Origin of the sequence: Vibrio sp. THAF190c (assembly GCF_009363355.1) — a bacterium.
Taxonomy (GTDB): Bacteria; Pseudomonadota; Gammaproteobacteria; order Enterobacterales; family Vibrionaceae; genus Vibrio; species Vibrio fortis_A.
The window spans coordinates 1,498,962-1,614,304 of sequence record NZ_CP045339.1; the positions used below are offsets into that span (position 1 = coordinate 1,498,962).

The window sequence follows — 115,343 nt, forward strand, 5'->3', positions numbered from 1 at the left end:
TAAATCAAAGGATCTTCATTGCTTCATAACCATCAGTTATGTCATGACGGATGAGTCACTAGGCTCAAATGAGTTTATTTGTCTTTAACGAGGCGCAGTCCCATGTCAGACATGGTGATTGACTGACTTGCGAAATCGCGTCTGTAGCTTTCCGATTCATCACTGTCGTAGGCAAAACTGCCGCCTCGGACTGACTTGTGTGATAAACCAATGTCGCTGTGTTTAGCATTGTTCGGATTGTCGGAAGGTGCGTATCGGTAATAAGTGTCATCGAACGCATCAATAACAAACTCGCCAACGTTGCCCGTCATGTCATACAAGCCTAGTTCATTCGGCTGCTTTAAGCCTACTGGATGGGCACTATTTTCTGAGTTTTTAGAGTACCAAGCTACGTCGTCTAAGTTATTGGAACCACTATAGATATATCCCTCACTTTTATTACCGCCTTTGGCTGCAAACTCCCATTCTGCTTCCGTTGGTAGGCGGTAATTCTCACCCGTTAATTCGTTGAGTTGGTCAACAAAATAAACGGCTTGTTGCCAGCTTAGATTGTTCACTGGTACTTGTGGGTTAGGGAAGTAGCTCATCGATGAACCCATTACAGATTCAAAGATCTCTTGGGTCACCTCAAACTTAGAAATATAGAAGCTGTTTACAGTCACTTCACGTGCGGGTGTCTCTGCTTTTTTTGCTGAGTTTGCGTCGGAACCCATGCTAAAGCTGCCGCCTTCGACGAGTACCATGTCTTGATTGATACGTTGGGCAATAGGGTGCTCAGGTGTTGTCGCACAACCTGAAACCATCAAAGTAAGTAATATGCTGCCAGCAGTCGTTAAGTGTTTGTAATTCAAGCTCTTCATTAGGAAGCCTCTATCGAATGGGAGTGGCGCAATTTTACCCATTTCGGCTATTCCAATTGGTTATAAAGGGTATAACAAGCTACTGATAGCAAGGCGTTTTATGATGAGTGCAGACACTAAAAATAGGTACATGAATCATGCATATTACTCAAGGTCCTCAATATAACGGTAAGGCTTCAAAACGATTACACGTTATGGCGAAACCAATCGGTGCGGCATGCAACATCGATTGCACGTACTGTTATTACCTAAGTAAGCAGGATTTATTGGAGTACAAGAAAGGTTGTTCTCCAAAGATGAACGATGAAACACTAGAAACCTATATTCGCCAATATATTGAAGGCCAAAACACACCTGAGATTATTTTCTCGTGGCAAGGCGGTGAGCCAACCATGCTCGGTCTTGAGTACTTTCAAAAGATTGTAGAGCTACAAAAAAAGTACCAACCGAAAGGCGTAATGATATCTAACGACCTCCAAACCAATGGCACTTTGTTGAATGATGAGTGGTGCCAGTTCTTAGCTGAGAACAACTTCCTAATTGGTTTGAGCATTGACGGTCCAGAATTGCTACACAATACCTATCGAACCAATAAAGCGGGGCGCGGCACCTTTAAGCAGGTGATGGCGGCAGTCGACCTGCTACATAAACACCAAGTGAAATTCGCGACACTAACCTGCGTGAATAATCTTACTAGCCAGAACCCGCTAGAAGTGTACCGATTCTTGCGCGATGTCGTTAAATCGCCACAGATGCAGTTTATTCCTATCGTAGAGCAGAAGACGTTCCGTACTGTCGCACCTCAAACGTCTGAGTTCGATGCCCAGCTTGTGCAAGGCGATAAGCGACTTATTCCTGGGCACAAAGACTCGGTGATGGAGTCGTGGTGTGTCTCTGATTTAGCGTGGGGTAACTTCCTCATCACCGTGTTCGATGAATGGGCAAGAAACGATATTGGTAAAGTCTTCGTGCAGTATTTTGAGGCGAGCGTCGAAACTTGGATGGGGCGTCCAAATCCGTTATGTACTCTAAATGAGCTATGTGGCAAAGGTCTGGCTATGGAGCCAAATGGTGATGTGTTTGCTTGTGACCATTATGTGTACCCAGAATACAAAGTGGGTAACATCCACCATCAGAAACTGGATCAAATGGCGTACAGCCCATCTCAACAAACATTTGGTTTTGCTAAATCGAAAACTCTGACAAGCCAATGTCAACAGTGTGATTATAAGTTTGCTTGTCATGGTGAGTGTCCAAAAAACCGTTTCATAAAAACTCGTGATGGAGAATCAGGCTTAAATTATCTTTGTGCCGGGTGGCATAAGTTCTTTTCTCATGTTGATAAGTCGATGGCTTATATTCTGCGAGCGATGGGACATCCCGTAGCACACGGAAAATATAGCGATGCAGTATTGATTGCAAAACGTCGTCAGCAACCGACATTCGAAACTAAGTTTTAATTGGAACGAGGCACTTATGATGATTAAAAGAAGTTTAGCGACCATGATTGCTTTAATGCTTTCAACGTCAGGTTTTGCAGCGAGCAATGACTTAAGTCCCGCTCAAAGTGGCTCGGTTTTACAAACACCAGCAGAGCAACATGTCGAAGGGGAGCTTTCTAGTGATCCACAGCAACGAATTCAACAGCTTTCGTACATGGCGCAAGACCAATCACAATCAATACAGAATCGCACGGGCGCACTGCGAGCGTTAGGCGCCTATCCAAGCCAAAATGCGCTTGTCGCGGTCGCGCGAGGATTGAAAGATTCAAACTCTGAAGTGCGAGAAGCGGCAGTGATTGGTGCTGCGCCATATCCTTTCGAACATCGTTGGACACTCGTATCACCGTTACTCAATGATGAATCAGAAATGGTTAAACACAGCGCCGCATCAAACCTCGTCCGTGATTACGGTGCGATGAATGCAGACCAGAAAGCGCAATTGGATGAGCCGGTAACATCCTTGATTAAATTTTTGGAACAACAGCAGACTCAAGAGTATCAGTTGTTACTCGCTGATGTGCTTCGTTGGTACGCGCATCCAGATAAGGCAAAGACCATCTACCTTGAACTTGTGAAAACACGATCTGAAGATCCACAAGTATGGTTAAGCTTTGCAGATAACTACCGAGCTCAAGGGAAAGACAAAGAAGCAGTGAGCATACTGGATCGTGGCCTTGAAAAAATGCCTGACAACGCAGCTCTGCACTATTCAAAATCGCTCACTCTAGTGCGTTTAGAAGATAAAAGCGCAGCGGCTGCTGAAATAGAGAAAGCAGCACACCTAGCAAAAGATAACAGTTATTACTGGTACCTTAATGGTGTTCTACAAGAGCCTCTAAGCATAGATAAATCGACAGAATCATTCGAGAAGGCATACATGATTTCTGGTGCGCCAGAGCAGTTGTATGCGGTGTGTGACATTTATGTGCGATACGGACATCAGAAGAGTGATGAGTGTTTGTCTGAGTTAGGGAAGGTCGCTCCAGATTATGTGATTAAACAACTGGAAGAGAAGCGAGTTAATCCTAGTTAGTAAGCAAAAGAGCTCAACCAAGTTGAGCTCTTTTGGTATCTGTCGATGAGATAGTCTAGAAAACGAAATTAAGCATGATGGTGTAGAGCATCGCATTATCGTCAGTCGGGCTATCGATAAAGGATCCGGTACCTCGGCGTGCCTCAAAGTATTGTACTTCACCGTTTAGCGATATGTTTGGTAGCACATCGTAGTCCACGCCTATGGTATAGCTATTTCCAGACAAGTGTTCATGGTCATTAAACTGTGCACCATAGACCGCATAAGGGGTAAACAAGCCTAAGTGGTAGCCAAAACTGGTATAGAATGACGACGAAAAGTCATTGGTTTGTGCTTCTGCTGCAACGACGGCACTACCAAATTCATATTCTGTACCTAGCGACCACATCTGAATGTGTTGATTATCCATTGTAGGTATAGGTGGTGCGCCAGGAATCGTCAGTTTCTGATCGAAGTTAGAATCAAGGAATGCGGCGTTCCAACGGTAATTATCACCACTAATCACCATGTTGACGCCAAACATCCGATTAGTCGTAAATTTAATGTCGGTTACACTGTCAAACTCAACCTCGTTTTCATCATTGATCCCGTAAAACGGGGTTAACTGTAGGTTAGCTTCATCGGTCAACTCATAGTTCCAAGAGACCTTCGCACCGTTAAAGGCAGTGATACCGAGAATACTGTTGTAAACCTCTGTAGGTGGCCTTGCTGTCATATAAGCTTGGCCGACATAATAGTATTCCGATGCAAGAAAAAGGGGCAAGCGAAGGCGGCCAACACTGAAGTCAAAGTCGTTGTATTCGTAGCCGATGTAAGCCCATTCCAATGCTGGGTCATTCCAATCGTCCTGAGGTCTTTTCACTACTTGAACCGATGCTCTCAACGCACTGAGGTAGTAGTCGAGTTGTAGACCAAATGTGGTGTCACAGTCGTAGCAGTTCTCGTCTTTAAAGCCGCGATTGATCATTAAAAGCGTATCGTTATCCGACCTTGCCCATGATGTAGAACCAAAGCCGCTTAAAGATAAGCTGTCTGTGAGCTCAATGACTGCAAAAGCTGGAGAGGCGAGAGCACAACCTAATACTGACGTTACAATTCTTTTCATCGTTATTTCTCCGCGCTAATTACATAGAGCACATTGGCATCTTGAGGGATAGAATCTAATGGTGCGTAGCCGATACGGTTAGGTTTATCATTTAGCCAATTAATCAGATTCTCTGGGTTTGGGGCTTTAATCTCTTTTGGATGTCTTGCTTTCCCGGAGAACGAGAGACTTGCCCAATGTGCATTCATCTGTGCGGTATTTTTTCCTAGTAGAAGTTGATAGAAATCCTGTCTTTCATCGGTATTGGCAGGCCAATCAGACAGCTCAACTCTTTTACCGTTTAAGCGTTTAGTTTTTCCTCTGTACAGCTTTCTTGCCTTGTTAATTGTTATCTCTTGAAACTCGGAGTCGAGAGAAAAGATAGCGTATTCGCCAACCGCATGAGCGGGGTTAATCAGTAGGAGGCAACCAAATAACCCAAGAGCCACAGGTTTTACGGCTTGGCGTTGTAATTGAATTAGTGTATTTCTCCAGTTCATTGGGTTCTCCTAGCTCGTAGCACTTTCAATCTGGTGGAACAATTTATCCTTTCGAACTGGTTTGGCTACGTAGCCATCCATACCTGAGTCGTAACACTTTTGGATATCGTCATCGATGACACTTGCCGTCAATGCGATGATTGGCGTTTTATTGAGACCGAAACTTTGTTCATGTTCTCGAATTTCTCGAGTTGCGGTGAAACCATCTTTTACTGGCATCATACAATCCATCAAAATTACGTCGTAGCTATTGTCTTTACGGTACATGTCGACCGCTATTTGCCCATTGTCTGCGATCTCGTAAGCATAACCGGCCTTTTTGAGCATCACCGATGCTACTTTCTGATTTACGCGATTATCTTCAACTAACAGAATTCTTTCTGATTTGGCGACAATGTTCTCTACCTCTTCTTTTGGTGTAAACGTTGGCTGTGGTGTTGAAGCGTTTGGTGTTGAAGTGATTGGCGCTGAAGTTTGAGCCGCTGGTTGCACATGCTCTTTTGTCTCCGATTCTTTGGCACTATTGATTGGTGTTACCGTCGCACTATTTGTTTCAGATTGGAGTTGCTGCGTTAGTGGGATAGGAGCACTTGCCTCAACGGCAGAGATGACCTTCTCTTTTAACATCTCGAATTTAAACGGCTTAGGGATGTAATCATCCATACCGACGTCGAAACATCTTTGGATGTCATCATCAATAACACTGGCGGTGAGTGCGATGATAGGTATACGGCGGGGAGAGTTAATCTCTTGTTCGATTCTGCGTATATTTGCGGTTGCTTCAAAGCCATCCATAACCGGCATCATACAGTCCATTAAAATAGCGGCGTAATGAGGGTTCGCTGTGTACATATCCACTGCTTCTTGCCCGTTACTGGCAAACTTGAAGGTGTAGCCACTTTTACCAACGTGTAAACCTGCGATCTTTTGATTTATCTTGTTGTCTTCAACGATCAAGATCACCTGTGACGCACACTGTTTCAAAGTTTGGTTCTCAGAACGCTCAGCTTGTCCTTGGCTATCACAATGCTCAAGTGCTTTTATGAATCTCAAACCAAGTAGCGGTTGTGATACTTGGGCTGTGATACTTGGGCCTAGATCGACGGGGTCACTCAAGAAGGAACGAATTAGACAAACCTTCACACCTTGTCCACTGGCATCATCTAAGATCGCTTTATGATCACTTGCTTGCAGTTGTTCGTCTTCAGCGAAGATGACGGTTGTTGGCTTAGCTTTATCGACAGTCTCCAGTAGAGCAGGGAGTTCGCTTGCTGCGTTTGAAGCTTTGGATAGCGTGAGTGAATAAAACTCTAAATCTTGCTCGATGCGCTGTGTTAGGTGCTGGTTGTTGCTGATTAAAATAATATTTGAAGTGACAGTACTCGCTTTGGCTTCATTCACATCGACCGGCAACTCAAGGTCAAAGTAGAAGCAACTTCCTTTTCCTTTCACTGAATCTAACTGGATTTTCCCGCCCATTAATTCCACTAACTGAGTACTTATTGCTAGACCGAGCCCCGTACCGCCGAACTGGCGAGTGGTAGAATCATCTTCTTGAGCAAATGGTTCAAATATCTGTTTCTGCTGCTTCTCATCGATACCGATGCCTGTATCTTGTACAGAGAAACGAACCTTAACACTATGAGTATGGCTTTCTTCTGCGTTAGGAGTGTTCTGATTTACAGAGTTAACGTCGCTTAAAGTATTAATCGATAGAGTCACAGCACCTTCAGTGGTAAATTTCACTGCGTTAGACATGAAGTTCATGAGTACTTGTCTTAAACGGTGATCATCAATCATGACACGACTTGGCGTATTTGGGCTGATGTTGACGTTAAGCGCTATTTTTTGCTCTTTAGCCTTTGGCGCGACAATTGAGGCAATATCATAAATCGATTCACGGATTGAGGCAGAATGAGGGCTTATTAGTAGCATACCAGACTCAATTTTCGAGAAGTCGAGGATGTCATTAATGAGACTTAGCAGTAGGTGCGACGATGTATCAATGGTATCAACATAATCTCGCTGCGTTGGTGTGAGTTGGGTATCGGATAAAATCTCAGAAATACCAATAACCCCATTGAGTGGCGTTCGGATTTCGTGAGACATATTCGCCAAAAAGCTACTTTTGGCTTTACTCGCCTGAATCGCATTGTCTTTCGCTTTCTCTGCATCTTCTTTGGCTAATGTTAGGCGCTCTTTGGCGTGCTCCCTTTCGATGGTTAACCTTTCTACTTGTTGCGCGAAGAGACTCAATTCATCTTTACCTTGAACCAATTTTGACAGCGATGGACGTTGACGTCCGTCTTCACTTTTCAGGAATTTTAAGATTAATCCCAGATTATTCGTCACTTGACGCGCTAGGCTGATCGTGAGCCCCATGACTACAGCGGCGAGCAGAGTAACCAGACCAATAAACAGTGTTCTTTGCATCTCTGCATTACTGATCGCGAGTTCCACTTCGCTTTGGAACTCTTGTTTAATGACGTTTGATAACTCTTGAAGAAGATTCAACCTAGCACTCATCGCAGCTAAACCAGTGTTGATCTCGTCAGATGAAAGTTGGTTTATAGACTCTGCACTGAATAGGGCACTTCTGATCTCTTGGCTTTGAATGAATACCTCATTACGAAACACTTCGACCATCTGAGCAACCTGGTTTTCATTAGCGTTGAGAGTAATAAAGCGCTCCAAAAACAACAGTTGTCTTTCACCGAGTGTTTTTATCTGCTCTGCTAATTCTGGGTCGTACTCTTGTTGGTTTTGGAAAATGTCCAGCAGTGAAGCACTCAACTTAAATTCTTCGTTGGACCAAAACGAGAGCCACTCCAACTGTTGAAGAGCGTTTAAGTGTTGCTGGATTTCGCGTTTAGTGACTTCAAAGGGTACACGTTCGATGGATAGCAGTAGTTGCTTATAGAGGTCACTTTGCCACTCGATGGCGTCTAACTTATCGAAGCTATCGGTTGCTTCCATAGTCGATAATGTTGCTTCGCTAAAGTCAGAAAGCAGCTGGTTTACCTCATTTGATTGTTCACGAAATATGACCGGAGAGAGGGCTTTCAGCTCCTCCTTTGCTTGAGCACTTTGAGAAACAAAACTGGTTGGGTCTGGAGCGAGGGTGCTCCTGTAAAGTATTGATATGTCTTGTAAATAGACCGCTAGCTTATTTGTCCTTTCAAAGTCATGTAACTGCTCAGTCAAGAACAGTGCTTGTCTACCTGCAAGGAACAACAGCAAGGAGATAGGAAGTAGTACTAAGCCGAAGAGTTTATGTTTGACTGACAAATTATTCCATATTGTTTTTGTAGACATATAGGTTCCATCCAACTACGCGCATATACAAACAGTAGGATAAACTGCCCAAATTGGAAATTTTATTTGATGAATTTTGAATGAAGTGTGGAACAGGTAACTATTTGATGGAGGTATTAATTTAGGATTGGAGTACGACCTTTTGACTTGTACCAAAGCCCTACCAAAATGAGGGAGTTAGTGTTGATGTTTAAAGAGGAATTTATCCCGCCATTTGAGTACTTACCTGCTGGTATACTGCGAAACTTTAGACTGCTACCCAGCACCTCTTGGTACAACAAATCGCTAAACTCATCGTCAAACAAGACACTGAAACCGAATCCAACTTTGTTGCTAAGAACTTGTGGGTTTTCAATGGTTTTTCCTGAAGGACTAACGCTTGTCCAAGGCTTTCCGTAATAGTAGATATTGTTGTAAGCAAACCATGGGTTTTTGCTCATTGCGTCTTCTGCGTATGCAGTGATGATTCCGGTTTGTTCCCATTTTTGCTTGTGTAGCTCATAAAAGGGCACCAATTGACTCCAACTCGGGTCACTTTGATACTCTATACTCGCGAGGACATAAGGATCACTGGTTAGGAAAGGGACGTTGCGTGAGTCAATCTGAATATCGATACCTTGAATCTCGATCGTTTCTAGGTAGTCTTCTAGGTCTGGAAAGGGCAACTCATAGCCATACATTTTGAAACCTTCAGCCGCGTACTGAAGATAGCCATTTCTTCCCTCTTGACGGTAGTACTCTCGATTTTTATAGAGTTTGGCCCCAAAGAGTGTGCCGTTGTGTACTGCTCGACTAAGATCCCATCGCGTGACGATTTCCTTTACGCTTGGAGAGAGTTCTGGGTGTTGCTGTTCTAGAATCTTCAACCAAATGAGAAGCCGACCTATATCTAATGCTGACCAGCCGTTGCCGTTACTTTTGCTATCACTCAAGCGGCCCGAGGGAAGCCCAGTTTTTGTACTGTACTCTCGGTTTGGCAAGCTGCCCTTGTAGAGTGGGAAAGAGCTTAAAGTAGCCAGAGTTTTCTCAAGCTCGTAATGCACTTGCTCAGTCTCTTTCATGCCTAATGCTTCTAAGGCGAGGGTTGCAGCAATGCCACTCGCTACATCCCACATCGTCGTATGGCTATAGCCTTGGACCGAATTCCACAATCCTGTCTCTTTATGGAAGTTACGTTGGATGTAATGCTCCGCCTTTTTAGCGAGCAAACGTTCATTTCGACTTAATACTATTGGATCGTCGTTTTTTACAATGATTGATTGAAGGTGACCGACATGCACTTCTTCTGGGATGGTGTCCGTTACATTGTTCTCTTTTGCATTTTCAACAATCGGCGGTGCAATCACTCTTCGATAGTACTGTGTTTTAGGCGCAGTAGCAGATTCAACACTTTCACCTTCTTCAGCGGTACTTACACCTCGCTGCCCATAAAAACTAACCTCTTCATCGCCATAGCTAGCGAAAGAGGTAAAAAAGGCCGTAAGACTCAAAAACAGCGTCTTATATTGAGTATGTCTATGAAGAAATTGTGCCAATGCAATCTGACTCATAATGTTTGTCTAACATAATGATAATACAACTTATTGTTTAACAGAGTTTAAATTCCAAAAAATGTGAGAATAGAAGTTGGTGGTAATTTGTACAATTAGCTTGTTGTTGATCGGGATTAGCTGTTAAACTTGAGGCATAACAACGGACAGAACTGGCTAGATGGATTTTGATTTAGTTAGGAATAAGATTGTTATGTTCAAATTTTACGATTTCCTCCGCGAAATAGGCGTTGTTGTCCCAGAACAGCAAGCTTCTCACAATAATTTTTCTGCTGATTATCATTACTCAAGTTCTCGTTATCAAATTGAAGAACCCGCAAAAAAGAGAATTGCAGATTACTTGTCTTCCAATGTACTCAAGCGATTGAATTGTGGTGATGTATCGAATTCTAACGGTGTTATTGCTTTTTCATTTGGTGATAGCGACGACGTCAACCAACTCCTTGCGAAAGAGGTGGAAAGATTCCACCAAGAAAATCCACTTGCTCCGTGTTACGTACAGCAAGAGGTTGCGGCTCATTTAAAAGCAACGCCTCATATGAGTATTGAAAACAGTGCTTATCAAACAACAACGGATGTTGCGAGAGCGGCATTGAACGATATTGGTCTCGCGAAGATCACGGTGATCGCGCAGTCTTGGCATGCACAGCGTTGTATCGAAACTTGTGAATCGCTTGGTTTTGAAGTGGTTGCATTGAGAGTGAGTGATGGATTTCCGGCCAAAGACCCACAGCCTTGGGTGAGGAACCCGATTAACTGGATCATTAAAGAGAGCCATCGAGAAGTCGCGACTGGTTACGAAATCAGTGAGCAGTTTAATCTGGTTTAGTAACGTGATATTGAATTTTAAACATGGGGTTAGCACTAACCTCATGAAATGTTGCAAGTTGTGCTCTAGTGCAAGTTATCGAGGAATTACAAAGAGATAATCACAAATTAATTTATCCTTCTCCTGAAATAAGTCAATTCTTGTCTATACTCACTTTATAATAATATGCAACTAAGTGAGTTGGCTTAATATGGATGATTTGAAACTGAGCCCTTTTCATAGTGTGAAAAGAGAGGCTTGGGCTGCCGTTGGCTTTAGTATGGGCATTAATCTTCTGGTGTTGGCAGTACCAGTCTACAGTTTGCAACTGTTCGATAGAGTGATGAGCAGTGCAAGTATCGAAACCTTGTTTGCTTTGCTCGGCATAACTCTGTTTTTGGTCACTTCTCAATCCGCACTTGAATATATCCGAACTTTGTTAATGCAACGGTCTGCGCTCAAGCTAGACACTCAATTGAGTGGCCAACTGTTGGATCTGAGTATCTCCACTTCTTCTCAAACAAACAGTATAGATAAACAGCCATTGCATGATTTGAGCACGCTGCGTAACTTTTTAGCGTCGCCATCGACTTCTTCAATTCTTGATCTCCCTTTTACTCCGCTGTTCTTGCTACTGCTGTTTTTCCTTCATCCGTACATTGGCATTGTCGCTCTTACAGGTGCGGTGGTTTTTTCTCTACTCACTGTTGTGATGATGTTAGGTGGGCGCAAAGTGAGTGGGGTGGCGCAAGAAGAGACGGGGAAAGTCGCAATGGAACTCAACGACTTTTTACGTAATGCACCAACTCTCAAAGCCATGGGCATGAGTCAAAACATCGGTAAAGTATGGGAAGAGAAGAATCATAAAGTACTAAGCTTGCAATGGCTGGTTAACGCGCGAGTTGGCTTATTGTTGGCTGTGAGTCGTTATTTCAGAACCCTACTACAAGTTGTGGTTTTAACGCTCGGCGTTTATTTGGCGTTACAACAACAAATAGGGTTGGGTGCTGTTATTGCTAGCTCAATCTTAATAGGCCGCGTGTTGAGCCCGTTTGAAAGTGCAGTCAGCGGCTGGAAGTCTTGGTACAGCGCTTATCAATCATGGAGTCGCCTGAAAAAATGCGCCTCTCTTACCAACCCATCGGTTAAAACTCTGCTACCTCAACCTCGAGGAGAGATTCAATTTAACAATGTCTCGCTAAAGTTCCCAGGTGCAAAATCACCGACGTTGCAGGGGATCAACTTTAAGCTGGGAGCGGGACATGCACTTGCGGTTATGGGCAACTCTGGCTCAGGTAAATCATCACTGGCGAGCCTGTTAATGGGTATTCACAAAGCAAGCGTTGGTGAAATCAAGATTGATGGTGCGACCGTTGAGAAGTGGGACCAAAATCAGTTTGGTCAGTATATAGGGTATCTTCCTCAGCACGTCGGATTGCTTGCCGGAACGGTGAAGCAGAATATTTCACGATTCTCTGACTGTAATGACGAAGAAGTCGTTTCTGCAGCAAAACTCGCATGTATACATGAGTTAATCATGGCACTGCCTGATGGGTATGACACCTATATTGGCGAGGGAGGGATTCTACTATCAGGTGGTCAGAAGCAACGTATCGGTCTTGCCCGTGCTATCTATTCGAATCCAAAAGTTCTGGTTCTAGATGAGCCTAATTCGAACCTTGATCCTGAGGGCGAAACGGCGCTCGCTATTGTTCTTCAACACTGCAAAGAGAACAGCATAACTGTGGTGATGATTTCTCATCGTCCGGGTTTCCTACGTCAAATGGATTGGGTAATCAGTCTCAAAGAAGGACGTGTTGAGAAAGCAGGAACGTGTGAGCAGTTCTTGGGGTTGAGAGATGGCGACACTATCAACACCAACAACATCGACCAAGTAAAAGAGCAGCGTAGAGGATAGGGGGCATTTATGGAACGTGAATTCAGTACACGCAAATTGATTATTCTTGGCTCTGCAATCCTACTGGTTACCGTCGGAGGCTTTCTGTTTTGGTCCATGACCATGTCTTTAAGCTCTGCGTCTGTAGCGCATGGTAACTTGGTTGTTGAGAGTAAAAGAAAGCAAATTCAGCATTTACAAGGTGGTTGGGTGAAAGAGGTGTTGGTGAAAGATGGCCAGCAAGTTGAGGTCGGTCAAGTGTTGCTTGAGCTCTCTGATACTAAATCCGAATCCGATTATAAGCGTTACCTTTACCGTAATTTCTCGTTGGTGGCGCAAAAGGCACGTCTTGAAGCGCTTCTGAATGAGTCGGAAGAGCCGAAATGGCCAGAGGTTTTGGTGAATGAACAACAAGATTCGTTGATTGTTATGCCTATCGTAAATAGTGAGCGAGTACAGTTCGAACAAGGGTTATTGCGAAAGCAATTGATTGACTCTTTATACAACCAAAAATCGACCCTTTACAAAGAAAAGATTCAGGGTAACCAGTTTCAGAAAAAAGCAGTGGCTTCACAGCGTGATTTGATCAAACAAGAGATCGATATGACGAAAGGCTTAGTTGCTAAAGGGTACGTGTCTAAAACTCGTATGTTAGAGCTTCGTCGTCATCTAGCTCGAATTGAAGGCGAGCTAGCGGAGATTAACGTCACTATCGACGTGACCAAGCGAGAACTTGAAACCTTGGAGCAAAGCTACAAAAGTCAGCTATTAGATTTAAAACGCGATTATGCTCAGCAGCTAAAATCCGTTAACGATGAGGTACGGGACGTTAAACAAGTGATGAATACCTTGGAAGACGTGCGTTCACGTATCCAGATTCGTAGCGAGTTTAAAGGACGTGTTGTTGGGTTAAATATTTCCAGTGTTGGTGGTGTGGTACGTCCGGGGCAAGTGTTGATGGAGATTGTGCCAGACAGCGATGAATTGATTGTTGAGGCAATTGTGCCTCCTAGAGACATTGATATTGTCCGTTCAGGACAGGACGCAAGGATTCGGTTAACGGCATACAGCGCAAGGCAAGTACCGCCAGTACTGGGAGAGGTGATTCATGTATCTGCTGACAGAGTGGTTAAAGGTGGTGACGCGGATGAAAAAGACCAAGGTTATTTGGTGAAAATCCGGTTTGATCGTGATGACCTTCAATCATTGCAAGCTGAAAACCACATTGAGCTGTACCCGGGGATGCTTACGGAGGTGCTGATTTTGGTCGAAGAACGTACGCTTTGGGATTACCTGATAGGCCCATTAACCAGTGGGATGGCTAAAGCCATGAGGGAGGCGTAATGGATGAGTCGATGGTGTTTTGGTTAGGGTTCTATTTGTGCTTCTTTGCAATGAGCACGTACGTTGGTTTCAAAAAGAACAACCTAGTTGCCGGTGTGCTCTTAGGCTATGTCTTGGGTCCAATTGGTCTGATTTTGTTATTGATGAGCAGTGACCGAAAACAGGGAACCTGCCCACACTGTTCGCAACGGATTGACCGTCAATCTTATATCTGCCCGAAGTGCGAACAAAAGTGTTACAAACAAGTGATTTAAGGAGGCTACTGTGAGTAAAGGAACTATTGTGTTGATGACAGCTGTAGCTATAACGTCGACCGCAACAGCAGGTTATTTTGGATATAAGAACGCCAGCATTGAATCGCGAATCGATACCTTGATAGCCGAAAAAGTCTCGGAAAAAGAAGCGGATATAGAAGCATTGAATGAGGTTATTACAGAGCTGACGGATCAAATGGCTTCAATGACATACGTTAAGCAAATGGATGATGAGACGTATGAAAAACAGGTCGCGGCAGCAGATCTCAAGCTGGTGGAAATGTCACAAGAAATTGACGAGCTAACTGAGAAACTAGCAGCCTCAAATATCGCATTAGCTAAGGCGAATAAGTCGGCTCGTATATACCGCTCTCGATACCTCTCAGAAAAAGACTCCGTTAAGAGCGCCAAGCTTGCGATGAATGAGCAATTAGCCAAAGAAAAGATCGCACTTGAGCAACAGAATCAAAAAGCCCTAGCGGCTCAACGAACGGAGTTAGAAGGCGAGTACTCAACACAAGCCCAAAGAGCAGAGACTGAGAAACGTGTCGATGAAATTATGACTAACTTCTCTAATCTGCGTGTGGACTTAGACTTGGTTAATAAGTGTGATCCTGAGTACTTAGAACGTTATGGGGAAGCGAAAAGCATGCTTAACCATATGAGAACTTACATTCAACAAAACGATCTAAATTCGGAATACTACTTCTTTGTGATTTCTAATGACGCTCAAATAACCCGTAAAACCCGAGAGTTGTGTATAGAGGGGTAATCGAAATCAGTTCCGATAGATATCTGGGAACAATATAGCTTTTTAAGTGGACTCATATGAGTCCATTTTTTGTTTTCTAAGACGCTGAAAAAGCTTTGCGGCTGATGCACCTTTGTGCTGGCGACTGAGGCGAGCTTATAGCTAGGTATAACGACGAGGATTGGTTACTTGATAGTATCAGTTAATTGACAGGGAATTGGTTAAGCAACGGAAGAGTAGCCAACAGGTTAGGGAAGTAAACACATTGTTTTGGCTTAGTAGACTTAGAATAGAAAGCGGCTCATAATGAGCCGCTTGTTGGTGAGTTAGGTTAATGAAGAGTGTTATACGTCGTCTGAATCTGGGAAGTTGATGTCACCGCTATTCAAGTCACTCCAGATAACCACTTCTTGTCCTGCTTCACTTTCAAAGCGATAGCCGTATAGCGAGCCAGTGTCGATGTTGCTTTCACGATAGATGTCTTGAAGACTGTCGCTCATCTCTAGGTGACTCTCAGTAAGCTGCCAGCCCCAACCGGAAACATCGATACTGCTTGCACCGGTACATACGAACTGACCAGCGGTATCACCTGCAGTGTTATTGGCTGCAATCTTATCGAGAGCAAGTGCGAGTTCTGTGTCACTTGAGCTGATCTTCACACCCTCAATCTCTTGGAATGTATTGTGCGTCATATCGATCATTTGGCTTTGATTGTCACCACCCACAACCAGGACATCGAAGTCTGAACCTCCGCTAAAGTGAACAACACCAGCTTCACCAGACTCGACTTCGCTAGAGTCAAATATCAGTTGGTCATTACCCGCACCGCCATAAAGTTGGTCGATACCTTCACCACCATCTAAGATGTCGTTACCGACTTGGCCGAATAGGGTGTCATTGCCTGAATCACCCGACAGTTTATCGTCGCCTTCGCCGCCATCTAGGGTATCTGCGTTATTATTACCACTTAAGGTATCGTTGCCTTCACCGCCTGACACATAATCGTCACCAGAGCCGCCAGACAATTTATCGTCACCGCTTGCACCATATAACATATCGTTGCCTCCATTACCTGATAGTGTGTCGTCGCCGTCTTCACCAAACAGTGTATCGGCAGAGCCGCCGCCACCTAGGTTATCGTCTCCAGAACCGCCCCAAAGTGTATCTTCGCCTGAATCACCTCTAAGGGTATCGTTGCCTTCACTACCCACGAGTGTGTCATCACCAGAGCCACCAGATAGGTAGTCGTTACCTGCTCCGCCATCCAGAGTATCTTGGTCATTCTGACCATACATGATGTCGTTGCCTTCGCCACCTTCGAGGGTATCGTCTCCATCTCCGGCATATAGTTTATCGCTATCAGCACCACCGAATAAGCTATCGTTGCCTGCACCAGAAGATAGGGTATCGGCGCCTGTACCGCCGTAAAGGGTGTCTGAGCCACTACCAGTCGTGATCGAATCGTTCCCATCATCACCAGAAACGGTGCTGTTGCCAGAGTTCACTCTGATAGTATCGTTACCTTCACCACCTGCGATGGTGTTGGTTTCACCACTCGCAGTGATATTATCGTTTCCTTCACCGCCTGTGATGTTGTTGGTGCCGCCACTGGCTGTGATCGTGTCATTTCCTTCGCCACCAGCAATCGTGTTAACGCTGCCAGTCACAGTGATCGTATCGTTGCCTTCATCACCGGAAATGTCATTTACTCCACCGCCGGTAGAGCTGATAACGTCAGCACCTGCACCGCCAGTAACCGTGTTACTCGCACCAGTTAGTTGGATATTGTCATCACCATCACCACCATCGACGATGTTGTTGTCTGACGCATCTTCAATATAGTCGTCACCTTGACCACCCAACAGGGTATCCGCGCCCGAACCACCGAGTAAGGTATCATCGCCTTCGCCACCTGATAGAGTATTACTGCCGCCTTCTGCAATGAGTTTATCGTCGCCCAAACCACCAGATAGGGTATCGTTGCCCGCGCCTGAGTAGAGTTGGTCATCCCCAGCATCGCCTGACAAGTTATCATTGCCAGCACCACCGAAAATAAGGTCGTTGTCATCACCACCAGATACGGTATCGTGACCTTCGCCCGCATCAATTAAGTCTTCACCCTCGTTACCAGACAGGTTGTCATTGCCCGCTGCACCAGAGAGAATATCGTCACCCAAGCCGCCAGTTGCTGTATCAGCTCCTGAGCCACCATAAAGTGTGTCAGCACCTTCACCGAGTGTGATTTTGTTTGCACCATCCTCGCCATACACGGTGTCATCACCGGTGCCTGCATCCACAGTGTCGTCACCGCTACCGGCATAAAGAACATCGTCTCCGTCTGCACCAGTAATCGTATCGTTATCGGCGCCACCGTATAGCGTGTCCGCTTGTTCGCTTCCGATAAGCGTATCGTTACCTTCGCCACCGAAAATGTTGTGGCTACCTGTTTCTGCAGCAATCAGTGTATCGTTACCTTGCTCACCAAGTAGAGTGTCTTGGCCGTCATCGCGAATGACGTCGTCACCTTCGCCGCCGGCAAGAAGGTCATAACCATCACCACCAATAAGTTCATCGTTACCCGCGCCACCAAATAGTGCGTCGTCGCCGTCACCACCTTTCAGTACGTCGTCACCACTTCCAGCGTCAATGTGGTCATTTCCTGCACCAGCGTCGATAGTATCCGCACCATCACCTGCGTATATCTGGTCAGCACCTTCGCCAGTATCGATATTGTCTGAGTTGATACCACCATAGACAGTATCGTCTCCTAGGCCTGTTGCGATGGTATTTGATCCGGACTCACCATAAACGGTGTCGTTACCTTCTCCAGTTGTAATGTTATCGGTACCTGAACCTGCATAAACGGTGTCATGGCCAGCGCCAGAGATGATACTATCGTCACCTGAACCACCAGATAGAAGGTCATCTTGGTCTGAACTGACAAGTACATCGTCACCGTCCTCACCATAGATTTCGCTGCGACCGGCACCACCGTCGAGTTGGTCATCACCCGTACCGCCAACTAGAATGTCGTCGCCTTCTTCACCTTTGATGATATCGTCGCCGTCATCACCAATTAGAGTATCGCTACCTGTACCACCGTGGATAACATCATCGTTGCCGCCACCTAACACTGTGTCATTACCAGCGCCTGCGTAGATCTCGTCGCTACCTTGGTTACCTTCAATGAAATCGTCACCTTCGCCGGCCTGAATTGAGTCATCACCGCTACCACCGTAGAGGCTATCGTTCTCTGCAGAGCCAGTTAGGGTATCTTGACCATCTCCACCATACAGCTCACTTGCATTTAGACCTGCGTTGATAACATCATCACCATCTTCACCAAAGAGTTGGTTGTTACCTTCGACGCCTTCAATAATATCGTCACCACCACCAGCGAAAACTTTGTCATCACCGGTTCCGGCATCAATTACGTCAGCGCCTTGGCCAGTGAAGGCTGTATCGTTACCAGCACCTAGTGTCACTTTGTCATCACCGCTGTCGGCATAAACAGTGTCGTCACCCGCGCCAGAGCTTATAGTATCGTTACCAGCACCACCAGACAGTAGGTCATCTTGATCGGCACTGGTAATAACATCATCACCATCTTCGCCGTAAATCTCACTGCGGCCTGTACCGCCATCAAGTTGGTCATTGCCTAAACCACCAACTAGAACATCGTCTCCTTCGCCACCAGTGATGATATCGTCGCCAGCCTCACCGATGAGAGTATCGTTACCTTCGCCACCGGAAATAACGTCATCTCCTTCGCCACCAAAACCAACATCATGACCCGCGCCTAGATTGAGCGTATCATCGCCATCGTTGCCCTCGACCACATCATCGCCAGCGTCTGCTGTAATAGTGTCGTTGTCCTGTCCACCGTAGATCTTGTCGGATTCAGTTGAACCAGTCAGTGTATCTTCACCGCTACCACCGTAGAGTTCACTCGCATTCAAACCTGCAGTAATGGTGTCATTACCTTCTTCGCCGAACAGTTGGTTGTTGCCAGATACACCTTGAATAACGTCGTCGTCAGCACCTGCATAAACTTGGTCATTACCTGCGCCTGCAACGATGGTGTCTTGTCCTGCACCAGTAAACGCCTTGTCATGGCCTTCACCAAGGTTGATATTATCGGTGCCACTGCCTGAGTAAACAGCATCGTGGTCAGCGCCTGAATCGACCGTATTGTCTCCGTCGCCTGCATAAACGGTGTCGTGGCCCGCGCCAGTTTGAATCGAGTCTTGTCCAGCGCCTGCATACATTAGATCGTCGCCAGAGCCGGAATCTATGGTGTTATCGCCGTCGCCCGCAAAAATGGTGTCATGGCCTTCGCTAGTATCAATAGTATCGTCACCGAAATCGGTGTAGACAGTATCGTCGCCAGCACCAGACGTAATTTGGTTGTGGCCCGTTTCACCAAATACCGTGTCTGCGCCTTCTCCAGTATCTATGATGTCATCACCAGATCCTGCATAAACTTGGTCGTCACCAAGACCCGTTGTGATGGTATCGACACCCTCATTACCATGAATAATGTCGTCACCTTCGCCACCATCAATCACGTCATCGCCTTCGCCACCAAATAGTTGGTCGTTACCCGCGCCCCCGGTTAGTGTGTCATCGCCAATATCACCATATAGCGTGTCGTGTCCCTCACCACCACTCATGGTGTCATCACCGTATTCACCCACTAAGGTATCGTGACCTTCACCACCTGTGATGGTGTCGTCTCCGTCGCCGCCGAGTAGTAGGTCGTTACCCGCATCGCCCGATATTTGGTCAGCACCTGCGCCACCGAGTACGAAGTCGTCGCCTTCGCCACCAGAAATGACATCGTCACCTTCTTCACCATGAATTTCGTCGTTGCCTTGGTTGCCTTCAAGAACATCGTCACCTTTACCACCGAAGAGTTTATCGTTACCTTCGCCGCCATAAAGGGCATCTTGACCGTCATCACCGATTAGAGTGTCGTGTCCTTCGCCGCCATGAAGAGTATCGTCACCTAACTCACCCATGAGTAAGTCATCGCCTTCGCCGCCATGAATAGTGTCGTCGCCGTCAGAACCGAGTAGGGTGTCGTTGCCTGTGCCACCATCTAGGTAGTCGTCCCCGTTACCGCCGACCAAGACATCGTCACCTTCTTCGCCATATAAAGTGTCATCGTTAATGTCGCCATCTAGGAAATCATTACCTTCACCGCCGTAGATGGTGTCGCTACCTTGCTGGCCTTTAAGAATGTCATCGCCACTACCACCATCAATGGTGTCGTCGTAAATGTTGCGAACGGCTACGTTCATGTCGTCGATGGTAGAGATTGGCTCGCCGTTTTCGTTTAGGAAAGCAAAGGTAACTTCACCATTGTCACCAATAGAAGATTCAGGAATTTCTGTATCGACGGTGATATTGCCGTTAGCATCTACCGTCGCGATTTGAGAAGCGATGATGGTGCCGTTTTCATCGGTAAGTTGAACTGTCACAGTACTGTTTGCGGCTAAACCACCTACTGTGGTTGAGGTGTTGACGGCTTGATTGACAGCAAAATTGTCTAATCTAACCGTATGAGAGGATTGTTGCTCGTTGGTTTCAGCATCAAACTCGTAAGCGGTGTAGGATTCACCCCATGAGTCGTCTCCACTCACTGGCGTATCATTGCTCTCTTCAAGACCGTATTCTACGTCGCCTAGTACGGTATCATTGCCACTACCTGTTGAGATTTTGTCGCTACCTTCTCCTGCAGTGACAAAATCATCACCTGCAAGCGTGCTTATCTCATCGTTACCAGCACGGCTGTTTACCGCGTCATCTTGATCTGTACCAACAATAAGATCGTCGTGTTTTGTTCCTTCCATGAGCCTTCTCCTAGCCGTATAAGGTGATGTTTTCTGACGTTACGGTTCAAATAATCTGGCCTCGCAATTAGCACGTTTATTTGAATCTCATATTGCTAATTGCATTTATGGTGCCAGTTGCATATTTTGAGTTGTAACTTAAGATTAGACGGCTTGAAGATGTTTGCCACAAAGATTCTCAAAATGAATGAAATCAACAACTAATGGTCGAAAAAATTTAGAAAGCAAAACTGTATGCTAGGGTGATTGAACCATCTTTGAAACGACCCGTACCTTCACCTCTGTCAGAAGAGTTCCAGCGATTCCCAGAATAATTGTTATATTGCAAAGTGATGGTACCCGGTCGCCAGTCAAAATAACCGAAACCGTAGGTATAATCTGGGTTCCAGGGCTGTTGTTGCTGTTTGTCAAAATAGTAAAACGCGGTGCCATTGACATACCAGTTGCCCCAAATTGAGTATTTACAACCTAGACTCAAGGTTTGGTGGTTGTTTTTGTATTCGGTTGTCGCAAGATTGAAATACTCAGGTGTGAAGTTATAGTCAATTTGACAACCTATGGCTCCGTCGTCAGTAAATCTGAATAGATCGACGAAAGGCGATTTGATGGGGAACTTCCAACCAAGCGACCAAGTTCCTTGCTTAAACTCTGTTCGATTTTGTCCAGGATCGGGATTAAATCTGTTCCCGCCATAGTTCGCATAGACCAAACTTAGTGTATAAGGACGCCAATCACTGTAACCAAACACGTAGGTGAAGTCCGGATTCCATGCTTGTTGTTGATCGCTATCTAGATAGTGATAAACCGTACCAGACACAAACCAAGCGCCAGCAATTGTGTATTTTAGCGAAAGGGTTAGGGTTTTATTGAGGTTGGTTGGCCCTTGAGTACTGCCTGCTGGAATGTTGGCTGATTCGGTTTCAGCCAAAGGTTGGTGATAACCGACATTGCCGCTCAAACCATCAAAGAGTTCTCTGTCTTCCCAATCCTGAAAAGGAAAGGCAAATGAGCTTGATACTCCCTTCCAAATTTCATCTATTTCGTCATCGGTTGGTACTTTAGGTGCAGAGGGTTGATTACCAACACTTGATAACGTCGCACTCTCTTGAGGAGGGGGAGCATGAGGAGCGGTGTTTGCCAGAAAACTGTCTGCCCATGCACTATTCGACAATAGAACAATACCAATAAGTAATCTGCGCTTAATCATTACTGTCATTTCTAACAATCCACTCCCTGTGATTGTGTTAAATACCGCACAACGTTAACTTAAGTATAACAAAATTATAAGAAACAATTTGCAAAGCAATGAGTTGAGTCTAACCTAAAGTAGTAAAGCACGTGAACCAAAGCCAAAATCATATTTGGCAGAAGTGTGATAAGAACGTCAGAAAAGGCTTAGGGTAAAGAATGAAGGATATTCTGCTTGTTGATGATAACCGAACCATATTGGTTTATATGAGTTCGGTTTTAAAAAAGCGTGGTTATCAAGTACATACTGCAACTGGTGGTGAAGCCGCTTTGCAGATGTTAGCGGATAACAACGATATTCAGCTTGTACTGAGCGATTGGATGATGCCAGGTATGAGTGGAGTAGAGCTGTGCAGCGAGCTTAAGTCCAAAAACTATAACCGTTACATTTTCTTTGTGCTTCTCTCTTCAAAGGGTGATGAAGCATCCATCATCAATGGTATTGACGCAGGCGCGGATGATTTCATTGATAAGAAAACCTCAATAGATGAACTCGATGCGCGAATCCGCGCTGGCTTTCGAACTCTGGCGCTTCACAATGAAGTTGTCGACAAAAATACTAAATTGGATCAAGCCTACGAAACGATCAAGCGTGACCTCGATTCTGCTAGCGAATTGATTCGACAAATCCTACCTAAGACTAAACACTTCAGCTGTGTCGAGCTTAGCTATATCTCAATTCCGAGCGCTCAAGTGGGTGGCGATATGTTGGGTTACATGCAGCTCGACAAAGATCATGTAGCCTTTTATCTGTTCGACGTCGCGGGTCATGGTGTTTCTTCGGCTCTTATGTCGTTTTCAGTGCAAACAAGCTTATCGGTTCAAAACGGCAGCTCCTCTGTGGTTTTAAAGAACGATGGCGATACATCAACGGTATGCGCGCCTGCTGATGTGGTATCTAAACTCAATGAAATGTATATGAGTAGTGATGCCAACATCCTTTATTTCACGATGATCTATGCCGTCCTAAACGTAAAAACGGGTCTTATGTCTTACTGCTGTGCTGGTCATCCACCTTTAGTGTGGTACCACGGCAACCAAGGAAATGCAGAACTGATTGGTCACGACAACTTCGTTGTCGGGGCTTTTGATGATGTGGAATATCAAGCTGCACAAATTCAACTCGAACCAGGCGATAAAATCTGGTTTTACTCTGATGGCATCACAGAAGCGGATAACGGAGACGAGCAGTACTCTGAAGAAGGCTTGCGTAATGCGATCGAACAACTGAATCAATACCCGATTCAACAACAAACCGAATTATTAGTAAATAACGTTAGAGACTGGACAAAGTCAGACTGTTTTGACGACGACGTCAGTGTTCTAGTGGCGGGATGGAAAGGTCCTCAAGAAGGAGACGCTCAATGCGATATGAAATTAGTCAACAAGGCAACAGCACAGTTCTTCAAGTAAATGAAGAGCGATTTGACGCCAAATTAGCACCCCAGTTTAGAGAAGTTTTGGAGACACTTACTCCGGACCTGTCACCAAACGTTGTGCTTGATATCAGCAACGTTAAGTTTATGGATAGCAGTGGCTTAGGTGCAGTAATGGGAGTGTACAAAATGCTTCGTGACAAGAAAATTGCGGTTGCTAACGCGCAGAAGCCAGTGCAAGACCTGTTTAAACTTACGCGCATGGATAGGCTGATCAAGACGTATACCAGTGTCGACGAAGCACTCGCAACAGCTGTGTAAGGGAGACTGATATGAAAGGAATGATCTTAGCGGCAGGGAAAGGTACACGAGTGAAGCCAATCACTCAATCGCTGCCTAAGCCAATGATTCCAATTCTGGGCAAGCCGGTAATGGAATCTATGATTGAGCTCTTTTCACAGCACAATATCAATAAGATTGTGATTAACACTAGTCACCTTGCGGAAGTTATTGAAGGCTATTTTGGCGATGGACACCACTTTGACGTTCAGCTTTCTTACTCTTACGAGGGGGAGTGTGTTGACGGCAAATATCAGAGCAAAGCGCTTGGTTCTGCTGGTGGAATGCAGAAGATTCAGCAGTTTTCTGGCTTCTTTGATGAAACTTTTGTGGTTGTTTGTGGTGATGCTTGGATCGATTTGGATCTTACAGAAGCCGTTCGCAAACATAAGAAGAATGGCGGTATCGCAACCATCATCACCAAAAGTGTGATTCTAGATGAAGTTGAAAAATACGGCGTTGTCGTGGCGGACGAAAAAGGACTAGTCACCAGCTTCCAAGAAAAGCCAACTAAAGAAGAGGCTCTTTCTACTCAGATTAACACGGGTATCTATATCTTTGAGCCTGCGATCTTTGACTACATTCCGAAAGAGGGCGAATACGACATTGGTAGTGAGTTATTCCCAATGTTGGTGGAGAAACACGTCCCGTTTTATGCGGTTGAAATGAATTTCCAATGGCTCGATGTAGGCAACATTACGGATATCTGGAGTGTGACCAAAGATATCTTGGAAGGAAAAGTTCCTGGTTATCGTATTCCTGGCACCCAAGTGAAAGCTGGGGTGTGGGTCGGGATCAATACGGTTGTCGACGTGAATAACTGTAATCTTCAGCCTCCCGTTGTAATCGGTAGCGGATGCAAAGTCGATCCGAATGCCAAAGTTATCGGTCCTGCACTTATCGGAGCCAATTGTCAATTGGATGAAAAAGCAGTGGTCGAAGAGTCAATTATCTTCGACAACATCCATATCAAGGAAAATTGCCATATAAAACATCAAACCATTTTTGGTCAGTACTGTATTGGGCATGATGGCGAACAGAACCACGACTTGGACTGGTGCAATCTGAGAACCTACGCCGCGCACAATCGTGTATCTGACATGTTGAATGGTATGTAACAGAGGAGTGTGCCGATGTTAGACGTATTCGAACAAGCTTACAAAAGCTCTTTGGAGACTTCGCGACAAGTCGCAGTAGAGCTAAACGATTATTGGTCTGGTATAGGCATTTCTCCCGTGTTAGCCACTCAGTTAGAGCTGTGTGTGGTCGAGATGGTGAATAACACTTACATACATGCGTATAGCGAGCAAGAAGGCAAGCCAGTCAAAGTAAAGTGCAATCTGAATGAAGACTCAGAAACAAAGACCATCTGTATCGATATCATCGATAGAGGCGAACCTATGACACAGACTCAATTGGAAAAGGCTTTGTCCAACAAGTTTGTTGATATGGACCCTGATGATGACACTACTTGGGCGACGTCTGGAAGAGGGTTCATGATTGTCTCTGCGCTGATGGATGACATTAAGCTACGTGTAGAAGATGGAGAAAACTGCTTCATGATGACCAAAGAACTTGAGGAAAGTGACCTCATAGAAAACGTGTGTCCCCCCTGATTAGAACATTCTAATAAGAGCTGGCTAGGTCAATAAAATAGGGAAAGGAACAAATGGACAATTATTTTGAAAAGTTTGAGCACAGGGTTCCACCGGAGCCTGTACCTCATAGTATTCCCAGAGAACTTCTATATCAGTATTTAGCAACATGTAACTTAACACTCGGCATTTGGTACCTAGGTTGGCGCTGGATGTATGCGCTAAATTATGATGCGTTGTGGTTTTCGTTACCTTTGGCATTTGCAGAGTCTTGTGCCTTTATTGGTTCGATGTTGTTCACTTATAACTTGTGGAAAGTTGAGGACGAACCTAAAAAAGCGCCACCATATAAGATCTCGGAGTGTAGTCTCGACACCGAAGAAGACAGGCCAATCAGTGTTGATGTGTTCTTTCCCAGTTACGATGAAGAACCTGAACTGGTTAAGCTGAGTATTTTAGACGCACAGAAAATCACTTACCCGCACGATATCACGATCAAAATCTTTATTCTTGATGATGGCAAGCGACCAGAAATGGAAGCGATGGCTAAGGAAATGGGGGTCGGCTACATTACTCGTGACGGTAATGTTGGCTTCAAGGCGGGCAACCTGAGAAATGCAATGGAGCGCACCAGTGGTGACTTCGTTGTTATCTGTGACGCTGATACGCGCCCGTTCTCTACTATTCTTGAAAATACCCTTGGCTACTTTAGAGACCCTACAGTTGCTTGGGTTCAAACACCTCAATGGTTTTTTGACTTACCTGAGGGAGAACGCTTACCTGAATTCCTTGAAAGAAAAATGGGTACTTGGGCAAAACCTATCGGTTCAGGCATAGAAAAATTCTATGGTCCGGTAACACTTGGCGAAGACCCCTTTGTGAACGACCCACAAATGTTTTACGACGTCATTCAACGCCGTCGTAACTGGGTGAACTCTTCATTCTGTTGTGGCGCAGGTTCAATACACCGTCGTGAAGCGGTAATGGAAGCGGCGTTAAGAGCTTACGCAGAGCAGATCACAAAAGAACAAGACGAAATTGAAGCGCAGATACGTCGTTTAACTAAAGAGAAGAAGGTTGAACAGTCGGTATCAGATAACCTGCGTGATGAAATCTTGTTTGATACGGAATTTACACCTTACAAGTTCCACGTATCTGAAGACCTCTATACGTCGATCGTACTTCACTCTGACCGCGAGCGTAACTGGCGTTCGGTAATGCACCCAAATGTGGAAAGTAAAATGCTTTCTCCACAAGATTTACAAACGTGGACAGTACAACGATTTAAGTACTCTGGCGGATCGATTGATATCTTTATGAACGATAATCCGATCTTTCGCAAAGGTCTGAATTTTAAACAGAAACTGATGTATGGTGCGAGTTTCTGGTCTAACTTGTCGGCAATCTGGAATATTGTTTTCTTAGCGTGTCCAATCATCTACTTCCTTACTTCAATTGCACCAGTAAGCGCCTATGACGTGACATTCTATTTGCACTTTTTACCTTATGTGATCACAGCTGAGTTGGCGATGATGACAGGTACTTGGGGCGTTGCGGGATATAAGGGCAAGACGAACTTCCTTTCATTCTTCCCGGTTAACTTACGGGCGTTATGGACAGTGTTACGCGGGCGGAAGATCAGCTTCCCAACAACACCGAAAGAGCGACAAACGGGTAATTTCTTCAAGTTAGTAATACCACAAGCGATGGTGTTCGGATTAAGTCTGTTTAGTCTGTTGTTTGCATGGTTTGGTCACTCAACCGGTTCATGGGGAGATTACTCTGTGGGCGGTCTCGTTCTAAATACATTTTGGATTCTAAATAACATGTTAGCGATGTGGGGAATGATCGCTGCAGCATTCTGGACACCACCAGCTGAAAGCGAAGGTGAAGAAACTGCCAATTCAGAGGAGTTGAAGTATGGGGTTTAAAAAATCGATGGTTAATGCTCGCCATCATATTGTGTTCATCTTGGGCTTAGCGACAGCGCTTATTATTGCTTTCAGCATCGAGACTCGTGAATCGGGAAGAGTACTTGGAAATATTACCTTTGAAATTCCAGAAGACATCCCATTCAAGTCCTCACGGGTTTTGTCAGAACAGGAGTTCGAGTGGGCTAACGTAGCTTGGCAGTATTTCGAGAACAACTACCAAGAAAATACCGGTTTGGTGAATTCAGTAGATGGTTATCCATCAACGACCATGTGGGATACCGCTTCTTATCTAATGGGGCTCATTTCAGCAGAGAAGATCAACATCATATCAACTGAAGAGTTTGAGCTGCGTATGGAAAAGGCATTGACGACTCTAGCGCGTTTGCCTCTTGTTGATGGGTTATTGCCAAATAAAGCTTACAACACGCAAACGCTTGAGATGGTGGATTACGCCAACAAACCTGTTGAAAATGGTATTGGTTGGTCGGCGATCGATATCGGTCGAATTTTGGTTCCTATGAACATTATGATTTGGCAGTATCCGCAATTTAATAAACAGATAAATGACGTCCTTAACCATTGGAAAGTGAGCGCAATGTTAGTCGATGGTTATATGTACGGTGCCCGTCCTACGTCAGATGCGAGTGTTATGGAGCTGGTACAAGAAGGTCGTATCGGCTACGAAGAGTACGCATCTAAATCATTAGCCTTGATGGGGCGTGATGTATTTAACTCTATGAAATATATCGATTACCTAGACATGGTTGATATTTACGGTATCGAAATTCCGACTGATAAACGTGACCCTTCAAAATTCCACGCTCATAACTATGTAGTAAGTGAATCTTACATTCTTGATGGTATCGAGTTTGGTGCGGACAGTGTGTCTAAGGTATTTGCACACCGCATTTTCCAAGCCCAAGAGCGTCGTTATGAAGAGACAGGTATTGTTACCGCGGTGAGTGAGGATAACGTCGATGAGGCTCCATACTTTGTCTACAACACCGTATTCTCGGATGGTGAAAAATGGAATGCCATCTCTGACGACGGTAAAGACCAATCACATCTAAAAACACTTTCGACCAAAGCCGCATTCGGTTGGTACGCGCTTTATGATTCAGATTACACCGATGTTCTGATCAATGAGGCTTCTACTCTGTATTCGGATGAGAAAGGCTGGTACTCAGGTCGCTACGAAATTGATGGCCGTACTAACAAAGCAGTGACAGCAAACACCAACGGAATCGTATTAGAATCATTGGCTTATATCGAGAATGGACCTCTATTGACGATTGGTGAGTTGAATTAAATCAGCGAATTAAAATAATAAGAAGGAATTTATATGCGAACGATTAGTCTTGGCTTGATCACTCTTGCAATCGTTGGTTGCGGTAGTAAATACAATCAATTCTCTGATGATATTATTGACCGAAATACACACTGGACTGTCCCTAAACCTCGTCATGGTGAATTGACTGAGAAAGAGATGGATATGGCCCGTATCGCTTGGAAGTACTTTGAAAACAACTACCAAGAGTCCACGGGATTGGTAAACGCGGTAAACAACTACCCATCGGTGACATGGTGGGATGCGGCATCCTATCTTGCGGGTATGACTAGTGCGTATGAATTGGGGATTATCGAAAAAGAAGAGTTTGATAGACGACTCGTTCGCTTCCTAACCACTTTAAATACACTCGACCTATTTATGGGAGAGTTACCTAACAAGGCTTATAACACCCAGACCGCGGCGAAAGTGGACTACGGTAACCAACCAGGCGAAATTGGGTATTCAGCTCTCGACTTGGGTCGTTTGATGATATGGCTCTATATCCTTAAGAATCGCTATCCAGAATTCGCGACCAGTATTGATTCAGTGATGCTAAGGTGGAACTACTGTAATGTGGTGGACGAAAACGGCACCATGTTTGGCGCGCTACTTGAACCTGGAAAAGAGGTGCAATACCTCCAAGAAGGGCGACTTGGTTATGAAGAGTATGCAGCGAAAGGTTTCGAATTGTGGGGCTTTGATACTACACAAGCTGCGATGGCAGAACCTTACGCAACGATTAACCTATTCGGTTATGACGTTCCGTACGATACTCGTGACCCGCGTAAACTGAAAGCACATAGTTACGTAGTAACTGAAAGTTATGTGTTGGATGGTATTGAAATGGGTTGGGATTTGGTTGAAGACAGAAGTCCACATGATTCCAGTTATTCACATGAATGGATCGCAGAGTTTGCTCTACAAATATATCGTGTACAGGAAGAACGTTACAAACAAACGGGTATCATTACAGCACGTACCGAGCACCAATTAGCCGGTGCCCCATACTTCGTTTACGATACTATCTATACAGATGGTTTCGCATGGAACACCATCTCTGAGGTCGGCGAATACCTGCCACAATTCTCTGCGGTAGCTATCAAAGGCGCAATGGGGATGTGGGTTCTTTGGGATACCGACTATACCGATCTTTTGTTTGATCATGTTTCTACCGCATATGACCGAGAAAAAGGTTTCTATGAGGGCATCTTCGAGAATGGTACTGGCCTCATCAACACTTTCACTTCTAACAATAACGGCATCACATTAGAGATATTATTGTATAAGAAACAGGGTAAGCTACTTCAATATAAAGACCAATTGGCACCGAGTTTGTGGGAGAAAGCACTGGAATCACCATTCGGTTATGAGGGTCAGTGCTTGCCTCGTAAAAAGATCAAACCTGTAGAATAAGGTTATTGAATGCTGAAGAAGTGGAGTTTACTTCTGTTATCGGTATCTATATCCGGCTGCGGTGTGGTTTACCAAGGTGTGACTAATGGTGTTGATTCATTCAGTCAATCACAAGTGTTTCGACAAGGTCGTCACGCCCCTTTGACTGAAGAAGAGCTGATGTGGGCACAAACGGCGTGGAAATATATTGATAACAATACCCAAGTCACGACGGGTCTAGTCAATAGTATTGATAATTTTCCTACCACAAATATGGCCGGACTAGCTGACTATCTGATCTCTCTTATTGCCGCGAGAGAGTTTGAGTTCATCTCAAATAAGCAATACGACGAGCGTTTGACTTTGGTGTTGAGCTTCTTAAATGAAATGGATTTGAGTTACGGTTACGCGCCTAACAAGGTATACAGCACGCAAAGTGGTGACATGGTTAACTATGGTAACCAACCAGAGGATATTGGTTGGTCATCACTCGATGTCGGTCGTTTATTGATTGCTCTTGCTATCGTTAAGAGACACTCTCCTGAATTCTCTGAGTATGTCGACAAGGCAGTACTGCGTTGGAACTTTTGTGAGTTGATTAGCCTGGATGGTGAACTCTATGGAGGCATGATTCAGGATGGCCAATTAATTCGCTATAAAGAGGGGCGATTGGGGTTAGAAGAGTACACTTCTTATGGTTATCTTGATTGGCAGATTGTGCCCGAAAAAGCGATGAATATAGAGCCTTATGACGTAGCAACTATCTACGATATAGACTTAATTTTTGATGGTCGCGACCCTCGAGTGTTCAACGTGCTACGTCCTATCTACTCGACACCTTATTTATGGATGGGGCTTGAATTCAATTGGGACAAAGTCGGGGACACCACGTCAGGCGATTCGAAACACACCAACAACACGTTAGCAGCAATGGCGGACGCGATTTATCAAGTGCAAGAGGCTCGTTGGGACAATGAACGAATCTACACAGCGCGAGGTGAGCATGTTGTTACTGGTGAACCTTATTTTGTTTACGATGCGATATATGGCTTAGGAACGCCATGGATAACACTCGCGGAAGACGGCTCTTCACACGATGAAAAAGCACTGGTGTCAACGCGTGTTGCTTTTCAAATGTGGGCTCTGTGGAAAACCGATTATACCGACCGATTAATGACGTTAGTGAAAGAGCTCTACGACCCACAAAGAGGGTGGTATGAAGGTCGCTATGAGCTTACCAGCGCTTATGAGAAAAGCATCAGCTTGAAGACCAATGCCGGTGTGTTAGAAGCTTTGCTATATAAACAGAGCGGTAAACTTTATAAAGCAAATAAATCGAAAGAGTATCGCGACGTTAAGTTTAATTCTCGTTTTGATCATCCTGGCAAATGTATGGTGGAGACATTCCGATGAGGCGCTTAATTACACTTATTTTGTTTGCAGTGTCTTTTCCTACTTGGGCGCTTAATCAAACTTCCATTGACTTGCTAAGCACACCAACGCTTCTTTTGTCCCAAGGCCGTTATTCGCAAGCGGCGACCTTAATGCATCAACAAGCCAACCGGGCACTTAGTCTCGAGAGCCAGATTGGAACCAAAGAAATGTGGCAGACGGCCGCATTGGCCGATGCACTGGCAGCAATGGCGGCAGAGAAAGTAGAAGACCCTGTCGCGTATGAGTACTGGTCGAACAGCGTTAGATACTTTTTGATGGGGGGAAGTAATTGGAATCAATATCGCCAGCAATTACAGGTGGACTATAAAGCATTTGACGCTCAGTTTTCTATCGCAATGAATTCAGATGCTCCGTCAGCATACGTGGATGATGCGTGGATCCAATTTTCTTCGTTAATTGATATTTGGGACCAAAAACTAAACTTTTTTAGATACGAATCTCCATCAGCGGGGCTGATACGCAAACAGCCAGTCAATACAACACCAACCGCAAGCGCACCGAGATCGTCTGGTGAGCAGCTCAAACAATACACGCCCAACAGTAAACTAATGCTCAATAAGGACTTTTCCAATAAACAGACATTTATTGTCGAACCCACCGATAATCCTGTTACCGAGAAAAATGTTATTCAAGAACAACAAGACTTAACAGGGCAAATAGTCACACCGAAAGGATCTGTTCAGGGAACAGAAGGAACCACGCAACAGCAATTCAGTGGTGGTAAGGTAAGCTCGACCAAAGGCAGTTTCCACTCGCCAATTACACCTGTCGTGCCGCAAGCTGCAGCGCAGAAAAAAGCTCAGCAAGCAGTGCCTTCTGTATCACTAAAGCCTGACGAGGCGGCTGTGATTAGTGTAGAGAGTGATGATGTTAAAGTTTCAAACGAGACAGGTGTAACTGTGATTACGCCGCTTGGTACACCAGAAGCCATTGTTGAAACTAACATATCGAACACCCAAGAGTTAAATTCACCTTCTTCACATCAGTTCGCTACGACAAGTGTTGAGCCAGTAATGGCGGAAACTTCTGTGGAAGCTGAACTACCTGCGAATGCCATTCCTAAGGGAAATTTAGGCCAAGCTCCAGTACCAAAGGTACAAGCCATTCAAAGACGCAGTTTTGCACCTGTAGAAGATAATCAGTAATCAGAGGTGAAAAATTCATCGTATGTATTACGCTTATTTTATGAATGCAAATGAATAAGCGAGTATGTGATGGTGTTACCCAAAACTTATTGTGCGTTAGCTGTGTCTTTGGCTTTGACGAGCTCATTTGTTAGTGCAGAAAGCTTCGAAGATCCATTGCGAACCTTTGATGAAAGTCGCTGGTGGTTATCTGATGGCTGGGAGAATGGTTTCCCATTCCTTAGTCGTTGGGAATCTAAATCAGCCACGTTTAACAAAAAGGGTTTAACCCTGACTCTAGCTCCCGATGAAGAGCTAGACGAAGAGGGTAAGCTACGTTTCTATGGTGGGGAGTTCCGCAGCCATGAGTTCTTCCCTTATGGTTGTTATGAGATAGATATGAAGCCAGCTCGAGCGCCTGGCGTGGTGAGTTCATTTTTCTTGTTTTCGGGGCCCTATGACAAACCCGAAGGTGGGAGCGGGCGACATAATGAAATAGATATCGAGTTTTTGGGTTCTAATACCAACATGGTTCAATTGAATTTTTGGACTGATGATGACAGTTATACCAATTCACATGAAACTCTGATTTTCCTAGGCTTTGACGCCTCAAAAGCTTTTCATCGTTACGGAATTTATTGGGGTGAAGACCGCATTGAATGGTTTGTAGACGGGCAATTGGTGCTTCGCGTTAATAACAACCCCTACGATCCAACGCCAAGTACAGAAAGTTCTTATCTAAGGGTAATGGCAAATATTTGGGCAACAGACCCAGAGATTAGCAACTGGGCAGGTAAATTCCGCGAAAACAAAGCTAAGCAGTATCGTGCCAAATACCGCAATTTCAGCTTCAAAGGAAATGAGAGGTGCACAACAAAATAAAGCGTATATCGCTTTGATATGAAAAGGTATGCATACTAAGCTTTAAGTGATCATAATAACGTCACGCTAGGGAATATGTATGGATACTTCTTTGTCTACCGCTATTGAGCTCTTAAATAAATCGAATGAAAAGTTTGATTTGACGGAGCCACAACATCAACAAAGCTTACTTAGGCTAGCAGACCGTTTACTGCAGCTGGATAAACTCTCCACTCAAGACCTAAAAGATCTTTCAATTCAATTTAATGCACCGCTTGAGTTTCAACTCGCGGTGAAGCTCGTTGAGTCCCGTAGAGAAACACAATCAATTTGTCAGCCGATCAAAATTGGTGTGGTATTCGCTATGTGGGGTGAGCACAATCGCCTTAACCCTAAGTCTGCAGATAATCAACACGGAGAAGACTCACTGAGAACGAAAGTCGAACAACTGCAATGGGTAACAGAAGGAACCAATGTTGATTGGACCCTGTATGCGGTTGATGACGGATGCCCACACGGTAGTGCAGACATCGCTAGATCTATTAAACAAACTTATGATGCGGGTACACAAGCGAAGGTAAAAGTACTTAAACTGGAGGATGCGTTGCCTGCTGCATCTGGTGCGCTTCGTAATCTGGCGAGTGCTGATGATTCAAGAAAAGGTGGTGCCATCATTCTTGGTTGTGAACAGTCTTTGGAAGATGGCGTTGATGCTGTTCTTTATACGGATGCCGATAACTCTGTTCACTTGGGGCAAATAGGGTTGGCACTGGCGCCTTACAGCCGTGATGGTAAGCAAGTGGTACTAGGTAACCGAAAACATGCAGACTCGATTTTAGTTAAACAAGAAGAGCGCTGGGGCGTTGGTATTAAGACTTTACGTCATATGCAGCGAATGATTGGAGCCCAGATCTTTGACAGCGGCATTAAAGATACGCAAGCCGCGTTCAAACTTTATGGTCGAGGTATCTTAGAGAAAATTCTAGAGAACCCGACGGTATTTGATTTCTCATTTGATACGGATTGGATTTTCGCAGCAATGGAGTTCAACCAACCAATCATTACCGTTCCATTCGCATTCATTGATTCAGCCGCAGAGTCCGCATCAGTCGCACAAGGCCCAATGACAACATGGTATGTGTTGCTTGATGGCTTAGTCAAAGCAGCCAAAGCACGAGGTAGCTCTTACAGTGAAGAGATGGCAGATGTGTTTACACGAGAGATCAATTCACACAAAGATCTCGAGCTGATCATTGATGTACTTCCTCCAGAATTAGCTTCGGCGGGAGATAGCGATTTAGGTAACCCGAAAGTAATGTCACCACAGTCGGTACAACACTGGATCTCTAGTGCTAAATCCTTGAATGCACGAGCAAGTGCGCCAGCATAAATATAGGTTCAAGTTACCATATCGGGGAGTGAGCTTAAGCTTGCTCCTTTTTATTTGATTACGATTAAAAGTGTCGATAATTGAAGTTAGTAAAGGTGTGCCACGTTTAAGAGTGCATAAACTAAATCGGCTCTCGATGTAACGAGAGCCGAATTTACCAAGAAGCTTTTGTACCTTGAGTATGTCTGACTAGTAGGTGGCGAGCACTTCCTCGATTTGTCGGTTAATCACCTTTACTTCGCTGTAAATAACCGCGAGATCATCATCTGATGGAGCAAGATCTTTGAGTGCGTTTTGTTCTACGTTTTCTAGTGCCGAGGTTGCTGTCTCTTCTCCAAAACTGACCAATATTCCCTTCAACGTATGCACGGTAAAGTGTAATTTCCCCCAATCTTGTTGCGCGACAAGCTCCTGAATCTCTTCTAGAGAATTTGCATGGTCTTCTTGATAAGTAGATAGAACCGCGAAGATTACGTCTTTATCATTATCCAAATAGGCGTTTAAAGCATCAAAATCTAGCATAGAGACTCCTGTCAGTTACATAGTGAAAGTGGGCTAGGTGGCTTGGTAGAAAAACCGGACCTGACAGATTCACTAATCCATTGATTCCATTTGTAAGGCAATTCCAATTGTTGTAATTGCGCCATGAATTCGTTAGTAAGTTGTTCTTCTGTTTGAGTTTTGTTGACGGCAAATAGATAGTCAAGTTTCGCAGCAACTGAATAGGGATAAGTGTGAATGTAGTCTTTAAGCTGTTGTACAGACCCTAGGCTATCCATATTGATGCAATTTATTGGGTTTGTATCACTGCCAAGCGCTAGTTGATTAATCACTTCCCCACGCGCTTTAATGAGATCTCCTAGGTCTTGGTACAAAGAGTATTCACCATAAATATTGAGCAAAGGAAGTAACTGGCTTAGTAGAACCGTGGGGGTTTCATTTAGAACATGACAAAGCAATGCTGCTGCTCGGATTAGCTTTTGATGAGCGAGCTGATGATTACCCTCCAAATGCAAAACTTGACATTGGAACACAGCCAAGGCGGCTAACACTTGTTGCTGTTGATGCTGTGTGAGCTTCAAATTCACTTGATTAGTGAATTGGTTCGCCTGTTCCAGCAGAGTACGTTTGTTGGCGATACTATCCTCTTTTTCGTAAGCCACCTGAAGTGAATGAAAGTAGTTAGAAATAGAGTTGATAACGTCGATATCTGCGGGTGAGATGTTGGTCGCATACATGTGGCCCATCTTAATCAAGATTTGAGTGTTATCGGCATTCTCAGCAAGATCGATGGCTCTAATTGCACGGTGGCTAATACTCGGTGTGAGTTCAAACGCACGAATAGCCAACTTTAATGCTGGGAGCAGCATGTTGTGTTTTTCATAAATACAGCTCAAGCAGTCGATCACGTTGAGAGATAGCGGGCGTGCAATAAGATAGTTATGAAGTTTGTCGATGGCTTCTTGTGCCTTGCCTAAGCTATCGAGTACCAAGGCTTGTGCCACCAGTTTTGTTGGGTGCATGTTAGTCGTCGATTCTCGAAGCACGTACGCTAATAGTTCCCACTGTTCACAGCCGATCAAGTGTTCGATTAGGCTCGCTTCGTACTGCACACTTTTTTGAGTGTTGGGTACTGACAATGCTTGCTGTAATGCGGAGGGAGAATCGATCGGATAGTATTGTTTCAGCTGTGTTATTTGCTGGGACTCCTTAACCGCGAGAGTGATTTTATCTCCAAGCATCGGAGTCTTAATTGGCTTAGATATAAAATGATGCGCTTCACCGGATAAGGCAGTTAACACGGTTTCTTGACGCATGTCGCCTGAGAGCAAAATCGTGGCGACGGTATGATCAATCAATCTTTTGCGATAAAGGATGCCAAGCAGTTCGAAACCTGTAAATGTTTGCTCTAGATGATAATCAATCAAGAGTACATCTAAGGTGTGTCTTTCCACGGTTCTTATAGCTTGGCGGTAGTCCGTGGCGATATAGATTTTGTCGTGCGAGATTCCAAGACTAACTAATTGCTGCTTTATAAGTATGGTGGCACTCTTTGAATCATCGACAATCAAAATGCTGAGATCGGGTGGCAACTTCATTGTCATTGTTCTAGCTATCCTAGCGTTTTGTCCTAATTTAGAATCTAGGTGTCTAGATGCATAATGTCAAGTGAGGGGAAAAGTTGATTTATGGTTTTAAGACATTGGTAATCATCAATATTATACGAAATGATTCGCATTTTATCGGCGGTCGTTCATCCATGAACGAGCAAAGGTCACTAGTCCTTCATATTTAGTATTAGAAATGATGCAAAGGCGAGAAACGCAGTCATCATTAAGAATACGTCATTGTATGCCATGATAGCAGCGTCACGCTGCATTGTACCGAGTAGGCTGGCTTGTGCCTGTTGCATGGCTGTCGCTGCATCACTACCTGATTGGATGAAGAATGCTTGTTGCTGTTGTAATGTTTGCCAGCCCAGTTGGCTAACCGAAGGCAGAGACTCTTTTATGTGTGCTAAATGTTCACGAGTCTTATTGTCTAACAGCGTCGCGATGATTGCGATGCTAAACGCACCACCCAAATTTCGCATCACATTGGTAAGTGTAGAGGCGTCAGGCGTATCCATTTTACTGATGTTCTTCATGGCTACGAGTGATCAAGGCACCATAATGAACGGGCTACCAATGGCGCGTAGAACCATCGAAAGAATCAACTGTTGACCACCAAAATCGACGGTCATATGGGTATTCACGTAGCAACTTAAGCCAAACATCGCAAAACCAAATGTGACGAGGTACTTAGGTTTTATGATCTGGGTAAGCTTTGGCACCAACGGAAAAATCAGCAGTTGTGGAAAACCCATCCACATAAGCACTTCGCCAATTTCCATTGCGTTATATTGCTGTATCTGAGTGAGATACATCGGCAGCACATAGATAGAGCCAAGCAGTGCCATGCCTAAAATTAGATAGGCAATACAAGACATGGCGAACTGCGGATCTTTTAGTAAGCGCAAGTTGACTAGCGGCTTCTTATGTTGCAATTCGTTGATGACGAAATAGACCAAACTGACTGCAGATATGATGGCAAGCGTTACGATAAAGCTTGAGCTGAACCACTCTTCACGATTGCCTTCTTCTAGCACGACCTCTAAACAGCCAAGCCCGAGTGCCATTGTGGCAATACCAAACCAATCTGCTTTTTTCAGCGAACCTAAGTCGAGTTTCTCATCATCGAGCCCATAGCGAATCATGGTGATCACCAAAAGCGCTGGTGGAATGTTGATGTAGAAAATGTAGTGCCACGACAGGTTCTCAGTTAACCATCCACCAAAAGTAGGGCCAATCGATGGCGCGAACGTCGCAGTGACACCGAAGAGTGCCATACCGACAGCCCGTTTGTTGAGAGGCAGAAGTTGGATGACCAGTGAGAACGCAAGTGGGATCAACGCACCACCACTGAAACCCTGCATTGCGCGAAACACGATCATTGAGGTCATGTTCCAAGAGAACGAACAGAGTAATGATGAAAGTGTAAAAATCGCAGTCGTCCACGTAAGGTAACGACGTTTACCGAGTGCTTTAGATAGCCAACCACTAAGTGGGATCGCAATCATCTCTGCAACCAAGTAGGAGGTAGAGATCCATGAACTCTCATCTAGAGTTGCCGAGAGTGCACCTTGGATGTCTTTGAGCGATGAGTTGGTGATCTGAATGTCTAAGATCGCCATAAACGCACCGATTAGGCCGCCAAACAGAGCGATCCAATGACGTGTTGGCACTTCAGCATTTTCCTGCTCACGTGGTGTAGAGGAGGGGATAACTTCACTCATCGATTTAGCCTCGAGTATCGATTGTCGCTACAACAGACAATCCAGGTAGCAGGCGACCTTTAAGTTCCTTCTGATCGGGTATGGTGATCTTCACAGGAACGCGTTGAACAATCTTGGTGAAGTTACCTGTCGCATTCTCTGGTGGAAGCAGAGCAAACTTCGCGCCGGTCGCTGGTGAAAAGCTATCGACTTTGCCTTCTAGTGGTTGCCCTGGGAATGCATCAAGTTCAATTTCGACGCTCTGACCTTGGTGAATACCATTGAGTTGTGTCTCTTTGAAGTTGGCTTCAATCCATATATCTCCATTTGGCACTAAGCTCATCAAAGGAGTACCGGCTTGTACCAAAAGACCTTCGCGGACGCTTCGTTTACCAATTACACCTGACGCGGGAGCATATACTTTGGTGTAGTCGAGGTTAAGTTGAGCTTGATCGCGTTGGGCGATCGCTTCTGTTACCGAAGCTTTTGCTTGGTCAATTTCGCTGTCGATAACCGTCAACTGGTCATGGCTTGCTACAAGATTCGCCTTCGCTTCTTCAAGCGCTGCTAGGGCAACTTTTTGTTGGGCTAACATACTGTCTACCTCATCTTGAGAGGCATAGCTTCGTGTGAGCAAACTGCGAGAGCGCTGTGTCTGTTGTATTGCACGGTCATATTCTGCTTTGGCCGAGTCAACGCGACTTTCAGCTTGTAGAATTTGACTGTTTTGAAGTTCTTTTTGAGCCAATAGATTGGACACACTTGTTTCGACAACTGCGAGGTGAGCATTGGCTTGGGATAGTGCGGTTTGATAATCACGGTCGTCAATTTCAACCAATAGGTCGCCCTTGTTGACGACTTGGTTGTCATGTACATGCGAAGTGACGATGTAGCCCGATACTTTTGGGCTAATGTTAGTGATGTCGCCTTGTAGGTAGGCGTTATCTGTTGATTCAAAATATTGGCCATAGCCGTACCAGTAACTACCGCCACCAAGGCCCAGCGCTAACATGATCGCGGTTGCAATCAGTGGTGCCTTGTTACGTTTCTTGTTTTTTGTTTGAGCTGTTGGCGTTGAATCAGTCATTTTTCTTCGATCTCGTTTTTATAGATGTAACGAATTGTAAATGAAATCGATTGGTTGATAAGATAGGAAAAATAAGAAGCACTGTTGCATAAATCTTACCAATTAAAAGCAGAGGTTAATGATGGATCTCAACGCCGTGTCCGTTTTCGTACAAGTGGTTGAGTGTGGAAGTTTCACTCACGCAGCCGAAGTTTTGGATATGACAAAATCCACAGTAAGTCGTAAGTTGGCTGAGTTAGAGCAGCACTTAGGTGTGAGATTGATCACGCGATCTACTCGAAGTTTGGTTTTAACGCCAGAAGGTGAACGTTTCTACGCATCGAGTTTGCAGATGCTTGAAATCATGAATCAAGCAGAACTGGAAGTGACAGCTAATCAAGATTTGATACGGGGACCGCTTCGTGTTGTGTTCCCTGTGGAGTTGGGTCAGCAAGTATTGGCACCCTATATTCATCAATTCCTTCATGAGTATCCAAATGTGACGATGAATTTAGAGTTAACCAACCGTGAAGTCGATATCGTGGGTGAGGGGATCGATGTCTATGCGCAGATTGGCGAGCTTGTCGATTCAAGTTTGGTGTCGCGATACTTAGCAACATCGACGCGAGTCATTGTCGCCAGCCCCAAGTATCTAGATAAATTTGGGGATATTGAATCACATGAAGATCTGGTTCCTCCACACAAGATGGTTCAAGTGTCAAATAAAGCAGCAAGGGTACCAAAGCTGACTATCACTCCTCCCAACGGTGAGCAGGTTCCGATTGAGTTACCATTTCAGCTAAGAGTAAATACCGTGACCGCATGCCTGAGTGCCTGTATTGACGGTTTGGGGATCGCAGTCTTACCAGAGTTCATCTGTCGCGAGCACTTTGAATCAGGGAAATTGGTTCAATTACTTCCTGATTATAAGATGCCGGGAGTCAGTGTCAGCCTAGTTTATGCCGAGAGGCAATTGATGCCCAAGCGAAAGAAAGAGTTCATCGATTACTTATTGAAAGCTCTAGCGCAAAGAGATCAGAGGCAATCTATCTCTTAATAAAGAGCAACTCACAGTAAAGCGCAGCTCTAAAATGGGCAATATTATATTCGCTTGGTCCTTGCTTCTGTGTACGTAGCGAAGGCATTGAGTGCTTGAACGGGGTGATGTACAGAGCATGCCATTAGCGCTTGGTAGACGCGCTGAGGTCTCAATACTGTTTGGTCATTAATTAACAGCGGGCAAGAGACTATTGCATCCAGTATTAAACGATCAGATAGGTAGCCTAGGTGAGTTAACCTTCGGATTGCTTGCTCTTGGATCCCAATATAAGGGTGAGCGAAACAATCGTTCAATCTTTGTTCGTCATGTATAAACGAGACACAAGCTTGTTGCACTGCCAGGCGTTCGTGATTAATCAATGCAGTCCAGTTTCTATCTAACCATTCCTTACCTAACCAGTTTAGTAAAGGGTTGATTCGATGGAATGACTCGTCAGCGAGGCTCGCAGTTATAACGTTTTCCAACTGCGAGTTAGAGACCTCAGATAAAGGAATATTATTATCAACCAATGCCATCACAAGGGCCGATGCTGCCTGCGGCCTCATGGTCGATAGGTACTCTTCAGAACATAGCTGGATTAGGTGATTCGCATTGTTGCAGTTAGCGATAGCGTAGGTTTGATTGTCTACTGCTTCTAGCTTCGCTCTCTTTTTATTTTTTCTCTGCTTGTTCGAATCCGTTGAAGCGATTGATAACGCGGCGAGCGTTGATGTTGGGTTAGACACAGTTTTTGATTGCATTGGCTTGTGCGCGTCGTAAGTAGAAGTATCCGTTGGGGTGTCTAACGTGTAACCTTGTTGAAGCAATAGCTGTTCGAAATAACATTGGTATTGGGCAAGTTCTTGCTGTGATAAGTGCGTAACGAGCGCTTGTCTAACCGCGTTGTCAGTTTGTGTGCTCTCTAGTTGTTGACGAATGAATGCGAGACTTAATGGCTTATCAATAGACGTGAATATTACCTCAAGAGTTTCTATTTGTGACGATAGACCGAGTGAGTTAAACCTTGTATAGACTCTGTCTAATAGCGAATCAACAGGATCATTTAAGCTGACCGACAGTTTGATGATGGACGGCGTCAGACTGATATCGATAACGTCTTGCGACCACTGTTCGATGAACCACATCTTTGCTTCGGGTTTGAGCAGAGTGCTGAGTAAATCAAGCTCTGTGGTTGAAGTTATATGTGTCGTTGAAATATGTTTAAGTTCTATTGAGTATTGCCATTGAGCCAAGGTTTCAATAGAAATTCGACGGATTTGAACATCACTGTTTGAAAGCCCTGAGAGAAACTCTTGGAGATACTCACGTGCATTGGATTGCGACAATCTACGGTAGGCGATTTGGCGGCTTCTCATATCTTGGCTTTTCATTGCCTTATATAGTGCTGCACGATTGTGAGTGCCGTTTAGGTAGTTGCGATATTCCGTAACGGTAAGCTTTTCTGCAATCAACTCCAATTGTGTCGGGTTTCCAATAGATAAAACCGTAAGTAGTGTGCGTTTCAGCTCAGGATCAAGGTCGTCAAACAACACCTCACTGAGTAAGCTGCACTGCTCACGGCTTAGAGCGTGTGCACATTTCACTAATGATTGGGCTGCCTTTAAGCGGATATCGTCACCGTCGTTCCATTCTCCATCCCAGTAGTCCATTTCCTCAATAACAAGCTCACAAAGAAAAGGGATGGCATCACACAGCGCTCTATTGTTGGTAATCGCATCCAATACACTCAACTTAATGTCGATATCGTCTGAATGATGGTAGCTGCCGATCAAAGTGCTCAAGTCTGTGTCTGGGTAATGTTTTAAGCTTTCCAAGCAAGTAAGTGTGAGTTCTAAATTATTTTGCAGAAGTTGGCTGGAAAGCACTTCGATAGTGGATTGAATGATAGAAGAGCGGTTTGTTTCTTGAGAAGTGTAAACGCAGTTGGTACTTGTGATCTCACTTGTATCATCGTCGATAGCGCTACCAACATAAGCCAATGCTCGTGCTGCGGTTAGTTTTTGTTCATCAGTTCCGTGGTCTAGAGCATTTAGAGCGAATTGGATAAATGAGTTCAAGGCCATGGTCTGAGACACCGTTCAATTAACAAGTTTGAATAATAACTTCTATCATTTCCGAATGCATGATCCTAATCATATCTTTAATGTTTCAAGGGTTAATAATAGAAACTAAGTATAGTGGCACATAAAAAGGAGCGTAGATGACTGGTTTACCTCAATCTATTGCAGGACTTAGTCTTCTTTTTTCCATGGGTTTACAAGCAGGATTGCCGCCCATTCAATATGACCAAGCAAAAGCCGAGTTGGGCAAAAGACTGTTCTTCGATACTCGGCTGTCGGGCGACGACTCTATCTCTTGTTCTAGTTGTCATATTCCTGAAAATGGGTTTTCTTACCCAGAGCCACTGAGTCCAGCTTACACCGGCAGCGAAGGGTTTCGTAATAGCCCAACACTCATCAATACTGTGTACAAAACCGTGTGGTTTCACGATGGGCGCATTGGGACGAATTTAAACGACGTAGTTCGTGAGAATATCACTGAAGATTGGTTAATGAATATGGATATGCGCTTGATGCAAGAGCGTTTAAAGCAAGATCCTATCTATGTTGAGATGTTCGAAAAAGCGGGGTTAGGTGAGCCTTCAAATGGGGGGGTACGCAAAGCGATCCCTGAATATCTAAAGAGTTTAACTTCGCAAAATGCGCCTTACGATCTCGACACACTTTCTGAACAGGCGAAATTAGGGAAAGCGCTTTTTGACGGAAAGGCGGGCTGCAATCGTTGCCACACTGGGGAGTTGTTCAGTGATGGCTTGCCGCACAATACTGGTGTACCCGAAAACTTTGATATCTTTTTAGATCCAATGCGTCACCAATCGTTTTTGGCCTTCAATATGTTTATGGGCGTCCAAGATTACTTGACGTTGAAACGTGATGTGGGCGCTCATGTTCAAACCCACAAAGCAGATGGCAGTGATAGGGGAAAATTTATTACGCCAACACTTCGTGAGCTGAATCATACGGCACCTTATATGCACAACGGCATGCTAGCAACATTAGAAGAAGTGATTGATTTCTATGATCAAGGTGGCGGTCAAGATTCAAACAAAGACAAAAAACTTAAACCATTGAATTTAACTGATGCCGACAAAAGCAATTTGCTTGAATTTTTAAAGTCACTATCGGGCGACCCACTCACCGGAGAGAAGTACGAATGGCTTGAGTATGACTTTGGGTATGAATACACAGAGGGGTGGGCTGATGCTAAAAACTAACACTCTGATATACTCAACGATTCTGGCTCTTTTGCCCATTAGTGTCGCGAGCGCAGCCAAATTAGAAGCTTTGGGTGAGGTGCCGATTCCTCCGGATAATAAGCAAACGCCAGAAAAAATCGAACTCGGAAAGATACTCTTCTTTGACGGGCGCCTTAGTGGTGACACAACAAGTCCTTGCTCTGGTTGTCACTTAGAGTCACAAGGCTGGGCATTCCCTGATGACTTATCTATGGGGTATCCGGGCACAGTTCATTGGCGAAACAGTCAAACTATTATCAATGCAGCGTACTACGATAAGTTGTTTTGGGCAGGCAGTGCTATGTCTCTCGAGGCGCAAGCCAAAGATGCAGCAAAAGGTGCGGTGGCAGGGAATGGCGAAGACGACATTATGGAAGCTCGCCTTGCATTGGTGCCTGAATACGTTGAGCGCTTTAAGGAGGTATTTGGCGACGACACCCCCAAAATCAATAACGCCTGGCGTGCGATTGCAGCATTTGAACGCACAATGATCCAGCGTGATACACCGATAGATCGCTATCTGCTTGGCGACAAGAGTGCACTTACCGAATCTCAATTGCGAGGTAAATCACTGTTTGAAGGAAAAGCAGGGTGTATAGCTTGCCATAACGGTCAGTTAGCGGCGGACCAACGGTTCTATAACATAGGTGTTCCACCGAGCCCTTGGTGGGAAGATGATGGGCTAGCACAAATTACTTTCCGTTTTGAGCTCTACTCAAAAGGTGTCACGGAAGAGATGTACCGCCATACCAAAGCAGACCCTGGCGCTTATTTTCGCGCCAAGCGCAAACAGATGTTAGGGAAATTCAGAACACCGAGTTTGCGTTATACCAAATATACAGCCCCTTACATGCACAATGGCACACTACCAACGTTGGAGTCTGTGATTGAATTTTACAATCGCGGGGGTGTCACCGAAGACGGCAGAACCACCTGGTTTCCTGAGACAAAATCTCCGTTAATACGTCCACTCGGTTTAACTGAAGATGAAAAACTTGACCTGCTTCGATTCGTCGAAGCGTTTTCTGGAGAAGAAATAGAGATAGATGAACCCATGATTCCTGAATACCAGCCACTGTTTACTAAAGAACAATTGATGGGGGCGAAGAAATGAGTACCACAAAACGTTCTGCGTCATCGAAAGGGCATAGCCGCTGTATGATGTCCCGCCGCGATTTTCTTTTGTATTCAGGCGCAGCGACTGCCGTCTCTATTATTCCGCTTACTCTGTTTGCAGGCACCAGTTCCGAAATAGAAGTTGATGCCCGAGTTGTCGGTTATCAAAGGAAGAAGATTGCTCAGCTAAGCAATCTTAAGAACCATGAACCTGTCTATTTTCAATATCCAGACGACGGACCTAACTCGGTAGCCATGTTAGTAAAAGCAGATATTGAGTGTGGAGGTGGTATAGGTACGACCAAAGATGTCATTGCATTTTCAATGACTTGTACTCATCAAGGTGGTCCTTTGACCGGCGCTTATAAAGCGCAAGGAGAGCACAGGATTGTTGGGCAGTGCCCATTTCACTTATCAACATTTGATCTGCGCCGACATGGGATAATGGTATCTGGTCAAGCATTTGAGAGCTTACCACAAGTGTTACTTGAGCTAGATGGCGATGATATCTATGCCGTTGGTGTCATGGGACTGATCTTTGGTCGAGTTGAGAACTTAATTGATGTGGAGGTGAGTTAAATGACAGTACAACAGATGAATACTTACCAAAGTCCAACAGAAACCATAATCCCTCCTGTTAGCGCAGAAGTGATTACAACAGCCTGTGACTACTGCATTGTTGCTTGTGGGTACAAGGTATATCGTTGGCCGGTTGACGTTGCTCCCGGCGGTGTTCGTGCAGGTGAGAATGCATTTGGTGTCGATTTCCCTGTGCATGCATTACAGGCTTGGGTGGCTCCACAGCAACACAATATTATTACTCATAAAGGCAAACCTCATCACGTTGTCGTTATCGCTGATAAAGACATGAATGTTGTAAACAAAGGCGGTGACTCTTCGGTAAGAGGGGGCCTGTTGGCTCAAAAACTCTATAACCCTAACACGCCAACCAGAGATCGACTGCAAAAGCCTCTTGTCCGCATAAATGGAACACTACAGCCTGTAGAGTGGGATTTTGCCCTTGATATTGCTGCTCAGGTTGGGCGTCATGTTATTGATACCCATGGATCAAACAGTTATTGCGTAAAAACCTATTCCTATCAATATATTGAAAACACTTATGCCATTACTAAATATGCATTAAGGCATATCAATACGGCTAACTTCTCGTTTCATGATACACCGTCGGATGTGACAGCGACGCCGGGTTTCCGTGATGCTGGTTTCGACAATTTCGCCCCCAGTTATGATGACTGGGGAAGTGCAGATACCTTAATGATCTGTGGTACTGATCCTTACGAAACTAAGACGATCATTTTTACTCAGTTCATTATGCCGGCTGTTCAACGTGGTATGAAAACCGTCATTCTTAACCCAAGAGAAACTGCTGGTATCGCTTGGTTGAAAGCCAATGGTGGGCTTCATTTAGATATCAATCCCGGCTCAGATAACTTGGTGGTAGGCGCTATCGCACGAGTGGTTCTTGAAAATGGTTGGCAAGACGACGAGTGGATAAAACAGTGGGTCAATAACAAATGGGAGTCTAACTCTGGGTTTGGGCAAGGTACACGAAATACGCCGTGGCAATGGCGTACAACTTGGGGCAAGTTTCAAACTGACGGTTTTGATGATTACAAACAGTGGAACCTAGAACAACCCGAATATGCTCCTGAGTATGCAGCAAGGGTTGCTGGAATTGATGTCAAAAAAATACATCAAGCAGCGGAAATGTTAGCCAAACCTGTATCAGGAGAACGTGTTAAAACATCGATAGGGATTGAGAAGGGTTTCTATTGGTCGAACAATACCGGAAATACTAACGCTATCGCGTCGCTCGCTACCATTATTGGTACAGGTGGACGCCAAGGTAGAGTGATTGGTCGTTTTGGTGGTCACCAACGAGGTGGTGTGTCTGGAGGCAAGTTGCCTAGGAATAAGTCTCCGGAAAAAGTCGAGGGGCGTCGTCGTCGCTCTATTGATACGGACCGCTACTTGTATTCAGGACACACTCGAATGGCTCACGTGATTGGTACTACGTGGATACAGTCAATGTGTGGCAGTTATGGGCTGAAAGAAAAATTCACTGAATTGACAGCGCGCAACCCACATCAAGTTACCCAGAGAAATAAACAACATATTATCGAGACGCTCAAGAGGCGTGCTGACTCAGGTGGCATGGTGGTGATCAATCAAGACATCTACCTAAGAGAGCCGATTGGTAAAGACTTTGCTGATATTATTTTTCCTGCAGCAACGTGGGGAGAAGAGGATTTCATGCGTGCGAATGGTGAGCGACGTTTACGTCTTTATCAAAAAATTACTGATGCGCCGGGTGATTCAAAACCCGACTGGTGGATTGTTGGTCAGATGGCATCACGAATGGGTTACGATGGATTCGACTGGCAAACGTCGAATGAAGTTGCTGAAGAGTCGTCTCGATTTAGCCGTGGGAGTCGTAAAGATTTCAATATGATAAAAGTTGCCGCACATGCTGAAGGCAAAACGTTACACCAGAAGTTGGCTGAGTTCGGAACTGAAGGGATCCAAGGTCCGGTCTTTTACAACTATGACACCAAACAGCTTATTGGTACTAAGCGACTGCACGACACCGAGATGAGTTGGTCTGAGTTCGAAAAGAAAGGTTTAAAAGATGGGCCACAAGGCGCCAACTTGATGCGTAAAACACTTACCCGATTCAACACGCAAACGGGGAAGGTGAACCTTCAAAAACACCCTTGGGATCTTTTTAGTGACTTTTATGAATGGATTACGCCAAAGAGTGACGAGTTGTGGTTCTCCAATGGGCGTATCAATGAAATCTGGCAATCAGGTTTTGATGATGTTGAGCGGAGGCCTTATATCTCTATACGTTGGCCAGTAAATTGGATCGAGATTCATCCTAATGATGCACATAAGCGTGGCATCGAAGCCGGTGATGAAGTGTTAGTTTACTCAGAACGTGTAGCGAACTTTAAGGACACTATCTTGAGTGTACAGGAGGGCGACTTTCAGTTTAGTAAGCTGATGGACAAGGGACATATTCAATTGGATTACGCAGAGATCAAAGCGGTGGCGATCGTGACGTCAGCAACTAAAGAAGGGGTCCTATATTGCAATATGTTGGATATGAAGAACCCTGCAAACTCTTTAACGACAAGAGTCGTGGATCAGATAAGTGGTAACTATAACTACAAGATGGGTGTTGCTAAGATTAAAAAAATTGGTGAGTCTCAATACAAACATCAGTTCGAAGGCTTTTCATTTGCCCCACGCAACATAGTGTAAGCTTGGATTACTATGCTAGCGTTATAGCCAATTGAAATATAAAAAAACAGCGCCATTAGGCGCTGTTTTTTTATTGGGCCTTATCAAGCAAGAGCTGCATCTTCTTTTGAGCTCTGCGACTGACGCGTTTCTTCGCGGCCGCTCGAGCTTCTTCTAGATTGACACTTGGATCGCCTACCACGACTAAGGCAACCATCCCGTGACGGTGGTGAACTTTACATTTAATACCGTAGACACCTGGCTTATCGAAAGTAATCTCTTGGGCATCTGAGCCTGAGATCATGACAGGTTTTGCCCCTTTGGGAAGCATGCCTTGGATACTGTGGGCTGTATGGGAACCTACGGTACCTTTGAACAACACTTTGTCACCAGGCTCTATCTCTACGTAGTCGGGAATGAATTGGTACATTTTATCGATGTTCTCTGAGTCCATGTCCATAACCTGTTTGATGATCTTGGTTTCAGCAAAGCTAGGAGCGGCAATTATTGAGAGGATAAGTAGCAGTATTCGCATGAGGAGACCCGACTATTTTATAAACGTTGATTGCATGCTAAAGCATTCAGTTTTTTGTTTAAAGTTATTGAATCGATTAGTTTTGTGAATTTCACGTTCTCTTGAGCTTGGTCAAATGTGTGCATAAATCAGGCTGGTCGATAGCTATCACTAAGATTTAGCCACTTTAAATCCCTACTTTTGAAAATAATATTCGTAATTCTTATGGATATTATTATTGAAAAACAGAGTTATTGTTGGTTTTTAAATCTCATAATTAGTGATGGTTTTGAGTTTATGTATAAAAATTAATTATATTAGTTATCCTTTAATTATTGGTTTGAAATATAATTTTGGGTGATTGTCACATATTGGAATAGGTCAAGCATTACAGATAAATACTCATCAGACGTGTAAAATAAGATGGTTTTTCAGTCTTTCTTTTAAGGTTAAGTTCTTATTTATCAACTATTTGCTTGTTTTTAACCAGTTTTGTAAAATTTACATCAATATGTAAATTTGTGATGTTTATTCATATAGAAATAATTTTCACTGTGATTGATCTCTTGAATGAATAATATTTTATAAGGTTTTCATAGAAAACTAATTGCGTGCTTTAAGTAGTGGTGTTTATTTCGCACGTAAATCTAAAATAATAAATGTAGAGAGTTTAAAAGTGACTGCAAATAAAAATATGTTAAAGCTAGCAGTAAGCATGGCCCTGTTTTCAGGTATGTCTACAACTGCTCACGCGCACGGTTGGTCAGAGTTTCCAAGCGCTCGTCAAAACATCTGTTACGAACAAGGTGGTATCTGGTCAGGTAGCCCACCTAATGCAGCTTGTGCGAACGCTAAAGATATCTCTGGTACTTACCCTTTTGTTCAGCGCAATGAATACGCAAAAAATATCACTGACTTCAACAACATGAATGCTGTTCGTGCTGCCATTCCTGACGGCACATTGTGTTACGCAAATGACCCACAGAAACAAGGTATGGGAGCGCCTCACACTGGTTGGACTCGTACTGAAGTAAATGCTGGCACATTTGAGTTTGTATTTAACGCGACGGCACCACACAACCCATCTTTTTGGGAGTTTTACCTAACTAAGCCTAACGCTGATTTAAGTAAAGCATTAGCTTGGAGTGATTTAGACCTAATTCAAACCGAAGGCAATGTCCCGGTAAATGGCGGCAAGTATCGTATGGATGTCACTATTCCATCTGACCGTTCCGGTGATGCTATTTTATTCGTACGTTGGCAGCGTGATGATGCGGCAGGCGAAGGTTTCTACAACTGTTCGGATATCACGATTGTTAATGGTGAAACGCCTCCGCCAGAGCCGGGTCCACAACCTGATCTCGTTCGCGGTGATCTTTACATTCCAACAGACTTCGCAACACCTGCTATTGGCGATACTGTCCAGTACGACATTATCAATAAAAATGGTGACGTAGCGCGTAGCTTCGATATTAAGATCGATGCATCAAACGTTAATGATTGGGAACGACTACTAGCATCTGAAATTAATGGTTGGCATGAAGAGTTTAAAGATGGTGCAGTCTTCATCGGTGATTGGCATGCGGAAATGGAACACTACATGTATTTCCAAAACGATCCGTCACGAAACTTTTTTAACTCAAGAGATAGCCGCGCTTCAGGTGAACTTACGCTAATTAAAGATGGTGATGGTAACGTTGAGCCATTAGCGGGCGACATCTATGAACTTGTTAAGAGTGATAAAGTGGTTAACGCAGGTGATAAAGTTGTAATTGCAACGGAAGAACCAGCAAACTTTACTCAAACCTCAGGCACATCGGTATCGATTGAGAATAACGGAACGGCTTCTGTGCTGATTGATACTACATCTGTTTCACAAAACGAAACACTGACTTTCTCTGCAAACGCAATTAACAGTGAGCGTGTAGAGACCTTTAGCTTTGAAGTGATTGCTGATGATGAAGTAACACCGCCACCAACGCCGACTCCAGAACCAGATGATGGCGATGCTTGGAGCGCGACCAAAACTTATCTTGGCGGTGAGATTGTGACTTATGCAGACCAAAACTGGAAAGCACAATGGTGGATTCAAGGTGGTGATAACCCGCAAGCGACTTACGCAAAAGATAAATGGGGTGTATGGCGCCCAGCTAACTAATCGCGTTAACTATTAACGAATATTAGCCAATGAACGAAGCAGAGCCACAAATAGTGGCTCTGCTTTTTTGATCTAACCAGTAGCTTTGTGTAGCACGCCTTGTTCACCACATTTCTTTTGCATATCATCAACTTCCAGATAAAAGCAAAAATAAAGGTGGATGTAGGTATGAAGTTTCTTTGGTTAAAAATCTTGATTACTGTTTTAGTGTTCGCGGGTTTGTTTGGCCTAGTGTATTACAAAGTAATGAGTGGAATCTCATAGAATCCAATAAGCATTGGACTCACGTCCTCAATGCAATGTGCTGTCACTATTGGGATATAAAGATAAGGAAAAACGATGCAGAAAGTAGTAATTGTCACTGGTGGTGGGCGTGGTATTGGCGCAGCAACAGCCCTTTTGCTAGCAAGTAGAGGCTACCGTGTTTGTGTTAACTATCGTAAAGACCACAGTGCGGCAAATTCGGTGGTTGCAGACATTGCCGCGAAAGGTGGCAGTGCGATGGCTTTTCAAGCGGATGCCTCTATCGAATCCGAAGTGGAAGCGATGTTTTCTGCAGTAAACCAAGAGTTAGGGCAGGTAACGCATTTGGTGAACAATGCAGGTGTTCTTTTCACTCAATCTCGCTTAGCGGACATTGATTATGAGCGTTTTAACAAAGTCATGGCTGCGAATATTGGAAGCTGTTTTCTGTGTTGTAAGGCATTCATCAATCAAATTGATGGTCCGGGAGCAATCGTCAATGTCTCATCTGCTGCCTCTCGAATTGGGGCACCTTTTGAGTATATAGATTATGCCGCTTCCAAAGGTGCAATGGACTCGTTAACTAAAGGTCTATCGTTGGAGTTAGCTGAGCAAGGTATTCGAGTTAATGGAGTTAGACCAGGTTTCATTCACACAGAAATGCACGCTGATGGTGGAGAGCCTAACCGTGTTGAGCGCTTAGCGCCTAACATCCCACTAAAGCGAGGTGGAACACCGTTAGAGGTTGCGGAATCTATAGCATGGTTGCTATCTGACGAAGCCTCATATGTTACGGGTACTTTTATTGATATTGCTGGTGGACGTTAATGACTGTGCTAAGTTGGAAATGATGAGTCGCAGTTGAAAGGCTCATCTAACATCTAGACTGAAATCTCGGTGCGTTTAGCTCTAAAAAACAGTGACCGTTATAGCGAGCCTCTAAGAACGGCTTGGAGTATGTGATTACCCAAGCCTTGAAGTTTAGAGTTAGCGTTTCTCTAACACTAGTGAAAAATTCACAGGTACGCTGGGTGACAGTGCGATGTCACCCACGGTATTTGACACACTGCTCAAGCTTTCTTCAGGTATACCGAAATCGAAGCCTGAAATAACGGTTGGCTTGGCGGTAGACACCATTAAATGGCTTCCCGATTTGACGATGTTTACAGTAAAAATGAGCTCTTTTGACTGGCCGTAGAGTTCAACTGTCGCTGGAAGCATCTTCTGCATCGCGAGGTCTTCATTACCCATCAGTTGTTCAGGCACCGATGCCGTCACCTTGACCGATGGGAACTTCTCTTCATCAAAGAACATCGCTCTTAATCTTTCGTTTCGTATAGATACGCCAGTATCTAGCATGTTAAGTGGGATTGTGAGCTCCAAGACTCCTTTATCGTCGATTTTACCTCTTATGCCTGATATGACAGCGGGTTCAACGACATACTGCTTCTTTATCGAAGCAAAGTTAACTGTAGAGAGCTGTTCGTTTACCTGGAAATGTCCTGATGCCAGTAACGGAAAACTGATGGTCATTAATCCTAGCGAGAGCAAGGTGATCATTTTATTCATGTTTGCTTCCTATTAATGAGATTATGCATGTACATAAATAGTATTGTTCAAAAAACAATCTTTGCATTTGATAGGGAAATTAAAATGGTGTGATTGATTTGTTGTCGATATGGTTATTCGGTTGTTAATGCTTGAAATTTACTCAATAATAGTAATTATTTTTTATTTATGATCAAAATATAGATTATTAATTCACTAAATATGAAAATTTAGGTTGAAGTAACTTATGCTTTTATTGATAATTCATGCATCTTTTTTGAATAATAATTTTTTATGTCTCAAGCATCTTCTATCTCTTCTCTAGAGAAAACTAAATCATGGCAACTGCCAGATACACTGATCCTGATTTTCCTGATCGGTATTTTTGCCGCAGCAGCGACTTATTTCATTCCTGCTGGTACTTTTGAAAGCCAAGACGTCTCTTTCATTGTTGATGGTGCAGAAAAAACGCGCACCGTTATCGACCCTGCTTCTTTTAGCTACGCAACAGATGAAAACGGTGAGCTTATCTACAACACGGTTGGCTTCTTCGCGTCTGGTGGTGGTATTGGTCTAATGAACTTCCCATTTGAAGGTCTGGTATCAGGCTCGAAGTGGGGTAGCGCAATTGGCGTAATCATGTTCATGTTGATCATTGGTGGCTCGTTTGGCGTTGTTATTCGCACAGGCACCATTGATAACGGTATTCTTCACCTTATCAATAGAACTAAAGGCAGCGAAGCACTGTTTATCCCAGTGCTGTTTCTACTGTTTTCTTTAGGTGGTGCAGTCTTCGGTATGGGTGAAGAAGCGGTAGCATTTGCGATTATCATTGCCCCGCTAATGGTACGACTTGGTTACGACAGTATTACTACCGTGATGGTAACTTACGTTGCGACTCAAATCGGATTTGCAACGTCTTGGATGAATCCATTCTCAGTAGCTATCGCGCAAGGTATCGCTGGCATTCCTGTACTATCTGGCATGACCTTCCGTATGGTGATGTGGGCGTGCTTTACGGTTGTCGGTATTGGTTTCACCATGTTGTATGCATCACGAATTAAAGCGAACCCAGAATCATCATTTACCTTTGCAACTGACAAGCATTTCCGCAAGCAAGAGCAAGATGATCAACCTGTTGCGAAATGGTCTTTTGCTGATACGCTGGTCATGCTGACTGTTGCGGGCACTACTGGTTGGGTTATTTACGGTGTAGTAGTTCATGCTTGGTACATCCCCGAGATTGCTTCTCAGTTCTTCACTATGGGCTTTATCGTGGCAATCATCGGTGCTATTTTCCGTTTGAACGGCATGTCTCTTAATGACGCAGCAGATGCGTTTAAAGAGGGGGCAGGAATGATGCTAGCGCCTGCGCTACTGGTAGGTTGTGCGAAAGGTGTTCTTCTAATTTTAGGCGGTGGTTCTGGTAGCGAAGCGAGCGTACTAAACTCGATTCTAAATAGCGCAGGTTCTTTTATTAGTGGTCTTCCAGACGTGATGGCAGCTTGGCTGATGTTTGTCTTCCAATCTGGATTTAACTTCTTCGTGACGTCAGGTTCTGGTCAAGCAGCACTAACCATGCCTCTGCTTTCTCCGTTGGCGGATATCGCAGGTGTAACTCGTCAAGTTGCAGTTCTGGCGTTCCAACTGGGTGATGGCTTTACTAACATCATCGTACCGACGTCTGCCTCTCTAATGGCAACTCTGGGTGTATGTCGCATCGATTGGGGGGTATGGGTTAAGTTCTGTGGTCGCTTTATTGGTCTGCTGTTCGTACTAGCAAGCGTAGTCGTTATTGCAGCACACCTGATGGGCTTTGCTTAATCTCTAAAAAGTAATTCACGATCCCGAATTAATTGACCGACTTATATTACACTACGACCAAAGGCGAGCTGAGACTCGCCTTTGTTGTTTATTAAATCTATTGGAAATTGATATGTCAGAAATGGCGACACATAATCAAACGCAAGTTTTTGAATACCTTCACTCACTGAATGTGGATGATCTCCCGTCGGGTGATCATATGTTAAGCTTTGCTGTAGCGACCAATGCTATCGGGCAATGGCAACAGTTGCCTGTTCGAGTTTTTAAGGGCCGCAGCGAGGGCAAAAAAGTCGTGATTACTGCTGGTGTTCATGGTGATGAGCAGAACGGCATCATGACAGCAATGAAAGTTGCACAAAGACTCGTTGAGCAGGATATCGCGGGTTGCGTCACTATTGTTCCAACGATTAACGTGAGCGGTATTTTAAATCACAGTCGCAATTTCTTCCCTGTTGATCCTGATGCATCGCCGTCAAACCTCAATCGTTTCTTCCCTGGTAATGTTGAAGGGAATGAAGTTGAACGCTATCTAGGAACGTTATGGAACAACCTATTATTGCCAAACGCTGATATTGCGATCGACCTGCACACACAAACCTCAGGGACGTGCTATCCACTCTATATTTTCGCAGATTACAGAATTGAAAAAGCAAAACATATGGCGGCTCTTATGAACGCTGATGTGGTCTTGAACGATCCGGGTGAGAAAGGGGTGTTGGAAACGGCTTGGAACACACACGGTGTGCCTAGTATTACGGTGGAAGTAGGCTCTGGTCGTTATTTTGAACGTGAACTGGTGGAACGTGCAACTCAAGGGGTTATGAACATCCTAACAGCGGAAGGCGTCATTGAAGGTGAAGTTTCTAAACTGAACAACCCACTAGAAGGCGATAAGATCATAAGTATTAAAGCAAAGCAGGGCGGTTTTGTAGAGCCACAGGTTTCGTTGATGCAGAAAGTGGAAAAGGACGACTTGCTTGCAATCCAATACGATTCTCTTGGCAAGGAGCTACTGAGATACACAGCGCCTGAATCTGGCACTGTCATTAGCCACAACCTTGAAACCCTTCGTGCTCCAGGTTCTTTGATTGTACGTTTAATCAAATAACTCAAAATGAATTAACTGGGCAAAGAACCTCTTTGCCCACTCTCGCTTCTATGCCTCTCACCGGTTAGAAACTGCATATATCTAATCTTCCTTAGTGATTGACTTATACATTTCCCAGATCTCCAGATTATATATAATCTTTGAAATAACGATCTAATATTCAATGGTTTAGTGTGTATTTTTTATTAATGAAGTAACGCTATTTTTTTAGATTTGTATAAGTAGTGAGCGCAAGAGTTCCTTAAAATAGTGATATCCATGAGTTGGCTAGCAAAACGTATCACTGCTTAGTCAATAGAATTCTAAGATGTTGAGGAGCCCCATGAAGATCATCAAGCCACTATTCGCCATCTCTCTAGCCGCGTTAGTTTTAATGGGGTGCTCCAGCGTCAATGAAACCCATCAGCCTCTTCATACATCTAGCGAGTATTACGATTATATTCAGCCCTCGTTTGAACAATATGTGGATACGACGAGCGAGTGGTTGTCAGAAAATCGCGCTTTCATTGCTGAAGACCATAGCAAAGAGCTGTCAATGAATGTCCCATACAGCAAAGGTGACCCGACTTCCGAAAAGGCGATTCTTTTGGTTCACGGCCTTGGCGATTCACCATTCAGTTTTAGTGATATATCGACATCTTTGGTAGAACAGGGCTTTTATGTACAAGTTGTATTATTACCGGGTCACGGAAGCAACCCTGAGCACATGAAGTTGGTTCATTACCAAGACTGGCAAACTCTAGTTGACCATTATGCGAACCTGCTTAAACAAGAACATGATCAGGTTTGGCTTGGCGGCTTCTCGACAGGAGGAAACCTTGTCTCTATTCATGCGCTGGATAATGACGGAGTAGATGGGCTGATGCTGTTCTCTCCTGGGTTCCAAACGGTCACGCCATTTCTAGAAAAATTAACTCCCTTTGTCGCTCTGTTTACTGATGGCTGGAACGCAGTGGAGAATAATTTTGCGAGATACAGCTCTGCGCCGATTAATAGTGCTTTAGCTTATTCTGAGAGTGCACAAGTGTTCCGTGACAAAATTGAAGGCAGAGAGTTAGATATCCCAACTTTGTTAGTAACTGCAGAAGCGGATAGTGTGATTGATTCGCAAGCACTGTACGATTACTTCGAGAACCACTTTACCCATCCCAATAGCAAGTTGGTGTGGTATGGGGAACAAAAGCAATCTGACGAGTTAGGTAAGACTCAAGTCTACTCAATGCATCGTGATGATCTTAGAATCAGCACAGCATCGCACATGAGCCCACTGTTCGCCCCAGAAAACAGTTACTACGGTGAGAAGGGCGAAAAGATTATTTGTGAGAATAGTTTTAGCAAATCAGATACCGAAGCATGTGAGAATGGTGAGCCGACATGGTTCTCTGCTTGGGGTTATACTGAAAAAGGGCGCATCCATGCTCGCTTAACATGGAACCCATATTACGCAGAATTAGAGTCTACAATGAGAGCCGTTGTTCAGTAACGCTTGCAACGATTAAGTAAAGCGGCTGGAGAGTGATTATGACCAAGAAAGTACAGATAAATACCATCTCTGAGTTACACCAGTTTTTAGGACTACCGAAACCGACACACCCTTTGGTGACATTGATTGATCAATCTAAGATCACGCGAGAGTTCAACGAACATCTGACTCTGGGGTTCGGTCTGTACTTTATTTCACTCAAGGATGGCGCCAACTGCAGCATTGGTTACGGGCAGACAACCTACGATTTTGATACTGGCACTATGACATTCTTCGCTCCTGAACAAGAAGTGAGTATTGCTCCTAGCGAACATGTTGAGGACTCAATCGGTTGGACGTTGGCTTTTCACCCACAGTTGATTGCTAAGTCGGATCTTTATGGAAAAATGCTCGACTACACCTTCTTTGAGTACGAGAGTAACGAAGCGCTGCACTTGTCAGAGCGCGAAAGAACCATGGTGACAGATATCGCGCTCAATATTGGCAACGAAACAGAAGCTAATATCGACAAGCATACTCAGTCATTAATTTGCTCCAACATCGAGCTACTTCTTAAATACTGTAACCGTTTTTATGATCGCCAGTTTATTGTGCGTGCAGACTTGAACCATGACCATATTCACCGTTTGAGCAAATTACTCGCCGATTACTATCAAGGCGACAGACCTTTCGAGCTTGGTATTCCTACGGTTCAATATTGTGGTAAAGAACTTGGGCTTTCTCCGTATTATTTAAGCGATCTGTTAAAGAAAGAGACCGGAAAAAACGCGCTAGAGCATATCCATTTGTTTGTCATTGAGCGTGCTAAGACACTGATGGCTGAGACAGAGCACAGTATCACTCAAATCGGCTATGAGTTGGGTTTTGAGTATCCTCAACATTTCTCCAAGCTTTTTAAAGCAAAAACCGGTGTAAGCCCTCGAGAATTTCGCAGCTCTATTTAATTAAAACTCGACAAAACTCAGCGAGGTTACGTAATACGCGACAGCTTCCTAGGTTTCTTCATTTCAAGACTGCGGTCAAATTGCGATTGACGACTTATGTCTTCCTCAGCAATGACAGTGTATAGTTTTAGAATATTCATTCAGGTTTTTTATTGAATTTGCTGTTATTGGTAAGTGTGTTATGAAGAAAAATGGATTTACTCTCATAGAGTTGATTGTCGTTGTGATTATACTCGGCATCCTCGCTGTGACAGCTGCACCAAGGTTTTTGGGAATCCAAGAATCAGCGCGAGAAGCAGTTTTAGAAGGCGTTGCAAGTGCAATGGACAGTGTGAACGCTCAAGTTGTATCGAAAGCCATTATTCAAGGGCTTGATCCCAGCGCAGAGAATCCAAGTGATCAAAGCAACTACGTGATTGATTTTGGCATCGGTAGTGTTGAAGTCGATTGGGGCACCTTATGTCCAGAAAGCCGAGGCGAGTCGGGCGATAAGCTTAACATGCTCGATTTCCTAACATTATCTGACGATGAAAGTTTGACGTCGGAATTTGGTAACCGGCACACAGTGATTGGTTACACCCATTCATTCACGCAAGCACAGCTTGATAGTACCAATATTCCTGATGCAGACCTCCCTTCAGGTTGCTATGTTATTTACGACTCTTTTGGACGTTCGGATGGTAGCAAATGCCCGGTAGGTGGTTGTGAGTGTACAGTTCGTGTTGTTAATGACGAATGCTAAATAGAACTTCTTTTTAAATGACGTCGCGCGTTACTGCCTTTGGTTGTAACGCGTTTTTTGTTTTCATGGGGTTGATCTTCCAACTAGCTAACTTTAAACCTCAATCCGTACAGTAACTTGGTCAAGTTTTCCCGTACAAATGGTTATCCTATACACAGAATTTATAAATTAGACTTATTCCATCGTTTGATTTTCGTTAGGTTGATGTGACTCAACAAGCGAGAAAAGAATTATGGATAGACCAACATTATTACTAGAGCGCCTAAACCAGATAGGTGCATCGTTAGAAAGGACAGGTAAAGCACACGCTCTGCTTGGGCTCGGCTCCGTAGGCTTAGAGCTAGAGCGATTAGATGAGTATTCTGACATTGACTTCTTTGCGATTGTCCAAAAAGGCCATAAACGAGAATTTCTAGACAGCCTTGCGTGGTTATCCGATATAAAGCCGATTGATTACGCGGTAAGAAATACAGTCGATGGCTACAAAGTGTTGTACAGCGATGGTGTTTTCTGTGAGTTCGCTGTGTTTGAGCCGGAAGAGTTAGCGGGTATTCCTTTTTCAGAAGGTCGTATCGTTTGGCAACAAGCTGATTTTAATACTGATTGCTGTGTGCCACCAAAGCAAGAGCAGAATCAAGATAACGACTTAGAGTGGATCATTGGAGAGGCGATGACAAACCTTTATGTTGGAATGTGTCGTTATAATCGAGGTGAGAAGCTATCTGGCATGCGTTTTGTCCAGTCTTTTGCTCTTGATCGTCTAATAGAGTTGGCAGAGCGAATCGAACAACCTAATCCAGCGCTAGTAGATGTGTTTATGGCGGATAGAAGATTAGAAGCTCGTTATCCAGAGTTTTCCAAGATGCTCCCATCATTTACTCAAGGCTATGAGTTTACGCCGGAGTCTGCAGTCGCACAGTTGGAGTTCTTGAATACGTACTTTAGTGTTAATCAAGCGATGCGAACTAGAATCCTTGAGCTGTGTAATCAATGATTAATTACCTGTGTCAATGAGTGGTTAGATGTTTAATCTTTACTCAATAGTAAACTCCGTGTTAGCTTCAAAGTTCTTCTAGCACATGTATAAAAGGAGGAGCGGAAGATGTCATTTGAAAGTGCAGTTACATTTTTTATAGCCATGTTTGTATTCGGCATTACACCAGGACCGGGCGTGTTTGCCATATTGGCGCGCGGTATGGTTCACGGTTGGAAAAAGTGCATCACTCTTTCGTTAGGAATGACATGCAGTGACATGATTTATCTCGTGCTTGCCTGTTTTGGTTTAGCAACGGTTGCAGAAAATTGGTCATTCGCCTTCGAAGTGATTCGTTACGTTGGTGCTGCTTACTTGATTTACCTTGGGTACAAGATGTTCAGAAGCCTGCCTGAAGTGCAGGGATCGGCAGAGCAAGCTGCTAAGCAAAGCCAAAAGTCAGCACTGGCAAGTTTTGCGCAAGGCTTTTTAATTTCTGCGTCAAACCCGAAAGTGATTCTTTTTTACATTTCGTTCTTGCCAACGTTCATCGATCTTACTGTACTACGTTCACAAGATATCGTACTAGTTGCTATGTTAGCGTTTGTCGCTCTAATGACGGGCTTGTTGCTGATTGCGATGGGGGCGGGTCGAATGGTGACATTGTTGAAAACGCCTCGTGCTCACAAAAGGTTAAACCAGAGCGCTGGTGGTATCATGATTGCCGCAGGTTCCTATTTAGCAATTAACCGATAGTTATCATTAAAACTCATTAAAAAAGGCGATCCAATGGATCGCCTTTTTTCTAATCTTTTTGTGACCTATGCGGCGCTTAATGTTTCCATATCACGGTTTTTAATTACGTAACGCAATCTAAACAGCATCAAGCCTGCAGCGACGGTTAACCCTGTTAAGATGCCTACCCAAAAACCTGTCTCGCCCATAGCCGGAACTACATAGTCGGTGAGTCCGAGTACCATACCCATCGGCAATGCCAAGCCCCAGTAAGATGCAATCGCTAGAAACATTGGGATTTTAGTGTCTTTGTATCCACGTAGAGCACCATTCGCCGATGTTTGCAGCGCGTCACTAAATTGGTACATGGCGGTAAAAACAAGCAGTGTGGCTGCTGTAGCACTTATGGTTGGATCCGTCGTGTACAGTCGAATGATCCAATCAGGAAACAGTAAGAAAGTCGCAACTGATAGGAGTGAAATCATTGCCGCTACTAAAATGCCGATTTTACTGCGCTCAATCGCACTGAGTTCGTTCTTCTCACCTAGGGCATGACCAACGCGAATGGTAATGCCAAATGAGATGCTCATTGGAATTACGTAGGTCATGCTCGAAATATTCAGTGCAATTTGTGCAGCAGCAACGTTTTCGGCACCAATACGACCAATCATAAGCGCAATAACCGCAAAAATACTGCCACACACCGCAATGTTCATTCCGATAGGTAAGCCAAGCTTTAGCAAGTGAAACATCTCTTTAGCTTTAGGTGCTGCGTCAGAGAAGTTGATAATCGTCTTGTAATGATGATGTGCGCGGATGTATGAATAGAGCATGCCCGACATCATCCAGTACACCAAACTTGTCGCCCAACCACAGCCAACAGCGCCCATTTCTGGGAAACCAAACTTACCGTAAATCAGAACGTAGTTAACCGGTATATTCACCAATAAGCCAATGACGGAGATGATCATCGGTACCTTAGTGTTGTTCATGCCTTCACAGAAGCCATTCAAGGTGTAGAACAGAGCAATGCCCGGTACACCAAAGGCCAGTGCGAATGCATAGTCACTACCAATTGGTATGATCTCTGAAGCAACACCAATCCACTCCAAAATAGGTTTGGCGCTAACAAGGTAAGCAATCAGTATGACGCTAGCGATCAGCGCTAGCCAAACCATCTGGAAGAACCCGACAGAGACACTTCGAAAGTCTCTTGCGCCTCTGTGGTACGCCACTACCGGTGTTAACGCCATGATAATACCGCGTAATAATAGCAGTACAGGGATCCAAAGGCTGGTTCCTAAGGCAATGGCAGCAAGATCTGCAGGACTCACCTGGCCAGCCATGGTGGTATCCACAAAGCCCATCGCTTGTGTTGCAATTTGAGTCAGAATGATTGGAATCGAAAGCTGCATAAGAGCACCCGATTCGCGAGTAAAAGGACGTAGTTTGTTCAACATGAGTGTAAGAAACACCAATATAAATGCACCAATGATGGCAGGATGGCGAATGTGCATTTTAGGGTGTGCCCGTTAGGCGGCGTCAATATAAACACCTTACCGTACACGGTCAAGTGTTGGGTTTATGGTCGCTTGTTCAAGCGATAAATAAAAGTTTGAAGAGCCTCGAAATGCGCGTTGGTTTAGTCTGATAATCTCCTTGATTTGACTGAGGGACAGCACTAATGATTGAGCGGGAAAAGCTTGCAAGAGCTGACACTTACTTACGTTCTGTCGGGTTGTCATGTAACACAGACAAAACAATTTTATACCGATTTTTAAGAAGTAGAGGCGTCGCGTTGAAGCCCGTTTATTGGGAATCTTTTCACAAAAACGTGGTATTGAAATTCACTGAATTCTTCATTGTGTATCTTGCTATTACCTATCTCTTTAGTTTGGCTCAGGATGAGGCGAGATTTATTGATACTTTCTTTAGTGCCGTTTTCGTCAGTTCAGTATTCTCCTTTGTTTTAAGTCTCTATTATCATTTTCAATCTAGAAGAAATGGCCTGAAAGATTGGAGCAATATATAGAAACGGCAAGGGTTGATTTTTGTAAGCTAGGAGAGATTCTTATGAGCGACCAATATGATTCAGAAACATCTAAACATTATGCTGCGTATCGTCCACCGATACATGGAAAAATATTGGAACACGCTTTAAGAGAAACAAGCCAAACAACATTTAATCTAGGCTTGGATATAGGGTGTGGTACTGGGGTCTCAACAGAAGTACTACGTCAGCATTGTGCAAACGTGGTTGGTATCGATCCGAGTATTGATATGCTCACAAAAGCGCAGCGTCAAACAGGTGTAAGTTTTGCCCAAGGAAAAGGGGAGTGCATTCCGCTTGGCGCAAAATCTGTGGACATCGTAACTTTCGCAGGTTCACTCTCTTATGCAAACAAAAGCTTAGTAGTGTCTGAATTACTTCGTGTTTGTCGCCCTAACGCGTTTATTGTTGCTTACGATTTCAAAGTGATGTTATCTGAATTTTTGGACCGCTTAGGTGCACAACTTCCACCATCTTCTTCTCAATACAATCATGCTGAAAACTTTACGGGTTTTAATGACCTTTATGAGCTCAAAGTTTATGACGGCGATATCACGATAGAAATGAGTGCCAAGCAGCTTTCTCATGTGTTGTTCTCCTCTACCAAATATTACAAGGTTCTTGTTGAACGCTTCGGTGCTGACGATACTTTTACGAAAGTCGTTGAAGCGCTAGGAGAGGATGAAACTCATCACGTCAAAGTAGAGACTTACTATTCAACCTATCAAGTGAAAGCGTGACTATAAGATCAGCAGTATGGATTGGATGGAATTTGAATCTAGGTTTGGTTCTTCTGCTGTTGAGATAGAAAGGTTGAATCTTGAACTACCCGTTAGTCCAATGTTTAAATCAACCTCAACTTTACGCCATTACATAGAAAACTCTTTTAACTAACCACCCGCAGTAAGCTCTGCTGAAGAACCTTTCATATTGGCAAACACTTTGTCACGTAACTCGATAAATTTTAAAACAATATGTCATCATTTAGCACCTAAATGAAAATGATTGTCATTTAATTTCTTTTTGAGTTACTCTATGTGAAATTTTACTACAGAGTAATATGCTTTAAGTTGAGCATTGAAATGGCATTTAACCATAGATAAAGTCAGGTTATACGTTTGCTCTGGTCTATTTTTAATCGGTTATACCTCTTTTGTTCTACCCCTTTCGGGTAGTTCATTTTCGTAATTGATTTACATCATATTTTCATTTTCTTTCATAATTCATTATTCGCTCAGTTAAGAAAATTATAACCTTTCAGGAATTCTTATGAGCAAGATGAAGCTAGTCGTAATCGGTAACGGGATGGTAGGCCATCGCTATATCGAAGATTTAGTCGAGAAGACAGACGTAGCCAACATGGACATTACGGTGTTCTGTGAAGAGCCACGTGTTGCGTATGACCGCGTACACCTTTCTTCTTACTTTTCACACCACACAGCAGACGAACTTTCTTTAGTTAAAGAGGGCTTCTACGAGAAACATGGTATCAACATGTTGATCGGCGAACGCGCTATCACAGTAAACCGTGAAAAGAAGATTGTTTACTCGAGCTCTGGTCGTGAAATTCAATACGACAAGCTAATCATGGCGACGGGTTCTTTCCCATTCGTTCCACCTATTAAAGGCCGCGAGAGCAAAGACTGCTTTGTGTACCGTACTATCGAAGATCTTAAAGCGATCGAAGCGTGTGCGAAGAAGAGCAAAGTCGGTGTTGTAATCGGTGGTGGTCTTCTAGGCCTTGAAGCAGCTGGTGCTCTAAAAGCACTGGGTGTAGAGACTCATGTGGTTGAGTTTGCTCCTAAGCTAATGGCTGAGCAACTGGACCAAGCGGGTGGTAACCAACTTCGTCAAAAAATCGAAAGCATGGGTGTGAAAGTCCACACTAGCAAAAACACGCTTGAAATTGCTCCTGAAGGTAAAGAAGCACGTAACGTTATGCGTTTTGCAGACGGTACAGAGCTAGAAACTGACTTTATCGTATTCTCTGCGGGTATTCGCCCTCAAGATAAACTTGCTCGCGACATGAAGCTAGACGTTGCTCCACGCGGCGGTATCGCTATCAACGATTTCTGTCAGACTTCTGATGACAGCATCTACGCTATCGGTGAATGTGCGTCTTGGAACGAAACTTTCTACGGTCTAGTTGCGCCAGGTTACAAGATGGCGACGGTAGCGGTTGACCATATCGTTGGTAACGATAGCAAGTTTGAAGGTGCTGACATGTCTGCGAAGCTTAAGCTTCTGGGCGTGAAAGTAGGTTCAATTGGTGATGCTAACGGCCGTACTCCTGGTTGTAAGAGCTACGTTTACCAAAACGAAGAGCAAGAAGTTTACAAACGTCTAATCGTTTCTGAAGACAACAAGAAACTGCTTGGTGCAGTAATGGTTGGTGATACGTCTGATTACGGCGATCTTCTACAGCTTATGCTGAACGAAATCGACCTACCAGAGCACCCAGATGCACTAATCCTACCTGCTCACGCTGGTGCAGAGAAGCCAACACTAGGCGCTGACGCACTACCTGAATCTGCAGTTATCTGTTCTTGTTTTGATGTTACAAAAGGCAAGATTGCAGAAGCGGTTGCTCAAGGTCACCATACTATCGGTGACATCAAAGCAGTAACGGGTGCTGGTACTGGTTGTGGTGGTTGTATCCCTCTAGTGACTTCAGTTCTAAATGCTGAGCTTGAAAAAGCAGGTGTTGAAGTGAAAGACGACGTATGTGAGCACTTTGCTTACTCTCGTCAGGAGCTATTCCACCTAGTACGCATCGGTGAAATCAAGTCGTTTGAAGAGCTACTTGAGAAGCACGGTACGGGTTACGGTTGTGAAGTATGTAAGCCACTTGCTGGTTCTATCCTTGCCTCAAACTGGGGTGACCACATCCTTAAGCCGTCTCTAGTTAAGCTGCACGATACCAACGATAACTTCCTAGGTAACATCCAAAAAGATGGTACTTATTCTGTTATCCCACGTATGGCAGGTGGTGAGGTGACGCCAGCAGCTCTAGCAGCATTGGCTAACGTTGCAGCAGAATACAACCTATACACGAAAGTGACAGGTGCTCAACGTATTGGTCTATTCGGCGCTCAGAAAGATGATCTTCCAACAATCTGGAAGAAACTAATCGAAGCGGGTTACGAGACTGGTCAAGCTTACGGTAAGTCACTGCGTATGGCTAAGACATGTGTCGGCTCTACTTGGTGTCGTTACGGTGTTCAAGATTCTGTTGGTCTTGGTGTAATGATTGAGAACCGTTACAAAGGCATCCGTACTCCTCATAAGATGAAGTTCGGTGTATCTGGCTGTACTCGTGAGTGTGCAGAAGCGCAAGGTAAAGACCTTGGTATTATCGCGACAGATGCTGGTTGGAACATGTACGTATGTGGTAACGGTGGTATGAAACCTCGTCACGCAACACTACTAGCAGGCGACCTAGACCAAGAGACACTAATCAAGTACATCGACCGTTTCATGATGTTCTACATTCGTACTGCTGCACCACTACAACGTACTTCAGTATGGTTTGAGAACCTAGAAGGTGGCATCGACTACCTACGTGAAGTCATCATGGAAGACAAACTAGGCATCAATGATCAACTAGAAGCTGATATTGCTGGCCTAATTGAAAACTTCAGCTGTGAATGGACTGACACTATCAACGACGAAACACAATTGAAGCGTTTCTCTCACTTCATCAACTCTGATGAGCGTGATGACAACGTAATGTTCGTAACTGATGGTCGTGAGCAACACCGTCCAGCGACATTTACTGAAAAACACCCAGAAGCGAAGGGCGACATCCTTCACGTAGCGGCAGAGTAATAGGGGAACGACATCATGGCATTTACAAAAGTTTGTAAAATCGAAGACATCATCCCAGGTACTGGTGTTGTGGCACTGCTAAACGGCGAGCAAGTAGCAATCTTCCGCCCACGTGCAACAGAAGAAGTGTTCGCAATCAACAACATGGACCCATTCTTCCAGTCAAACGTGCTTTCTCGCGGCCTTATCGTAGAGCACAAAGACGAGCTATGGGTTGCAAGTCCGCTGAAGAAGCAGCGCTTCAATCTAGCGACTGGCCTATGCATGGAAGATGAGCGTATGAGCGTGAAATCTTACAAAGCACGTGTTGTTAAAGGTGCAGTAGAAGTCGCGGCGTAATCGCTAAGATTTGATAGTTCAAGGGCTCTAGCGAGTAATGATTGTCATGACGACAACTAGAGCCTTTTCCTATCCAATTTTAACTTTTATTTTTAACTTTTAGTAAGGGCAATTTATGTCTGCTTTAAAACCTGTAGAATTCGTACAAACCATGATCGATGTTGGTGAAGCGAAAACAAAAACAAGTACTCGTGATCTTATTCTACGAGGCACGATGGCTGGTGTGATCCTTTCACTTGCTGTTGTAGTCGCGATTACGACTATCGTACAAACAGGTATCGGTATCGTAGGTGCCCTAGTGTTCCCAGTGGGCTTTGTGATTCTAAGTATCATGGGCTACGACTTGGTAACGGGTGTATTCGGTCTAGCGCCACTGGCTAAGTTCGATAATCGTCCAGGTATCACTTGGGGTAAAATCTTCCGTTGTTGGGGTCTTGTTGGTCTAGGTAACCTGCTTGGTTCTCTACTTGTAGCATTCTTGGTTGGCGTTTCTCTAACAGGTAACTTCTCTCTAGATCCAAACGCAGTAGCTCAAAAGTTCATTGCGGTTTCAACTGCACGTAGCCTAGGTTTTGAAAACATGGGTATGGACGGATGGATTACGTGTTTCGTACGCGGTATCTTCTGTAACCTAATGGTTTGTCTAGGTGTAATTGGTAACATGACTGCGCGTTCTATGCCTGGCAAAGTTGCGATGATGTGGTTCCCAATCTTCATCTTCTTCGCACTAGTGTTTGAGCACACAGTGGTAAACATGTTCCTATTCCCACTAGGTATGATTCTAGGTGCTGACTTCGGTATTGCGACTTGGTTGAACTTCAACCTTATCCCAACAATCCTAGGTAACATCGTTGGTGGTCTAGTGATGACTTGTATCCCACTTTACCTAACTCACGCTAAAACAGCGCCAGCGATTAAATAATCCTGACCTGAGTGATTAAGCGAATGAATTAACGGAAAGGCCCTACAGTATACTGTGGGGCCTTTTTAGCTTCTTTACCTCGTTTATCTTCTTAATCTCGTTTGCCTTCTCTAGCATCGTTACCTTCTTTGGTTGTGAACATCAATATTCACTATGCTTTAAAGAGTACGACAGCCAGTGATAAAAAATTGCAACGAGAATAACCAAAAACGTTAATTCAATTAGTTATGAAATATGCAAAAACTGTGATCGACGAGATGTTTTCTTGTTGATACAGTGAATTACAGCAAAATAATTAAAATAGGCGTAAGCAATGAGTGAGCAAGCAGTAGAAAAAGGTTTCGTTTCTTTGGTGGGTGCCGGTCCGGGTGACCCTGATTTATTAACCGTTAAAGCCGCACGAGTGATTGAACAAGCTGACGTTGTGGTATATGACCGCCTCGTATCTAAGGCAATCCTAGCAATGGCTAACCCAGATGCAGAGATGCTTTATGTTGGTAAAAAATTAGATCATCATTGCGTACCACAAGATCAAATCAATCAACTACTTGTGACTAAAGCTCAAGAAAACAAACGCGTTGTACGTTTGAAAGGTGGTGACTCATTTATTTTTGGCCGTGGTGGTGAAGAGTGTGAAACCCTTGCTGAGAATGATGTTGCTTTTGAGGTTGTACCTGGGATTACGGCTGCTGCTGGAGCGACTGCTTATGCAGGTATCCCTCTAACGCATCGCGATCACGCACAAAGCGTACAGTTCATTACGGGCCACCTTAAGAAAGACGGTGAAGATATTGACTGGAAATCACTGGCTCAACACAACCACACCATCGTTTTCTACATGGGACTGAAAGAGAGTCCAAATATTCAGAAAAACCTGACTGACAACGGCATGCGTCAAGATATGCCTGTAGCAATTATCGAGAATGGTACTCGTCAGGAACAGAGGGTGTTTAGAGGTGGCTTGAGCGATTTGGCTGAGCTCGCTTCACAAGCTAAGAGCCCAGCATTGATTGTCGTTGGTAGTGTTGCTCAACTGCACGAGAAGCTGGCTTGGTTCAACCAACAATAACAACTTCTATTTGCTTGCCTAAATGCTGCAGCGGCTGGATTGTCGCTGCATCTCTTGCTGGCGCATCGGCATTTGGTCGATGAAGTTAGCTAAGAACGCCCAATCGGTCGTGCCACTCCATCGGTGTTTCTCTTTACCATCCTTGCCAATCAGAATCCCAGTGTGCTTACCCTTGGGGATCTCATAGATTTTCTTAACCGCTTCTAAGTTGAACTCTTCTTTTAGCCAACTCGGCATGGTGTAACCGTTTTCGGCAATAACCATAACTACAATGTCGCGTTCATCGATTTGGCAGTTGTTGATCAAAACACTGTTCATAAACTCTTTGACCTTAGTGTCTTGGTCTGGAGCGAATAAGATAACGCTGCGATGTGGCAAACTGTGTGAGTGTTCATAGGCCGGGTAGGCGAGGGCAGTGTGAGAACAAGCAACGATGCTTGCAATAGCGAGTAATCTTCCTAACATCCTATGACTCCTTTCAAACAACGCGTGTTGTTGCTATGGAAAAACGCTTTAAAAAACTATTTTTGAAAGCGAGAACAACAAACTCTGCACAATAATCAAGCAATGATTAAATGCCGATACGTAAAGCATAGTTGATAGGTTCAAAATCAACGATAAGCGACTCGCATTTATTAAGCAGATCGAATAGGGTAAAGGCTTATTTTTAAGAACCAAATAAAGGCATAGCGCCACAGGCACCATACATGGAAAATATTGCGATTCTGGTTGATGTTCAAAACGTGTATTACACAACAAGAGATAAGTATCGAAGCAATTTCGATTACAACCAATTTTGGTATGTGGCAACCACGGGGCGAAACGTCGTATCAGCTAATGCTTACGCAATTTCTAGCCAAGATCCAAAACAGCGTCAGTTCCATCATATCCTCCGAGGGGTGGGTTTCGGTGTAAAACTAAAACCTTTCATTCAACGACGTGATGGCAGTGCTAAGGGCGATTGGGATGTCGGTATTGCGTTAGATGCAATCGAGTTGGCGGAGTCTGTCGATACGATCATTCTGGTTTCTGGTGATGGGGACTTCGAGATCTTAGTTGAACGTATGAAATCACGCTTCAATACAAAGGTGGAAGTCTATGGTGTACCGGGGTTAACAGCTCAAAATCTCATCGATTCTGCAACAAAATTTGTTCCAATCGAGAAAGATCTCCTAATGTAGCCAAATAGTGCAATTTTATAATTGAAATCAATTTTATGATAATTAAAATGCAAACCATTATTATTTAATAGGTGGTGGTGATGTCTCGCATTTTAGTTGTTGACGATGATATTCAGTTATGTGAATTGCTCTCTGAAGTGTTAGAAGCAGAGGGTTATCATGTTGATAAGGTCCATTGTGGCGAGAGTGCATTGGAGTTTATTCAGCAGAATCCGGTAGATCTGGTTCTACTAGATGTGATGCTGCCGAACCTTAACGGGTTACAGGTGGCAAGACGCATTTGTCAGCGTTTTGCGACTCCAATTCTTATGTTAACAGCGCTTAATGATGACGCCTCCATGCTAGATGGTTATCAAGCGGGTGCCGACCAGTATATAGCTAAGCCATTCAATGTGCCTGAGCTTCTGACTCGTATTAAAGTGATTCTTCGTCGCGTTGGATTCGAACGTCAGCGTCAGTCTGTTGCGAGCTCGAACGAAGGCTTGTGTGAGCAATTGGCTCGTATCCCTTTGACTGGAACAGAAAAAGACCTGCTTGATTATCTGATTAAGCATAACGGCATTGTTGTTTCTAAGTCTGATCTTCAAGTTCACGTGCTTAAGAGAGAGTTGTGCCCATTCGATCGCAACCTTGATATGCATATCAGCAACATTCGTCGTAAGTTAGTACAGGCAGGTATTTCAAAGCAACACATTAAAACTGTGCGCGGCAAAGGCTACAGTTACTTAGAGTCTGTAAGTGCATGAGTTCACGTTATTTTCGTTGTCCTTCTTCTATTGAAAAACGTAAGGACGGTTTGACGTTTCAGCTGTTTGCCTACCTAACGATTATTATTGTCAGCATTTTTATCTTTCAGGGTATTGCGGAAAAGGCGTTAATGAGAGCCTTGCTAAAAGTTCCGGAGTCAGTCAAGTCAGATATGTTAGATCTGGCTTACCAAGCCGATATCTTGATTGAAGAAGGGGATATGGATGAATTGGCGGATTGGGCCAACGCACAAGAGTACTATCTATTCGTGCTCGATAAAGATAAACATCCAATCACCCATCGCCACATGCACCCACACTTTGAGTTCAAATTGAGGTTCTTAAGGGATCTGGATCACCAGCTTGATGCGCAAGTAAATCAACCTATTCTTGGTATTCCTTTGAAACATGACAATCTGTTAGTGGTTCAGTTTCCTAGGTACTTTCACCCTGCTCATACCTTTTCGACTTACTCTTCATTGATGAAGGTGTTTATTGCTTTTGTCATTTTGATTTTGTTCTCTCAGATCCTCTCAAGGCGTCTCCAACAGCCTTTAGATCGATTGCGCGAAGCAAGTCGTCGATTAGCGCAAGGTGATTTCTCTGTCGAGGTTGTGTCTGAGTTGAAATCGAACACTCGTGAATTTAACGAACTAGCAAGCGACTTTGACCATATGACACAAGAGATCAAGTCGCTGGGTGAGAAGCAACGGCGTCTAATTCGTGATGTTTCTCATGAGCTAAGAACCCCACTGGCAAGACAAAACTTAGTGTTGCACCTGCTACGTAACAGTGTTGAAGATAAATCGGTGCGCCTGATTGATAGACTTGAGAATGAAACCAAGGAGATGAATGACCTCGTTGGCGAAATTCTCGAATATAGCCGTTTAGAGAATGCACGCTATGACGCTGATGTGACTTCTATGAACGTTGAACATTACTGTTCTCTGCTGGTTTCTGAAATGCAACACGACATTAAAGGTGAGCAAACGCTGGTGGCTCATTTGTCGAATCAGACACCAAGTGTTGACCTTGATGAAAGGCTTGTCCTTCGTGTAGTGAGAAATATTGTTGGTAATGCCATTAAATATGCAGGACCAGAAGCGCGTATTGCATTGACCACGTATTACTACGAAGAAAGTTCGACCAAGCGTTACACTGTCATTTCAATAGAAGACAATGGTCCAGGTATTCCAGATGAGCAACTTTCGAGTGTGTTTAGCCCATTCACTCGCCTAGAATCAGCGCGTGATAAAAAGTCAGGCGGTTATGGTTTAGGCTTAGCTATCGTTAAAGAATCGATGGCAGTGATGAATGGTCATGTAAAGGCGGAGAACAAATCGGAAGGAGGATTGAGGATCAATCTTATGTTCCCAGTACAGCCATGAATTAAAAAGAAAACGCGATAGATGACATGAAAGCGGCTCCTGTATTAAGGGGCCGCTTTGGTTTCTACTCTACGCCGCTGTCGCGTTGGCTTGTTTGACATAATGCTGCAGCGCTGTGAGAGACAGCGACTTCGAATAATACCAACCTTGTATCGAAATAGAGTCGTCCTGAGGAATTAAATCGAGTTGCTGTTGAGTTTCAACACCTTCCACCACACAGCTTAAATCTAGCTCTTGAGCGACTCTTAACATTGCGTAGAAGACCCGTTTGCCTTTTTCGTTGTCTAGCGCTAACACAAAGCTACGGTCAATTTTAATGCAGTCCACATCAAACTGATTCAGATAGCTCAAAGATGAAAAACCAACGCCAAAGTCATCTAGGAAGATCTTACACCCGAGCTTCTTGAGGCGTTGTAGTGATTCCAACACTTTAGTTGTGTCTGTAACTAAGCTTTCTTCAGTGATCTCAATACTGACCCATTCGGAGACGGGCTCAATGGTTCGACAAATACGGTTCATTACCTCTTTATCTAATAGAGTCTCAGGTGTGATGTTGATGCTGGTCGGTAGCACGCACTGATTTACTTGAGAGACCTTGAGGTCGGACACCACTTTTTTGACCGTCCATAAATCGATATCTGGCATCATGTTCGCTTGCTCGAAATAAGGAAGGAATGCACCAGGGTAGAGTATCTCACCGGACATTGGGTCTTTAGCTCGAATTAACGCTTCGCACGAAATCACTTTGCCTGATGCGGTTTGAACTTGAGGCTGATACTCCATACAGAAATCGATTTGAGCGTAGCGGCGTAAACCTTGTTCTAATTCCAGCGTCGCTTTTTGCTTGCTTACTTTTTCGGAGACTCTATCTGCGCTCAAAACGTCGGCTTCTTCACGACGTCTAGAGTAACTAGAGTCAAAAAATGGAAATGCGATGCGGTCGGCTAGATTGAGTTTATTCATTCGCATTACAAATGGCGTGTAAATAGCAAGGTCAACCAAGATCAGTAAGCATTGCAGTAACACCGCATTGAAATCCCCCTGAGTCGCCAACCAGCCGTTAAAGAGTACCGGGCTACTGAATGGGACAACAACCGATGGTATCGTCACAAGACCCGCAGTGAGTACCGTATGAGATATAACTAAGTTAACGACAGGAACAATAAGGAAGGGCCAAAACAGTCGCGGATTAAAGATGATTGGAAGCCCGAACAATAGGATCTCATTGATGTTTAAAAGTACCAACGGTAAGGCGGCTATCGCGATCAGTTTGGAGGCTCTGTCTTTGGCAAAGAACAGCAGTGAGATCACTAAGCCCAATGTGCCACCACAACCGCCAATAAAAACAAAGATAGCCATCATAGAGTGATTCACTGCCGGGGTGTTTTGAGTCAGTGATGCTTGCTCAGGCACCGCTGCAATCAAAACATCGATCCAAGGTAACAGTGCGTAGTAACCATGGATGCCGATAAACCACAAGAAGGAGTTAAATAGTGAGTACAAAACGCCGAATGCTAGCGAGGAGTACTCGAATAGCTGGTCAAGGCCACCAAAATCGAGGAAATAACTGAAGAGTGATACAAGCAACCAGCTGACGTTTAACATTAAAACTGCAGCAATGATTGAAGGCACAATAAGGTTTAGTGAATCTTTTACCGTTTTTCCTACTTGTTCACTTCTTACAATTTTTAGCCATTTCTTTCGATAGAAGAAAGCAATCAGCGGAATGCTATAGAGTGGAGTTACTACCGAAATGATGAGTTCAAACGTAACTTTTACGTCAGAGAATGTCTGATGGAAGAGCGCCAGATAGACAATAGAAATAAGTGCGATAGGTGGGCGAGGTAGACGCCATTGCATCGCTAAGATGTAAGAGAGCGCAGCAGTCAAAAGGATAGGGAATATTGTATTTAACTGATGAGAAGCGTTATAGAGCGTTTGAACCCAATATCTATTTTTGCCAACGGTAAACTCACCGATAGAGGCACAGAATAAAATGAGAGAAGAGATCATCAGGCAAGGAAGGATCCAAAGAAGCCCTTCACGTATCGCAAGCATCTGATTCGCTAATACCAATCTTGCTGTTGGTAAGAATCGTTTTCTGTTGTTTGTAAGCTCTTGATCCATATGAGCACTTATACCGAGATGATTTAACGGTTATTGTACCAATTACTCGAGAGCTATCTATGATTTTATGTAAATATGAAGTAATGATTTTCATATATGAGACATATGTTTACAGCTAATTGAGAGTGGTTGGTTATGGATGGCGAAAGTAAAACAAAAACGCCGCTCCATGAGAAGCGGCGTTGCGTTATTTTGTGAAAAGAGATTATGCTTGGCGAGCTAGATTCACTTGCTCTTCTTTTTCACCTGCTGCAGGGTCGTTGAAGCGTGCTTCGTCGAATGCACCTTCTGACTTAGCAACAATAATAGAGACTGCGCTATCACCTGTAATGTTTACTGCTGTACGGATCATATCCAGTAGACGGTCAACACCCATGATAAGAGCAATACCTTCTAACGGTAGACCAACTTGGTTAAGAACCATTGCTAGCATAACCAGACCAACACCAGGAACACCTGCTGTACCTACAGAGGCTAGGGTAGCTGTCATGATAACCATTAGGTAATCAGTCATAGATAGGTCGATGTTGTACGCTTGTGCGATGAACGCTGTTGCAACACCCTGCATGATAGCTGTGCCGTCCATGTTTACTGTCGCGCCTAGAGGAACAGTAAACGAAGCCACTTTGTTATCAACACCCATACGGTTCTTCGCTGTTTCCATTGTTACAGGAATTGTCGCGTTTGAAGAAGCCGTAGAGAATGCGAACATGATAGCGTCTTCCATTTTACGTAGGAACGTAATTGGATTTAGGCCAGTAAAGCCTTTTAGCATTAAGCTGTAAGTCACTAGACCGTGAAGTACAAGAGTACCCGCAAGAACTAGGAAGTATTCAGCAAGGTTCCAGATCGCACCCAAGCCAAGACCAGAGAACAGTTTCGCCATCAAGAAGAACACACCGTAAGGCGCTAGGTTCATCAGTAGCGCAACAAGCTTCATGATTACTTCGTTAAGATCTTGGAATACAGCTGCAATACGTTCACCCGGCTTGCCCGCTGCACTAATTGCAATACCAAACAATACCGCGAATACGATTACTTGAAGTGTTTTACCTTCTGCCATCGCTTGGATAGGGTTGGTTGGGAACATGTCGATGATGACTTGGCCTAGAGAAGGCGCATCAGCTGATTTGAACGAGCTAGCTGCGGTTAGATCAGCACCAGCACCAGGCTGGAAGAAATTACCGATTGTTAGAGCAAGGGTAATTGCAACCGCTGTAGTACCAATGTAAAGAGCCAGTGTTTTACCGCCCATACGACCCAACGTAGATAGGTCTTTCAAAGAACTAGTACCGCATACTAGTGATACAAAGACCAAAGGAACAACAAGCATTTTTAAGCTGGCAACAAAGATTTTGCCGCCGACTTCGAATAGTCCGTTAACAATGTATGTATTAACAAAGCCACTTTCTGCAAATAGGGATTGAATGGCGAATCCCACTAAGATACCTGCGACCATACCGAGAATAACGCGGCCGGTCAGAGACATAGGTTTCTTGGTATTCATTTAGAACACTCCTTTTAATTATAACTTTGAGACCTTTCAAAGTGAGCGGCAGATTAGCAGTCGCAAGATTAAATAAAAAAACAAAATTGTTGGACAGAATTATAGATGTGATCAAAGTCACCTGATTTTTATCGGTAAAAACAAAATAAACACAAAGTTAGATCATTATATTTAACATTTGTTACTGATTTTTAATGGCTTTCTCAATAATCAGTGAAGTGGATCGAGTTACATATGAAAGGATGATTTCGTATCGACTTAACGGCTTTTAACGCATGATTGCGGCTAAAATCGCACTGATTCGACATTTAAGTGAATAATGCGTGAATCCAATATCGGTAACTGAGTAAATAACCTAATAAAACGGGCAGTTACCGCAACGCCTTTACATAACTTTACAAATGCAAAGATTGTAAATTTAATGCAAATAGTAATGGTTATCACTTATATTCCCCTCCGAAATATTCAGTAGTACCGGAAACGGTAGATCAAGCAACGTACCGAGAGGACAGTTGTTTGAATAATAAAAAAGAGTCGGAGAAAAGGACATGTTTTCAAAAAGCCCATTGGCTTTGGTGATTGGCGCAGTATTGGCGTCACCAGCTGTATTAGCAGAAACAGCAAAAACAGATGAGCATATGGTTGTTGAAGGCCGTGACTACGGTTACAAGGCAGACACTAACACAACAGCAATGCGCATGGAGACAACTCAGCTAGAGACTCCCGGACAAGTTTCAATCATTGATGAGCAAATTATCGATGAGCAACGTGCTAGCACGCTAGGTGAAGTACTAAAGAATGATGCTTCTATTTCTGCAGGTTCGAAATCGACGAACCGTGAACGTTTTAGCCTTCGTGGTTTCTCTCTTGAAAGTAGCTCAGGTTACCTGCGTGATGGCGTACAACACTGGTCACACTACCGCCAACCTGTTGAACTGTTAGAAAGAGTAGAAGTACTGAAAGGCCCTGCAGGTCTACTATATGGTAAGTCTGCACCGGGTGGTCTTGTAAACATGGTAGCTAAGAAGCCTACTTACGAGACTCAAGTGAACGTTAGCCAAGATATCGGTTCTGATAACTACACTCGCACTGTTGCTGACGTGAGCGGTTCTCTTAACGATGATCAAACACTTCGCGCTCGCGTAATTGTTTCTCAAGAAAATCAAGATTCATACCGCACTCGCTTTGATGGCACTGATGTAGAAACAGAACGTTTTGTTGGTGGCTTATTCGTTGATTACGACATTAACGAAGATGTGATGCTTTCTCTACACTACGACCGTACTCAAGAGCTAGGTGATCTAGACAATGGTTCAAAGATCGATACAACTACGGGTAAAGTGATCAACCCAGATATCGTTAACGACCAACGTTTTGCGCAGACAGACAACGATGTAGCAAACTACGGCGCAACGATTGCGGCAAACATCAACGAAACGTGGTCTGTAAAGACGGGTATCTCACGTCAGTTCTACGAGCGTCAACGTACAGAGTCTAACAATACTGTCTATCAAACTGGCAGCGAGTATGGCTACAAAGTTTCGGACCGTCATGACGAGTGGACATTTGACACAGCTTACGTTGATTTCACTGGCGACTTCGATGCATTTGGCGTAAACCACCGTCTACTAGTTGGTGCTAACGGTCTTCATTACGATTACAAGCGTCTGTACGCATCAGGCTACGCATGTAAAAATGCAACAGAAGCGGAAGCGATCAAAGAGTGTGGTAACGGCTTCGACATGCCATCGGACATCAGCTATAAGAATGATACCTCAGTATCTCATTCTGAGAGCCAACACTACGGTCTATATGTACAAGACTTAGTAACTCTAAATGAACAGTGGCAGGTTCTTGCGGGTGTTCGTTTCGCTTACGATAAGACAATCAGCAGCTCTGATAAAGAAGAAAGCTACAACAACATTCTTCCTAAAGCGGGTCTAATCTACTCGCCAGCAGAAAATGGCTCTATCTATGCTGTTTACTCGGAGAGCTTTGAGCCAGTAAGTGAAATTTCTGATTCAAGTGATGTTAACTTCGGTAAAGAGCAAGATGCGAAGAAAGGTACACTTTACGAAGTAGGTACTAAGTGGGAGCTATTCGATGAGCGTTTGTTTGTTTCTGGTGCACTATTCCAGATCACGCAATCGAACATGCAAGTTACAGAAGACCTAGCAACTCCAGTAAATGGTGCTGACCAAATCACAACGCAAGTGGGTGAACAGGTTCACACTGGTGCTGAGCTTGCTGCGACGGGTTACTTAACAGAAGCATTTTCTCTAAGCGCTTCAACAATGTTCCTAGATGCAGAATACAAAAATGATCCTGCACTAGAAGGTAAAACGCCAGCAGACGTGCCTGAGTTCACTGCTAGCATTTGGTCTACATATGCATTCAATAACGGTACAGATGTAAACCTAGGTATTTACCACGTAGGCGAGCGTTATGCTGAGAGTGCAAACACGTTCAAGAAAGATGCATATACTCGCGTAGACATGGGTGTGGCACACACGTTTAAATACGACGAGAACCTAGACTTTGTAGCTCGTTTCAATGTAGAAAACCTATTTGATACTGACTACCTAGAGGGTGGTAGCACAAGTGGTGTAGTGGTTGGCGAAGGCCGTAACTACATGGCTACGCTACAAGTTAAGTACTAATTTGTTAGCAAACAATAGACGTTAAGTTAATGAATAGGGGGAAGTTTTGGCTTTCCCCTTTGTTCGTTATTTTTTTACAAAAATATCCCTAGCCAAGTGAGTGACTTTTAATGATAATGAGAGTGCTTATCAATAAAATTCATTTGAACTTCTTCTAAAGTAATTGACGACAACTATGAATCTTCTAAAAACCAGTCTTGCCCTAGCGATTAGCATGATGGCAACGTCTTCAATAGCAAGCAGCTTAGATCAAGCGCAAGCTATCCAAAACAAGACCAACAACGCCTCGGCTGCAAGCCAAAAGGTTATCGATAAAAGCTCTGAAACGAGCTTAGCCCTCAAAGCGGAAATTGAGCGCTTACAGGAAGAAGTGAAAAACTTAGAAATTTATCACGACCACCTAGCTGCCTTAGTTGAAAGCCAAAACAAAGAAGCCGACAGCATCAATGCTCAAATCGACGAGATCAAATACACTCGTCAGGGTGTTGTGCCGCTGATGTATCAGATGATTGATGGCCTGCAGGTATTGGTCGAGAAAGATGTACCAATTAAGAAAGAACAGCGCCTAGAGCGTGTCGAAAAGCTTAAAGCGATGATGACGCGTGCAGATGTAAGCGACGCGGAAAAATACCGTCGTATTCTTGAAGCGTACCAGATTGAAATGGATTACGGCATCAAGCTAGGTGTTTACCAAGGTCGTATCGAACTTAGCGACAACAAAGTGATTGAGGCAGACGTACTTCATTTAGGTCGTGCTTCGCTCGTTGCTCGTAACCTGAATGGCACTCAGTACTGGTCTTGGAATCAAGTAGCAAATCAATGGCAAGCTCAAGATTCTTCGATGAAATCTGAGCTAGACAAGGCTTTTGATATCGCAAGCCAGCAGGCGGCGCCAAGCCTGATCACTCTTCCTGTATCTCTGACTGTTGCGGAGGCTAAATAATGAAACTGAAACCTTTAGCAACCTTACTTTGTATCTCTACACTGACTCTTTCTGGCTTTGCTAACGCAAACACTAGCGAACTTGTTGGTAAAGCTGCGACTGAAAACAAAGCACAAGCATCCCATAATGTTGCTCGTGAATCTGGCTTTAAACAGACAGAGAAAGAACTGAAAGCGCTTCGCACTCAACTTGAAGCAAAGCGTAAGCAAATCCAAGAGCAGACAGATGTTCTCACTAAGACGTTTAGTGACAATGAGAACACGTTAGCACGCCTTGAAGAGAAGCTACGTCTAGAAACAGGCAGCCTTGGTGAACTGTTTGGTGTTGTTCGTCAAAATGCCAAAGAGCTTGAAGTTGAGCTTCACAACACGGTAAACAGTGTTGACCGCGCAGAATACACTTCAACCGTTGACGAAATCATCGACGCGAAATCTCTTCCTTCTATGCCGCAACTTACCGCATTGTGGTTAAGCATGTCTGAGCAGATTCAAGCGAGTAGCGAACTGACGAAGAGTAAGATCGCATTCATCGACGGCGAAGGTACAACGAGTCAAGTTGATGCTTATCGTATTGGTTCATTAGGTCTAGTGACAGACCAAGGTTACGTTAACTGGAACACACAGCGTAACGACGCTATTGCTTACTTTAAGCAACCGGATAACGGCCCAACGCTTGCGTCACTGAGCACACTGGCGTCGGGTACTCCGTCGAACATCGTTGTCGATCCATCTCGTGGTTTCATGCTGGAGCAGCTTGCACTAACACCAACACTTCAAGATCGTCTAGAAGCAGGTGGTGTTGTTGGTAAGGTGATTCTTGGTCTACTTGCGATTGGTCTTATTATTGCGCTTTTCCGTGGCATCGCACTGGCGGTTGCTCGACAAAAGATCCGCTCTCAGCTTAAGAAGCCAGAACAACCAGGTAACAACCCTCTAGGTCGTATCTTATCGGTATACAATAAAGAGCAAAAGCAAACTGTAGAAGCGTTAGAACTGCGTCTGCTTGAAGCGGTAGTAGATGAGCAAACGCATTTAGAGAAAGGCTTGTCGATGCTTAAGCTGCTTGCAGCACTGGCTCCAATGCTTGGTCTATTGGGTACTGTGACAGGTATGATCGAAACTTTCCAAGTGATTACTCAGTTTGGTAATGGCGATCCGAAAGTCATGGCTGGTGGTATTTCTATGGCACTGGTTACGACAGTTCTTGGTCTTGTTGCTGCAATGCCACTGCTATTGGCTCACAACTTATTGAGCACTCAATCAGAGAATATTCGTAACATCCTTGAGAAACAGGGTATTGGTTTAGTTGCTGAGCAAGCTGAAAAAGCGACTCAACCAAAGTCGGATGTTGAGCCAATAGGGACAGCAGCGTAATGGATATCTTGTTGTCTAGTCCACTATTTTCCAGTGACTGGCTGCTATCCTTGTCTGATTTCATGGAGCAGGGCGGTTTCGTCCTGTGGTGGTTGGCTGCTGTTGTACTCGTATATTGGGTATTGGTGGTTGAACGCGTTCTTTACTTGGCGTTTTATTTCCCAAAACAGCGTAAAGCCTGGATTGAACAATGGAATGAACGACATGACCAATCGTCTTGGCACGCGAAAGCGATTCGAGAAGGTTGGCTGGGTCAAGCAAGCCTATTACTTAATCAGAACTTAAACTTCATCAAACTCTTAGTTGCAATCTGTCCAATGCTAGGTCTGCTTGGCACAGTAACGGGCATGATCTCTGTGTTTGATGTAATGGCGACACAAGGCAGTAGCGATCCTAAGCTGATGGCTTCGGGTATCTCTCTAGCTACACTGCCAACAATGGCAGGTATGGTTGCGGCCTTAGCGGGTATGTTTGTTCATGCTCGTTTGGCGAAAGTATGCAGTCGCTTAGAAATAAAATTAGAAAAATCATTAAGGAGTCAACGATGAGACTCGGAAGACGTCATTCCAAAAACGAAGAGGCTCAAATCGACCTGACTTCGATGCTTGATATTGTATTTATCATGCTTATCTTCTTTATCGTGACGAGCTCATTTGTACGTGAGTCTGGGGTGGAAGTTAATCGCCCTCAAGCATCCAACGTTGTTAGCCAAAAAGATGCGGGTATCTTTGTTGCGATAACATCAGCGAATGATATCTACATTGATAAACGTCTGATTGATGTTGAGCGTGTGCAAGCGACCCTTGAACACTTGCTGCTTGAGCAACCTGAAGCATCACTTGTTATTCAAGCGGATGAGCATGCTTATAACGGCACAGTTGTTAAGGTGATGGATGCAGCGAAAGGTGCTGGCGTTAAAAACATAGCGCTTGCCGCTGATCAGCGATAGCGTAGGGGAGTTCGCCGATGATTCGCTTATTTCTCGCTCTACCTATCGCCGGTGCCTTAGGTTTGGCTCTATTCTCGTTTATGGCTTGGATGGTGGACAATGGTCACCAACGTGCTCCTGAGAAAAGTGAGAGCCTAACCTTCAACATGGTGATGATGGAGCAAGAACAAGAAGTTCAGAGAAGACAACGTGCCGTTCCAGAGCAACCAGAGATGCCAGAGCCACCACCAGAAGCTCAAGCCTCAACATCGCAAGCGAACGTTACGCCTTTGAATACGATGTCTTCATTACCAGCGTTGGATGTGGACACTGCAATCGAAGGAGTTGCTATTAAAGCGCCAACGTTTTCGGATATCGGTACGAGTCAACAAGTGATGCCTCTGTATCGTGTTGAACCTCGATATCCAGCCAAGGCACTAAAGCGTGGTGCAGAAGGTTTTGTTTCGTTGAGTTTTACTATCGATGAAACTGGACGCCCAACAAATATTCAAGTAATTGGTGCTGAACCTAGGCGTATGTTTGAACGCGCAGCCATGCGTGCGCTCAAAAAGTGGAAGTACCAACCTAAGATAGTCAATGGTAAAGCAGTGGCTCAAACAGGGATAACGGTTAAAATTGACTTTAAGATGGATAAATGATGAAAAAAGTATGGATGTTAGCAGGCCTGATATTGATGCCCTTTGTCATAGAAGCCAAGGAGCTTAGTCAATATACAGCTATACGTGTGCAGAAAGCTGGTCAGTTAGCGCAAGACGAGAAAATTAAAGAAGCTATAGAGGCTCTGGTTAGTATAGAAACTGAGCGAGCCTACGACAAAGCGTATATATCTTTTCGGCTAGGTAGTTACTATTGGCAAACTGATAACACATCAGCAGCGATCAAGCAGTTAACATATGCTGTTGATTCAGGGCTTCTTTTAAATGATCAACCTTGGTTTGCGCAACGAATGTTGGCTGATCTGTTGTTGAATGAACAAGAGTTTAAAAAAGCCTTACCTCATTACTACGAGCTGGTCAAAACTGTACCGGAGACTGAAAAGACAGATCAGCTTTGGTTACGTATTGCTCAAGTAGAGTATCGACTTGAGAGTTGGCAAAAAATTCTATCAGCGATTGCGAAATATGAGGAGTTCAACAAGGCACCTGAACTCCTGCCTTTATCACTTAAATTTAGTGCTCAATACGAACTTAAACAGTGGAAGCAGTCTATTCAAACGCTCGAAAGTTTGATAACTCTGCAACCGGACCAGGCCAAATGGTGGCGTTACTTGGCGAGTATTCAGATCACATTAGATCGTAGTCGAGATGCGTTGAACACACTCGCATTGGCTGAATTACAAGGTGTCGAGATCAGCGACTCTGATCGTCGTTTAATGGCACAACTGTATGCTAAACGTGGTATTCCAGAACGTGCCGCAAAAGAGATCAGTAAGCTGAGTAACGCATCGAGTGACGCGCAGCTACTTGCAGAGCAAGCAACGTACTGGCAATTGGCTCGTGAATGGGACCAAGCTATTGAAATCTGGACTCTTGCGGCTAAGCAGAAACCAAAATATCACTGGAATGTTGCTCAGCTGATGGTGCAACAGGGTTATTACAGCAAAGCCTTGATTGAACTGGATAAGGTTAAAGAGAAGGATAAGCAAGCGGATGTTGCGCTTGCTAAAGTTCGTTCTTGGTACAAACTAAAAGACCTTGAGAAAGCTCTGATTCACGCCAAGAAAGCAGAGAATCTAGAGTCTTCTAAAACGGCTCAAGGTTGGATCAAATACCTATCTCAGCTCCGCAGAGTGAGCAATAACGACGCTGTCTAACTCTCGAAGTTATAAGGCCTAGTTCTAAACTCTATTTAAAACGCCATCGACTTACGTTGATGGCGTTTTTTATAAATCTCCCATCTAAATTCAATCACTTATCACTCTAAAAGCCTTACAAACGTAAACAATGTAAATTGAATGCCAATAAGAATGATTATCAACTAAATTGTCGCCCATAAATATTATAGGTACGTTTGGTATGTGGTTAAAAAGTAGGGCGGTTCAAATGTGGGCGCGCCGCCTTCATGTGTATATCTCAATGGCACTTCTTCTGGTGGTGTTGTTCTTCTCTGTAACTGGCATAACTCTAAATAGACCAGAGCTTTTTGAAGCTTCGAAGCCAAATATTCAAAGTCATACATTGACCTTACCTAGTCACCTATTCACGGTTCAAAATGAGCGATTAACCCCTAATGCAAAAGCTTTTCAACAGTTTTTGGTTGAAAAAGCAGACATATCGGGTACGCCTTCAGGCCTGGACATCTATACAGAAATTGAAGATGGCGAGCTATTGATTGGCGAAGTCTCAATGGATTTCAAAGGACCAGGTTATAACGCGTCTGTGTTCGCAGATGTGGTGATGCAAACCGTTGAAGTTGAGACGACAGATTATGGCGTTATCGCTTTGCTCAATGATCTGCATAAAGGTCGAAATAGCGGAGAGGTATGGAAGTGGTTCATCGATATCACTGCGCTTTTGATGATCTTCTTCGTGATCACTGGTGTGTGTTTATTACTTCCCAAAAAGAAAACGCTCAATACATCGATTAAGTGGATGTTGTTTGGATCTGCGTTGTCTTGGTTTATCTATTTTGTTGCTGTTCCGTAGTGCTGTTTAGTAGCGCTACAAACAAGTTAAACGGACTTTTTAAGGTTAAATAATGAAAAAAATCACTTGGAGTAAAGCTCTGATTGCGCTTTCTCTTCTTCCGACGTTCAGTATGGCTCAATCGTTGCCTGAATCGGCAAAGTTAGACGTTCAATTCGAATTACCAAAAATTGATACCACTATGTACGCAAGGCCTTATGTTGCTGTATGGGTGGAGGATAGCTCTCGTAAATCTGTAAAAACCATCGAGTTGTGGGTGGGTAAAGATGAATGGCTGAAAGATCTGCGTAGTTGGTGGAGAAAAGTAGGGCGTTACGACCGCGAGTTGGTTGATGCGGTTACTTCTGCGACGCGCCCAGCTGGTCAGTACCGATTCGCATGGGACGGAAAAAGTGATAGCGGTGAAAAGTTAGAACAAGGCGAATACACGATTCACATCGAAGTGGTTCGTGAGCACGGTGGTCGTAACTACTTACGTCAAAAAGTAATGCTCGGTAGCGAAAACGTCAGCTATCAACTAAAGCCTACCGAAGAAACCGGTGAAATTATTCTAGATTACCTAGTGAATTAATCACCCTACGAAATACAAAGCACATAAGCAGCTTTAAAACTCTATTAATCGATTTATACAGAAAGAATGGACTTATTCATGATGAAACAAACAAAGATGAAAGCGTTAGCTCTCGCTGGCGTTATGGCATTCGGTCTTGCAGCGACCACAACGGCTCAAGCACACCCACGCTGGATTCTTCCTTCTCATTTTACAGTTTCTAAAGAGGGCGGCGATTGGTTAACTTTTGATGTGACAGCGTCTCACGGAACATTTGTTTTTGATAAGCCTGCTGGTAGCGAAAGCGCACAAATCATCATGCCAGATGGCCGCAAAGAGCGCCCAAACTATGTTATCCGCGGTAAACGCCGTTCAAGCTTTGACTTCTATTTTGAAGAAGAAGGCACGCACAAGGTAGCGGTAAACAACGTTCCTTCTTACTACACGCAGTATAAAGCAGGCCGTCGCGACACTGTAAAATGGATGCGCGCTAACAAAGCAGAGCGTGATACGTTACTTCCTGAAAAGGCTCGTGATGTTGTGACTCAAATCAGCTACACCCGAGCGGAAAGCTACATTACCGTGGGTAAGCCGACTGAGAAGGCGTTTGAGATTGAAGGCAAGCTGCTTGAGATGAAACCTATTACTCACCCTGCAGATATCATTGAAGGTGAACCGGTTACTTTCCAATTCTTCTACAACGGAGAGATTCAGAAAGGCGTAACTGCGGAAATTACACGTGAAGGTACACTTTATCGTAACCACCAAGAGCAGATTGATGTGGTGAGCGATGAAAATGGCGAAATCACATTTACACCAGATGTAGCGGGTCGTTACGTAATGAAAGCAAACTACAAAGGTGAACTGAAAGACAACCCATTAGCGGACAAAGCAAGTTCAAACGTTCACCTAACATTTGAAGCGCTTCTTCAATAATCGCTTTGAAAAAGATGGTTTTATATTTAGGGCTCACTTGAGCCCTTTGTTGCTCAGTAAAGACACTGAGTTTTCCCTTTGCTAGGTAAATAGTTATGAGAATAAAAACACAATTAATCGGTTTAGCTAAACCATGTTTGGCTTTGGGTCTTGGCGTGATCGCGTTACCAGCACAGGCACACTTTCCATTAATGAGCTGCTGGTTTGAGAACGAGATTGTTGCATGTGAAGCTGGTTACTCTGATGGTAGTAAGGCAATCGACTATTCAGTTGAAATGTTTGACTATGAAGATAATTTAATTGCCAAAGAGATGACGGATAAGCGTTCTATCGCTGAATTCAAGAAGCCAGACGCGGACTTTTACATCGTGTTTGATTCGGGGCACGAGTTTCCTGTTGAAGTTGATGTCGTTGAGATCAGTGAGAAATGATCATTCAGTCTGTTAGAGCCGATACTGGCGGCAGAGAAGGTAAATGGGTGGCACTGATCATCGCTTCTATCTTAGGCTTTGCAACTCTTGCTATTCCATACCACCAAGCAGAAATTCATGTCACTACGGCATTTGAGCATCAAATTCTTGTTACCGACGTTGAACAAGAAAACCTCGCTATGCTTGCAGAGCTTAGATTGGCCCATGAAGAAATCAGGGATCTTTATCAAGACAATGATGAGCAATGGCCCGATGTAGAGTTCCTGCAAGAGGAATGGGTAGCGCCATTTACTCAAGATCAAAGCTGGAAAAGAAAAGGTGAACACAGCTGGAAGCTTCTAGGTTCAGGTTACTATTTTGCTTCACCGAAGCTAGCAGGTTTTGCCGACTCTTTTGTGATGAACGCGAACTCTATCGCTCCCGAGATTTGGATTAATCTGAAAGGTCAGGTTGAAGCACCAACGAAATTCGATATTGATGCATTATCAGCAGCAGGATGGAAGCAGGTGGTTACAGAGTCAGAAGCGATGGTAAATCAGCATCACGAAGATGATGCACATTAAAAAATATGAGAGAGCGCATGCGAATTATTACATTATTTTTCCTATTTTGGGCGTCTTTAAGCTCTATGTTTGTCAACGCTGCAGACTACAAAATTGATGAAGACAAACTGACTGTCGGCATCACACTTCAGCCTTACTATAGCTATGTTAAAGCGGTAGTCGGTGACAAAGTTAATATCCTTCCTTTGGTTGATGCAGGCTTTAACCCTCACAACTACTTGCCACAACCAAACGACTTAAAACGCCTCAGCCAGATGGATGTGATTGTTGTGAATGGTATTGGTCACGATGATTTCGCACTTAAAGTCATTGCCGCGTCACAACGTAACGACTTAGTGGTGATTGAAGCGAATAAAGAAGTGCCTCTACTGCCTGCATTGGGGCAATCTGTAGGCCAAGGCGCAGTAAATCCTCATACTTTCGTTGGGCTTTCTACGACTATTCAAAAGGTTTACACCATAGCTAGCGAACTATCTAAGCTTGACCCTGATAATGCGAAGTTTTACCGCAAGAATGCCCGCAAATACGCTAAGCAGTTCCGTTACATGAAGCGTGATGCGATGCTTTCTTTAGGGGAGCTAGACACGTCTGGGATGAAAGTAGCCACAACTCACAATGCTTACGGTTACATCTTACAAGAATTTGGTGTTGACGTAGCGGCGGTAATTGAACCTGCACACGGTGTAGAGCCAAGCGCAAGTCAACTTCAAGAAACTATTGAGAAGATCCGCCAATCGGGTATTGATGTACTCTTCTACGAACTGAATATGCCTAACCGCTTTGTAGACACCATTGAAACTGAAACCGGTGTTCAGTTATATCGCTTCTCACACATGACGCATGGTGCGTATGAAGACGACAAAGTTGAAGTTGAAATGAAACAAAATTTAGAAACCCTGATCGAAGCGATGAAGTTCGCTGCTAAGAATCAATCAGAAAAAGGGAAGGCATAATGCAAGGCCCTTCAATTTCTATCAATCGGCTTGGTCTCCAATACGACAATAATGTCATTCTTGAGGACATTTCTCTTGAGTTGGGCTCTGGCGAGTGTCATGTGATCATGGGACCAAACGGTGGTGGTAAAACATCTCTGCTTCGCTCAGTTCTTGGTTTAACGCCTTTTAGTGGTGACATCGATATACATTGGCCAGAAAAGCCAAGTATTGGTTATGTACCTCAGAAAGCGACTTTTGAGGCGAGTCTACCGCTAACTGTCATGGATTTCGTATTGCTCAACCAGAGCCGTGTACCATTGTTTTGGCGTCGTAAATCTAAGCAATTGCAAATGGCTTTGGCCCAACTAGACCGTGTCGGTATGGCAACACGTAGCGACCGCCGTATGGGACAGCTATCGGGTGGTGAACAGCAACGTGTTTTGTTTGCTCAAGCGCTACTGGATAACCCAAGCCTTCTGGTGCTTGATGAGCCAACTACAGGCATGGATGAACAAGGTGTTAGATATTTAGAGTCGCTCATTCGTGAATGTGTTGATGAGGGTAGAACAATCCTTGCTGTTCATCACGACGTTACAGCCGTAAGACGACTCGAAGCGAATGTTCATGTTGTGAATCGCGGGTTGGTTGACAGTGGCGCGCATCAAGAAGTGTTGCACCCAAGCAAAATCGAAAGCTTATTCCAACATTATAGCAGTGGCTCGAATTACACCAAACAGTCGGAGGTAGCGTAATGGATTGGCTACGTGAATTGGCGGCTTCTGGTGTTGAGGCTGGAATACTGTCTGAAAGTTTTATGTACGCCTTTATGGTAAACGCACTGGTGGCAGCTCTATTGTTAGGCCCGTTACTTGGTGGCTTAGGTACTTTGGTTATTGCTAAGCGTTTGGCATTTTTCTCTGAGGCTGTTGGTCACGCCGCATTGACGGGGATTGCTATCGGAGTCTTACTTGGCGAGCCACCAGAGAATCCGTTTATTGGCCTTTTCAGCTTCTGCATGATCTTCGCATTGTTACTGCATTTCGTGAGAAACAGAACCAACGTTCCTTATGACACTTTGGTGGGGGTATTTTTAGCGTTGGCGTTAGCTGTGGGCGCGGCGCTTTTGATGTATGTCGCGCGTAAGATCAACATCCACATGTTAGAGAACGTGTTGTTTGGTTCGATATTAACAGTGACGGACCGCGACTTAGCGATTCTAGCAGGAAGCTGCGCATTGATTATCTTGTTACTGATTCCAACGTTTAATCGTATTCTACTGACCTGTATTAGCCCTGATATTGCAAAAGTGCGCGGCTACAACACCAGTTTCTACGACTATCTGTTCGTAATGATGATCACCTTGGTTACCATCGCTGCGGTTAAGATTGTTGGAGCTGTGTTGGTGGGCGCACTGTTGCTCATCCCAGGCGCTACAGCTCGTTTGTTAACAAAGCGCATGGGCAGTTTTGTGCTGTTATCTGCGTTGTTAGCAACCATTGCATGTTTAGTAGGAACCATATTACCGATGGAGCTGAAACTTCCTGTCCCTTCAGGTGCATCTATCATTATCGTGTCTGCAAGCTTCTTCCTTTTGGCGACACTATATCGAATCGTGAGAAAAGCGTAATGATTAATCGAAAGTTAAAGAAAGTAGGGCTAGCGTCGAGTTTAGTGACTGTATGCATCTTCTCTGCAGCAAGCCATGCGGAAGATATTTTGGTCAGCACCCCTGTAACTTATGCATTGGCGACTGAATTAACAAAAGGCACAGAGCTAACAACGGAATACCTACCTCCAAAGCGATACGGTATTGAGCGTTTGCCGAATTGGTTCTCAACGAAAGGGCAAGCGAAAGTCATGGCGTCGGGTGCGGAAGCAACGGTAGCGCTAACTCTGGGCTCAGTATGGCCTGAGGACCCAACGTTTGTACATGCGAGGCAAGCCAATATTCATTTGGTCGAGGTAGATGCCGCACAAGCTATTACACCGAGAGCACAGGGCGTAGCTGCGTTGACGTTGCCCAATGGCCAAGTATCAAAATATGCGTGGTTGAATCCGACGAACTTAACTCGTATGGCGGCAATTGTTGCAGACGATTTTAAAAAGCTTTGGCCTACGAAAGCTGAGCAGATTGATGGCAACCTACAACGTATCATGTTGGACGTGCGCGAGCTGATCAATCAACAACAAGCCGTGCTTCTCGATAATGAAGTAGATTCCGTAGTGTTGCTTAATGAAAGCCTTGAAGATTTTGCGTCAGGCAGTCAGTTGTTCGTTGAAGAGAGATTGTTCACGGCGGAACTAGAGTGGTCAGAACAAGACAAAGCAAACCTTAAAGCGTTGTTTGAAGATGATGATTCATTATGGCTAGTCACATCACGAAAGCCAACCAAGCTACTTAAATCTTTGGTACCAGAAAGTCGCATTTTGGTGGTCGACTCGTTAGATCGTTGGGGGCGTGCAGGTATTGATTCACAGATGCCATTAAAACGCTGGGAGCTAAAACCAGTTAAGAGCTAACTTCGATAACATCCATAACTAAAAAAGCAGCCACGAGGGCTGCTTTTTCGTATTTATGATTCGATACAGTGAATCTGTTTTATTCAGACGCGGTATCGCTATCGCTGCTTGTTTCAGAAGAAAGGTCACTTTGCTCTGCAGCAGCTTGTTGTGCTTTCTCTTCTTCTTCCATTTTTGCGCGCTCAGCTTTTGAGATGTAGCGAGGTTTATTGCTCTTATGCAGCTTGGCGTTCGCCTTTTTCTGTTTCTTTTTTAATATATCATTGATCTTTTTCTTGCGATTCATGGCTGCATAACCTTGTAATTTATTAAGGCGTTGGAGGATAATCATTTTAGATAAATAACTCAATGCTTGAGTGGCGATTTAACGCAATGAGATAGGGACATGATAGGTAGGCGAATACGATTCGTCTGTATACACAAAGGAGTGTGGATTTGTCGCTCAATGGTTGGCAAGTGAGAGTTCATGTACCAAAGCAAAGATATATTAATTGGTGGGTTAGCAACCGAGTTTAAAACGGTTGTTGCTATGGTTGAGATCTATTGTAAAGATCACCATAGGACGAACGGCCTGTGTCAGGAATGTACTACTCTGCTTGAGTATGCAGAGACGCGTTTGGACCGATGTCCATATGGTGAGGCAAAACCAACTTGTAATAAGTGTCCAATACACTGTTATAAACCTGACCCTAAAGAACAGATGCGTTTGGTCATGCGCTACTCAGGGCCGAGGATGCTACTTAAACATCCAATATTGGCGATTCGTCACCTGTTACACGAAAGGCGTGTTGCTCCAATTAAGCCCGAAGCGAATGCTTCAAATCGCCATGTAAGGATGAGTAAGAACAAATAAATAAGGGCCTGTTAGTCAGGCCCTTATCTTTGATATTGTCATTGTGTTTCAGTAGACATGTTTAGAAAAGCGTTAAGCTGTTTGAGGCTCTTCTGTACTGATCGTCAGGTTATTAATCCAGCGGCGGCTCATATAGCGATGTGAACAGATCGCTAACTTCACCACTTCTTCTACTAACATCAGACCGTAGATGTATTTGAAATCCCACCCTGCAATGAAGGCGCCGTAGAAGCAGACAGGAATACCTACCATCCACATTGCGATAAAGTCCATTCTTAGGCAGAAAGGGTTATCTCCGCCTGCGCGAATAATACCGTTGATGATCACCATGTTTAGCATACGAATCACCACTGCAAAGCACATGATAGTGATTGCTGGTGATGCAAGTGGGTAGAGTGCAGTCTCATCGAGGTTTAGCCATGTAAGAACATGTTCTTTGCCCATAAATAGAGCAGCTCCCACTAGTACGCCGAAACCTACTACCGCTTTAATAAACGTCAGCCCCATACGCATCGCTTGGTCAAACTCGTCACGACCAAGTGAATGACCAAGCAACACTGAGCACGCAACGGATATACCGAAGAACACGGAATAACAAAGCGACTCAAAAGGCGCCAACATTGAGAACACAGCAAGCTCAGTGGTTCCCATGTGACCAAAGATCATTTGATACGCCATAGTCCCGACAGCCCAAAGAACAGCGTTAAGCGTCAATGGCAATGCTAAGCGACGGTAAGAAAGCCATAACGAAGGGCGGTGCATAGAGCTCTCCGTTGTTAACAACCAGTGCTTTTTCACTCTCATGTACGCGTACATCATGCCGACTTGAATTAAGCGCGCTAATGTTGTCGCTAAAGCTGCACCCGCTACGCCCATCGCTGGTAAACCAAATGCACCTTGAATCAGCACAAAGTTTAACGCGATGTTTAGTGCGATGGTGATTGCACCAAGGATCAGCGGTGTCACTGTATCACCAGAAGAACGCATGCTTGCTTCTGTCACAATCACAATGTGTGTCAGTAGCAATACTGGGAAGCCATACCAAAGGTAAGTTGCACCTAAGTCAATGACAGATTGATCGCTGGTTTGCAGCATCATTAACAGTTTTGCGCCTAAGGTGATTACCAAGGTAACAGGTACCAGTACCTTGAGACCGAACGTCATAGCGATTGAGGTCACGGTGCGAGCGCTCTTGCGGTCACTTTTGCCCCAATATTGAGCAACCAGCGTACCGTTTGCTGATGCTAGTCCTGCCATAATCATAATGGCGACGAAATGCCATTTTGATGCGATTCCCACAGCGGCAGCGGGTTCCATACCAAAATCACTCACCATTAGCACATCGGCTAAGGCAAGTATTGCAACCAAGGCGCTTTGTAACGCGACAGGCAAACCAAGCTTGATTATACGAGATAAAAGGTGCTCTGGCTTGTGGTTGGCATTTGAGTTAGGGTTAATGTTCGTGGTCATAAGCTCTCCAATTGATAGCAGAACTATAGTGATTTGGAAGAGATAAAAACATGTTCAAAAAACAACAAAACCTGTGCAAATCCGTCATGGATGAAATGAAACCAAAAACCGTTTGGCAAGATGAAGTCTTTCTTGCCGAAACATGTAAAGAGCGGTTTTTGACCGTTGAAGATATTCCAGAAATGAAACGTAGTGGAGTATTCATGGGGGGAATGGCGAAGCTGTATGATCAGTATTGGGTCGAGCGAGAGCGAGTGAACGTCCATACTTTGATCTTCACTCAAGAAGGAGGAGGAATCTTAACCACACCAGATTATGTCCAAGAGATCTCTCCTTACACTTTGGTTGTCCTTCCAGCGGGCAGCGCGTTTCGCTTTGAATTAGACCCACGACAAAACTTTTGGAAAATGGCGTGGATGCTATTGCCCGATACTGAACAGTGGGAGCACATTGCCGATTTAGGTCAGTCGATTGTGCCGTTCAGTGAGTGCGAGCAAGTTTGGTCATTGATGAATCTGATCTATTTTGAGATCGGAGGGCGAGCAAGCTATCGCAAGTTGTTGGTCAGTGAAATCGTAAGAATGCTGACCGGATTTGAACCGAAGTCCACCAGCACAACAGCGCGAGTTCAAGCGCTCTACAATGAAATTGAAAGTAGCTTACACCTGCCTTGGACTGTTGCAGGTATGGCGGAACAGGTGTTTGTGAGTGAAGAGCAACTGAACAGGGTGACTAAGTCTCTGTTTCACATGTCACCAAGGAGTAAGCTTATTCAGTTAAGAATGGAAAAAGCCGCGAGCTTACTTAAGTATCGAGAATGGTCTATCTCGATGATTTCACATCGTTTAGGCTATAAAGATCCATATAATTTCTCGCACCGATTTAAAAAGCACTTTGGACTATCTCCCAGTCAATATCGTAAGCGGCTGATTGACCATGTTAAGTGATTAGAGGGCTAAATGATCATTGTTCGATTTTACTGATGTAGAAAGCAAAGTAATGAAAGTAGTGAAAGAACGAGCGTGTTATTAGCCGGAGTGGGAATGTAGTGATGAGTGCTTGTGATAGATTCGACAAGAATATTTGGCGCTGAACTTAGTGTGTGGAGTGTACTAAAGGTTCAGCGCCAAAGTGTTTGTGGAGAAGCTTATTATTCGCCCGCAATTTGTAGGTGAGAGCGCTTTAGGCTTGCAATCAACATGTAGATCGTTGTCGCCAATAGAGAGGCAAACAAGTAGGTAAACAGACCTGCTTGAGAATCCATAAAGCTATCTGCGACGATAGGGCCAGCAACCGAGCCAATGCTGTAGCAAAGTAGCATCACTTGCGTCACAGACACCAGGTAGCTTGGGTCTAAGTTGCGGCAACCTAGGTTAATTGCAATTGGGTATAGAGCGAATGTCGCCATCCCAAGTGCAAAAAGGCTCATGCCTAGCACGTAAAGGCCTGCGTTTAGTGTCAGTACCGCAATGCTAGCAACGCCCATCAGGCTAAATAGTGCCATCAACAGGACCTGACCAACATATTTAGACAACCAAGTGACAACCGGTTGTACCGCCATACCGCCAATGATAACCAGTGCCATTAGGCCACCAATGTCTTCGTGTGCAATGTTACGCTGCTCTAGCTCGACTGGCATTAGACCGTAGATAGCACCAAGTGTTAGACCAGATACAATGCATCCGATAAGCGCGCTGTGGCTCAGTTTGCTGATCTGCTTAAGTGACAATGTTTGTGCGTCGTGCATCTGTGGTGCGGTTGCTTGACCATAAAGCAATACAATGATCGCGCCAAACAGCAGTGTGAACATTGCAATGAACGGCACGCCACCAGTAATGCCTAAGTACCCGATCCCTAACTGACCAATAGCAGAGCCACCGTAAAGTGAACACATGTAAATAGCCAAGCGTTTTGCACGTTGAGACTCTTCACCGCTCATTAGCCAAGATTCAACAATCACAAAGATACCCGCAACCGAAATACCTGCGATGAAGCGTGCTACCAACCATACTCCAGCATTAGGGAGTAATGGCAGTACAAGAATCGTTGCGATAAACACACTTAAGCAAAGCACGAATGCACGTTGGTGACCAACTTTTGCAATCGCACGCTCAATCAGTAACGTGCCTGCTAATAGACCTGCATAGAACGCACTTGCTAACCAACTCGATAATGAACTTTCTAGACCGTACTCAGATAACATTAATGGCAAAGAGCTCATCAAGTAACCTGATGCAATCGCGTAGAAAGACAGCGCAATAACTGGAACGGTTATGCGAGTGTTGGTTTGGATGTTGTCCAATGCGGTAGCCTCTATATAGTTGTGGAACAGTGAATTTTCCGCGACTATGGGGCACAAAGGGCGTTAGGTAAAACGAATTAAAATGACCGTTAAGATAAAAGATTTTTATCGAGTAGAATCGATAAAATAACGGCATAAAACAGACTCGAAAGCGGGTCAAAATGACGTTAAAACCGGTTAATTGATTGTGCGTCCAATAAAATTTGGACACAGATTTGAATCGTTTTATTGGGCGCTATAGATTGACACAGTTGCTTTACTCTAAGGGTGCTCCCGAAAGAAGGTTTTTTCGAAAAGCTCGTGGTGCAACACCGCTCCATTTTCGAAACGCATGTCGAAAGTTGGCACTGTCGGAAAAACCGACGCGCTCAGAGATCTCTTCAATGGAAAATTGAGTTGAGTGCAAATAGTGTTTGGCTAGGTGAAAGCGCACATGATCGAGAATCTGTTGGTAGCTAGTACCGCAGGTTTTCAAATGGCGTCTCAGTGTACGGGATGACATGCCCAACTGTTTTGACAGTGCTTCAATCGAAGGGTAGTTGCCAGGGTTCTCGAGAAAACATTGCGTAACTTGTTCTCGCAGGTTGCTTGGTGAACTGATCTTTTTAAGTAGATCATCACAGGAGTTGAGACACATTTTTAGTGTTATAGGGTTAGCGGTTGGCAACGGTGCATAGAGGCAAGCCGAATCAAACTCCCATTCCAACTGTTGGCTATCGAATTCGACAGGGCAATGAAATACTTCTTGGTAACGATGCCCATATTCTGGTTCAGGGTAGGGAAAACGAATCACCTTTGAAGGAAAAGGCTGTTGCATTACTTCTTCGCATAGGCTTTGAATCGCTGCAAACCAGTATTCACAGCAGAAAGGTAACAAGCCTTCGATATCGACAAGCTGTTCAGCGCGAAAATAACCGGTCTTTTCATTGACTGACATGGTTTTCTTGAGAACGGGTCCCGCAAGTTTTAAGTACTTAAATCCCATCAATAAAGAATCGAGTAGTGTATTACTACTAAAAACTGCATACCCCAAGACGCCAAAATCACTAAAGCGAGCCTGTAGCCCAACATTCAGCCCTAGTTCCTTCTCTTCAGTGATAGCCAACGCGTTACTGTATACCGCGAGCTTTTGTGCAAGGGAGATATGAGCATCAGGGGCTGTAAGCTGCAATGGATCAATATGGGTGCCTTCGAGTAGCTCAGGGATTGGAACTCGAGTGTCTAAATAACGTAGCAATAACTGGACGTCCAAAATCCCAAAAGCTTGTAAATCGGGCTCATAAACCGCGCATTGCTCCATGTAGTCCTCCTAGTTTCACCCAAACAGTAACAATTCCCATTGCTTTGTCCGAATATCACCGTTTTTTGTCTTTATGCAACCTGTGTTGGATGTTATCAAAATGTTGTAATCATGAAAGTTCGATGATTGCTAAAGGAGACATGGAGTCCTAAAAGCATTCGGTAAACTCGACGAAATTTGAAATGGATCTAGCTGGTGGCGATGTATTAACGTCTTTCTCGTTACATTGTCACTTAAAAATGAGGAGAGCATGATGCACAACCTGGCAGTAAACCTAGAACGTAGCGCGGCGATATTCCCTACGAAACCTGCATTGCGATGGCAAGACAAACAAGTAAGTTATCAAGAGCTAAACGATCTGTCTGGTAAGGTTGCCTTTCATTTGAAGCAGCTTGGTATACAACAAGGCGACAAGGTAGCTTTGTCTTGTCCTAACACCGCTGAATTCGTTATTGCTTACTATGGCATTCTTAAAGCGGGTGCTGTTGTGGTTCCTTTAAATATTCTATTCAAGGCTCGTGAAGTTGAATACCACCTCAAAGATTCGGACGCTAAGGCGTTTTTATGTCATCAAGGGGATCCAACTTTGCCTATTGCTGATTTTGGTAAGCAAGGCTTTGACCAAGTGGAAGGATGCGAACACTTTGTATTGATGAGTGACGTCACTTCTGATGCTGAAAGCCAATTCAAACGTTGGTTAGAAACCAGTGAACAAGAAATCAGCCAAAATCAATCAGAAGCTCAGGTAGTCGCGGGGGATGATACGGCGGTTATCCTCTATACCTCAGGTACGACGGGGCAACCTAAAGGTGCAGAACTGTCGCATACCAACATGCACACTAACGCGATGTCATCACAATATCTGATGAGGTTAGAGTACAGTGACACCACACTCGCAACATTGCCGTTGTTCCACAGTTTTGGCCAAACGGTGATGATGAATGCCAGTCTCTTAACGGGCGCGACAATTGTACTGATTCAGCGTTTTGACCCTTCAGATGTCATTGATCAGATCATTGATCACAAGGTGAGTGTGTTTGCTGGGGTACCTACTATGTACATGGCTATTCTTAAAGCAGGACAAGTGTGCCAAGAGCGTTCAGACAAAGTCAAACATAGCTTAAGGCTTGGTGTGTCAGGTGGCGCTTCAATGCCCGTTCAAACTATCCGTCAGTTTGAAAAACAGTTTGAATTACCCATTTTAGAAGGTTATGGATTATCAGAAACCGCACCAGTAGCGACATTCAATCACATTGATGGTGATAGAGTCGCGGGCAGTGTTGGCCAGCCGCTATGTGGTCACTTGATTAAAGTGACGGACATTGAGGGAAACAGCGTAATTAGAGGCGAGCTGGGTGAGATATGCATTAAGAGCCCGAGTGTAATGAAAGGCTATTATAAGAGGCCCAAAGCGACAGAAGAGAGTATTCGTGATGGATGGTTTCTAACAGGTGACATCGGAAAGCTTGATGACCATGGTAACTTGTTCATTGTTGACCGTGTGAATGACATGATCATACGTGGTGGCTATAACGTTTACCCGCGTGAGATTGAAGAAGTTCTGATGTGTCATCCGGATGTAGAGATGGCAGCCGTGGTTGGTGCACCGGATGATAAGCTTGGCGAAGAAGTTCACGCTCATGTGGTGGTACGTGAACTGGCGTCGGTCAATGCCAAAGAGCTTCAGTCTTGGTGCCGTAGCCAACTCGCTGATTATAAATATCCACGCCATGTGTATATACGCACAGTGTTACCAATGACGGCAACGGGCAAGATACTTAAACGCGAACTGAGCCCGACACAAGGGAAGGAGTACATCAATGACGCAGTATGATTTCATTATTGTCGGAGGTGGCTCTGCGGGCTGCGTGTTGGCTTCTCGGCTCTCAGAAGACCCCAATGTCGAAGTCTGTTTGTTAGAGGCTGGTGGTAAAGACAATAGCCCTTTGATTCATACACCTGTCGGCGTTGCTGCCATTATGCCGACCAAGATCCACAATTGGGGTTTTGAGACGGTTCCTCAGCCCGGTTTAAATGGACGTAAAGGGTATCAACCACGCGGTAAAACATTGGGAGGTTCTAGTTCTATCAATGCCATGATGTACGCCCGTGGCCACAAATATGACTACGATTTATGGCAAGAAATTGGGAACGCAGGATGGAGCTATCAAGACTGTTTGCCTTACTTTAAGAAAGCTGAGAACAACGAACAACACTTCGATGATTATCATGGACAAGGTGGGCCGTTGAACGTGGCTAACCTTCGGAGTCCGAGCCAGATGATTGAGCGCTACTTAGACGCTTGTGAATCCATCGGTGTACCACGAAACCCAGACATTAACGGTGCAGATCAATTTGGCGCGATGGCAACTCAAGTGACTCAGTTAAACGGAGAGCGATGTAGCGCCGCTAAAGCGTATCTAACACCAAACCTAGAACGAAACAACCTAACCGTTGTCACCAACGCAACCGTGCATAAGGTACTCTTTGAGGGAAAAACAGCAGTCGGCATTGAATACGGCACAAAAGGGCAATCATTTCAGATCGGTGCTCGCAAAGAAGTCATACTATCTGCAGGGGCCTTCGGTTCACCGCAGATTCTGATGTTGTCAGGCGTTGGCGCAACAAATGAGCTTGAACAGCATGGATTGCCAATAGTTCACTCGTTAGAGGGGGTCGGGCAAAACCTTCAAGATCACATAGACCTGATTCACAGTTACAAGTGCAGCGACAAACATGAGACGTTTGGTATATCACTGCAAATGAGCGCGGACATGACCAAAGCGCTACCTTTATGGTTCAAAGAGCGAACCGGCAAAATGACCAGTAATTTTGCCGAAGGTATTGGTTTCTTTTATTCCGAGCAGGGTTTAACGGTACCAGACCTAGAATTTGTGTTTGTCGTCGCTGTTGTCGATGACCATGCGCGGAAAATTCATATGAGTCACGGGTTTAGTTCTCACGTCACTCTATTAAGGCCGAAAAGCCGCGGAACCGTCGCACTTCAAAGCAATAATCCATACGATCCACCAAAGATTGATCCAGCATTCTTCAGTGATCCAGACGATATGGAAGTGATGATAAAAGGATGGAAGAAACAACATCAAATGATGGAAAGCGCGCCGTTTGATGATGTTCGCGGAGCAAACTTTTATCCAGTCGACGCTTCAGATGACCAAGCCATTGAGCAAGATATTCGAAATCGTGCAGATACTCAGTATCACCCGGTAGGTACTTGCAAAATGGGTACCGCATCGGACAAAGCCGCAGTGGTGGATGAAAACCTTAAGGTTTATGGATTACAAGGAATCAGAGTGGTTGATGCGTCTATTATGCCAACCTTAGTTGGGGCGAATACCAATGCACCGACGATCATGATTGCTGAGAAGATTTCTGATCAGATCAAAAAGGAGCACGGCTTGTGTGAATTCCGAAAGTCAGAAGAAGGTGAGATGACAAAAGAGCATGAGCTAACGATTTAAATGCAATATTAAGGCTTTTTATCGCCATATCTAACAAAGTGTTGCGGTTTAAGTAAGTACGCGAGAAAAGTCAGAACAGTGTAGGCTGTTCTGACTTAATGTATTTACTTGGTTAGAGCTTGATTAAGCCACTGATCAAATTGGCCTTTTGGTAAAGCGCCATTAATAGTATCCACCACTTTACCTTGTTTAAACACCATCACGGTTGGAATACTACGAATAGCAAATTGAGCAGCGAGCTGTTGTTGCTCTTCGGTATTGATCTTCACAAAGCGCACATTGCCGTTTCGTTCAGCGGCAACATCACTAAATACCGGTGCAAAGCCGACACATGGATTACACCATGTTGCCCAGAAATCGACCACAACAGGTTGGTCACTGTTAAGTAGCGTTGAAAAGTTAACACTGGTTCCTTCCACTGGCGCACCATCTAGGAGTGGCGCTTTACACTTACCACATGTCGGGCTTTCTGAAACTCGCTCAGAGGGAACACGGTTAACACCCTGACAAGCAGGGCAACGAGTATTGAATGTAGACATAACTTTCTCTTTTTATTGCTCCACATTGACTAACGCGATTTACGAACTAGCCCCTGTGTGCTTATACTGTTTGAAACAACACTACGATACTCAAATAAAAACAAACAATAAATAGGTAAATGATGACAAAGTTTTACGCTGAAATTACCGGGTGGGGAAAGTGTCTACCGCCAGCGACGCTCTCCAATGATGACCTCAGTACTTTTATCGATACGTCTGACGAGTGGATTCGTACAAGAACAGGGATTGAAAACAGAAGAATTAGCCACGTTAATACATCTGATTTAGCGACAGTTGCAGCTCAGCATGCGATGGCTTGTGCTGGTTTGACTGCTGATGATATTGATATCGTCATTGTTGCGACTTGCTCTCCTGACTCTCTTATTCCAAACACAGCTTCAAAAGTACAGCAAAACCTTGGTATTAAAGGCGCAGCAGCATTTGACTTAAATGCTGCGTGTACTGGCTTCCTTTATGGTCTTGAAACGGCGACGCGCTTAATTCAAGCGGGTAACTACCGTAACGCGATCGTAATTGGCGCTGAGAGACTGTCATTCTTCATTGATTGGACCAAGCGTGACACCGCTGTACTGTTTGGTGATGGAGCCGGTGCTGCTGTGCTGTCTCGCACTGAAAAGCAAGTTGGTCTACAACAAGCTCAAATTGGTTGTGATGCGGAAGGCCGCGATATTCTCGCTGTGCCGAAGTTCGGTACTTCAATGGATCGTTTTGCCGCAGACAATGGTTACTGGGATTTTGACTTCGTTGGTAAAGAGATCTTCAAGCGTGCAGTGAAAGGCATGGGCGCAGCCGCTCATACAGTTCTTAGTCGCACAGGTATCTCAACTGACAACATTGATGTGGTTATCCCACACCAAGCGAACATCCGTATTATTCATACTTTGTGTGACATGGCGGGTATTGAAAAAGAGAAGGCCTTCGTTAACATTCAGAATTACGGTAATACCTCTGCCGCAACTGTGCCTATTGCTATGTGTGAAGCGCTTGAACAGGGTGCTGTTAAGCCAGGTGCGAATATTCTTGTTGCTGCCTTTGGCGCAGGTCTTACATGGGGTGCTGGTCACATTACTTGGGGTGAGCGTGTCGAACCATTAGGGGCTTCGGATGCAACACTTCCAGAGAATGATAAATCGGCGCTGGAGCTTTTAGAAAAAGCAATTTTACACTGTAAAACACGCCCTAATTCAGAGATGTAATTTGATGAACGTAAGGTTAATGCAAGCTGAAGACCTTGATAGTGCAGCTAAAGTTCACCAACAAGCGTTTGTACGCCAAACCAGGTCAAAAGAGTGGTTACAATGTAACTTAAATGCATCGCCACGCTTCATTAACTTTGTATTAGAGCTCGATGGAGAGATTCAAGGTTACATTATCTGGGTTCAAAAAAGCGGTTTTCGTCCAGAAGCTGTTTTAGAGTTAGAGCAATTGGCGGTTTCTACTGAACAACAAGGTAAAGGCTTAGGCCGTACACTGATACTTGATTCGTTAAAAACAGTCAAAGAAGTGCTAGCTGAACAAGGCTCAACGCTTAAACATGTTTTGGTGACGACTCGGGCAGATAACTTTGCACAGCAATTGTACAAATCAACACTGGGTGCTGAGGTTGAAACCACGATTTCAAACTTATACTCGGCTGATGAAGTACTCATGATCGCAAGAAACGTAGGTCAACGAATTTAGTTTTCCTTGTTTCTTAAAACGCCCGCAGTGATGTTTATCTCTGCGGGCGTTTTTTCGTTTTTCTATCTTGCGGCTTTTGACTATTATTTTGAGTTGCGAATCTTACTTTTGAATTGAGTTAATGCCCTAACGTTCTATCTGCGTTGATACAGGGCAGTGATCACTAAGAAAGTAGTCAAGGACATCTTGAGAAGGGAACACGTATTGTTTTGTCGATGATGTACTCAAATCGTCACTGACTACAATGTGGTCGATCAGAGAGCGGAATTGATGAGTACGGTGTTTGTTGCGGTTGGAGCGTACTTTACAGTCCGCCGCCGTTGAACGGGTTGCTAATTGCGCTCGGTTGTTTTCACTCAGTACAGACCAAAGCCAATCACCACGATATGATAGGTTATGGTTGAAGTCACCCAGTACCGCATAACTCTGTTGTTTCTTTTCCCGTTCTACTATCCAATCATTTAACAGCTTAGCTTGCTGCTTGAGTCGCTCACAGTTGTTATTGCGCTTGTAAGCACCGCTACAACCCGCTTTTAAGTGTACAGAGAGCAAATGTACCGGCTTATCATGAAGCTTCGCTACAATGTAGCTTGCAAACCTAAGTTTACTGCCAGAGCGTGTTTCAAGCTTTAAGTCGGGCTTATTAACGACATTAATATTTTGCCTAACAGCGAAGCCTGTGTATTGGTTTACATCTGAGAACTGGTTCGCTTTGTATCGGTTAGATGCTCGGTCAGACATCACGATCCGAAAATCAGGACCAACAACGCGCTTTATAGCCTCAATATTATCGACCTCTTGGAATGCCATCACATCGCTATTGAGTTGCTTAAAGTGGTAAGAGAGTTGGTTGAAATCTTTCTCCTTACGAAGCTCACTCATTTTATTCACAGCCTCATTGGTTGATAACCATTCAATATTCCAACTTGATATGCTTAGAGGTGCACTTAAAGCGGTACTACTAAATAGGCAGGTGGTGATAACCCACTTTTGAAGTCTATTCACGGCGTTTTTCTCTGAATTTAGTGTTGATTTTCCCTGAGCCGTTATCCTACAACACTTGGCAAAAATTCAAGGCTTTTTAGCCACTTTTTTATTGTTACATTGTTTCTTTTTCGACTTGAGAGATAACGTCATAAGATTGAATTGATCTTAGTCAGCACTCCTCTTTTATTGATCCAAATCAATACCCGCGTTTGGTGGTTCTCGTTAAATACGCCACAATATCTAGTGTTAGTTAAACGATAAATCGCTCTATATAGTGTGTTTGTGGATAAGTCTGTGAATACCTAGAGAGTAAGGAGAAGTGGTGAAATCAATCGTAATCAAGCGTGATGGCTCAAGAGCTCCATTCAGCAGAGATCGCATCCAAGCTGCAGTGGAAGCAGCATCAGAAAAGTCAGATAAGGAAATTGCCATTTATGCTTTGAATGTGGCATTGGCTGTGGAATTAAAGCTCGAAGAGTACGATGAAGTTCATATCTCTGAAATTCAAACCATGGTTGAGAATGAGCTTATGCAGGGGCCTTATAAGTCTCTTGCTCGTGCGTACATTGAATACCGCCACGACCGCGATATTGCGCGTGAGAAGCAAAGTGCTTTGACACGCGAAATCGAAGGTCTGATTGAAGAGAGCAACGTTGACCTAATCAACGAAAATGCCAACAAAGACGGTAAAGTGATTCCAACACAGCGTGATCTTCTTGCTGGTATCGTGGCTAAACACTATGCGAAAACACACATTTTGCCACGCGATATCGTTCAAGCACACGAAAGCGGCGACATTCATTATCACGATCTAGATTACGCACCATTCTTTCCGATGTTTAACTGCATGCTGATCGACTTAAAAGGCATGTTAACTCATGGCTTTAAGATGGGTAATGCTGAGATTGATACGCCGAAATCAATCTCAACCGCGACAGCTGTAACAGCCCAGATTATTGCGCAAGTGGCGAGTCACATTTACGGCGGCACGACGATCAACCGTATCGACGAAGTACTAGAACCTTATGTAATGGCGAGCTACGAGAAGCACCTTCAACTTGCGAAAGAGTGGGATATTCATAACCCTGAAGCCTTTGCTATCGCTCGCACTGAGAAAGAGTGTTACGACGCATTCCAATCGCTAGAGTACGAAGTAAACACGCTACATACGGCGAATGGCCAAACACCATTTGTGACGTTTGGTTTTGGTTTAGGCGAAAGCTGGGGATCGAAATTAATCCAACAATCGATCTTGAAAAACCGCATCGCTGGCCTTGGTAAGAACCGTAAAACAGCGGTATTCCCAAAACTGGTTTTTGCAATCAAAGATGGCCTAAACCACAAGTCAGATGATCCGAATTACGATATCAAACAGCTAGCGCTTGAGTGTGCTTCTAAGCGCATGTACCCAGATATCCTTAACTACGACAAAGTTGTAGAAGTGACAGGTTCATTTAAAACACCGATGGGCTGTCGTAGCTTCCTAAATACTTACGAAGAAAACGGTGAGCTTATCCATGAAGGCCGTAACAACTTAGGTGTTGTGAGCCTTAACCTGCCACGTATTGCTATCAATGCGAAAGGCGACATGAGTAAGTTCTATGCGTTGCTAGACGAGAAGTTAAAACTGGCTCGTCGTGCGCTAGAGACTCGAATCAGCCGTCTTGAGAACGTGAAAGCTCGCGTAGCTCCAATTCTGTACATGGAAGGGGCGTGTGGCGTTCGTCTGAAAGCTGACGATTCGATTGCAGATATCTTTAAGAACGGCCGTGCTTCGGTGTCTCTTGGCTATATCGGTATTCATGAAGCGATGACTGCGTTGTTTGGTACAGAAACGCACCTTTACGATGACACAGAAATGCGCAACAAGGCACTTGAGCTTGTGCAATACATGAAACGCGAAGTGGAAACTTGGACCAAAGAGACAGGGTATGCGTTTAGCCTATACGGCACGCCAAGTGAAAACTTATGTAGTCGCTTCTGCAGCATCGATACTAAAGAGTTTGGTGTAATTGAAGGTGTAACGGATCGTGGTTACTACACCAACAGCTTCCACCTAGATGTTCAGAAGAAGGTTAACCCTTACGATAAGATCGATTTTGAGATGCCTTACCCAGAGATCTCAAGTGGTGGTTTTATCTGCTACGGCGAATTCCCTAATATGCAGAAGAACATTGAAGCGCTTGAAAACGTATGGGACTACAGTTACTCACGTGTGCCTTACTACGGTACAAATACACCTATTGATGAGTGTTACGAGTGTGGTTATAACGGTGAGTTCGATTGTACGAGCAAAGGCTTTACTTGTCCTAAATGCGGTAACCATGACTCAACTAAAGTGTCAGTAACACGCCGCGTGTGTGGTTACCTTGGCAGCCCAGATGCTCGACCATTCAACTTTGGTAAGCAGGAAGAAGTGAAGCGTCGCGTTAAGCACCTGTAACTCACTAGAACTTCTCACCTGTTAAGCGAAGACTCCCTCTGATGTTAGAGGGAGTTTAGTCGTTTGAAGCAAGCGCTCTAATCCTAAATATCGGCAACTCTATGAATTATCATCAATATCATCCAATCGACGTCGTAAATGGTCCCGGTACACGCTGTACACTGTTTGTGTCTGGTTGCGTTCATCAGTGTCGTGGCTGTTATAATCAGTCAACACAGCGCTTAGACTCTGGTCACCTGTTCACTCAGGAGCTTGAGGATCACATTATTGCCGATCTTAACGATGAGCGAATCAAGCGTCGTGGGCTTTCTCTGTCTGGTGGGGATCCTTTGCATCCAGCGAATGTGGCTGATGTCTTGAAACTGGTTAAGCGCGTTAAAAGTGAATGCCAAAACAAAGATATTTGGATGTGGACGGGTTATGAGTTAGATGAACTCGACGAAAAGCAGAAAGAGGTGTTGAGCTATATTGATACCTTAATTGATGGCCGTTTTGAGCAAGATAAAGCCGATCCGATGTTGGATTGGCGTGGTAGTTCTAACCAAATAATTCATCGTTTCACTGACATTTAATCTTTTCTCGCTTAATCGAAGAAATAAGGGCTTATCCGCAGCTTAAACTGCAAATGAAGCCCTTAGGTGTGAGTTCTTTAGTTATTCCCGCGACTACATTGTCGTTCTTGGTTGTTCTTCGATGAGATTGTTAATCCATTTCTTTGATTGAATGCGTTGGCTTGTGAGTGCGATTTTGACCAACTCTTCAAGTAAAACAATCAACATCACCCATTCTAACGGCCAGCCTAAAACCAGTGCTGTGTAGTAGGCGAGTGGTATACCAATCGCCCATTGTCCAAACAGGTCGATAAAGATACTGTAGTTAATATCGCCACCGCTTTTCAGTACGCCTCCAATACCAACCATATTGAACACTCGTAGAATCATACCCAGTGCAATCACCAAAGTGACGTTTACCGCAGTCTCTTTTAACTCTAGGTGTGTTAACTGTACTAGGTAAACAATCACTGGTTTTGCGATAAAGCAGAGTAGTGCAAGGACTATTGCAAGCCCGCAACTGACTAATACATAACCCCAAGCCGTGTTCTCAACTCTTTGATAGTTCTGTGCGCCTATTTCGTTACCTAGAACGATAGAAGCTGCAACGGCAAATCCCATAAAGGCAGAGATCAATATGCTTTCGACAGGTGACAGTAGTGAAATGATAGCCAGTTCACCGACGCCCATTTGGCCCACTATGACGTTGTAAATCAGCAAGCCACCAGCCCATGCTGTATCGTGGATGAGCATTGGCATAGCAATAGTTAGGTACTTTTTCCTATGTTTAACAACTATGGCATCTCGCCAGTTGCTGAGTGTTGGAAAAAGATGGGCGTAATGTTCTTTCGCCAAAACAAGTAGTGCGACAGTCTGAACGAACCTCGACGCAGTGGTACCGACAGCGGCGCCAACTACGCCCAGTTCTGGGAAACCGAATAAGCCGAAAATAAGAAGCGCATTGAGCATAGCGTTGACCAAGATGGCAAAGATGCTGATCTTAGTGGGTAGCTTGGCTTCGCCAACGGATCGAAGGGCACTTTCTAATGGTACGACGATAGCGGTGCCGATAAGGCTGGCTCCTGTTATCCAAAGGTAGTCCGTTGCCTGTTGAACGTAATCAGGATCTGAGGCCACAACAGATACTACTGATTCAGGAGCCAATAAATAAACCGCAACAAATGGCACTATAGCGATGATGGATAACGCCCATGATTGAGCCAGCGTACGACGAATGCCATTAAAATCACCTCCACCAAAATATTGCGAAGCTAGCACGCTTACAGCCCCGCTAATTCCAGACACCATAATTAGGTTGAAGAAAAAGATTCTATTGCCCACACCAACTGCGGCTGTTGCTGCATCACCTAATTGGTTAACCATAAAAATATCGATAACGCCGAGTAACGAAAACATCATGGTTTGAAGTGAGACAGGCAAACCGATTTGTATTAGCTTTTGCCAAAATTCTTTGTCTAAATGACGATATGTAGAGCGCATCGCAATTCCTTGCTATTTGATATGCAAGAAGTTTATCTAGGTTTTATTTGGCTGTATTTTCTGTATTCATCATTAACTTTTGTCAAACTCTCCATTTGGTATGGATAGCGCAAGCATGGGATTAGGTCAGTCAATGAGCGAAAAACAAGAACGCTATGAAATATCTGATACCACCCACCAAGAGTTTGTCGACCAAAGCCACGTATTGGCGTTTGAGCAGCTTGGGATTGTTCAGTGCGGTACAGCCTCCTGCAGAGATTTCTTTTCTGTTTATCGCAAGAATCAACAAAAGCACATGTTGTTGTTTACTGTACGTGGCAAAGGGTGGCTAGAGAGTGGGGCGTGTCGTTACATTCTAGAGCCCAGTTCATGTATTACCGTACCTGCTGGCGTTGAAAATGGTTTTGGGATTGAGGAAGAGACTTGGCAGATAGCATGGATTTTCCTGTCCCCAGATAAGCGGTGGTCAAATATTGATAATGATATTTTATACACTTTGACGCCAGCAGCAGACGTCGTCGCTTCTTGCATACATACCTTGCTTCGAAGTATTTCACTTCCCATTGATCTTGGTGGGGCAGTCGCTATTCACAGCGTTGCTCAAATCGAAGCTCTGATTAATGCGCCGATTCCACAGCAATTGGATAGAAACGCAATCCGTTTAGAGCGAGTTTTCGACACAGCTCAAAAGCAACTGCACAAAGAGTGGAATGTTCAGGAATTATCGAACTTGTTTCCATGCTCTGAACCACATTTTCATAGGTTGTGCCAGCGTTACTATTCCCATAGTCCTATGACTCATCTCATGCGTATGAGGATGGAATATGCAGCACGACTACTTCGCTCAAGTGATTGGTCAATACAACATATCGGTGAGATAGTGGGTTATCCAAATGCAGCAAACTTCAGTACACGCTTCAAGGCATGGTCTGGCATGACGCCAAGGCAATTCAAACAGAGCGCACCATAGCTACATTGCTAAGTGCAATGATTAGGGCAGCTCAAGAACAAGTAAACAGCATTCAATTCATCAACGAAATCGGTCGATAAATCGACGGTTATCAGATTACTTATGCTAACTAAGCGCTTCTAATAAAAAATGTTTCTGATTTGACTATGATAATGTTAACGTAAAACTCATTACTTGAATTTCAAAGGGTTGTGACTTTCATGTTTTCACATCTACCAAAACCAACTTTAGATCCAATTCTCTCTCTTTCTGTGGCTTACCGTGGCGATGAACGTCCAAACAAAGTCGACCTCGGCATTGGTGTTTACCGCAACAACCAAGGTGAGACGCCAATCATGAAGGCCGTTTCAATGGCACAAGATATTGTCGTTGAAAATCAGAAAACCAAAGCTTACGTTGGCCTAGCGGGTTGCGAAGAGTTTAACCAAAGTATGATCGACCTGTTGTTGAAAGGAACTTCAGCAATGGATCGTGTTGCCGCTATTCAAACGCCAGGTGCGAGTGGTGCTCTGCGCATGCTGGGTGATCTTATGAAAGTCGCGCAGCCAGATACAACGGTTTGGATCTCTAATCCAAGTTACGTGAATCACCAACCTGTGATGGAAGCGGCAGGACTCAAAGTTAAGCACTACTCTTACTTTAGCCCTGAAACAAAACAGGTTGATACGGCAAGAATGCTCGAAGAGCTTTCACAAGCGGGTCCTAATGATGTTGTGCTACTGCATGGCTGTTGTCATAACCCAACGGGTGCTGACATCGACTTTGCTGCATGGCAGGAAATCACCGCGCTATCACAGAAGAATGGCTTCTTACCGTTTGTTGATATTGCTTACCAAGGTTTTGGTGATGGCCTTGAAGAAGATGCGAAAGGTCTTCAATTCATGGCAGACAATGTTGAAGAGATGCTAATCACAACGTCGTGCTCGAAAAACTTCGGTTTGTACCGTGAAAGAACGGGCGCTGCAATCGTCGTTGGTAAAAATAGCCAAGAAGTAGGTAACGCGAAAGGTAAACTTCTTACCCTCGCTCGCTCTACTTACACTATGCCGCCAGACCACGGTGCCGCACTTGTGAAAACAATTCTTCAAAATCAAGAGTTAACACGCATTTGGAAGCAAGAATTAAGTGAGATGCAGGGCCGTTTGTTAAATCTTCGCCAAACATTATGCAATGAATTGCGAAATACTTATAACACGTCACACTTTGACTTCATTGAAAGCCATAAAGGTATGTTTACTGTACTAGGCTTTAAAGAAGCTCAAATGAATCAATTACGTGAAGAGTATGGCATTTATGGTGTTGGTGACGGTCGCATCAATATCGCAGGTCTTTCAGAGTCGCATATTCCTTACGTAGCTAACGCAATCGCTAATGTATCAAAATAAAATGGTGACTGAATGTACAATTGGAAAGCAATTATAACCCTGATGTTAAGTGGTGGCCTTGTTGCTTGTTCTACGACGAGTCAAGCTCCTGTCGAGCCAGAGCAGAAACCACAAATCGAGCAACCTGTTGTTGACGATTCAAGTAAAGCGGATGAAAAAGACGGGGAGTCTTCTAAAGATCCCGTAACTGAACCTGAAAAAGAGCCAGAAAAAGTCGAGAAACCTGCTGAGCCAGAAAAGAAACCAGTGCCGCCTAAAAAACCAGAGAAAGTAACGAAAACCTCTGATGGTAAGTTAATTCTTGGGGAAGAAGAGTGGGTTTATGTTCCTGGTCTAGAAGAGTCGTTTAAAGCACGCGTTGATACAGGTGCAACAACATCTTCCATCAGTGCCACTGATATCATTCCTTTCGAGCGAGACGGCAAAGACTGGGTTAAGTTCAAAGTTGAACACGATGGCATTAAGAGTCAAGAAGTGAGCTTACCGGTTGAGCGCTGGGTTAAGATTAAACAGTCAAGTGCTGAAGGCACACAACGTCGTGCTGTGATTGTCGCTAATATCCAAATTGGTGATCTTAAAGATAAAACGGAATTCACATTGGCTGACCGTACTCATCTAACTTACCCATTGCTATTGGGTCGTAGCTTCTTTAGAGACGTAGCGGTGGTAGACGTAAGTAAGAAATACGTTCAAGACAAAGTCAAAAAGTAATCATTAGTCACTAAACTTTGTTGAAGATTGGTACAAATAAAAATCCCGATAAGCGTATAACTTATCGGGATTTTTTTATTTATTCGTGTAGTGGTTTAATACTTAAACAGCTGCACTTGAGTGTTGAGCTGCTGCGCAATGCCACGCAACTCTTCTGACAGATGGCGTGAGTTGTCTGCCTCTGTCGACATTTTGTCAGATACGTCGTTCACAAGTTGGATATTCTTACTCACTTCACCTGTTACTGTGCGCTGCTCTGATGCTGCATTAGATATGTGCGATGCCATGTCGGAGATCTGTTGAATTGACGCCGCGATTTGCTCTAGTGCTTCTGTAGCATTGTTCGCGTCATCAACGCTTGATTGCGCTAAATTTTGGCTGCGCTCCATAGATTCTACCGCAGAGACACTGTTTTTCTGCAGCGTTTCAATCATTTCGCGAATTTCATCAGTCGAGCTGTGAGTACGTTGCGAAAGGACGCGGACCTCATCTGCAACGACAGCAAATCCGCGGCCTTGTTCACCTGCACGAGCTGCTTCGATGGCGGCATTAAGAGCAAGTAGGTTAGTTTGCTCTGCAATGTCTGAAATCGTAGAGAGAATCGCATTGATATCTAGTGCGTTCTTTTCTAGCTCTTGGATAATCCCAGATGCATTCTCTACTTGTTCAGCTAAGCTCGTGATTGACTCTTGGTTACGGATGATTACACGTTTTCCTTGCTCGCAGTTTTCTGTCGAGCTTATGGCTGAATCCGCGGTCATCTGAGCATTGTTCGCCACTTCTTCTGCTGTTGCCGACATTTCGTGCACTGCAGTCGCTATTTGTGAGATTTCGTGAAGCTGGACCGTTAAACCATCGCTAGTCTGGCGAGCAACATTGGTACTCACTTCTGATTGTTCATTAAGCTGGCTTGATGAGTGAGCAATATCACGAACAATTTCTTGAAGCTTGGCAATAAAGGCATTTACGTGCAAAGCCAATGTCCCAATTTCATCTTTACTGTTCACAGAAATACGCTGCGTAAGATCACCGTTGCCTTTCGACAGCGCTTCCATAGCTGTACTAAGTGTTGTGAGAGGCGCGAGTGCTTTCTTGATCACAAACATAGCAACGAAGGCAATGACGACTAACTGCAACATGCCAAAGATTGCCGATTGACGCAGTAGCGATCGATAAGACGCAAAAGATTTGGTTTTATCGATAACGATAGTGAAATACCAATCAGTGTGAGGGACTTTTTGTGCAGATAGGAATGATTCTGAATCGCCGATGACCATTTCCTCAAACTCTGAGCGACTCGCGATCGACTTGATCTTCTGTGCAGAGAGGTTGTTGGAGATATTGGATACAGATTTCAGCGTCAATGAACGGTCTTTATGAGCAACAATTTTGCCGGAGCCATCAACTAGAAACGCATAAACACCTGGTTGCTCGACGTTAACGATGTCATTAACAAGTGCGGTGAGATTCAAATCTGCACCAATAACGCCTGAATAACCATTGGTACTAAAAGGGGAGGCAATGGTAACAACCAGCTCATTGGTAGCAACGTCCAAGTACGGTTCTGTCACGACGGTACGACCTTGAGCCATTGGATCTTTGTACCAATCTCTGGTGCGAGGGTCGTAGCCTTCTGGTACAGGGAGATCAACACCCTGTAAAAAGCGGCCATCAGAAAGGCCGGCGTAGGCGATTTGGAAGCGTCCAGCGTTAGTACTTTGTGTAAAGTAGCTCTCTGGTGAACTTGTGTATTTGAAGGCGTCTTTCGCAGCATTAACTACGTTAATTCGGCCTTCAATCCACTTTTCAATGCCCGATACATTAGAAGTCGTTAATGTATTTGAGTATTGTTGAACTGAACGGTACGTCTCATTCAACAGCTGCTTACCTGTGACGTAAGTCTGAATCATCGTCATTGCGAAAATGATGACAACAAATATCAGAGTCAGTTTGTTTTTTATCGATATGCTGTTACCACCCATTACGGTACTCCATCTCTCAGCAAAATTTGTGAGAGATTAGCAGTACGCCATGTTGCGGTAAAGTGATTTTATCGTTTAGTCGTTAAATATTTATATCGCTTATGCTTCTCGTGATTTTTAGTGATAAAAATCTAAATAAATTAATGAGTTAAACAATATAAAATCAAGAGTAACTTAGAAACCAAATCGCGCTGACATCAGCACTTGGTGGCCATAAGTACCGTTGTTACGCATATCAACACCGACAGACAGTTGTTCTGTTGAGTGGAAACGCGCACCAAAGCCTACGATAGAGTTAGTCCCATCATTATCGATAAGCTGACCGAGGCGAGCATTAACTTCGATGTTTGCCATTAACCATGCTTTCACACCAACGTTAACTTCGGTTTTAAAGCTGTTATCATCATTGCGTTCGATATTGTGCAGTAGCATTTGACCGTAAATGTCAGCAAACTGACCAATCGGGCCGTTGAAGCCAATACCACCTGCTGCATCCCAGTCACTTTCAAAGCCGGTATCCACACGGCCGATGAAGTGTGCGTTTTGGGTAAATAACGTTGTGAATTCGCCACCAAATGTACTTGGGCTCGCACCCATTCGGATTTCAAAAGTGTTGTAGTTGAAATTGTTCGCCGAAGCGGCAAATGAACACAGCGTGGTTAATCCGATCAGTAGCGTTTTTTTTGCGTAACCCTGCATGGTGACTCCAATTTTTTGTATTTAGGGCAGTATATACAAAAAAGCCTGCAATATGCAGGCCATTTTAATTAGTGTCGATCGAGATTATAGAATTTGGATATGGTCAACTTCGATCTCTGGAGTTTTGCCACCTTCGTATTCACCAAAGATACGTACTTGTGTTTCAGCGGTCAGTGGTTGAGCTAGCTTGATATCGTCATCTAACTCGATTTGAATTTCACTTTGGCCGTCAGAGAAGATGAACTTGTCGTTGCGAACCTGGCGAACGATCTTACCATCTACAATAGCTTCTTGTTCGGAGAACATGCTTGTGTTTTCAAGTAGTGTCGCAATAGTCGTTGATTCTACTGGGCCTGTGTAAGCGATACCGCTGTTGTTGTCTTTATGACCATCAGCTAGAGCGATAGCTGGAGTAAGGATAACTGATGCTGCGATTGCTAGGACTGCTTTTTTCATAATAAATACCTCATTGGTTATGTTTGGTTGAAACGTTTTGTTTCGATGAGGCTATTAAACAACACTGGGGTTGAATTCAGCGTGAGTAACGTATTCATTTTCCATTCATTTTCATGAGCATCTTATTATCAATAACGCTACTATAGAGACAAAAGCGCGATTGTTTGCGTCTAAGAATGAAGGAAATCAGTTTTCATGTTGACACCACTTAAGGCCCTTATGGTTCAGGGCACGACATCGGATGCCGGAAAAAGTGTATTGGTGGCAGGTTTATGCCGCGTATTGGCTCGACGCGGCGTTAAGGTCGCCCCATTCAAGCCACAGAATATGGCACTAAACAGTGCGGTGACCGAAGACGGTGGTGAAATTGGCAGAGCACAAGCTGTTCAAGCTCAAGCCTGTAACGTAAAGCCGACGGTTCACATGAACCCAGTACTCCTTAAACCGAATTCAGATACAGGTGCGCAGGTTATTTTACAAGGTCGTGCATTAACCAACATGGAAGCGACTGGTTATCACGATTATAAGAAAGTCGCCATGGATACCGTGATTGATTCATTCGATCGTCTTCAGGCTGACTATGAGAGCGTTATGATTGAGGGGGCGGGCAGTCCAGCCGAAATCAACCTTCGTGAAAATGATATCGCTAACATGGGTTTTGCTGAGAAGGCAGACGTTCCGGTGATTATCATTGCAGATATTGATAGAGGCGGTGTTTTTGCTCATCTATACGGTACTTTGGCGTTATTGTCAGAATCTGAGCAACAGCGTGTCGTTGGTTTTGTGATTAACCGTTTTCGAGGTGACATTAAACTATTAGAGTCTGGTTTAGATTGGTTAGAACAGAAAACAGGCAAGCCTGTGATTGGTGTCTTGCCTTATCTGCATGGCTTTAACCTAGAAGCTGAAGATGCGATCACCACAGCGCAAGAATCGAATGGTAATGCGAAGTTAAAAGTTGTGGTGCCTGTATTTACCCGAATTAGTAATCACACAGATTTTGATACCTTGCGTCTAAACCCTGACATCGATCTGCGTTATGTTGGGAAAGGTGAACGCTTAGATCAAGCAGATCTCATTATCTTACCTGGCACTAAATCGGTTCGAGCCGACCTAGACTACATGCGTGAACAAGGTTGGGACAAAGATCTTCAGCGTCACCTGCGTCTTGGCGGTAAGGTCGTTGGGATTTGCGGCGGTTATCAAATGCTAGGCAAGTCGATTGACGACCCTGACGGTGTGGAAGGTCAACCGGGCTCTTCTACTGGTTTAGGCTTGTTAGAAACAACGACGGTTTTGACGCAACAGAAGACACTGACTAATGTAAGTGGGAAGTTGACCCTGAATGGAAGCGCATCCGACGTAAAAGGTTATGAGATTCATGTTGGTAAGACTCAAGTCAAAGAAAAGGACATACCGATACAGTTAGACTCTGGTGCTATTGATGGAGCAGTTAATAGCGAAAACACGATCTTTGGAACTTATCTTCATGGCCTGTTTGATAACAGTGAAGCCCTAGCTTCGATTTGTGAGTGGGCTGGCGCGAGCGCTGTTGCTACGGTTGACCACCATGCTCTTAAAGAAGAAGGTATCGATCGGATCGCAGACGCCATCGAAGAGTACATGAAGCTAGATTTGTTGTGGCCTGAACTGAATACCATCAAAA

The 115,343-nt window shown here is 44.2% G+C and carries 95 protein-coding genes and 1 pseudogene (1 of these 96 only partly in view); 68 read left to right on the forward strand and 28 right to left on the reverse strand.

Annotation, left to right across the window (positions count from 1 at the left end; translation table 11 throughout):
• Positions 1-74: 74 nt before the first annotated feature.
• The gene (locus FIV04_RS21695; protein WP_152470691.1) at positions 75-860 is read right to left on the reverse strand and encodes an SUMF1/EgtB/PvdO family nonheme iron enzyme; all 786 of its coding nucleotides are present in this window, start codon (positions 858-860) and stop codon (positions 75-77) included.
• Positions 861-997: 137 nt separating this feature from the next.
• On the opposite strand from FIV04_RS21695, the gene FIV04_RS21700 reads away from it, so the two are divergent.
• Together FIV04_RS21700 and FIV04_RS21705 are read left to right on the forward strand one after the other, a co-directional pair.
• Complete coding sequence (locus FIV04_RS21700) at positions 998-2,320, forward strand: anaerobic sulfatase maturase (RefSeq protein ID WP_152470504.1); 1,323 nt, start codon at positions 998-1,000, stop codon at positions 2,318-2,320.
• 19 nt (positions 2,321-2,339) lie between these two features.
• Positions 2,340-3,395, forward strand: coding sequence for a HEAT repeat domain-containing protein (locus FIV04_RS21705; RefSeq protein WP_152470692.1), 1,056 nt, complete (start codon positions 2,340-2,342; stop codon positions 3,393-3,395).
• 55 nt (positions 3,396-3,450) lie between these two features.
• Here FIV04_RS21705 and FIV04_RS21710 read toward each other — a convergent pair whose 3' ends face one another.
• The 4 genes from FIV04_RS21710 to FIV04_RS21725 form a co-directional block, all read right to left on the reverse strand.
• Entirely contained in the window at positions 3,451-4,500 is a 1,050-nt protein-coding gene (locus FIV04_RS21710) for a porin (RefSeq protein WP_152470505.1), read from the reverse strand.
• Positions 4,501-4,502: 2 nt separating this feature from the next.
• A complete protein-coding gene (locus FIV04_RS21715; RefSeq protein ID WP_152470506.1) occupies positions 4,503-4,979 on the reverse strand; it encodes a hypothetical protein in 477 nt (158 codons plus the stop codon).
• A 9-nt stretch (positions 4,980-4,988) separates the two neighbouring features.
• Positions 4,989-8,294, reverse strand: a complete 3,306-nt coding sequence (locus FIV04_RS21720; RefSeq protein ID WP_152470507.1) for a response regulator — start codon at positions 8,292-8,294, stop codon at positions 4,989-4,991.
• Between the two features lie 116 nt (positions 8,295-8,410).
• The gene (locus tag FIV04_RS21725; RefSeq protein ID WP_152470508.1) at positions 8,411-9,844 is read right to left on the reverse strand and encodes a DUF3131 domain-containing protein; all 1,434 of its coding nucleotides are present in this window, start codon (positions 9,842-9,844) and stop codon (positions 8,411-8,413) included.
• A 193-nt stretch (positions 9,845-10,037) separates the two neighbouring features.
• Between FIV04_RS21725 and FIV04_RS21730 the strand changes: the two genes are divergently transcribed.
• The 4 genes from FIV04_RS21730 to FIV04_RS21750 all read left to right on the forward strand — a co-directional run bounded on the left by FIV04_RS21730 (position 10,038) and on the right by FIV04_RS21750 (position 14,919).
• Positions 10,038-10,673 (forward strand): hypothetical protein, encoded by a 636-nt coding sequence (locus FIV04_RS21730; RefSeq protein WP_152470509.1) that lies wholly within the window; start codon positions 10,038-10,040, stop codon positions 10,671-10,673.
• A gap of 190 nt (positions 10,674-10,863) precedes the next feature.
• Positions 10,864-12,570: a type I secretion system permease/ATPase gene (locus FIV04_RS21735; protein ID WP_150869494.1), complete on the forward strand. Its 1,707-nt coding sequence runs from the start codon at positions 10,864-10,866 to the stop codon at positions 12,568-12,570.
• 9 nt (positions 12,571-12,579) lie between these two features.
• Positions 12,580-13,893, forward strand: a complete 1,314-nt coding sequence (locus FIV04_RS21740; protein ID WP_152470510.1) for an HlyD family type I secretion periplasmic adaptor subunit — start codon at positions 12,580-12,582, stop codon at positions 13,891-13,893.
• Between the two features lie 264 nt (positions 13,894-14,157).
• Positions 14,158-14,919, forward strand: a complete 762-nt coding sequence (locus tag FIV04_RS21750; RefSeq protein WP_152470512.1) for a hypothetical protein — start codon at positions 14,158-14,160, stop codon at positions 14,917-14,919.
• A gap of 323 nt (positions 14,920-15,242) precedes the next feature.
• Here FIV04_RS21750 and FIV04_RS21755 read toward each other — a convergent pair whose 3' ends face one another.
• The gene (locus FIV04_RS21755) at positions 15,243-20,753 is read right to left on the reverse strand and encodes a calcium-binding protein (RefSeq protein WP_152470513.1); all 5,511 of its coding nucleotides are present in this window, start codon (positions 20,751-20,753) and stop codon (positions 15,243-15,245) included.
• A 217-nt stretch (positions 20,754-20,970) separates the two neighbouring features.
• Positions 20,971-21,969 (reverse strand): hypothetical protein, encoded by a 999-nt coding sequence (locus FIV04_RS21760; RefSeq protein WP_152470514.1) that lies wholly within the window; start codon positions 21,967-21,969, stop codon positions 20,971-20,973.
• 191 nt (positions 21,970-22,160) lie between these two features.
• On the opposite strand from FIV04_RS21760, the gene FIV04_RS21765 reads away from it, so the two are divergent.
• From FIV04_RS21765 to FIV04_RS21815, 11 genes are all read left to right on the forward strand, one after another.
• A complete protein-coding gene (locus FIV04_RS21765; protein ID WP_152470515.1) occupies positions 22,161-23,414 on the forward strand; it encodes a PP2C family protein-serine/threonine phosphatase in 1,254 nt (417 codons plus the stop codon).
• Positions 23,366-23,698: an STAS domain-containing protein gene (locus tag FIV04_RS21770; protein ID WP_152470516.1), complete on the forward strand. Its 333-nt coding sequence runs from the start codon at positions 23,366-23,368 to the stop codon at positions 23,696-23,698. The genes FIV04_RS21765 and FIV04_RS21770 overlap by 49 nt, the downstream gene beginning before the upstream one ends.
• 11 nt (positions 23,699-23,709) lie before the next feature.
• Positions 23,710-24,834 carry a sugar phosphate nucleotidyltransferase gene (locus FIV04_RS21775; RefSeq protein ID WP_152470517.1) on the forward strand — a complete coding sequence of 375 codons (1,125 nt, stop codon included), beginning with the start codon at positions 23,710-23,712 and terminating at the stop codon, positions 24,832-24,834.
• A gap of 15 nt (positions 24,835-24,849) precedes the next feature.
• The gene (locus FIV04_RS21780) at positions 24,850-25,332 is read left to right on the forward strand and encodes an ATP-binding protein (protein WP_152470518.1); all 483 of its coding nucleotides are present in this window, start codon (positions 24,850-24,852) and stop codon (positions 25,330-25,332) included.
• Positions 25,333-25,385: 53 nt separating this feature from the next.
• Positions 25,386-27,242: a glycosyltransferase gene (locus tag FIV04_RS21785; protein ID WP_150869504.1), complete on the forward strand. Its 1,857-nt coding sequence runs from the start codon at positions 25,386-25,388 to the stop codon at positions 27,240-27,242.
• Positions 27,232-28,554, forward strand: a complete 1,323-nt coding sequence (locus FIV04_RS21790) for a DUF3131 domain-containing protein (protein ID WP_152470519.1) — start codon at positions 27,232-27,234, stop codon at positions 28,552-28,554. Before FIV04_RS21785 ends, FIV04_RS21790 begins: the two co-directional genes overlap by 11 nt.
• 33 nt (positions 28,555-28,587) lie before the next feature.
• Positions 28,588-29,988, forward strand: coding sequence for a DUF3131 domain-containing protein (locus FIV04_RS21795; protein WP_152470520.1), 1,401 nt, complete (start codon positions 28,588-28,590; stop codon positions 29,986-29,988).
• Positions 29,989-29,997: 9 nt separating this feature from the next.
• Positions 29,998-31,380 (forward strand): DUF3131 domain-containing protein, encoded by a 1,383-nt coding sequence (locus tag FIV04_RS21800; protein WP_152470521.1) that lies wholly within the window; start codon positions 29,998-30,000, stop codon positions 31,378-31,380.
• A gap of 188 nt (positions 31,381-31,568) precedes the next feature.
• Positions 31,569-32,567 carry a hypothetical protein gene (locus tag FIV04_RS21805; protein WP_152470522.1) on the forward strand — a complete coding sequence of 333 codons (999 nt, stop codon included), beginning with the start codon at positions 31,569-31,571 and terminating at the stop codon, positions 32,565-32,567.
• Between the two features lie 69 nt (positions 32,568-32,636).
• Positions 32,637-33,428: a family 16 glycosylhydrolase gene (locus FIV04_RS21810; RefSeq protein WP_152470523.1), complete on the forward strand. Its 792-nt coding sequence runs from the start codon at positions 32,637-32,639 to the stop codon at positions 33,426-33,428.
• 79 nt (positions 33,429-33,507) lie between these two features.
• Positions 33,508-34,797 carry a glycosyltransferase gene (locus tag FIV04_RS21815; RefSeq protein ID WP_152470524.1) on the forward strand — a complete coding sequence of 430 codons (1,290 nt, stop codon included), beginning with the start codon at positions 33,508-33,510 and terminating at the stop codon, positions 34,795-34,797.
• A 189-nt stretch (positions 34,798-34,986) separates the two neighbouring features.
• Here FIV04_RS21815 and FIV04_RS21820 read toward each other — a convergent pair whose 3' ends face one another.
• The 4 genes and pseudogenes from FIV04_RS21820 to FIV04_RS21835 all read right to left on the reverse strand — a co-directional run bounded on the left by FIV04_RS21820 (position 34,987) and on the right by FIV04_RS21835 (position 39,698).
• Positions 34,987-35,319 carry an Hpt domain-containing protein gene (locus tag FIV04_RS21820; protein WP_152470525.1) on the reverse strand — a complete coding sequence of 111 codons (333 nt, stop codon included), beginning with the start codon at positions 35,317-35,319 and terminating at the stop codon, positions 34,987-34,989.
• An 11-nt stretch (positions 35,320-35,330) separates the two neighbouring features.
• Entirely contained in the window at positions 35,331-36,902 is a 1,572-nt protein-coding gene (locus FIV04_RS21825; protein ID WP_152470526.1) for a response regulator, read from the reverse strand.
• A 173-nt stretch (positions 36,903-37,075) separates the two neighbouring features.
• Positions 37,076-38,632, reverse strand: a pseudogene (locus FIV04_RS21830) (DHA2 family efflux MFS transporter permease subunit).
• A gap of 4 nt (positions 38,633-38,636) precedes the next feature.
• Positions 38,637-39,698 carry an HlyD family secretion protein gene (locus FIV04_RS21835; RefSeq protein ID WP_152470527.1) on the reverse strand — a complete coding sequence of 354 codons (1,062 nt, stop codon included), beginning with the start codon at positions 39,696-39,698 and terminating at the stop codon, positions 38,637-38,639.
• Between the two features lie 121 nt (positions 39,699-39,819).
• Here FIV04_RS21835 and FIV04_RS21840 point away from each other — a divergent pair, with 121 nt between their 5' ends.
• A complete protein-coding gene (locus FIV04_RS21840) occupies positions 39,820-40,734 on the forward strand; it encodes a LysR family transcriptional regulator (RefSeq protein WP_152470693.1) in 915 nt (304 codons plus the stop codon).
• A gap of 44 nt (positions 40,735-40,778) precedes the next feature.
• Here FIV04_RS21840 and FIV04_RS21845 read toward each other — a convergent pair whose 3' ends face one another.
• Entirely contained in the window at positions 40,779-42,800 is a 2,022-nt protein-coding gene (locus FIV04_RS21845) for a hypothetical protein (RefSeq protein ID WP_152470528.1), read from the reverse strand.
• Positions 42,801-42,985: 185 nt separating this feature from the next.
• Here FIV04_RS21845 and FIV04_RS21850 point away from each other — a divergent pair, with 185 nt between their 5' ends.
• From FIV04_RS21850 to FIV04_RS21865, 4 genes are read left to right on the forward strand one after another with little or no spacing between them, the layout of a single operon-like run.
• On the forward strand, positions 42,986-44,011 hold the full coding sequence (locus FIV04_RS21850; RefSeq protein WP_253895555.1) for a cytochrome-c peroxidase: 1,026 nt from the start codon (positions 42,986-42,988) through the stop codon (positions 44,009-44,011).
• Positions 43,998-45,146, forward strand: a complete 1,149-nt coding sequence (locus tag FIV04_RS21855; RefSeq protein WP_152470530.1) for a cytochrome-c peroxidase — start codon at positions 43,998-44,000, stop codon at positions 45,144-45,146. The genes FIV04_RS21850 and FIV04_RS21855 overlap by 14 nt, the downstream gene beginning before the upstream one ends.
• The gene (locus tag FIV04_RS21860; protein ID WP_152470531.1) at positions 45,143-45,727 is read left to right on the forward strand and encodes an arsenate reductase (azurin) small subunit; all 585 of its coding nucleotides are present in this window, start codon (positions 45,143-45,145) and stop codon (positions 45,725-45,727) included. The genes FIV04_RS21855 and FIV04_RS21860 overlap by 4 nt, the downstream gene beginning before the upstream one ends.
• Positions 45,728-48,433 carry a molybdopterin-dependent oxidoreductase gene (locus tag FIV04_RS21865; protein WP_253895471.1) on the forward strand — a complete coding sequence of 902 codons (2,706 nt, stop codon included), beginning with the start codon at positions 45,728-45,730 and terminating at the stop codon, positions 48,431-48,433.
• 70 nt (positions 48,434-48,503) lie between these two features.
• Here FIV04_RS21865 and FIV04_RS21870 read toward each other — a convergent pair whose 3' ends face one another.
• Positions 48,504-48,947: a plastocyanin/azurin family copper-binding protein gene (locus tag FIV04_RS21870; RefSeq protein ID WP_152470532.1), complete on the reverse strand. Its 444-nt coding sequence runs from the start codon at positions 48,945-48,947 to the stop codon at positions 48,504-48,506.
• A gap of 673 nt (positions 48,948-49,620) precedes the next feature.
• Here FIV04_RS21870 and FIV04_RS21875 point away from each other — a divergent pair.
• Both FIV04_RS21875 and FIV04_RS21880 read left to right on the forward strand, forming a co-directional pair.
• Positions 49,621-51,084, forward strand: coding sequence for a lytic polysaccharide monooxygenase (locus FIV04_RS21875; protein WP_152470695.1), 1,464 nt, complete (start codon positions 49,621-49,623; stop codon positions 51,082-51,084).
• A gap of 339 nt (positions 51,085-51,423) precedes the next feature.
• Positions 51,424-52,155 (forward strand): SDR family oxidoreductase, encoded by a 732-nt coding sequence (locus FIV04_RS21880; protein ID WP_152470533.1) that lies wholly within the window; start codon positions 51,424-51,426, stop codon positions 52,153-52,155.
• A 159-nt stretch (positions 52,156-52,314) separates the two neighbouring features.
• Here FIV04_RS21880 and FIV04_RS21885 read toward each other — a convergent pair whose 3' ends face one another.
• Entirely contained in the window at positions 52,315-52,896 is a 582-nt protein-coding gene (locus FIV04_RS21885; RefSeq protein ID WP_152470534.1) for a YceI family protein, read from the reverse strand.
• A 273-nt stretch (positions 52,897-53,169) separates the two neighbouring features.
• Between FIV04_RS21885 and yfcC the strand changes: the two genes are divergently transcribed.
• From yfcC to FIV04_RS21920, 7 genes are all read left to right on the forward strand, one after another.
• Positions 53,170-54,699: a putative basic amino acid antiporter YfcC gene (yfcC, locus tag FIV04_RS21890; RefSeq protein ID WP_152470535.1), complete on the forward strand. Its 1,530-nt coding sequence runs from the start codon at positions 53,170-53,172 to the stop codon at positions 54,697-54,699.
• A 112-nt stretch (positions 54,700-54,811) separates the two neighbouring features.
• The gene (locus tag FIV04_RS21895) at positions 54,812-55,807 is read left to right on the forward strand and encodes a succinylglutamate desuccinylase/aspartoacylase family protein (protein WP_152470536.1); all 996 of its coding nucleotides are present in this window, start codon (positions 54,812-54,814) and stop codon (positions 55,805-55,807) included.
• A 322-nt stretch (positions 55,808-56,129) separates the two neighbouring features.
• On the forward strand, positions 56,130-57,290 hold the full coding sequence (locus tag FIV04_RS21900; protein ID WP_152470537.1) for a carboxylesterase: 1,161 nt from the start codon (positions 56,130-56,132) through the stop codon (positions 57,288-57,290).
• 38 nt (positions 57,291-57,328) lie between these two features.
• The gene (locus tag FIV04_RS21905; RefSeq protein WP_152470538.1) at positions 57,329-58,234 is read left to right on the forward strand and encodes an AraC family transcriptional regulator; all 906 of its coding nucleotides are present in this window, start codon (positions 57,329-57,331) and stop codon (positions 58,232-58,234) included.
• A gap of 205 nt (positions 58,235-58,439) precedes the next feature.
• Positions 58,440-58,976: a type II secretion system protein gene (locus tag FIV04_RS21910; protein ID WP_032552930.1), complete on the forward strand. Its 537-nt coding sequence runs from the start codon at positions 58,440-58,442 to the stop codon at positions 58,974-58,976.
• Between the two features lie 232 nt (positions 58,977-59,208).
• Positions 59,209-59,970 carry a hypothetical protein gene (locus tag FIV04_RS21915; RefSeq protein ID WP_152470539.1) on the forward strand — a complete coding sequence of 254 codons (762 nt, stop codon included), beginning with the start codon at positions 59,209-59,211 and terminating at the stop codon, positions 59,968-59,970.
• Between the two features lie 108 nt (positions 59,971-60,078).
• Complete coding sequence (locus FIV04_RS21920; protein ID WP_152470540.1) at positions 60,079-60,705, forward strand: LysE family translocator; 627 nt, start codon at positions 60,079-60,081, stop codon at positions 60,703-60,705.
• A 65-nt stretch (positions 60,706-60,770) separates the two neighbouring features.
• On the opposite strand, the gene FIV04_RS21925 is transcribed toward FIV04_RS21920, so the two are convergent.
• On the reverse strand, positions 60,771-62,144 hold the full coding sequence (locus tag FIV04_RS21925) for an MATE family efflux transporter (protein WP_152470541.1): 1,374 nt from the start codon (positions 62,142-62,144) through the stop codon (positions 60,771-60,773).
• A gap of 224 nt (positions 62,145-62,368) precedes the next feature.
• Here FIV04_RS21925 and FIV04_RS27400 point away from each other — a divergent pair, with 224 nt between their 5' ends.
• From FIV04_RS27400 to cobA, 6 genes are all read left to right on the forward strand, one after another.
• Positions 62,369-62,716 carry a DUF6404 family protein gene (locus FIV04_RS27400; RefSeq protein ID WP_367618267.1) on the forward strand — a complete coding sequence of 116 codons (348 nt, stop codon included), beginning with the start codon at positions 62,369-62,371 and terminating at the stop codon, positions 62,714-62,716.
• A gap of 41 nt (positions 62,717-62,757) precedes the next feature.
• The gene (locus FIV04_RS21930; RefSeq protein ID WP_152470542.1) at positions 62,758-63,474 is read left to right on the forward strand and encodes a class I SAM-dependent methyltransferase; all 717 of its coding nucleotides are present in this window, start codon (positions 62,758-62,760) and stop codon (positions 63,472-63,474) included.
• Positions 63,475-64,003: 529 nt separating this feature from the next.
• Positions 64,004-66,562 (forward strand): nitrite reductase large subunit NirB, encoded by a 2,559-nt coding sequence (nirB, locus tag FIV04_RS21935; protein ID WP_032552472.1) that lies wholly within the window; start codon positions 64,004-64,006, stop codon positions 66,560-66,562.
• A gap of 15 nt (positions 66,563-66,577) precedes the next feature.
• Positions 66,578-66,901 carry a nitrite reductase small subunit NirD gene (gene nirD, locus FIV04_RS21940; RefSeq protein ID WP_032552473.1) on the forward strand — a complete coding sequence of 108 codons (324 nt, stop codon included), beginning with the start codon at positions 66,578-66,580 and terminating at the stop codon, positions 66,899-66,901.
• A 115-nt stretch (positions 66,902-67,016) separates the two neighbouring features.
• On the forward strand, positions 67,017-67,823 hold the full coding sequence (locus tag FIV04_RS21945; protein WP_152470543.1) for a formate/nitrite transporter family protein: 807 nt from the start codon (positions 67,017-67,019) through the stop codon (positions 67,821-67,823).
• Between the two features lie 313 nt (positions 67,824-68,136).
• On the forward strand, positions 68,137-68,892 hold the full coding sequence (cobA, locus tag FIV04_RS21950; protein ID WP_152470544.1) for a uroporphyrinogen-III C-methyltransferase: 756 nt from the start codon (positions 68,137-68,139) through the stop codon (positions 68,890-68,892).
• Positions 68,893-68,910: 18 nt separating this feature from the next.
• On the opposite strand, the gene FIV04_RS21955 is transcribed toward cobA, so the two are convergent.
• Complete coding sequence (locus FIV04_RS21955; protein ID WP_152470545.1) at positions 68,911-69,357, reverse strand: DUF4174 domain-containing protein; 447 nt, start codon at positions 69,355-69,357, stop codon at positions 68,911-68,913.
• A 242-nt stretch (positions 69,358-69,599) separates the two neighbouring features.
• Between FIV04_RS21955 and FIV04_RS21960 the strand changes: the two genes are divergently transcribed.
• The 3 genes from FIV04_RS21960 (at position 69,600) to FIV04_RS21970 (ending at position 72,207) form a co-directional block, all read left to right on the forward strand.
• Positions 69,600-70,073, forward strand: coding sequence for an NYN domain-containing protein (locus FIV04_RS21960; protein ID WP_152470546.1), 474 nt, complete (start codon positions 69,600-69,602; stop codon positions 70,071-70,073).
• Positions 70,074-70,153: 80 nt separating this feature from the next.
• Positions 70,154-70,819: a response regulator transcription factor gene (locus FIV04_RS21965; protein ID WP_032552477.1), complete on the forward strand. Its 666-nt coding sequence runs from the start codon at positions 70,154-70,156 to the stop codon at positions 70,817-70,819.
• On the forward strand, positions 70,816-72,207 hold the full coding sequence (locus FIV04_RS21970) for a sensor histidine kinase (RefSeq protein ID WP_152470547.1): 1,392 nt from the start codon (positions 70,816-70,818) through the stop codon (positions 72,205-72,207). Before FIV04_RS21965 ends, FIV04_RS21970 begins: the two co-directional genes overlap by 4 nt.
• A gap of 69 nt (positions 72,208-72,276) precedes the next feature.
• On the opposite strand, the gene FIV04_RS21975 is transcribed toward FIV04_RS21970, so the two are convergent.
• Both FIV04_RS21975 and FIV04_RS21980 read right to left on the reverse strand, forming a co-directional pair.
• On the reverse strand, positions 72,277-74,334 hold the full coding sequence (locus FIV04_RS21975; RefSeq protein WP_253895473.1) for an EAL domain-containing protein: 2,058 nt from the start codon (positions 74,332-74,334) through the stop codon (positions 72,277-72,279).
• A gap of 205 nt (positions 74,335-74,539) precedes the next feature.
• Positions 74,540-75,841, reverse strand: coding sequence for a dicarboxylate/amino acid:cation symporter (locus FIV04_RS21980; RefSeq protein WP_032552479.1), 1,302 nt, complete (start codon positions 75,839-75,841; stop codon positions 74,540-74,542).
• Between the two features lie 548 nt (positions 75,842-76,389).
• Between FIV04_RS21980 and FIV04_RS21985 the strand changes: the two genes are divergently transcribed.
• The 16 genes from FIV04_RS21985 to FIV04_RS22060 all read left to right on the forward strand — a co-directional run bounded on the left by FIV04_RS21985 (position 76,390) and on the right by FIV04_RS22060 (position 90,346).
• On the forward strand, positions 76,390-78,501 hold the full coding sequence (locus tag FIV04_RS21985) for a TonB-dependent siderophore receptor (RefSeq protein WP_152470548.1): 2,112 nt from the start codon (positions 76,390-76,392) through the stop codon (positions 78,499-78,501).
• A 175-nt stretch (positions 78,502-78,676) separates the two neighbouring features.
• Positions 78,677-79,444: a DUF3450 domain-containing protein gene (locus tag FIV04_RS21990; RefSeq protein ID WP_152470549.1), complete on the forward strand. Its 768-nt coding sequence runs from the start codon at positions 78,677-78,679 to the stop codon at positions 79,442-79,444.
• A complete protein-coding gene (locus FIV04_RS21995) occupies positions 79,444-80,817 on the forward strand; it encodes a MotA/TolQ/ExbB proton channel family protein (protein WP_152470550.1) in 1,374 nt (457 codons plus the stop codon). The genes FIV04_RS21990 and FIV04_RS21995 overlap by 1 nt, the downstream gene beginning before the upstream one ends.
• On the forward strand, positions 80,817-81,365 hold the full coding sequence (locus FIV04_RS22000; protein WP_150896366.1) for a MotA/TolQ/ExbB proton channel family protein: 549 nt from the start codon (positions 80,817-80,819) through the stop codon (positions 81,363-81,365). The genes FIV04_RS21995 and FIV04_RS22000 overlap by 1 nt, the downstream gene beginning before the upstream one ends.
• Positions 81,362-81,766 (forward strand): biopolymer transporter ExbD, encoded by a 405-nt coding sequence (locus FIV04_RS22005; RefSeq protein ID WP_152470551.1) that lies wholly within the window; start codon positions 81,362-81,364, stop codon positions 81,764-81,766. The genes FIV04_RS22000 and FIV04_RS22005 overlap by 4 nt, the downstream gene beginning before the upstream one ends.
• A gap of 17 nt (positions 81,767-81,783) precedes the next feature.
• A complete protein-coding gene (locus FIV04_RS22010) occupies positions 81,784-82,404 on the forward strand; it encodes an energy transducer TonB (protein ID WP_152470552.1) in 621 nt (206 codons plus the stop codon).
• Positions 82,401-83,579, forward strand: a complete 1,179-nt coding sequence (locus FIV04_RS22015; protein ID WP_152470553.1) for a hypothetical protein — start codon at positions 82,401-82,403, stop codon at positions 83,577-83,579. The genes FIV04_RS22010 and FIV04_RS22015 overlap by 4 nt, the downstream gene beginning before the upstream one ends.
• Before the next feature lie 202 nt (positions 83,580-83,781).
• Positions 83,782-84,411 (forward strand): PepSY-associated TM helix domain-containing protein, encoded by a 630-nt coding sequence (locus tag FIV04_RS22020; protein WP_152470554.1) that lies wholly within the window; start codon positions 83,782-83,784, stop codon positions 84,409-84,411.
• Positions 84,412-84,463: 52 nt separating this feature from the next.
• Positions 84,464-84,982 (forward strand): DUF2271 domain-containing protein, encoded by a 519-nt coding sequence (locus FIV04_RS22025; protein WP_152470555.1) that lies wholly within the window; start codon positions 84,464-84,466, stop codon positions 84,980-84,982.
• Positions 84,983-85,060: 78 nt separating this feature from the next.
• Positions 85,061-85,897: a DUF4198 domain-containing protein gene (locus FIV04_RS22030; RefSeq protein ID WP_152470556.1), complete on the forward strand. Its 837-nt coding sequence runs from the start codon at positions 85,061-85,063 to the stop codon at positions 85,895-85,897.
• Between the two features lie 95 nt (positions 85,898-85,992).
• Entirely contained in the window at positions 85,993-86,328 is a 336-nt protein-coding gene (locus tag FIV04_RS22035) for a hypothetical protein (protein WP_152470557.1), read from the forward strand.
• Positions 86,325-86,891 carry a hypothetical protein gene (locus tag FIV04_RS22040; protein ID WP_152470558.1) on the forward strand — a complete coding sequence of 189 codons (567 nt, stop codon included), beginning with the start codon at positions 86,325-86,327 and terminating at the stop codon, positions 86,889-86,891. Before FIV04_RS22035 ends, FIV04_RS22040 begins: the two co-directional genes overlap by 4 nt.
• A gap of 17 nt (positions 86,892-86,908) precedes the next feature.
• Positions 86,909-87,844, forward strand: coding sequence for a zinc ABC transporter substrate-binding protein (locus FIV04_RS22045; protein WP_152470559.1), 936 nt, complete (start codon positions 86,909-86,911; stop codon positions 87,842-87,844).
• Positions 87,844-88,578: a metal ABC transporter ATP-binding protein gene (locus FIV04_RS22050; protein WP_032552493.1), complete on the forward strand. Its 735-nt coding sequence runs from the start codon at positions 87,844-87,846 to the stop codon at positions 88,576-88,578. Before FIV04_RS22045 ends, FIV04_RS22050 begins: the two co-directional genes overlap by 1 nt.
• Positions 88,578-89,453, forward strand: a complete 876-nt coding sequence (locus tag FIV04_RS22055) for a metal ABC transporter permease (RefSeq protein ID WP_032552494.1) — start codon at positions 88,578-88,580, stop codon at positions 89,451-89,453. The genes FIV04_RS22050 and FIV04_RS22055 overlap by 1 nt, the downstream gene beginning before the upstream one ends.
• A complete protein-coding gene (locus FIV04_RS22060; RefSeq protein ID WP_152470560.1) occupies positions 89,453-90,346 on the forward strand; it encodes an ABC transporter substrate-binding protein in 894 nt (297 codons plus the stop codon). Before FIV04_RS22055 ends, FIV04_RS22060 begins: the two co-directional genes overlap by 1 nt.
• Before the next feature lie 79 nt (positions 90,347-90,425).
• Here the strand turns inward: FIV04_RS22060 and FIV04_RS22065 are convergent, their stop codons facing one another.
• Complete coding sequence (locus tag FIV04_RS22065; RefSeq protein WP_032552933.1) at positions 90,426-90,632, reverse strand: DUF2986 domain-containing protein; 207 nt, start codon at positions 90,630-90,632, stop codon at positions 90,426-90,428.
• A 180-nt stretch (positions 90,633-90,812) separates the two neighbouring features.
• On the opposite strand from FIV04_RS22065, the gene FIV04_RS22070 reads away from it, so the two are divergent.
• Complete coding sequence (locus FIV04_RS22070; RefSeq protein ID WP_152470561.1) at positions 90,813-91,199, forward strand: nitrous oxide-stimulated promoter family protein; 387 nt, start codon at positions 90,813-90,815, stop codon at positions 91,197-91,199.
• A 72-nt stretch (positions 91,200-91,271) separates the two neighbouring features.
• On the opposite strand, the gene FIV04_RS22075 is transcribed toward FIV04_RS22070, so the two are convergent.
• Positions 91,272-92,669, reverse strand: a complete 1,398-nt coding sequence (locus FIV04_RS22075) for an MATE family efflux transporter (protein ID WP_152470562.1) — start codon at positions 92,667-92,669, stop codon at positions 91,272-91,274.
• A 50-nt stretch (positions 92,670-92,719) separates the two neighbouring features.
• Between FIV04_RS22075 and FIV04_RS22080 the strand changes: the two genes are divergently transcribed.
• Entirely contained in the window at positions 92,720-93,616 is an 897-nt protein-coding gene (locus FIV04_RS22080; RefSeq protein WP_152470563.1) for a helix-turn-helix transcriptional regulator, read from the forward strand.
• Positions 93,617-93,819: 203 nt separating this feature from the next.
• On the opposite strand, the gene FIV04_RS22085 is transcribed toward FIV04_RS22080, so the two are convergent.
• Together FIV04_RS22085 and FIV04_RS22090 are read right to left on the reverse strand one after the other, a co-directional pair.
• Positions 93,820-94,971 carry an MFS transporter gene (locus FIV04_RS22085; RefSeq protein ID WP_152470564.1) on the reverse strand — a complete coding sequence of 384 codons (1,152 nt, stop codon included), beginning with the start codon at positions 94,969-94,971 and terminating at the stop codon, positions 93,820-93,822.
• Positions 94,972-95,227: 256 nt separating this feature from the next.
• Positions 95,228-96,271 (reverse strand): AraC family transcriptional regulator, encoded by a 1,044-nt coding sequence (locus FIV04_RS22090; RefSeq protein WP_152470565.1) that lies wholly within the window; start codon positions 96,269-96,271, stop codon positions 95,228-95,230.
• A gap of 253 nt (positions 96,272-96,524) precedes the next feature.
• Here FIV04_RS22090 and FIV04_RS22095 point away from each other — a divergent pair, with 253 nt between their 5' ends.
• Positions 96,525-98,105, forward strand: coding sequence for a long-chain fatty acid--CoA ligase (locus FIV04_RS22095; protein WP_152470697.1), 1,581 nt, complete (start codon positions 96,525-96,527; stop codon positions 98,103-98,105).
• Positions 98,092-99,753, forward strand: coding sequence for a GMC family oxidoreductase (locus tag FIV04_RS22100; RefSeq protein ID WP_152470566.1), 1,662 nt, complete (start codon positions 98,092-98,094; stop codon positions 99,751-99,753). The genes FIV04_RS22095 and FIV04_RS22100 overlap by 14 nt, the downstream gene beginning before the upstream one ends.
• Positions 99,754-99,857: 104 nt before the next feature.
• On the opposite strand, the gene trxC is transcribed toward FIV04_RS22100, so the two are convergent.
• Complete coding sequence (trxC, locus tag FIV04_RS22105; protein WP_150869549.1) at positions 99,858-100,292, reverse strand: thioredoxin TrxC; 435 nt, start codon at positions 100,290-100,292, stop codon at positions 99,858-99,860.
• 122 nt (positions 100,293-100,414) lie between these two features.
• On the opposite strand from trxC, the gene FIV04_RS22110 reads away from it, so the two are divergent.
• Complete coding sequence (locus FIV04_RS22110) at positions 100,415-101,509, forward strand: ketoacyl-ACP synthase III (RefSeq protein WP_152470698.1); 1,095 nt, start codon at positions 100,415-100,417, stop codon at positions 101,507-101,509.
• A gap of 19 nt (positions 101,510-101,528) precedes the next feature.
• On the forward strand, positions 101,529-101,993 hold the full coding sequence (locus FIV04_RS22115; RefSeq protein ID WP_152470699.1) for a GNAT family N-acetyltransferase: 465 nt from the start codon (positions 101,529-101,531) through the stop codon (positions 101,991-101,993).
• A gap of 126 nt (positions 101,994-102,119) precedes the next feature.
• Here the strand turns inward: FIV04_RS22115 and FIV04_RS22120 are convergent, their stop codons facing one another.
• On the reverse strand, positions 102,120-102,998 hold the full coding sequence (locus FIV04_RS22120; protein ID WP_152470567.1) for an endonuclease/exonuclease/phosphatase family protein: 879 nt from the start codon (positions 102,996-102,998) through the stop codon (positions 102,120-102,122).
• A gap of 304 nt (positions 102,999-103,302) precedes the next feature.
• Between FIV04_RS22120 and nrdD the strand changes: the two genes are divergently transcribed.
• Entirely contained in the window at positions 103,303-105,423 is a 2,121-nt protein-coding gene (nrdD, locus tag FIV04_RS22125) for an anaerobic ribonucleoside-triphosphate reductase (protein ID WP_150896382.1), read from the forward strand.
• A 101-nt stretch (positions 105,424-105,524) separates the two neighbouring features.
• Positions 105,525-105,995 (forward strand): anaerobic ribonucleoside-triphosphate reductase-activating protein, encoded by a 471-nt coding sequence (gene nrdG, locus FIV04_RS22130; RefSeq protein WP_032552507.1) that lies wholly within the window; start codon positions 105,525-105,527, stop codon positions 105,993-105,995.
• A 93-nt stretch (positions 105,996-106,088) separates the two neighbouring features.
• On the opposite strand, the gene FIV04_RS22135 is transcribed toward nrdG, so the two are convergent.
• A complete protein-coding gene (locus tag FIV04_RS22135) occupies positions 106,089-107,474 on the reverse strand; it encodes an MATE family efflux transporter (protein ID WP_152470568.1) in 1,386 nt (461 codons plus the stop codon).
• Between the two features lie 133 nt (positions 107,475-107,607).
• On the opposite strand from FIV04_RS22135, the gene FIV04_RS22140 reads away from it, so the two are divergent.
• The 3 genes from FIV04_RS22140 (at position 107,608) to FIV04_RS22150 (ending at position 110,540) form a co-directional block, all read left to right on the forward strand.
• Positions 107,608-108,444, forward strand: coding sequence for an AraC family transcriptional regulator (locus FIV04_RS22140; RefSeq protein WP_152470569.1), 837 nt, complete (start codon positions 107,608-107,610; stop codon positions 108,442-108,444).
• Between the two features lie 200 nt (positions 108,445-108,644).
• Positions 108,645-109,829, forward strand: coding sequence for an amino acid aminotransferase (locus FIV04_RS22145; protein ID WP_032552509.1), 1,185 nt, complete (start codon positions 108,645-108,647; stop codon positions 109,827-109,829).
• A 12-nt stretch (positions 109,830-109,841) separates the two neighbouring features.
• Positions 109,842-110,540 carry an ATP-dependent zinc protease gene (locus tag FIV04_RS22150; RefSeq protein WP_152470570.1) on the forward strand — a complete coding sequence of 233 codons (699 nt, stop codon included), beginning with the start codon at positions 109,842-109,844 and terminating at the stop codon, positions 110,538-110,540.
• A gap of 95 nt (positions 110,541-110,635) precedes the next feature.
• Here the strand turns inward: FIV04_RS22150 and FIV04_RS22155 are convergent, their stop codons facing one another.
• The 3 genes from FIV04_RS22155 to FIV04_RS22165 form a co-directional block, all read right to left on the reverse strand.
• Positions 110,636-112,522 carry a methyl-accepting chemotaxis protein gene (locus FIV04_RS22155; protein WP_152470571.1) on the reverse strand — a complete coding sequence of 629 codons (1,887 nt, stop codon included), beginning with the start codon at positions 112,520-112,522 and terminating at the stop codon, positions 110,636-110,638.
• A gap of 174 nt (positions 112,523-112,696) precedes the next feature.
• Positions 112,697-113,221 (reverse strand): hypothetical protein, encoded by a 525-nt coding sequence (locus tag FIV04_RS22160; RefSeq protein ID WP_032552512.1) that lies wholly within the window; start codon positions 113,219-113,221, stop codon positions 112,697-112,699.
• A gap of 84 nt (positions 113,222-113,305) precedes the next feature.
• A complete protein-coding gene (locus tag FIV04_RS22165) occupies positions 113,306-113,677 on the reverse strand; it encodes a YgiW/YdeI family stress tolerance OB fold protein (RefSeq protein WP_150869558.1) in 372 nt (123 codons plus the stop codon).
• Between the two features lie 195 nt (positions 113,678-113,872).
• On the opposite strand from FIV04_RS22165, the gene FIV04_RS22170 reads away from it, so the two are divergent.
• Positions 113,873-115,343 carry the 5' portion of a cobyric acid synthase gene (locus FIV04_RS22170; protein WP_152470572.1) on the forward strand. Its footprint extends 5 nt past the window's final position, so the window shows 1,471 of its 1,476 coding nt (coding positions 1-1,471); the start codon lies at positions 113,873-113,875; its stop codon lies off the right edge, out of view.

Coding starts and splice junctions, on each gene's coding strand:
- FIV04_RS21695 (WP_152470691.1), bottom strand. CDS start 860: ATGAAGAGCTTGAATTACAAACACTTAACGACTGCTGGCAGCATATTA.
- FIV04_RS21700 (WP_152470504.1), top strand. CDS start 998: ATGCATATTACTCAAGGTCCTCAATATAACGGTAAGGCTTCAAAACGA.
- FIV04_RS21705 (WP_152470692.1), top strand. CDS start 2,340: ATGATTAAAAGAAGTTTAGCGACCATGATTGCTTTAATGCTTTCAACG.
- FIV04_RS21710 (WP_152470505.1), bottom strand. CDS start 4,500: ATGAAAAGAATTGTAACGTCAGTATTAGGTTGTGCTCTCGCCTCTCCA.
- FIV04_RS21715 (WP_152470506.1), bottom strand. CDS start 4,979: ATGAACTGGAGAAATACACTAATTCAATTACAACGCCAAGCCGTAAAA.
- FIV04_RS21720 (WP_152470507.1), bottom strand. CDS start 8,294: ATGTCTACAAAAACAATATGGAATAATTTGTCAGTCAAACATAAACTC.
- FIV04_RS21725 (WP_152470508.1), bottom strand. CDS start 9,844: ATGAGTCAGATTGCATTGGCACAATTTCTTCATAGACATACTCAATAT.
- FIV04_RS21730 (WP_152470509.1), top strand. CDS start 10,038: ATGTTCAAATTTTACGATTTCCTCCGCGAAATAGGCGTTGTTGTCCCA.
- FIV04_RS21735 (WP_150869494.1), top strand. CDS start 10,864: ATGGATGATTTGAAACTGAGCCCTTTTCATAGTGTGAAAAGAGAGGCT.
- FIV04_RS21740 (WP_152470510.1), top strand. CDS start 12,580: ATGGAACGTGAATTCAGTACACGCAAATTGATTATTCTTGGCTCTGCA.
- FIV04_RS21755 (WP_152470513.1), bottom strand. CDS start 20,753: ATGGAAGGAACAAAACACGACGATCTTATTGTTGGTACAGATCAAGAT.
- FIV04_RS21760 (WP_152470514.1), bottom strand. CDS start 21,969: ATGACAGTAATGATTAAGCGCAGATTACTTATTGGTATTGTTCTATTG.
- FIV04_RS21765 (WP_152470515.1), top strand. CDS start 22,161: ATGAAGGATATTCTGCTTGTTGATGATAACCGAACCATATTGGTTTAT.
- FIV04_RS21770 (WP_152470516.1), top strand. CDS start 23,366: ATGCGATATGAAATTAGTCAACAAGGCAACAGCACAGTTCTTCAAGTA.
- FIV04_RS21775 (WP_152470517.1), top strand. CDS start 23,710: ATGAAAGGAATGATCTTAGCGGCAGGGAAAGGTACACGAGTGAAGCCA.
- FIV04_RS21780 (WP_152470518.1), top strand. CDS start 24,850: ATGTTAGACGTATTCGAACAAGCTTACAAAAGCTCTTTGGAGACTTCG.
- FIV04_RS21785 (WP_150869504.1), top strand. CDS start 25,386: ATGGACAATTATTTTGAAAAGTTTGAGCACAGGGTTCCACCGGAGCCT.
- FIV04_RS21790 (WP_152470519.1), top strand. CDS start 27,232: ATGGGGTTTAAAAAATCGATGGTTAATGCTCGCCATCATATTGTGTTC.
- FIV04_RS21795 (WP_152470520.1), top strand. CDS start 28,588: ATGCGAACGATTAGTCTTGGCTTGATCACTCTTGCAATCGTTGGTTGC.
- FIV04_RS21800 (WP_152470521.1), top strand. CDS start 29,998: ATGCTGAAGAAGTGGAGTTTACTTCTGTTATCGGTATCTATATCCGGC.
- FIV04_RS21805 (WP_152470522.1), top strand. CDS start 31,569: ATGTGGCAGACGGCCGCATTGGCCGATGCACTGGCAGCAATGGCGGCA.
- FIV04_RS21810 (WP_152470523.1), top strand. CDS start 32,637: ATGGTGTTACCCAAAACTTATTGTGCGTTAGCTGTGTCTTTGGCTTTG.
- FIV04_RS21815 (WP_152470524.1), top strand. CDS start 33,508: ATGGATACTTCTTTGTCTACCGCTATTGAGCTCTTAAATAAATCGAAT.
- FIV04_RS21820 (WP_152470525.1), bottom strand. CDS start 35,319: ATGCTAGATTTTGATGCTTTAAACGCCTATTTGGATAATGATAAAGAC.
- FIV04_RS21825 (WP_152470526.1), bottom strand. CDS start 36,902: ATGACAATGAAGTTGCCACCCGATCTCAGCATTTTGATTGTCGATGAT.
- FIV04_RS21835 (WP_152470527.1), bottom strand. CDS start 39,698: ATGACTGATTCAACGCCAACAGCTCAAACAAAAAACAAGAAACGTAAC.
- FIV04_RS21840 (WP_152470693.1), top strand. CDS start 39,820: ATGGATCTCAACGCCGTGTCCGTTTTCGTACAAGTGGTTGAGTGTGGA.
- FIV04_RS21845 (WP_152470528.1), bottom strand. CDS start 42,800: ATGGCCTTGAACTCATTTATCCAATTCGCTCTAAATGCTCTAGACCAC.
- FIV04_RS21850 (WP_253895555.1), top strand. CDS start 42,986: ATGGGTTTACAAGCAGGATTGCCGCCCATTCAATATGACCAAGCAAAA.
- FIV04_RS21855 (WP_152470530.1), top strand. CDS start 43,998: ATGCTAAAAACTAACACTCTGATATACTCAACGATTCTGGCTCTTTTG.
- FIV04_RS21860 (WP_152470531.1), top strand. CDS start 45,143: ATGAGTACCACAAAACGTTCTGCGTCATCGAAAGGGCATAGCCGCTGT.
- FIV04_RS21865 (WP_253895471.1), top strand. CDS start 45,728: ATGACAGTACAACAGATGAATACTTACCAAAGTCCAACAGAAACCATA.
- FIV04_RS21870 (WP_152470532.1), bottom strand. CDS start 48,947: ATGCGAATACTGCTACTTATCCTCTCAATAATTGCCGCTCCTAGCTTT.
- FIV04_RS21875 (WP_152470695.1), top strand. CDS start 49,621: ATGTTAAAGCTAGCAGTAAGCATGGCCCTGTTTTCAGGTATGTCTACA.
- FIV04_RS21880 (WP_152470533.1), top strand. CDS start 51,424: ATGCAGAAAGTAGTAATTGTCACTGGTGGTGGGCGTGGTATTGGCGCA.
- FIV04_RS21885 (WP_152470534.1), bottom strand. CDS start 52,896: ATGAATAAAATGATCACCTTGCTCTCGCTAGGATTAATGACCATCAGT.
- yfcC (WP_152470535.1), top strand. CDS start 53,170: ATGTCTCAAGCATCTTCTATCTCTTCTCTAGAGAAAACTAAATCATGG.
- FIV04_RS21895 (WP_152470536.1), top strand. CDS start 54,812: ATGTCAGAAATGGCGACACATAATCAAACGCAAGTTTTTGAATACCTT.
- FIV04_RS21900 (WP_152470537.1), top strand. CDS start 56,130: ATGAAGATCATCAAGCCACTATTCGCCATCTCTCTAGCCGCGTTAGTT.
- FIV04_RS21905 (WP_152470538.1), top strand. CDS start 57,329: ATGACCAAGAAAGTACAGATAAATACCATCTCTGAGTTACACCAGTTT.
- FIV04_RS21915 (WP_152470539.1), top strand. CDS start 59,209: ATGGATAGACCAACATTATTACTAGAGCGCCTAAACCAGATAGGTGCA.
- FIV04_RS21920 (WP_152470540.1), top strand. CDS start 60,079: ATGTCATTTGAAAGTGCAGTTACATTTTTTATAGCCATGTTTGTATTC.
- FIV04_RS21925 (WP_152470541.1), bottom strand. CDS start 62,144: ATGTTGAACAAACTACGTCCTTTTACTCGCGAATCGGGTGCTCTTATG.
- FIV04_RS27400 (WP_367618267.1), top strand. CDS start 62,369: ATGATTGAGCGGGAAAAGCTTGCAAGAGCTGACACTTACTTACGTTCT.
- FIV04_RS21930 (WP_152470542.1), top strand. CDS start 62,758: ATGAGCGACCAATATGATTCAGAAACATCTAAACATTATGCTGCGTAT.
- nirB (WP_032552472.1), top strand. CDS start 64,004: ATGAGCAAGATGAAGCTAGTCGTAATCGGTAACGGGATGGTAGGCCAT.
- nirD (WP_032552473.1), top strand. CDS start 66,578: ATGGCATTTACAAAAGTTTGTAAAATCGAAGACATCATCCCAGGTACT.
- FIV04_RS21945 (WP_152470543.1), top strand. CDS start 67,017: ATGTCTGCTTTAAAACCTGTAGAATTCGTACAAACCATGATCGATGTT.
- cobA (WP_152470544.1), top strand. CDS start 68,137: ATGAGTGAGCAAGCAGTAGAAAAAGGTTTCGTTTCTTTGGTGGGTGCC.
- FIV04_RS21955 (WP_152470545.1), bottom strand. CDS start 69,357: ATGTTAGGAAGATTACTCGCTATTGCAAGCATCGTTGCTTGTTCTCAC.
- FIV04_RS21960 (WP_152470546.1), top strand. CDS start 69,600: ATGGAAAATATTGCGATTCTGGTTGATGTTCAAAACGTGTATTACACA.
- FIV04_RS21965 (WP_032552477.1), top strand. CDS start 70,154: ATGTCTCGCATTTTAGTTGTTGACGATGATATTCAGTTATGTGAATTG.
- FIV04_RS21970 (WP_152470547.1), top strand. CDS start 70,816: ATGAGTTCACGTTATTTTCGTTGTCCTTCTTCTATTGAAAAACGTAAG.
- FIV04_RS21975 (WP_253895473.1), bottom strand. CDS start 74,334: ATGGATCAAGAGCTTACAAACAACAGAAAACGATTCTTACCAACAGCA.
- FIV04_RS21980 (WP_032552479.1), bottom strand. CDS start 75,841: ATGAATACCAAGAAACCTATGTCTCTGACCGGCCGCGTTATTCTCGGT.
- FIV04_RS21985 (WP_152470548.1), top strand. CDS start 76,390: ATGTTTTCAAAAAGCCCATTGGCTTTGGTGATTGGCGCAGTATTGGCG.
- FIV04_RS21990 (WP_152470549.1), top strand. CDS start 78,677: ATGAATCTTCTAAAAACCAGTCTTGCCCTAGCGATTAGCATGATGGCA.
- FIV04_RS21995 (WP_152470550.1), top strand. CDS start 79,444: ATGAAACTGAAACCTTTAGCAACCTTACTTTGTATCTCTACACTGACT.
- FIV04_RS22000 (WP_150896366.1), top strand. CDS start 80,817: ATGGATATCTTGTTGTCTAGTCCACTATTTTCCAGTGACTGGCTGCTA.
- FIV04_RS22005 (WP_152470551.1), top strand. CDS start 81,362: ATGAGACTCGGAAGACGTCATTCCAAAAACGAAGAGGCTCAAATCGAC.
- FIV04_RS22010 (WP_152470552.1), top strand. CDS start 81,784: ATGATTCGCTTATTTCTCGCTCTACCTATCGCCGGTGCCTTAGGTTTG.
- FIV04_RS22015 (WP_152470553.1), top strand. CDS start 82,401: ATGATGAAAAAAGTATGGATGTTAGCAGGCCTGATATTGATGCCCTTT.
- FIV04_RS22020 (WP_152470554.1), top strand. CDS start 83,782: ATGTGGTTAAAAAGTAGGGCGGTTCAAATGTGGGCGCGCCGCCTTCAT.
- FIV04_RS22025 (WP_152470555.1), top strand. CDS start 84,464: ATGAAAAAAATCACTTGGAGTAAAGCTCTGATTGCGCTTTCTCTTCTT.
- FIV04_RS22030 (WP_152470556.1), top strand. CDS start 85,061: ATGATGAAACAAACAAAGATGAAAGCGTTAGCTCTCGCTGGCGTTATG.
- FIV04_RS22035 (WP_152470557.1), top strand. CDS start 85,993: ATGAGAATAAAAACACAATTAATCGGTTTAGCTAAACCATGTTTGGCT.
- FIV04_RS22040 (WP_152470558.1), top strand. CDS start 86,325: ATGATCATTCAGTCTGTTAGAGCCGATACTGGCGGCAGAGAAGGTAAA.
- FIV04_RS22045 (WP_152470559.1), top strand. CDS start 86,909: ATGCGAATTATTACATTATTTTTCCTATTTTGGGCGTCTTTAAGCTCT.
- FIV04_RS22050 (WP_032552493.1), top strand. CDS start 87,844: ATGCAAGGCCCTTCAATTTCTATCAATCGGCTTGGTCTCCAATACGAC.
- FIV04_RS22055 (WP_032552494.1), top strand. CDS start 88,578: ATGGATTGGCTACGTGAATTGGCGGCTTCTGGTGTTGAGGCTGGAATA.
- FIV04_RS22060 (WP_152470560.1), top strand. CDS start 89,453: ATGATTAATCGAAAGTTAAAGAAAGTAGGGCTAGCGTCGAGTTTAGTG.
- FIV04_RS22065 (WP_032552933.1), bottom strand. CDS start 90,632: ATGAATCGCAAGAAAAAGATCAATGATATATTAAAAAAGAAACAGAAA.
- FIV04_RS22070 (WP_152470561.1), top strand. CDS start 90,813: ATGTACCAAAGCAAAGATATATTAATTGGTGGGTTAGCAACCGAGTTT.
- FIV04_RS22075 (WP_152470562.1), bottom strand. CDS start 92,669: ATGACCACGAACATTAACCCTAACTCAAATGCCAACCACAAGCCAGAG.
- FIV04_RS22080 (WP_152470563.1), top strand. CDS start 92,720: ATGTTCAAAAAACAACAAAACCTGTGCAAATCCGTCATGGATGAAATG.
- FIV04_RS22090 (WP_152470565.1), bottom strand. CDS start 96,271: ATGGAGCAATGCGCGGTTTATGAGCCCGATTTACAAGCTTTTGGGATT.
- FIV04_RS22095 (WP_152470697.1), top strand. CDS start 96,525: ATGCACAACCTGGCAGTAAACCTAGAACGTAGCGCGGCGATATTCCCT.
- FIV04_RS22100 (WP_152470566.1), top strand. CDS start 98,092: ATGACGCAGTATGATTTCATTATTGTCGGAGGTGGCTCTGCGGGCTGC.
- trxC (WP_150869549.1), bottom strand. CDS start 100,292: ATGTCTACATTCAATACTCGTTGCCCTGCTTGTCAGGGTGTTAACCGT.
- FIV04_RS22110 (WP_152470698.1), top strand. CDS start 100,415: ATGACAAAGTTTTACGCTGAAATTACCGGGTGGGGAAAGTGTCTACCG.
- FIV04_RS22115 (WP_152470699.1), top strand. CDS start 101,529: ATGCAAGCTGAAGACCTTGATAGTGCAGCTAAAGTTCACCAACAAGCG.
- nrdG (WP_032552507.1), top strand. CDS start 105,525: ATGAATTATCATCAATATCATCCAATCGACGTCGTAAATGGTCCCGGT.
- FIV04_RS22135 (WP_152470568.1), bottom strand. CDS start 107,474: ATGCGCTCTACATATCGTCATTTAGACAAAGAATTTTGGCAAAAGCTA.
- FIV04_RS22140 (WP_152470569.1), top strand. CDS start 107,608: ATGAGCGAAAAACAAGAACGCTATGAAATATCTGATACCACCCACCAA.
- FIV04_RS22145 (WP_032552509.1), top strand. CDS start 108,645: ATGTTTTCACATCTACCAAAACCAACTTTAGATCCAATTCTCTCTCTT.
- FIV04_RS22150 (WP_152470570.1), top strand. CDS start 109,842: ATGTACAATTGGAAAGCAATTATAACCCTGATGTTAAGTGGTGGCCTT.
- FIV04_RS22155 (WP_152470571.1), bottom strand. CDS start 112,522: ATGGGTGGTAACAGCATATCGATAAAAAACAAACTGACTCTGATATTT.
- FIV04_RS22160 (WP_032552512.1), bottom strand. CDS start 113,221: ATGCAGGGTTACGCAAAAAAAACGCTACTGATCGGATTAACCACGCTG.
- FIV04_RS22165 (WP_150869558.1), bottom strand. CDS start 113,677: ATGAAAAAAGCAGTCCTAGCAATCGCAGCATCAGTTATCCTTACTCCA.